The 115,343-nt window shown below is 69.4% G+C and carries 83 protein-coding genes and 2 tRNA genes (1 of these 85 running past the window's edge); 37 read left to right on the top strand and 48 right to left on the bottom strand.

The window, feature by feature from the left end; genetic code table 11:
* Window positions 1-533: the 3' portion of a magnesium transporter CorA family protein gene (locus tag ABB55_RS05995; RefSeq protein WP_083463390.1), read on the top strand. Its footprint begins 448 nt before the window's first position; only the last 533 of its 981 coding nucleotides appear in the window; its start codon lies off the left edge, out of view; the stop codon is at window positions 531-533.
* A 40-nt stretch (window positions 534-573) separates the two neighbouring features.
* Here the strand turns inward: ABB55_RS05995 and pdxH are convergent, their stop codons facing one another.
* Window positions 574-1,209 (bottom strand): pyridoxamine 5'-phosphate oxidase, encoded by a 636-nt coding sequence (pdxH, locus tag ABB55_RS05990; RefSeq protein ID WP_054358000.1) that lies wholly within the window; start codon window positions 1,207-1,209, stop codon window positions 574-576.
* A gap of 19 nt (window positions 1,210-1,228) precedes the next feature.
* Between pdxH and ABB55_RS05985 the strand changes: the two genes are divergently transcribed.
* From ABB55_RS05985 to ABB55_RS05975, 3 genes are all read left to right on the top strand, one after another.
* On the top strand, window positions 1,229-1,738 hold the full coding sequence (locus ABB55_RS05985) for an RT0821/Lpp0805 family surface protein (protein ID WP_152981938.1): 510 nt from the start codon (window positions 1,229-1,231) through the stop codon (window positions 1,736-1,738).
* Between the two features lie 166 nt (window positions 1,739-1,904).
* Window positions 1,905-2,846 carry a DnaJ C-terminal domain-containing protein gene (locus ABB55_RS05980; protein WP_054357998.1) on the top strand — a complete coding sequence of 314 codons (942 nt, stop codon included), beginning with the start codon at window positions 1,905-1,907 and terminating at the stop codon, window positions 2,844-2,846.
* Window positions 2,847-3,244: 398 nt separating this feature from the next.
* Window positions 3,245-3,859: a hypothetical protein gene (locus ABB55_RS05975; RefSeq protein WP_054357997.1), complete on the top strand. Its 615-nt coding sequence runs from the start codon at window positions 3,245-3,247 to the stop codon at window positions 3,857-3,859.
* A 38-nt stretch (window positions 3,860-3,897) separates the two neighbouring features.
* Here ABB55_RS05975 and ABB55_RS05970 read toward each other — a convergent pair whose 3' ends face one another.
* The 6 genes from ABB55_RS05970 to ABB55_RS28725 form a co-directional block, all read right to left on the bottom strand.
* Entirely contained in the window at window positions 3,898-4,314 is a 417-nt protein-coding gene (locus ABB55_RS05970) for a type II toxin-antitoxin system VapC family toxin (RefSeq protein WP_054357996.1), read from the bottom strand.
* Window positions 4,311-4,565, bottom strand: a complete 255-nt coding sequence (locus ABB55_RS05965) for a FitA-like ribbon-helix-helix domain-containing protein (protein WP_054357995.1) — start codon at window positions 4,563-4,565, stop codon at window positions 4,311-4,313. The genes ABB55_RS05970 and ABB55_RS05965 overlap by 4 nt, the downstream gene beginning before the upstream one ends.
* Window positions 4,566-4,664: 99 nt before the next feature.
* A complete protein-coding gene (locus ABB55_RS05960) occupies window positions 4,665-5,405 on the bottom strand; it encodes a DUF1194 domain-containing protein (protein ID WP_244471978.1) in 741 nt (246 codons plus the stop codon).
* 158 nt (window positions 5,406-5,563) lie between these two features.
* Entirely contained in the window at window positions 5,564-6,946 is a 1,383-nt protein-coding gene (locus ABB55_RS05955; RefSeq protein WP_054357993.1) for an aminotransferase, read from the bottom strand.
* 205 nt (window positions 6,947-7,151) lie between these two features.
* Window positions 7,152-8,447 (bottom strand): pilus assembly protein TadG-related protein, encoded by a 1,296-nt coding sequence (locus ABB55_RS05950; protein WP_054357992.1) that lies wholly within the window; start codon window positions 8,445-8,447, stop codon window positions 7,152-7,154.
* Between the two features lie 364 nt (window positions 8,448-8,811).
* A complete protein-coding gene (locus ABB55_RS28725) occupies window positions 8,812-8,979 on the bottom strand; it encodes a Flp family type IVb pilin (protein ID WP_083463389.1) in 168 nt (55 codons plus the stop codon).
* Between the two features lie 244 nt (window positions 8,980-9,223).
* Here ABB55_RS28725 and ABB55_RS05945 point away from each other — a divergent pair, with 244 nt between their 5' ends.
* The 4 genes from ABB55_RS05945 (at window position 9,224) to ABB55_RS05930 (ending at window position 14,375) form a co-directional block, all read left to right on the top strand.
* The gene (locus ABB55_RS05945; protein ID WP_054357991.1) at window positions 9,224-10,852 is read left to right on the top strand and encodes a long-chain-fatty-acid--CoA ligase; all 1,629 of its coding nucleotides are present in this window, start codon (window positions 9,224-9,226) and stop codon (window positions 10,850-10,852) included.
* 291 nt (window positions 10,853-11,143) lie between these two features.
* Window positions 11,144-12,424, top strand: a complete 1,281-nt coding sequence (locus ABB55_RS05940) for a YjgN family protein (protein ID WP_160321173.1) — start codon at window positions 11,144-11,146, stop codon at window positions 12,422-12,424.
* Window positions 12,424-13,512 carry a M48 family metallopeptidase gene (locus tag ABB55_RS05935; protein WP_054357989.1) on the top strand — a complete coding sequence of 363 codons (1,089 nt, stop codon included), beginning with the start codon at window positions 12,424-12,426 and terminating at the stop codon, window positions 13,510-13,512. The genes ABB55_RS05940 and ABB55_RS05935 overlap by 1 nt, the downstream gene beginning before the upstream one ends.
* Before the next feature lie 83 nt (window positions 13,513-13,595).
* Window positions 13,596-14,375 carry a DUF1499 domain-containing protein gene (locus ABB55_RS05930; protein ID WP_054357988.1) on the top strand — a complete coding sequence of 260 codons (780 nt, stop codon included), beginning with the start codon at window positions 13,596-13,598 and terminating at the stop codon, window positions 14,373-14,375.
* 40 nt (window positions 14,376-14,415) lie between these two features.
* Here ABB55_RS05930 and ABB55_RS05925 read toward each other — a convergent pair whose 3' ends face one another.
* The 6 genes from ABB55_RS05925 to ABB55_RS05900 form a co-directional block, all read right to left on the bottom strand.
* The gene (locus ABB55_RS05925) at window positions 14,416-15,324 is read right to left on the bottom strand and encodes an MBL fold metallo-hydrolase (protein WP_054357987.1); all 909 of its coding nucleotides are present in this window, start codon (window positions 15,322-15,324) and stop codon (window positions 14,416-14,418) included.
* A 25-nt stretch (window positions 15,325-15,349) separates the two neighbouring features.
* Window positions 15,350-20,008: a hypothetical protein gene (locus ABB55_RS05920; RefSeq protein ID WP_083463387.1), complete on the bottom strand. Its 4,659-nt coding sequence runs from the start codon at window positions 20,006-20,008 to the stop codon at window positions 15,350-15,352.
* A 218-nt stretch (window positions 20,009-20,226) separates the two neighbouring features.
* The gene (locus tag ABB55_RS31110; protein WP_152981937.1) at window positions 20,227-22,251 is read right to left on the bottom strand and encodes a 3-methyl-2-oxobutanoate hydroxymethyltransferase; all 2,025 of its coding nucleotides are present in this window, start codon (window positions 22,249-22,251) and stop codon (window positions 20,227-20,229) included.
* An 838-nt stretch (window positions 22,252-23,089) separates the two neighbouring features.
* Window positions 23,090-23,166: transfer RNA gene (locus ABB55_RS05910), tRNA-Pro, on the bottom strand.
* A gap of 190 nt (window positions 23,167-23,356) precedes the next feature.
* Window positions 23,357-24,058 carry an MT-A70 family methyltransferase gene (locus tag ABB55_RS05905; protein ID WP_083464060.1) on the bottom strand — a complete coding sequence of 234 codons (702 nt, stop codon included), beginning with the start codon at window positions 24,056-24,058 and terminating at the stop codon, window positions 23,357-23,359.
* A 102-nt stretch (window positions 24,059-24,160) separates the two neighbouring features.
* On the bottom strand, window positions 24,161-25,477 hold the full coding sequence (locus ABB55_RS05900; RefSeq protein ID WP_054357984.1) for an amidase: 1,317 nt from the start codon (window positions 25,475-25,477) through the stop codon (window positions 24,161-24,163).
* Window positions 25,478-25,971: 494 nt separating this feature from the next.
* Between ABB55_RS05900 and ABB55_RS05895 the strand changes: the two genes are divergently transcribed.
* Window positions 25,972-27,672 (top strand): MFS transporter, encoded by a 1,701-nt coding sequence (locus tag ABB55_RS05895; RefSeq protein WP_420848246.1) that lies wholly within the window; start codon window positions 25,972-25,974, stop codon window positions 27,670-27,672.
* Window positions 27,673-27,891: 219 nt separating this feature from the next.
* Entirely contained in the window at window positions 27,892-29,121 is a 1,230-nt protein-coding gene (locus tag ABB55_RS05890) for a polysaccharide deacetylase family protein (RefSeq protein WP_054357982.1), read from the top strand.
* Between the two features lie 76 nt (window positions 29,122-29,197).
* Here ABB55_RS05890 and ABB55_RS05885 read toward each other — a convergent pair whose 3' ends face one another.
* The 8 genes from ABB55_RS05885 to ABB55_RS05850 all read right to left on the bottom strand — a co-directional run bounded on the left by ABB55_RS05885 (window position 29,198) and on the right by ABB55_RS05850 (window position 39,145).
* Window positions 29,198-30,667 carry a bifunctional serine/threonine-protein kinase/universal stress protein gene (locus ABB55_RS05885; protein WP_244471977.1) on the bottom strand — a complete coding sequence of 490 codons (1,470 nt, stop codon included), beginning with the start codon at window positions 30,665-30,667 and terminating at the stop codon, window positions 29,198-29,200.
* 118 nt (window positions 30,668-30,785) lie between these two features.
* Window positions 30,786-31,526, bottom strand: coding sequence for a metallophosphoesterase family protein (locus ABB55_RS05880; protein ID WP_054357981.1), 741 nt, complete (start codon window positions 31,524-31,526; stop codon window positions 30,786-30,788).
* A gap of 235 nt (window positions 31,527-31,761) precedes the next feature.
* The gene (locus tag ABB55_RS05875) at window positions 31,762-32,685 is read right to left on the bottom strand and encodes a hypothetical protein (protein ID WP_054357980.1); all 924 of its coding nucleotides are present in this window, start codon (window positions 32,683-32,685) and stop codon (window positions 31,762-31,764) included.
* A gap of 27 nt (window positions 32,686-32,712) precedes the next feature.
* The gene (locus ABB55_RS05870; protein WP_054357979.1) at window positions 32,713-33,888 is read right to left on the bottom strand and encodes a hypothetical protein; all 1,176 of its coding nucleotides are present in this window, start codon (window positions 33,886-33,888) and stop codon (window positions 32,713-32,715) included.
* Window positions 33,889-34,189: 301 nt separating this feature from the next.
* Window positions 34,190-35,101, bottom strand: a complete 912-nt coding sequence (locus ABB55_RS05865; RefSeq protein WP_054357978.1) for a sulfotransferase family protein — start codon at window positions 35,099-35,101, stop codon at window positions 34,190-34,192.
* A 97-nt stretch (window positions 35,102-35,198) separates the two neighbouring features.
* Window positions 35,199-36,488 (bottom strand): COG3904 family protein, encoded by a 1,290-nt coding sequence (locus ABB55_RS05860; RefSeq protein ID WP_152981936.1) that lies wholly within the window; start codon window positions 36,486-36,488, stop codon window positions 35,199-35,201.
* 265 nt (window positions 36,489-36,753) lie between these two features.
* A complete protein-coding gene (pcaD, locus tag ABB55_RS05855) occupies window positions 36,754-37,545 on the bottom strand; it encodes a 3-oxoadipate enol-lactonase (protein ID WP_054357976.1) in 792 nt (263 codons plus the stop codon).
* 145 nt (window positions 37,546-37,690) lie between these two features.
* Window positions 37,691-39,145, bottom strand: coding sequence for an aldehyde dehydrogenase family protein (locus tag ABB55_RS05850; protein ID WP_054357975.1), 1,455 nt, complete (start codon window positions 39,143-39,145; stop codon window positions 37,691-37,693).
* A 474-nt stretch (window positions 39,146-39,619) separates the two neighbouring features.
* On the opposite strand from ABB55_RS05850, the gene ABB55_RS05845 reads away from it, so the two are divergent.
* Together ABB55_RS05845 and ABB55_RS05840 are read left to right on the top strand one after the other, a co-directional pair.
* On the top strand, window positions 39,620-42,352 hold the full coding sequence (locus ABB55_RS05845; protein WP_160321172.1) for an autotransporter outer membrane beta-barrel domain-containing protein: 2,733 nt from the start codon (window positions 39,620-39,622) through the stop codon (window positions 42,350-42,352).
* Window positions 42,353-42,455: 103 nt separating this feature from the next.
* Window positions 42,456-43,001 carry an invasion associated locus B family protein gene (locus ABB55_RS05840; RefSeq protein WP_054357973.1) on the top strand — a complete coding sequence of 182 codons (546 nt, stop codon included), beginning with the start codon at window positions 42,456-42,458 and terminating at the stop codon, window positions 42,999-43,001.
* 72 nt (window positions 43,002-43,073) lie between these two features.
* Here ABB55_RS05840 and ABB55_RS05835 read toward each other — a convergent pair whose 3' ends face one another.
* The gene (locus ABB55_RS05835; protein ID WP_054357972.1) at window positions 43,074-44,093 is read right to left on the bottom strand and encodes a 1-aminocyclopropane-1-carboxylate deaminase; all 1,020 of its coding nucleotides are present in this window, start codon (window positions 44,091-44,093) and stop codon (window positions 43,074-43,076) included.
* Window positions 44,094-44,246: 153 nt separating this feature from the next.
* On the opposite strand from ABB55_RS05835, the gene ABB55_RS05830 reads away from it, so the two are divergent.
* The 3 genes from ABB55_RS05830 (at window position 44,247) to ABB55_RS05820 (ending at window position 51,026) form a co-directional block, all read left to right on the top strand.
* On the top strand, window positions 44,247-44,711 hold the full coding sequence (locus ABB55_RS05830) for an Lrp/AsnC family transcriptional regulator (RefSeq protein ID WP_054357971.1): 465 nt from the start codon (window positions 44,247-44,249) through the stop codon (window positions 44,709-44,711).
* Window positions 44,712-44,864: 153 nt separating this feature from the next.
* Window positions 44,865-48,860: a caspase family protein gene (locus ABB55_RS05825; protein ID WP_083463384.1), complete on the top strand. Its 3,996-nt coding sequence runs from the start codon at window positions 44,865-44,867 to the stop codon at window positions 48,858-48,860.
* A gap of 177 nt (window positions 48,861-49,037) precedes the next feature.
* On the top strand, window positions 49,038-51,026 hold the full coding sequence (locus ABB55_RS05820) for a transketolase family protein (protein WP_054357969.1): 1,989 nt from the start codon (window positions 49,038-49,040) through the stop codon (window positions 51,024-51,026).
* A gap of 111 nt (window positions 51,027-51,137) precedes the next feature.
* On the opposite strand, the gene ABB55_RS05815 is transcribed toward ABB55_RS05820, so the two are convergent.
* The 3 genes from ABB55_RS05815 to ABB55_RS05805 all read right to left on the bottom strand — a co-directional run bounded on the left by ABB55_RS05815 (window position 51,138) and on the right by ABB55_RS05805 (window position 55,187).
* On the bottom strand, window positions 51,138-52,889 hold the full coding sequence (locus ABB55_RS05815; protein WP_083463383.1) for an ABC transporter permease: 1,752 nt from the start codon (window positions 52,887-52,889) through the stop codon (window positions 51,138-51,140).
* Window positions 52,890-53,000: 111 nt separating this feature from the next.
* Window positions 53,001-54,038 carry a Fe(3+) ABC transporter substrate-binding protein gene (locus ABB55_RS05810; RefSeq protein ID WP_054357968.1) on the bottom strand — a complete coding sequence of 346 codons (1,038 nt, stop codon included), beginning with the start codon at window positions 54,036-54,038 and terminating at the stop codon, window positions 53,001-53,003.
* A gap of 177 nt (window positions 54,039-54,215) precedes the next feature.
* Window positions 54,216-55,187, bottom strand: coding sequence for a threonine dehydratase (locus ABB55_RS05805; protein ID WP_054357967.1), 972 nt, complete (start codon window positions 55,185-55,187; stop codon window positions 54,216-54,218).
* Window positions 55,188-55,413: 226 nt separating this feature from the next.
* Here ABB55_RS05805 and ABB55_RS05800 point away from each other — a divergent pair, with 226 nt between their 5' ends.
* Entirely contained in the window at window positions 55,414-56,124 is a 711-nt protein-coding gene (locus ABB55_RS05800; RefSeq protein ID WP_054357966.1) for a lysozyme inhibitor LprI family protein, read from the top strand.
* Window positions 56,125-56,127: 3 nt separating this feature from the next.
* On the opposite strand, the gene ABB55_RS30600 is transcribed toward ABB55_RS05800, so the two are convergent.
* Entirely contained in the window at window positions 56,128-60,360 is a 4,233-nt protein-coding gene (locus ABB55_RS30600) for a PAS domain-containing sensor histidine kinase (RefSeq protein WP_054357965.1), read from the bottom strand.
* A gap of 271 nt (window positions 60,361-60,631) precedes the next feature.
* Here ABB55_RS30600 and ABB55_RS05790 point away from each other — a divergent pair, with 271 nt between their 5' ends.
* The 3 genes from ABB55_RS05790 to ABB55_RS05780 all read left to right on the top strand — a co-directional run bounded on the left by ABB55_RS05790 (window position 60,632) and on the right by ABB55_RS05780 (window position 65,017).
* Window positions 60,632-61,021: a phasin family protein gene (locus ABB55_RS05790; RefSeq protein WP_054357964.1), complete on the top strand. Its 390-nt coding sequence runs from the start codon at window positions 60,632-60,634 to the stop codon at window positions 61,019-61,021.
* A gap of 1,226 nt (window positions 61,022-62,247) precedes the next feature.
* Window positions 62,248-62,324 (top strand) — tRNA-His (locus ABB55_RS05785).
* Window positions 62,325-62,947: 623 nt separating this feature from the next.
* The gene (locus tag ABB55_RS05780; protein WP_054361863.1) at window positions 62,948-65,017 is read left to right on the top strand and encodes a 3'-5' exonuclease; all 2,070 of its coding nucleotides are present in this window, start codon (window positions 62,948-62,950) and stop codon (window positions 65,015-65,017) included.
* A 6-nt stretch (window positions 65,018-65,023) separates the two neighbouring features.
* Here the strand turns inward: ABB55_RS05780 and ABB55_RS05775 are convergent, their stop codons facing one another.
* From ABB55_RS05775 to ABB55_RS05740, 8 genes are all read right to left on the bottom strand, one after another.
* Window positions 65,024-67,951 (bottom strand): DEAD/DEAH box helicase, encoded by a 2,928-nt coding sequence (locus tag ABB55_RS05775; protein WP_160321171.1) that lies wholly within the window; start codon window positions 67,949-67,951, stop codon window positions 65,024-65,026.
* Between the two features lie 89 nt (window positions 67,952-68,040).
* Window positions 68,041-69,444 (bottom strand): EH signature domain-containing protein, encoded by a 1,404-nt coding sequence (locus ABB55_RS05770; RefSeq protein ID WP_054357962.1) that lies wholly within the window; start codon window positions 69,442-69,444, stop codon window positions 68,041-68,043.
* Window positions 69,441-70,307 carry an OmpA/MotB family protein gene (locus tag ABB55_RS05765; protein WP_054357961.1) on the bottom strand — a complete coding sequence of 289 codons (867 nt, stop codon included), beginning with the start codon at window positions 70,305-70,307 and terminating at the stop codon, window positions 69,441-69,443. The genes ABB55_RS05770 and ABB55_RS05765 overlap by 4 nt, the downstream gene beginning before the upstream one ends.
* Window positions 70,308-70,321: 14 nt before the next feature.
* Window positions 70,322-72,328: an anti-phage ZorAB system protein ZorA gene (zorA, locus tag ABB55_RS05760; RefSeq protein WP_160321169.1), complete on the bottom strand. Its 2,007-nt coding sequence runs from the start codon at window positions 72,326-72,328 to the stop codon at window positions 70,322-70,324.
* A 788-nt stretch (window positions 72,329-73,116) separates the two neighbouring features.
* The gene (locus ABB55_RS05755) at window positions 73,117-74,052 is read right to left on the bottom strand and encodes a restriction endonuclease (protein ID WP_054357959.1); all 936 of its coding nucleotides are present in this window, start codon (window positions 74,050-74,052) and stop codon (window positions 73,117-73,119) included.
* Window positions 74,053-74,246: 194 nt separating this feature from the next.
* Window positions 74,247-76,808 (bottom strand): polynucleotide kinase-phosphatase, encoded by a 2,562-nt coding sequence (locus tag ABB55_RS05750; protein WP_054357958.1) that lies wholly within the window; start codon window positions 76,806-76,808, stop codon window positions 74,247-74,249.
* On the bottom strand, window positions 76,805-78,193 hold the full coding sequence (locus tag ABB55_RS05745; RefSeq protein WP_054357957.1) for a 3' terminal RNA ribose 2'-O-methyltransferase Hen1: 1,389 nt from the start codon (window positions 78,191-78,193) through the stop codon (window positions 76,805-76,807). Before ABB55_RS05745 ends, ABB55_RS05750 begins: the two co-directional genes overlap by 4 nt.
* 687 nt (window positions 78,194-78,880) lie before the next feature.
* The gene (locus tag ABB55_RS05740; protein WP_244471976.1) at window positions 78,881-80,257 is read right to left on the bottom strand and encodes a D-serine ammonia-lyase; all 1,377 of its coding nucleotides are present in this window, start codon (window positions 80,255-80,257) and stop codon (window positions 78,881-78,883) included.
* Between the two features lie 352 nt (window positions 80,258-80,609).
* Between ABB55_RS05740 and ABB55_RS05735 the strand changes: the two genes are divergently transcribed.
* Entirely contained in the window at window positions 80,610-81,857 is a 1,248-nt protein-coding gene (locus ABB55_RS05735) for an efflux RND transporter periplasmic adaptor subunit (protein WP_054357956.1), read from the top strand.
* Between the two features lie 13 nt (window positions 81,858-81,870).
* Window positions 81,871-85,008, top strand: a complete 3,138-nt coding sequence (locus tag ABB55_RS05730) for an efflux RND transporter permease subunit (protein ID WP_054357955.1) — start codon at window positions 81,871-81,873, stop codon at window positions 85,006-85,008.
* A 132-nt stretch (window positions 85,009-85,140) separates the two neighbouring features.
* On the opposite strand, the gene ABB55_RS05725 is transcribed toward ABB55_RS05730, so the two are convergent.
* Entirely contained in the window at window positions 85,141-86,592 is a 1,452-nt protein-coding gene (locus ABB55_RS05725; RefSeq protein WP_054357954.1) for an NAD-dependent succinate-semialdehyde dehydrogenase, read from the bottom strand.
* Between the two features lie 287 nt (window positions 86,593-86,879).
* Here ABB55_RS05725 and ABB55_RS05720 point away from each other — a divergent pair, with 287 nt between their 5' ends.
* From ABB55_RS05720 to ABB55_RS05710, 3 genes are all read left to right on the top strand, one after another.
* Entirely contained in the window at window positions 86,880-87,395 is a 516-nt protein-coding gene (locus ABB55_RS05720; RefSeq protein WP_054357953.1) for a lysozyme inhibitor LprI family protein, read from the top strand.
* An 80-nt stretch (window positions 87,396-87,475) separates the two neighbouring features.
* On the top strand, window positions 87,476-87,958 hold the full coding sequence (locus tag ABB55_RS05715; RefSeq protein WP_054357952.1) for a hypothetical protein: 483 nt from the start codon (window positions 87,476-87,478) through the stop codon (window positions 87,956-87,958).
* A gap of 116 nt (window positions 87,959-88,074) precedes the next feature.
* A complete protein-coding gene (locus ABB55_RS05710; protein ID WP_054357951.1) occupies window positions 88,075-88,656 on the top strand; it encodes a hypothetical protein in 582 nt (193 codons plus the stop codon).
* A 49-nt stretch (window positions 88,657-88,705) separates the two neighbouring features.
* Here the strand turns inward: ABB55_RS05710 and ABB55_RS05705 are convergent, their stop codons facing one another.
* From ABB55_RS05705 to ABB55_RS05695, 3 genes are all read right to left on the bottom strand, one after another.
* On the bottom strand, window positions 88,706-89,608 hold the full coding sequence (locus ABB55_RS05705; protein WP_152981932.1) for a PfkB family carbohydrate kinase: 903 nt from the start codon (window positions 89,606-89,608) through the stop codon (window positions 88,706-88,708).
* Between the two features lie 5 nt (window positions 89,609-89,613).
* A complete protein-coding gene (locus ABB55_RS05700) occupies window positions 89,614-90,636 on the bottom strand; it encodes an aldose epimerase family protein (protein WP_160321168.1) in 1,023 nt (340 codons plus the stop codon).
* A 110-nt stretch (window positions 90,637-90,746) separates the two neighbouring features.
* Window positions 90,747-91,427, bottom strand: coding sequence for a hypothetical protein (locus ABB55_RS05695; protein WP_054357949.1), 681 nt, complete (start codon window positions 91,425-91,427; stop codon window positions 90,747-90,749).
* Between the two features lie 336 nt (window positions 91,428-91,763).
* Between ABB55_RS05695 and ABB55_RS05690 the strand changes: the two genes are divergently transcribed.
* The 9 genes from ABB55_RS05690 to ABB55_RS05650 all read left to right on the top strand — a co-directional run bounded on the left by ABB55_RS05690 (window position 91,764) and on the right by ABB55_RS05650 (window position 100,479).
* On the top strand, window positions 91,764-92,774 hold the full coding sequence (locus tag ABB55_RS05690; protein WP_054357948.1) for an ABC transporter substrate-binding protein: 1,011 nt from the start codon (window positions 91,764-91,766) through the stop codon (window positions 92,772-92,774).
* Complete coding sequence (locus ABB55_RS05685; protein ID WP_054357947.1) at window positions 92,764-93,549, top strand: ABC transporter permease; 786 nt, start codon at window positions 92,764-92,766, stop codon at window positions 93,547-93,549. Before ABB55_RS05690 ends, ABB55_RS05685 begins: the two co-directional genes overlap by 11 nt.
* Window positions 93,518-94,264 carry an ABC transporter ATP-binding protein gene (locus ABB55_RS05680; protein ID WP_054357946.1) on the top strand — a complete coding sequence of 249 codons (747 nt, stop codon included), beginning with the start codon at window positions 93,518-93,520 and terminating at the stop codon, window positions 94,262-94,264. The genes ABB55_RS05685 and ABB55_RS05680 overlap by 32 nt, the downstream gene beginning before the upstream one ends.
* Window positions 94,265-94,340: 76 nt before the next feature.
* A complete protein-coding gene (locus ABB55_RS05675) occupies window positions 94,341-95,291 on the top strand; it encodes a quinoprotein relay system zinc metallohydrolase 2 (RefSeq protein WP_244471975.1) in 951 nt (316 codons plus the stop codon).
* A 412-nt stretch (window positions 95,292-95,703) separates the two neighbouring features.
* A complete protein-coding gene (xoxF5, locus tag ABB55_RS05670; protein WP_054357944.1) occupies window positions 95,704-97,509 on the top strand; it encodes a lanthanide-dependent methanol dehydrogenase XoxF5 in 1,806 nt (601 codons plus the stop codon).
* A gap of 161 nt (window positions 97,510-97,670) precedes the next feature.
* Complete coding sequence (locus tag ABB55_RS05665) at window positions 97,671-98,150, top strand: c-type cytochrome, methanol metabolism-related (RefSeq protein ID WP_244471974.1); 480 nt, start codon at window positions 97,671-97,673, stop codon at window positions 98,148-98,150.
* A 3-nt stretch (window positions 98,151-98,153) separates the two neighbouring features.
* Entirely contained in the window at window positions 98,154-98,981 is an 828-nt protein-coding gene (locus tag ABB55_RS05660; protein ID WP_054357943.1) for a substrate-binding domain-containing protein, read from the top strand.
* Between the two features lie 83 nt (window positions 98,982-99,064).
* Window positions 99,065-99,778 (top strand): PQQ-dependent catabolism-associated CXXCW motif protein, encoded by a 714-nt coding sequence (locus tag ABB55_RS05655; RefSeq protein WP_083463381.1) that lies wholly within the window; start codon window positions 99,065-99,067, stop codon window positions 99,776-99,778.
* 77 nt (window positions 99,779-99,855) lie between these two features.
* On the top strand, window positions 99,856-100,479 hold the full coding sequence (locus tag ABB55_RS05650) for a hypothetical protein (RefSeq protein WP_054357942.1): 624 nt from the start codon (window positions 99,856-99,858) through the stop codon (window positions 100,477-100,479).
* A gap of 145 nt (window positions 100,480-100,624) precedes the next feature.
* On the opposite strand, the gene folK is transcribed toward ABB55_RS05650, so the two are convergent.
* The 3 genes from folK to folP are packed head-to-tail and all read right to left on the bottom strand — an operon-like array spanning window position 100,625 to window position 102,355.
* Window positions 100,625-101,098, bottom strand: coding sequence for a 2-amino-4-hydroxy-6-hydroxymethyldihydropteridine diphosphokinase (gene folK / locus ABB55_RS05645; protein WP_054357941.1), 474 nt, complete (start codon window positions 101,096-101,098; stop codon window positions 100,625-100,627).
* Window positions 101,091-101,459, bottom strand: coding sequence for a dihydroneopterin aldolase (gene folB / locus ABB55_RS05640; protein ID WP_054357940.1), 369 nt, complete (start codon window positions 101,457-101,459; stop codon window positions 101,091-101,093). Before folB ends, folK begins: the two co-directional genes overlap by 8 nt.
* Window positions 101,456-102,355 carry a dihydropteroate synthase gene (folP, locus tag ABB55_RS05635; RefSeq protein WP_054357939.1) on the bottom strand — a complete coding sequence of 300 codons (900 nt, stop codon included), beginning with the start codon at window positions 102,353-102,355 and terminating at the stop codon, window positions 101,456-101,458. The genes folB and folP overlap by 4 nt, the downstream gene beginning before the upstream one ends.
* Before the next feature lie 237 nt (window positions 102,356-102,592).
* Here folP and ABB55_RS05630 point away from each other — a divergent pair, with 237 nt between their 5' ends.
* Window positions 102,593-103,396, top strand: coding sequence for a quinoprotein dehydrogenase-associated SoxYZ-like carrier (locus tag ABB55_RS05630; RefSeq protein WP_054357938.1), 804 nt, complete (start codon window positions 102,593-102,595; stop codon window positions 103,394-103,396).
* Between the two features lie 187 nt (window positions 103,397-103,583).
* Here ABB55_RS05630 and pncA read toward each other — a convergent pair whose 3' ends face one another.
* The 4 genes from pncA to ABB55_RS05610 all read right to left on the bottom strand — a co-directional run bounded on the left by pncA (window position 103,584) and on the right by ABB55_RS05610 (window position 107,978).
* Window positions 103,584-104,297: a bifunctional nicotinamidase/pyrazinamidase gene (pncA, locus tag ABB55_RS05625; RefSeq protein WP_054357937.1), complete on the bottom strand. Its 714-nt coding sequence runs from the start codon at window positions 104,295-104,297 to the stop codon at window positions 103,584-103,586.
* Window positions 104,298-104,979: 682 nt separating this feature from the next.
* On the bottom strand, window positions 104,980-105,870 hold the full coding sequence (locus tag ABB55_RS05620; protein ID WP_054357936.1) for a LysR family transcriptional regulator: 891 nt from the start codon (window positions 105,868-105,870) through the stop codon (window positions 104,980-104,982).
* 75 nt (window positions 105,871-105,945) lie between these two features.
* Window positions 105,946-106,902 (bottom strand): thioredoxin-disulfide reductase, encoded by a 957-nt coding sequence (trxB, locus tag ABB55_RS05615; RefSeq protein WP_054357935.1) that lies wholly within the window; start codon window positions 106,900-106,902, stop codon window positions 105,946-105,948.
* An 83-nt stretch (window positions 106,903-106,985) separates the two neighbouring features.
* Window positions 106,986-107,978, bottom strand: a complete 993-nt coding sequence (locus ABB55_RS05610; RefSeq protein ID WP_054357934.1) for a mitochondrial fission ELM1 family protein — start codon at window positions 107,976-107,978, stop codon at window positions 106,986-106,988.
* Window positions 107,979-108,095: 117 nt separating this feature from the next.
* Between ABB55_RS05610 and ABB55_RS29555 the strand changes: the two genes are divergently transcribed.
* Window positions 108,096-108,563: an Lrp/AsnC family transcriptional regulator gene (locus ABB55_RS29555; protein WP_054357933.1), complete on the top strand. Its 468-nt coding sequence runs from the start codon at window positions 108,096-108,098 to the stop codon at window positions 108,561-108,563.
* A gap of 288 nt (window positions 108,564-108,851) precedes the next feature.
* On the opposite strand, the gene greA is transcribed toward ABB55_RS29555, so the two are convergent.
* Together greA and carB are read right to left on the bottom strand one after the other, a co-directional pair.
* The gene (greA, locus tag ABB55_RS05600; protein ID WP_054357932.1) at window positions 108,852-109,325 is read right to left on the bottom strand and encodes a transcription elongation factor GreA; all 474 of its coding nucleotides are present in this window, start codon (window positions 109,323-109,325) and stop codon (window positions 108,852-108,854) included.
* A 636-nt stretch (window positions 109,326-109,961) separates the two neighbouring features.
* On the bottom strand, window positions 109,962-113,456 hold the full coding sequence (carB, locus tag ABB55_RS05595; RefSeq protein WP_054357931.1) for a carbamoyl-phosphate synthase large subunit: 3,495 nt from the start codon (window positions 113,454-113,456) through the stop codon (window positions 109,962-109,964).
* 327 nt (window positions 113,457-113,783) lie between these two features.
* Between carB and ABB55_RS05590 the strand changes: the two genes are divergently transcribed.
* On the top strand, window positions 113,784-114,167 hold the full coding sequence (locus tag ABB55_RS05590) for a GtrA family protein (RefSeq protein WP_054357930.1): 384 nt from the start codon (window positions 113,784-113,786) through the stop codon (window positions 114,165-114,167).
* A 163-nt stretch (window positions 114,168-114,330) separates the two neighbouring features.
* On the opposite strand, the gene ABB55_RS05585 is transcribed toward ABB55_RS05590, so the two are convergent.
* Window positions 114,331-114,819 (bottom strand): BLUF domain-containing protein, encoded by a 489-nt coding sequence (locus ABB55_RS05585; RefSeq protein WP_083463380.1) that lies wholly within the window; start codon window positions 114,817-114,819, stop codon window positions 114,331-114,333.
* Between the two features lie 241 nt (window positions 114,820-115,060).
* On the opposite strand from ABB55_RS05585, the gene ABB55_RS30230 reads away from it, so the two are divergent.
* Window positions 115,061-115,343 (top strand): hypothetical protein (locus ABB55_RS30230; protein ID WP_160321167.1); only part of this gene is annotated, 283 nt, incomplete at its 3' end.

Here is a 115,343-nt window from a genome sequence, read left to right as displayed (position 1 = left end):
AGCGGGTCGGGGCGGAGGTCGAGCAGATTTCCGGCCAGGTCTTCACCGCCGAGATCGGCCAGAAGAGCGAGCGCGACAAGGATTACGGCCGCGTCATCCGCTCCATCGGCCAGCAGGGCAACCTGATCGCGAAGATCCAGGAGAGCCTCGTCTCGCTGTCCCGGCTCGCCGGCTTCTTTGCCGAGGAGGCCGGGCGCAACGGCGGCAAGAAGGACGAGAAGGCCCACACCAAGACGATCGCGCAGGACATCCGCTCGCTCAGCGAACATGCCGTCGCGCTCGACAACAAGGTCACCTTCCTGCTCGACGCCACGCTCGGCCTGGTCAGCCTGCAGCAGAACACGATCGTGAAGATCTTCTCGATTCTGGCCGTCGTGTTCATGCCGCCGACGCTGATCGCCTCGATCTACGGCATGAATTTCCACGCCATGCCCGAACTCGACCAGCCCTGGGGCTACCCGATGGCGCTCGGGCTGATGGTGGCGTCCGTCGCGGTCACCTACGCCGTGTTCAAGTGGCGCAGCTGGCTTTAGGCGAGGTCGCGCGGCCTGCCGCGTCGCGCGCGCCTCGGCTTCAGGGATAGAGCCGCGAGGTCGTCCAGCCGTCGCCGGCGCGCTCGAAGACCAGGCGGTCGTGCAGACGGAACGGGCGGTCGTGCCAGAATTCGAAGCCGCTCGGCACGATCCGGAAGCCCGACCAGTGCGGCGGGCGGGGGATCTCGCCGAGGCCGAATTTCAGGCCATATTCGGCGACCGCCTTTTCCAGGGCGAAGCGGCTTTCCAGCGGCCGGGACTGCTGCGACGCCCAGGCGCCGATCCGGCTGCCGCGCGGGCGCGAGGCATAGTAGTCGTTGGCCTCGGCATCGGACACGATCTCGACCGTGCCGCGCACGCGCACCTGGCGGCGCAGCGATTTCCAATGGAACAGCAGCGCCGCCTTGCGGCTCGCCAGGATCTCGCGGCCCTTCCGGCTTTCGAAATTCGTATAGAAGACGAAGCCCTGCTGGTCGAAGCCCTTGAGCAGGACCATGCGCACGTTGGGCATGCCGGTCTCGTCCACGGTGGCCACGGCCATCGCGTTGGGATCGTTCGGCTCCTTGCCCTCGGCATCGCGAAGCCATTCGCCGAAAAGGCGGAATGGTTCCGTCGCTCCGGAAAAGTCACCGGTCGTTAACTCAGACGGAGGATTGTCGGAGAGGTTTTCGGTCATCGCGTTCTTGGAGGGTTTCTTGGCCGGGCGTGTTGCGTTCTATACCCGGGCCGGGTCTCCGCGCCAATGCGCCCCGGCATTGCTGATCTGCTCCGCCTTTATCCTCGGCGCCTGCAGTGCCGCTCCGTCCGCCGCCGATCTGACCGGCTCGATCCCCACAGCCGCCGCCGCCGCGCCCGCGCCGCCCGTGCCCGCCGCCAAGGCCCCGGATGCCGGCGCCAAGCCGAGCGACTGGGAGGCCGTGCGCCGCTCCGTGGCCCGGGCCGAGCCGTCCGCCGGGGCGGAGCCCGTCAAGGACAAGGCCAAGACCAGGGAGAAGGCCCGGATCGAATGGGCCAATGCGGAGACCGGCAATTCGGGCACCATCTCCGACGTGATCGCCTCCGGTCGCGCCGGCGCCGCATGCAAGGGCTTCAACACCACGGTCTCCTCCGTCGACGGCGTCAGGCTCTATCGCGGCCAGTTGTGCCGGCGCGCTTCGGGCTGGGAACTGACCAGCGTGGAACCGGCGGATTCCGGTCGGCTGTGACGCGCCGCAACTGGCAATCCGCGCGCATCGCCCCCACATAGCCGTTCATGGTATAGTCCTGCGGGTCGCGGCGGCGGCTTGCGGGGGCGGTGCTGGCACCGCAGACCTTCCCCGGCCGGCAGGGGACATGCCGACCGGGCCATGCCTCAGGGGGTTCGAAACGACGATGCGTGATCCGTACGACGTGCTGGGAGTCTCCCGCTCGGCGAGTGAAGACGAAGTCAAGAAGGCGTTCCGGCGTCTGGCCAAGAAGCATCATCCCGACCAGAACAAGGACGACCCGCGCGCCAAGGATTCCTTCGCGGAGGTCAATTCCGCCTATGAGATTCTCGGCGACAAGGCCAAGCGGGCGCAGTTCGACCGGGGCGAGATCGACGCCGAGGGCAAGCCGAAATTCTCCGGCTTCGAGGGCTTCGGCAATCGCGGCGGGTTCGAGGGCTATTCGCGCCGTTCGGGCGGCGGGGGCGGCGGCCAGGGCATCTTCGACGACTTCATGACCGACATCCTCGGCCGCGCCATGGGCGGCGAGAGCCGCCGCGGCGGCGGTTTCCGGCGCACGGGCGGCGGCAGCACTGCCGATTTCGGCGAAGAGCGCGGCGGACCGTATCGCGGCGAGGACGTGGCGGTGACCCTGGAGGTCGCGCTGGAAGATCTGGTCTCCGGCGAGAAGGTGCGCGTCACCCTGCCGACCGGCAAGACGCTCGACGTGTCGCTGCCCGACGGCGTCACCGACGGCTACCGGATGCGTCTCAAGGGGCAGGGCCAGACGAGCGGCCTCGGCGGACCGGCCGGCGACGCCATGCTGACCGTGACCTTCCAGAAGCATCCGCAGTTCCGCGTCGACGGCTTCGACCTGCGCACCGACCTGCCGGTCTCGCTCGAGGATGCGGTGCTCGGCGGACGGGTCCGCGTGCAGACGCTGGAAGCGCCGGTCGACGTGACCATTCCGGCGCGCACCACCGGCGGCAAGGCGATGCGCCTGAAGGGGCGCGGCCTGCCCAAGAAGGGCGGCGAGCGGGGCGATCTCTACGTGACGCCGCGAATCGTCCTGCCGGACGGCGGCGATGCCGAACTCGAAGGCTTCCTGCGCGCCCGCCGCGCGCGCTGAGCGGACCCGGACGGCGTCGCGGCGCCCCCGCCGGGACGCGGCCGGAGGCGCGGCCTGCCGCAGGGACGGCAAGGCATTGCGATGGATTTTCCCGGTGCCGGGGGCAGCCGCCCGCCATGGTTTCGCCGGTTCGGCCGATCATTCTGGCAGCGTTCATGTTCGATGCGCTAAGGTCTCGGCAAGTGTGATGGGGGACGGTTCGCCGTCCCGCTAATCTCCACCAGGGACTTCGACGAAGATGAAAAAAACCCTTCTTGTCGCGATGGCGCTGATCATGCTCGCAACCTCCCTCGTCTCCGCCCAGCCGCGCCCGGGCGGCGGACGGCCGCCGTGGGGCGATGTCTGCTGCGGCGGCCCGTGCTGCTCCAAGCCTGCCAAGCCGGGACGCTGAACCGATCATGACGATGCGGCCGACCGAGATCAGCAGCACCGCCCCGACGGCCCCGCGCCGCCGGGCGGTCAAGCTGCATCCGGCGACGGTCTTCGGCATCGGCGTCTTCGCGCTGGCCGGCTGGGGCGTCGCGATCTGGGAACGCTTCGTCGAGTTGCCCCAGGCCTCCAATGCGCAGCGCGTCTCGGTGGCGCTCGACCTGGTCGACCGCTTCTCCGACGGCGACGCCCAGCGCGCCTATGTCAAGCTCAGCGACGACCTGAAGCCCTGGTGGGACATGATCCAGGACCAGCAGCGCAAGATCATGGCCGCCACCGTGGAGAGCGAGCGCGAGGCGCTGATCGCCAGCCGCGACGAACTCCTGCTCGCCTTCATCCGCGACCACAATCTCGCCGCCCCGATCGACCAGCTGGTCGACAGCTTCGAGCCGTTCGACCGCTGCCTGACCGTGCACGCCTGCGACGAGGACGTGATCCGCCGGTCCATCGCGATCGACGTGAAGCGGCTCTACCGCACCTTCAAACCCTATATCCAGGCCAAGCGCGACGCCCCGAAGCCCGAAGAGCGCGACAAGGATTTCGGCAAGGGCCTGGAATCCCTGTTCTTCCGCTTCCTGAGCTGAGGCTTCGAGGCGTCGGACTCGTCCGGACTGGACCGGCTTCAGGATTTCCAGGGGTCGATGACTTCCAGCCCGCAAGCCGTGAAGGGCGACACATCCCGGGTCGCGACTGAACAGGAATGCGCCGCTGCGATCGCCGCGATGTAACCATCCGGAAGGGGAAGCGGCCGGCCCGCGGCGCGCGCCGCTGCGGCCAGGATGGCGTATCGCTGCGCCGCAGTCTCATCGAAGCTGAGCACACGACCGTCGAACACCTGCATCAGGCGATCATAGGCGCCGCTCAACGCCAGTCGGCGCCTGCCGTCCGGCAGCACGGCCATGCCGAAGAGCAGCTCCGCGATCGTGATCGTCGTGATCGACAGTTCGTCTGCCGGACGGTCGTTCAGCCAGGCCATCACCGCCGGGTTCGGGGTGGGCTTCATCGCCTCCGAGACGACATTGGTGTCGAGAACGATCATTCGAACCGGATCGGCGCGACAGGCCTCTTCGCGGACGCCGTCTGCATCGCTTCCACATCCGCATCCGTCAGGCCGCAGGAACGGCCGATGGCGGCCAGTTCGTCGCCGACGCGGCGCGCCGGTGCCGGCCGGATGGCTTGCAGCAGGATGGCCCGCGCCTCGTCCTCGATGCTGCGGCCGTTGCGATCGGCGCGCTGCTCGAGCGTCCTGCGGGCATCCTCGGGCAGGTCCGGGACGGTGAGCGTGGCCATGGATCGGTCTCCCCTCCGCGAGGTTTCAGACTACCGGCCCGATGTCTTGGCGACAAGCGATCTCAACCGAAGGTGTCGCCGTGAGGCTCGGTGTCACCCCTAATCAGCCGTCGCGAAGCGCGTGCGGCCGCGCTCCAGGCCGTCGGCGATCTCCATCACCAGCTTGCGGCGGACGGCTTCGGGGAAGCTGGTGGTCTCGTCGACCGTGACGATGAAGGCGCCGGGGCCGCCGATCACGTCGCGGCGAAAATGCTCGGTCAGGGGCTCGCCGGCGACGCGGCGGATCTGGCCGCCGGGCCGCGCGATCACCAGTCCGTTAATGGTCACGCCCTTGGCGACCGCGTCGTCGCGCGCCGCCTGGATGTCGCGGCCGCCGATATTGGGGCCGTCGGCGGAGACGTCGACCACCTTCTGGCGGCCGTCGATGGCGTTGGTCTCGATCATCCGGACCGAGAAGTCGATGGCGTTGGAGATCGAATTGTAGCCGAAGGCGGCGCGCGGGCGGGCGATCAGCTTGGCGGCGAAATCCGCGGCCGCAGCGGGATCGCCGATCACCTGCCAGTCGACGATGACATGCTGGGAGGCCGGCCCGCCCCATTCGATATAGGCGACCGCGATCTTGCCGATGACGCCCGAGCGGATCGCCCGCTGCACCTCCGGCGAGGTCAGCGCATCGGCATAGCCCTTGCGCTGCAGGGCGAGTTCGTCGGCATCGATCGAGCCGGATCCGTCGGCAGCCAGCACCAGTTCGAGATCGACCTCCTCGGCCGCCACGCCGGGGGTCCAGAAGGCGAGCGCGGTCGCCAGAAGGGCTGCGATCGTGAGGGCTCGGGCGATCATGGCGGTCCTCCGCATCGGGTGCGGACCGGAGGATCGGCCGGATCGCCGCGCCCGGCAAGATCAACCGCGCGGCAGTCTGTTGGCGGTCCGGGCGAAACCGCCCGAACGTCATGTCCTTGACCGGCGGCACGGTCCGTGCCGCCGGTCGCCGGCAAAACTCAGCCGCGCAGGCCCTGGCGGCGGACCCAGTCCTCGCCGTCGTTGAGGGCGCCTTCGAGGCGGTCGAACAGTTCGTTCAGCTCGGCCTCGGAGATGATCATCGGCGGGCACAGGCCAAGCGTGTCGCCCATGGCGCGCAGGATGGCGCCGCGGTTCTGCAGGAAGGCGTTGACCTGGCCGCCGACGCCGAGCTTCGGGTCGAACGGCTTCTTGGTCGCCTTGTCGGCGACCAGTTCGATGCCGCCGATCAGGCCCTTCGAACGGCCGTTGCCGACCAGCGGATGCTCCTCCAGGCGCCGGATGCGCTCGGCGAACAGCGGCGCCATGGCGCGCACCCGGCCGACCACGTCGCGCTTCTTGTAGATCTCGATCGCCTTGACGCCGAGCGCGCAGCCGAGCGGGTGGCCGCCATAGGTGTAGCCATGGCCGAAAGTGCCGATCTTGGCCGACTGGCTGTCCAGCGCGTCGACCATGAACTGCGGCAGCAGCACCGCGGAGAGCGGCGCATAGGAGGCGGTCATCTGCTTGGCGACCGAGATGGTGTGCGGCGTGTAGCCCATGGTCTCGCAGCCGAACCAGTTGCCGGTCCGGCCGAAGCCGCAGATCACCTCGTCGGAGATGCACAGAATGTCGTGCGCGGCCAGGATCGGCTGGATCGCGGCGAAATAGGCGTCCGGCGGCACGATCACGCCGCCCGCGCCCATGACCGGCTCGGCGATGAAGGCCGCGATCGTCTCCGGCCCCTCGCGCTCGATCAGCGCCTGCAGGCTGGCGGCGAGGCGGGCGACGAACTCGGCTTCCGTCTCGCCCTCCAGGCCGAAGCGGTAATATTGCGGGCAGTCGGTGTGCACGACGCGCGCGACCGGCAGGTCGAAGTCGATATGGTTGTTCGGCAGGCCGGTCAGCGAGGCGGTCATCACGGTGACGCCGTGATAGGCCTTCACGCGGCTGATGATCTTCTTCTTGTCCGGCTTGCCGCGGGCATTGTTGTAGTACCAGGCGAGCTTGATCTGGGTGTCGTTGGCCTCCGAACCGGACGAGGCGAACAGAACCTTGGAGATCGGGATCGGCGCGATCTCCTTCAGCGATTCGGCCAGCTCGATCGCCGGCTCGTAGCCCTTGGCGCCGAACAGGTGGTAGTAGGGCAGCTTGCGCAGCTGCTCGATGCCGGCCTCGATCATCTCCTCGTCGGAGAAGCCGAGCCCCGCGCACCACAGGCCCGAGAGACCCTCGATATACTCCTTGCCCTGCGAATCCGTGATCCAGACGCCGTGGCCCTTCTCGACGACCAGCGGACCGATCTCGCGGATGCGGTGCTGCGGCGTATAGGGATGGACCAGGGCCTCGATGTCGCGGACCTGCATGTTGGTGAGCTGGGTCATTCTGGTCTCTCGTCTGATGCGGCGGCCGGGCCGCCCGTTGCCCCGCGGTCCCACGGCGCGGAAGCGTGGACCATAGCCGATCCGGCCCGGTCCCGGCAGGCCCCCGTTGCCGCCGCGGCCGCCGACATGCCAGCCATACCGTTGCGCGCAGCGGGACATGGGGCGGGCCGAGCCGGCCGCGCAGGCCGGCCGGCAGGGCGGGCGCTCAGGACGAGACGCGGATGCGCAGCAGCTGGGCGGCGATGTCCTGATAGGCGGCCTTCAGGGCGGCATCGTCGGCCACGTCGTAGAAGGCCTTGCGGGTCTTGCCGTTCGGGTCGGTGATGGTCGAGGCGCAATCCTGCAGCAGCGTCTTGGCCCAGCCGCCCGACGCCCCGGAGAGGTCGAAGCCGATCGTGTAGACGACGGTCGTCTCCTTATCCATCGCCTGGCAGGCGGCCAGCGCAGCCCCGGTCGAGACCGCGTTCGGCTCGACCTGGGTCATCTTGCCCTTCGGGCTGTAGGAGGTGTTGTAGAGCCCGTCGGTCATCAGGATGGCGACCTTCTTGACGCCCTTCGTGCCGGTCGCCGAGGCGGCCGCGCCGGTCCAGACATCGCTCCATTTCGACGACAGCAGGTAGCGCGCCCAGATCGTGCCGAGATGGCCGGCCGTGGTGCCGCTGGCCTTCAGGGCGGCGATATCGGCCAGCAGCGTCGCCGCATCGTTGGTCATCGGCCGGACCGCCAGGCTCGGGCAGGCGGCCGAGGCCGCGGTGCCGACCGGCGATACCGCCCCGCTGGCATCCGAGGCGTCGATCTGGCCGGCCGCGTCGTAGCGCTCGGTCACGCAGGCCGCGCTCTTGCCGCCGGTCACCGTCGCGGCATAGCCGCCGGCATTGACCGAGGCCGCGAAGGGCACCAGCCCGATCCGCACGATGTCCTTGGTGCCGCCGCCGGCCGGCAGCATGGTGTTGACGAAATCGGCCGCAGCGGATTTGAGCGAGGTCAGCTTGGCGACCGAGCCGCCCTTCGGCTTGTCGCCCATCGAGCCGGTCGCATCGAGCATCATGGCGATCTCGAACTTCGTCCCGTCGACGACCGAGGAGGACTGCGCGCCGATGTCGAGCTGGTCGATCGCGACCAGCCCCATGAAGGCGGTCGGCATGCGCGCCGAGACCGCAAGCGTGACCGTCTTGGTCTTGGCGTCCGCCGCCAGGGTGAAATCCGAACCGGCGACGGGCGCCGTCAGGGCGGTGCGGACATTGGCGTCGAACATGTCGCGCGCCAGTTTGGTCAGCGTGGTCGTGTCGGTCGTGCCGGTGGAGAGCGCCTTGGCGGCGGCCAGCGCCGCGACATCGAGCGCGCCCTGCAGGTCGGCGCGGGCCGCGACGGCCCGGCCGTAGTCGATCGCAAAGCCGGCCGAGACCATGACCACCGAGGCGACGACGCCGAAGATCGGCGCGATCGCACCGGTCCGGTCGTGCGCCAGCCGGCGGCCGTGATGTGTGATTGAATGGACCATATCCGCAACCCGATCTCTCTCTGGGTCACGGAATAGCAATGCCGGTGCCAGCGCTCGTCGGAGACGGCGCCGGAGCCTGATCGGGACCGCGGCGACATGGCCGGGCCGCGCGCGCGGCAGTCGTCATGGCCCGTCCCGGCCGAGACCGGTCGCTCATCCCCGCAGGGACTGGATCAAGTCCTTGACGCTGTGGAGGTTTCAGAGAGGCGACGGGTATCGGCCCGGCCGGCGACAGATGCGGACGACGGTCGGCCGCTCGCCGACTTTGCCGGGGGCGGTCCGGCCGGCCCGGGGGATCGCCCGCGGACCTGCTCCATTTCGGGACAGGAGACCTGTCCCTCGCCGATGGAGGTCCGGATCGGCCTCAGGCCGTCTTGATTTTGCTTTTGATGAAGTTGAACGAAGTGTTAAGCGTCGTGCCGAGGGCCGTGGCGCCCGCGATAATCGCGATCGCGATCAGCGAGGCGATCAACCCGTATTCGATGGCGGTTGCACCTGATTCGTCACGCAAAAATGCTTTCAGCCGGGACATCGATACACCTCCTCGCGGGTTTGGGTGACCGAACCCTAGGGCTTCAAAGGTTAACGAGACCGGAAACCTGACGGCAGACCGACAGGTTCGTTGTCGGCTGGTTAATTCAAAATGACGTCAAGGTCAGAAAGTCCGGGGTCGGATTCCGACGTATCGCCAGCCACCCGATACCCTCTGGACACGGCCCCGGCGGTTCGCGATTCTCCCCGGCAACGCGGGCAGCAGTCCCGCCCGGAGGAACACCATGTTGGGAACGATGCAGCACTGGCCGCTCCTGTGCAGCAAGGTCATCGACCATGCGGCGGCTCAGCACCCCCATCGCAAGATCGTCAGCCGGTCCTGCGAGGGTCCGATCCACGAGACCAACTATGCCGAACTGCGCGGCCGCGCCCTGAAGGTGGCGCAGCGCCTGGTCGCCGACGGGATCGGCCTCGGCGACCGTTGCGCCACGCTCGCCTGGAACACCTGGCGGCATCTGGAGGTCTGGTACGGCCTGCTCGGCATCGGGGCGGTCTATCACACGGTCAATCCGCGGCTCTTCCCCGACCAGATCGTCTGGATCGTCAACGATGCCGCCGACCGGGTCCTGTTCGTCGACCTGACCTTCGTGCCCCTGGTCGAGAGCCTGATCGCGCGCATGCCGACGATCGAGAAGGTCGTCGTGCTGACCGATGCGGCGCACATGCCGGCGACCACGATCCCGAATGCGGTCGCCTATGAGGACTGGATCGCCGAGGTCGACGGCAATTTCCACTGGCTGGAGTTCGACGAGAACACCGCCGCGGGCATGTGCTACACCTCCGGCACCACCGGCAATCCGAAGGGCGTGGTCTATTCGCACCGCTCCAACGTGCTGCATGCCTGGATGGCCGCGACGCCCGACATGATGGGCCTCGGCGCGGCCGACGTGGTCATGCCGGTCGTGCCGATGTTCCACGCCAATTGCTGGTCGCTCGCCTTCACGGCGCCGCTGACCGGCGCCGGCCTCGTCATGCCCGGCCCGAAGCTCGACGGCGCCTCGATCCACGAATTGACGGAGCGCTTCGGCGTGACCTTCTCGGCCGCGGTGCCGACCGTCTGGCTGATGCTGCTGCAGCATCTGGAGGCGACCGGCTCCAAGCTCGGCAGCCTGCGCCGGGTGGTCATCGGCGGCTCGGCCTGTCCGCGCGCCATCACCGAGAAATTCCTGAAGAACTACAATGTCGAGGTCCGCCATGCCTGGGGCATGACCGAGATGAGTCCGCTCGGCTCGATTTGCACGCCGAAGCCCGAGACGAAACCGGCCGACGACGAGGCCTGGCTCGACCTGCAGATCAAGCAGGGCGTGCCGCCCTTCGGCGTCGAGATGAAGATCACCGACGACGAGAACCGGCCGCTGCCCCACGACGGCAAGGCCTTCGGACGGCTCAAGGTGCGCGGGCCGGCGGTCGCGGCGTCCTATTTCCACGGCGTCGGCATGGAGCATTTCGATTCCGAGCAGTGGTTCGATACCGGCGACGTGGCCACCATCGATCCGCACGGCTACATGCAGATCACCGACCGGGCCAAGGACGTGATCAAGTCCGGCGGCGAGTGGATCTCCTCGATCGACCTCGAAAACCTGGCGGTCGGCCATCCGGACGTGGCCGAGGCGGCGGTGATCGGCGTCGCCCATCCGAAATGGGACGAGCGGCCGCTCCTGATCATCGTGCCGAAGAAGGATCGCGAGCCGACCCGCGAGGCGATCCTCGACTTCATGGCCGGCAAGATCGCCAAATGGTGGATGCCGGACGATGTCGTGGTCGTGCCGGAGATCCCCCATACGGCGACCGGCAAGATCCAGAAGACCGCCCTGCGCGACCGCTTCCGCGACTACCGCCTGCCGACCGCCTGAGGGTTTCCCGCCCGAACCCGGTGCCCGTCCGACGGGATCGAGCGACGGGATCAAGTGACGGGATCAAGCGACGGCATGCAGGCTGGCGTGCCGCCGGCCCCTCGCGGGCGCCCGCCCCTCGCCGTTGCTGGCCCGCTGGCGTGGCGGGTTAGCCGGCCGGCGCCGGGTTGCAGCCGGTGCAGGGCTCGTCCCCGGTCTCGGTTCCTTTACGGGACGTTCACGCTGCGATCATACTCGCCATGGTCGTATGGTGCGGGTGCGGCCATGGCCGCTCGCTGCAGGTGCGTTCCGATGACCGATCTTTCGACCCCACCCCCGGCCTGGACCATGCCGGCGGCGGAAATGTCCGACGCGGCGCCGCCCGGCGGGCAGGGCGTCCGGGCGGCCTTCGACGGCGAGACGCCGGGCCTTTCCGAAATCGCCTTCACGGGCGGGTTCTACACGGTGCTGACGCTCGGCCTCTACCGCTTCTGGTACGCGACCGACCTCCGCCGGCAGCTCTGGCACCGGTCGAGCGTCGGCGGGGCGCCGTTCGAATATGTCGGCACCGTCAAGGAGATCTTCGTCGGCTTCCTGATCATGCTGACCCTGCTGACGCCGATCTATGTGCTTTTCTACCTGTCGGAATTCTACCCCGACGACGACCTCGGCCAATGGGCCGGCATCGGCTTTCTGGTCTCGGTCTTTTTCTTCTCGGGCTTCGCCACCTACCGGGCGCGGCGCTACCGGCTGTCGCGCACGCTGTGGCGCGGCGTCCGCTTCGGCCAGACCGGCTCGGCGGTGGTCTATGCGCTGCGCAATTTCGGCTGGCTGATCCTGTCGGTCGCCACCCTCGGCCTGGCGGTACCGTTCTGGCGGGCGAGCCAGGAGCGCATGCGCATCAACAACACCTGGTACGGCGACCGCCGCTTCGCCTCGACGGCCTCGGGCTGGGCGCTGATGCCGCGCTTCCTGGTCTACCTGCTGCCGGTGCTCGGCCCGCTCGCGGCCGCGAGTGCGAATGTCTTTCTCACCCACCCTTATGATTTCCTGGCGGAGCAGGTGAGCACCCTGCTGGTCGGCGATCAGCCGGATCCCAGCCTCGTCCCCGACCTCAAGAGGGTGACCTGGAGCTTCCTCTGGGCTTGCGTCGGCGCCTTCCTGCTCTGGCCCTTCTACCGGACCGGCGAGCTGCGCCGCTTCATCGGCCGCGTCCAGCTCGGCGAGACCGGTTTCCGCAGCGACCTCACCGCATGGGCGGTCTACAAATCCTATCTCGCCTTGGCGCTGACCTTTGGTTTGACCAGCGTGATCGTGGGATTGCTCCTCTACCTCATGCTGAGCCACCGGGACGGCCGGGTCGACACCCAGGAAACCCGGTACCTCGTCATCACGATCATCGGCTATGCTCTGACCTACTGGCTGTTCGGCGCCTTGCGGCTCGTGATGCTGACGGCGCCGGTCTGGGGCAAGCTGGTCGGCTCGGTCACCGTCGAGGGCATCGAGCATCTCGATACCGTGTCGGCGCGGCGCGACCCGTCCTCGGCGACCGGCGACGACTATGCCGGCGGCTACGACGTGGGAGCCCTCTGATGCGCATCGAAGGCCGCGGCACATTCTACGACGGCCGCAGCAGCCGGCCTGTGCCGGTCGCCTTCGCGCTCGACCTGACCCGCCTGAGCATCACCGACTTGGCCGGCGTTGAACTGGCGTCATGGCCGATGGCCAGCCTGCGGCGGGCCGACGCCGGGGCCGGCCGCGTGCGGATCGCCCGCGAGGGCGAGGATGCGCGGCTCGAGGTCGACGATCCGGTGGCGGCGCGCGCACTGTCCGTCGCGTTGCGGGCGACCCCGGCGGTCGGCAGCGATTGGCGCGGCCTCTTCAAGGTCGCCGGCTGGATGCTGGCGGCGGTCGCCTCGATCGCGGCGCTGCTCTTCATCGGCATTCCGGCGCTTGCCGATCGGATCGCCCCTTTGATCCCGGTCTCGGCCGAACAGAAGATCGGAGAGGCCGCCAAGCCGCAGATCCTGAGCACGCTGTCCGGCGGCAAGACGCCGAAGCTGTGCCGGTCGCAAGACGGCAGCCTCGCGCTGAGGCATCTGACCGAGCCGCTGATCGCTGCCGCCGGCGCGCCGCTGCCGGTCACCGTCGACGTGGTCGACGTGCGCCTGCCCAACGCCTTCGCGCTGCCGGGCGGGTCGGTCATCCTGACCCGCGGCCTGATCGAGAAGGTGGCGAGCCCCGAGGAACTGGCCGGCGTCTTCGCCCACGAACTCGGCCATGTCGTCCATCGAGACGGCATGCGCGGCCTGTTGAAAAGCGCCGGCCTGTCGATCGTCCTCGGTCTGATCATCGGCGACTTCACCGGATCGAGCGTTGCCGTGCTGGTCGGCCGCACGCTGATCGATGCCGGCTATTCGCGCGAGACGGAGGCCATGGCCGACGCCTTCGCGATCGACCTGATGACCCGAATCGGCCGCGATCCGGCTGCGCTCAGCACCGCCCTGGAGGCGATCAGCAAGGAGGGGCCGGAGCTCGACGGCGTCCTGTCCTGGCTCTCCACCCATCCGGTCACGGCGGAGCGCACGCGCATCCTGCGGGCGGCCGGCGGCCGGACCGGCGCGGCGGAGCCGATCCTGGACCCCGCCGGCTGGGCGTCCCTGAAGGCGATCTGTCGTTGATGGCGCGTTGCGGCACCAGAAGGCTCGCCCGCGCGCGACCGGCATGCTATTCGGCCTGACGGCAGGAAGCCGACGGGACCGCCATGCTCTATCGCCCGATCCAGCGCAGGTCTGAGGCCGCCGAATGGGGCCGCCGCTTCGGCGCCCTTTCGCTGCCGGTGCTCGTCCTGACCATCCTCGGCCATCGCTTCTACGGCATGACCACCGAGCATGCCTTCACGCTGGTGGCGGTCTCGGTCGGCTTCGGTCTGCTCGGCATCCTGTTTTCCGTCGTCGGGATCGCGGTGGTCTGGGAGCGCGGGCATCTCGGCGGCAGCAGCGCGGTGCGCGGGCTGATCTACGGGCTGATCGCCCTGGCGCCGGCCGGCTACGGGTTCTGGGGCGTCTACACCTATCCGCGCTTCACCGACATCAGCACCGACATCGCCGACCCGCCGCTCTACCGCAATGCCGCCTTCGTGCGCGTCGGCCGCTTCAACACGGCGCGGCCGCCCGATGCCGAGACGCTGGCGCGCCAGCGTCAGGCCTATCCGGACATCGTCACCCGCCGCTTCACGATCGGCTCGGACCAGCTCTATCTCGCCGCCCGCAAAGTGGTCGAGCGGTTCGGCTGGCAGATCACCGAGGATACGGCGCCCAAGGACGAAACCGACCGCGCCCGAATCGAGGCGGTGGCGCGGACGCTGCTGTTCGGCTTCGCGGACGACGTGATCGTGCGCATCTATTCCGACCCGTCCGGCTCGCGCATCGACCTGCGCTCCTCGTCGCGCTGGGGCGATCACGATCTCGGCGCCAATGCCCGCCGGATCCGCGACTTCTTCACCGAACTCGATGCGGCCGTGGTCGAGGCCTACGGGCAGTAGCCGGCAGGATGCGGCATGCTCCCGGCGCGGGCGCGCGTCGTCAGGCCGGCCGGTAGCGGCCGTCGATGGCCACCGGGCCATCGCAGGCGATCAGGCCGCGGGCGACCAGATCTTCCAGATGCGCCAGCACCGAAAGGCCGGCCGCCCCGTGCAGGTGCGGATCGACCGCCGCATAGATCACCCGGACCATATCCGGAATGGTCGCGTCGCCGGCCGCGACGCGGTCGAGCACGGCCTTTTCGCGACCGAGGCGGTGGGCCTTGAGGTCGGCCAGGAAGGTCCCCGGTTCTCGCACCGGGCCACCGTGGCCGGGCCAGTAGAGGCCGTCCGTGCGCGCCATCATGCGCTCCAGCGAGGCCATGTAGTCCGACATGGCGCCGTCCGGCGGGGCGACGATCGAGGTCGACCAGGCCATGACGTGGTCGCCGGAGAAGACGGCATCCTCCTCCGGCAGCGCGAAGGCGAGATGGTTGGCGCAATGGCCCGGCGTGGCGATCGCCTCCAGCGTCCATCCGTCGCCTTCGATCCGGTCGCCGTCGGCGACGCGCCGGTCGAACCGGAAGGCGTGATCGCCCGAGGCGTCGAGCGGATTGGTCTCGCCGAGCGCCAGGGGACGCGAAGGCCGGTGCGGTCCCTCGGCCAGGATCGGCGCGCCGGTGGCGGCGGCGATCGCCGCGGCGGCCGGCGAATGGTCGCGGTGGGTATGGGTGATGACGATCGCTGCCACGTCGGCGCGGCCGATCGCGGCGAGCAGGCACGTGATGTGGTCGGGGTCGTCCGGACCCGGGTCGATCACCGCCAGCGCCCGTTCGCCGACCAGCCAGCTGTTGGTGCCGGCGAAGGTGAACGGGCCGGGATTGCGCGCCGTGATCCGCCGGATGAGCGGCGAGACGCGCACGGCCTCGCCGTAGCGCGGGTCGAAGTCCTTGTCGAAGCGCGGTCCGGCCATGCTCGTGCCCTCGTCGCCGTCTGGTTCAGCGCCGGTCGTAGTGACGCAGCTTCTGGTCCATCTCGCTGAGGAAGCCCTGAACCTCTTCCCGGTTGATGTTGGCGATGATCCGGATCTCGGTGGTGATCTCGGTCGACAGCCGCTTCATGCTCTCGCGCAGCTGGTTCAGCGTGGAGACGATGACGCGGTCGAGTTCGCCGATGCGGGCATTCTGCGTGTCGAAGAACTGGCGGGCCGAATCGGTCGAACGAGCGATCGCATCGGTGGCCCCCTTGGCCTGATCGGTCGCCGCCGTGATGGTGGCCAGACCGCGGGCGACATAGGACAGCGCGTCGCGGGCCGAGTGCACCGATGCGGTGAGCGGATCGGCCGCGGCCTCGACCGCGGTCGCCATGCGCGACAGGGCGGCCGAGGTGGTCGCGATGGCATCGCCGGCCTTGGCCATCTCGCCGCTCTGGTGGGAGATGGCGCCCGAGGCGCCGTCGAGCCGGCCGGCCAGCTTCTCGACCTCGCCGCCGAACTGGCCGATGGTGTGCGAAAGCTGCCGGCTTGCGGTGTCGGCGGTCTCGGCGATCACCCTCACGCCGGCCGCGATGCCGCCGGTCAGGCTGTCGCCGCTCTTCACGAGCGTCTCGCCCGAACGCCGCACGGCATCCTGGATCTCGTCGCCGGCCTTGCGCAGCAGCTCAGTCAGACCCAGGACCTTGGCCTCCAGATCGGCGGTCGCCTGGCGGCTGAAGGCATCGTTGGTGCGCTGCAGGCCCTCGGCGGTATCGACCAGGCCCTGACGGATGGATTCCAGCGAGCCGATCGTGGTCGCCTCGACGCTGGCCGGGATCTTGCCGAGCATGTCGGACAGGTCGGCGAACCGGTTCCGCATCACGTCGGAGGCCTCGCCGGTCGCTTCCGAGACGGCCGCCGGGATGCGCACCAGCACGGCGTCGAGCGCGTCGAGCTGTTCTTCGATGCTCGCGTTGCGCTTGACCATCAGCTGGTCGAGCCGATCGGCCGCCTCATCCATGCGCACCGCCGCGCGGGCGATGCCGACGCCGAGGGTGCGGTCGATCTCGCGCACCGTGTCGGTCATGGTGCCCATGGCCTGGATCTGATCGCGCAGCGTGCCGGTGAGCGAATCCATCTGGGTGGCGACGGCCGACTTCCAGATCTGGCCGAAGGCATCGGACATGCGGTCCGGCTGGCGGGCGAGATCGGCCGAGGCGATTTCCAGCCGCGAGCCGAGCCGGTCGACCTGGCCGCCGAGCCCTTCGACGGCGGTCGTGATGTGGCCGCCGGCCTCGCGCGAGGTCGCCAGCAGGTGGCTGCCGCAGGTGTCGATCGTCTTGGCGAGCGCGGCGACGCGCTTGTCGAGCTCTTCGGTGGTGCGCTCCATCTCGCGGCGGGTATGGGCATCGATGCCCTCGACCGTCCGTCCGACCGTGCCGGCGATGGTGGCGATGGTCCCGGTCGTCGTCTCGGCGACCACGGCGGGCAGGCTCGCCAGCGTGCTTTCGACCGCCTCGAGCTTCTCGGCCAGCCGCAGGACGTGGCCTTCCACGGTCGCACCGAACTGGCCGGCGCTGCGGTTGAGCTGGTCGCTGGCCCGGTCCATGGCGGTGCCGAAACCGGATTCGGTCCGGCTGACCGCCTCGGTCACGTTGCGGATGGCGGCGATGACGGCGTTGAGGGTTTCGGCGGCGGCATCGGTCTGCGCCGCGAAGGTCCGTCCGGTGGCCGCCGCGCTGTCGGCGATGACACCGACGCCGCTGGTCGCACCCGCCGTGAGCGTGTCGCCCGCCCGGCGCAGTTCCTCGCCGGCGCTGCGGGCCGAGGCGAGGATTTCGCCGGCCGCCGTCTCGAGCAGTCCGGAGAGCGTGCGCACCCGCCCGTCGAGTTCGTTCGCCGAGGCCTCGGCAAAGCCGCGCAGGCCGTCCTGCATGCTTTCGACGGTCCGCGCCAGGCCGAGATCGATGGTCGCCAGCGAGCGGGTCGCGGCGGATTCGACGGTCGCCGGCAGGCTGCCGAGCAGGCGTTCCAGGGGTTCGATACGCTGGGCGATCGAGGCGGCGCCGCTGTCGAGGCGGTCGCTGAACCGGGTCGTCGACATGTCGAGGCGCGCCGAGGCGCCGTCGAGCCAGGAGACGAGATGACCTTGCGCGGTCTTCAGCGTCTGATCGAGCGCGCTGCCGGCCTGGCGCAGATCGGCGCCGGCGGTCTGCGCGGAACCGACCATCTCGGAGGCGGCGGTCTCGATCAGGCCGGCGAGCGTCCGGACCCGTCCGTCGAGTTCGCCGGCGGCCGCATCGGCGAAGCCGCGCAGGCCGGTCTCGATCGCCGCGACGCTGCGGCCGAGGCCGGCATCGATGGTGGCGAAGACCCGGTCCGCCGCGCCGCCGACCGAATCCGGCAGGCGGGCGAGGACATCCTCCAGCGGCGCGAGCCGCGCGGCGATGGCCTCCGAGCCGCCGTCGAGGCGGGTGCCGATCTGCTCGGCCGCCCGTTCGATCCGCAGCGCCGCGGTATCGATGGTGCCGACGAAGCCGTGCTGGGCGCCCTGCAGGCTGCTGCCGAGATCGCTGCCGGCCTGGCGCAGATCGGCGCCGGCGGTGCGCGCCGAGCCGACCATTTCGGAGGCGGCGGCTTCGAGCAGGCTGGCGAGCGTCCGGACCCGTCCGTCGAGTTCGCCGGCGGCCGCATCGGCGAAGCTGCGCAGGCCGGTCTCGATCGTCGCGACGCTGCGGCCGAGGCCGGCGTCGATGGTCGCGAAGACGCGATCCGCCGCGCTGCCGACCGAATCGGGCAGGCGGGCGAGCACGTCTTCGAGCGGCACGAGCCGTGCGGCGATGGCCTCCGAACCGCCGTCGAGGCGGCTGCCGATCTGTTCGGCGGCCAGTTCGATGCGCAGGGCCGCGGTCTCGATGGTGCCGACGAAGTCGCGCTGGGCGCCCTGCAGGCTGCTGCCGAGATCGCTGCCGGCCTGACGCAGATCGGCGCCGGCGGTGCGGGCGGAGCCGACCATCTCGGAGGCGGCGGTTTCGATCAGGCCGGCGAGCGTCCGGACCTGTCCGTCGAGTTCGCCCGCGGCCGCATCGGCGAAGCTGCGCAAGCCGGTCTCGATCGTCGCGACGCTGCGGCCGAGGCCGGCATCGATGGTGGCGAGCGACCGTTCGGCCGCCGCCCCGACCGAATCGGGCAGGCGGGCGAGCACGTCTTCGAGCGGGACGAGGCGCGCCACGATGGCATCCGCACCGCGGTCGAGGCGGGTGCCGACCTGATCGGCGGCCTGGTCAAGCCGCAGCGCGGCGCCGTCGAGCCCGCCGACGAAATTCTGCTGGGCGGCCTGCAGGCCGGCCCCGACCGCCTCGCCGGCCCGGGTCAATTCGCTGCCTGCCGACTTCGCCGAACTGACCAGTTCCGAGGCCGCGGCCTCGAGCAGGGTCGCCAGCGTCCGCACCCGGTTGTCGAGTTCCGCGGTGACGGCCGCCGCGGAATTGCGCAGGCCCATATCGATCGTGCCGACGGCCCGTTCCAGGCCGGACGCGATGTTGGCCAAGGCCCGTTCGGCCGACATCCCGACGGTTTCGGGCAGGCGCTCCAGCACGGCCTCGATCGGCGCCAGACGGCTCGCGAGAGCCTCCGAGCCGCCGTCGAGGCGCGACTGCACGAGCTGGCTCGACTGGTCGAGCCGCCCGGCGGCGCCCTCCAGCGCGGATACGAAGCGGCGCTCGGCATCCGCCAGCGCTGCGGTCTGCGCGCTCAGCGCGGCCACGGAAGCCCGGTTCGCCTCGGCCATGCTGGCCATGTCGGCGCCGAGCGCGGATTTCCAGATCGTCACGAAGCTCTCGCCGGCGCGTTCGGCCATCTCGACGCCGGCCAGCGCGACCGCCGAGCGGGTCTCCGCCAGGGCCGTCGCGATCGGCTCGAAGCGGGCGCCGACGCTCTGGCCGATGCTGGCGCCGATCAGGTCGGGCAGTCGCTCGGTGCGGGCGGCCAGGACGGTTTCGACCTGGGTGCCGATGGCGGCGGCCATCTCGTCGCGCAGGCGCTTCAGCTGGCTGTCGAAGGCATCGGAAGCCCGCAACTGGCGCCGCGCGATCGCTTCCGGCGGAACATGGGTCGAGAAGGCCTGCACGGCCGCAGCCAGGGCGGCGGCTGCGGCTTCGTCGCCGGCCGTGTCGCGTCGCGTCAGGATGGTCAGGACCCCATAGCCGAGCAGACCGCCGAGGGCCGGCACCACGACGGCGAGGCTCGCCGCCGATCCGGCCACCGCGAGACCGGCAAGGCTGATGGCGATGCCGATCGCCGCGACGATCTCGGCGAGCCCCTGGCGGCGGACCGGAAGCCCCGGCGCCCCGGCCGCGAAGACCCGGTAGGGGTCGGCATAGTTGACGATCCGGCCATCCGGCTCGACCTCGAGCGCCGCGCGGTAGCGGCTCCAGGCCGCAGCCCAGGCGGTCGGCGCAAACAGCGATTCGGCACGGTCGAGCCGGTCGGCACCGTCCGGCACCTGCGCGATGCCGCGGCGCAAGGTCTCCAGCGGACGGCGGATCCGCTGGGCGCCGTCGGCCCGGCCGATGGCCGCCGCCGCCCCGGCGATGAGAACGATCGCGGCCAGTCCGGTCAGTGCGAAGCCACGTCCTGCGACAAACTCCGTCGCCATGCCCCAGACTTCGCTACCCGTCGCCATCGCCCGCTCCGCCCCCTGCGGTTCCGTATCCAAACCCCTTCCGGGGACGGACAGTTCATTAACTGATCGACCCGACCCGGGCCACAACGAAGTGGCCGGGAGCCGGTCGCCGGTTGTGTGTTCGGCCGTTGCGGCGCGGCCGGCTCGCCGCGGTCGCCCGCCGCCGGGCGCCGTTTCGTGCCGATTGCATCCTCAAATTGCGGCGTCACGCCTGACCGTCAGCGCGGCGACTGCTTCAGCCGGCCGCGGATCGCACCGAGAAGGCCGGGCTTCTCGCTTTTTGCCGGTCCGGTCCAGGAGATCCGGCTTTGGGTCAGTTCTTCCTCGAAGTCCGCGTCAGGCGACGGCGTCCCGGTCGGGGCCGTCGGCCGGCGGGTGGCGGTCGTCTGCGGCGGCCGGGTCGGGGATGTCGCCCGCGTGGGGGCGGGCGGCACCGGCACCGGCGCCGCGTTGACGGCGTCGAGATCCATGGCGGGCCGCGGATCGGGCGCCATGATCTCGGCGGCGATCGCCTCTTCGTCGATCTCGATCACCGGCCGGCTCTGGCGCATGGTCATGCGCGGCGGGGTCGGTGCCGTCGGGGCGGCCGGCGGGATTGCCCGGGCGAGTGCCGGCGGCGGCGGCGGGGGCGGCGGAACCGGCGCCTTGGCCTCGGCGGGAGCCGGGCGCGGGGTCGGCTCGACCAGCCGGGGACGGGCCGAAGCCGTGCGGCTCGCAGGGGGCTGCAGCGTCGGGGCTGCGCGCGGGGAGGCCGGCGCGGGCGGTCGCGCGGCCGGCGCCTTGGGGGCCGGCGAGGGGGCCCCGGGACCGTGACCGGCCGGCGGCTGCGCGGCCGGGCGCGGCCTCGCCGGCAGCGGGGCCGGGGTCGGCGCCGGCGGCCGGGCCGGACGCACCGGTGCCGCCGGGCGTGCGGCCGCGGACGGCGCCGGCGGTGCGGCGGGCGCCGGAGCCGGCTGTGGCGCCGGTGGCGGCGCGGAAAGGTGGACCGGGAGGGCGGCCGGGAGCCGGCGCACCGGCGTCGGCACGGGCCTGACCGGGGCGTTTTCGGGCGCCAGCGGGCGAATCTGCTCGATCGCTTCGGGCTCGATGGGCTCGACGGGCGGCGGTGCGGCCGGACGGCGGGCCGGTGTCGGCCTGACCAGGGCGTTTTCGGGCGCCAGCGGGCGAATCTGCTCGATCGCCTCGGGCTCAATGGGCTCAATGGGCTCGACGGGCGGCGGTGCGGCCGGGCGGCGGGCCGGAGCCGGCGGCGTCGGCCGGGCTTCGGCGGTCGGACGCGGCGCGACCGGTTCGGGCACGGGCGCGACCGGCTTGGGCGGCAGCTTGATCGATCCGGCCGCCGCCGGGGCGGTAGCGGTGGGGCGGATGCCGTTGGCGCCGATACCGTTGGCGCCGGTACCGTTGGCGCCGCTGCCGGTCGGGGCATAGCCGGTTGGGGTAGTGCCGCTTGGGCCGCTGCCAGTCGGGGCGTAGCCGGTCGGGGCGTAGCCGGTCTCGATCGGCGCCGTATTGCGGGTTTCGACCAGCCGCACCGCCGGGCTGCGCGCGCGGTTCGAACTGCGCACGTTGGTCAGCATCGACATGAAGTCGAGATCGGTCAGGAACTGACCGTCGCAGACCGACGCCGACTCGTCGCCGATCACCGGCACGCCGACCGTGCGGGCCAGTTCTTCGGCCAGACTGTCCTCGGACCCGGTCGCCAGGACGGCGAAGGACCCGGCGCTGGCCGCGGCCTGCGCGTTGTGGGCGACCTGAAGGCGACGCCAATCCGGATCGTCGGAGTCGCTGACATGCGAGCGCCGCGGGGTGCCGATTTCGGTCAGGCCGAGCACCGGAATGCCGCTATCGGCGAGCAGCCGGATGATCTCGATGGTCTCGACCTCGATCGCCAGCGCAATCCCGGCGCAGCCGACGGATTCGATCAGATATTCGGCATCCTGCAGGGCGCGGTCGGGCGTGTCTTCGCAACATTTGGCCGGCAGTTCGACCACCACGGCGGCCCGGCGCGACGCCCGCATCACCGCCTGTCCATGCGCCACCATCAGGTCGAGCGAGACATCCATCGGCCGGTCGATGCCATGGATCGTGGCGACGAGCCCGCAATCCACCAGCAGCATGTCGACATAGGAATCGATGATCCGTGCGAACGGCGCCGTCGACGCCCCGGCGGCGACGATTCGACGCCGCCCCTTGCGATCCGTCAATTCGCCGAGCGCGTTTCGACCATCCGCCGGGTTACGCATGACCAATCGGTATATCCTGGCCGTGGCTACTTGGACCTATCCGCCTGCCTCGATCGGCATTGGGACGCGTCGCCGGACCGAACCGGGCCAGCGACTGGGAAGCTACTGCATCGGCTGGCAAAAGAAAAGCGCCCAACACCCGTTGCATAGCTCGGCAAGGAAAGTCTGCACCCACGGTAGGGCAAATCCCCGGCATCCTGTCCGCAAGAAATTCCCGGCGCCCCATCTGCCTGACGTCTTTCTTCCCGTACGGGACTCGGCCGTGAACGGGGCGTCAAAGCCCGGCGGATCGGCGTGATCGGTGTCGACGCCGGCCGGCATACCTGCCGTCCGCAAGAGTCCGCGATCGATTTCGCTTGTCCGCACGGCGGCGGGGACCGTCGAAAACTATCGGCGAATTGCATACAGATTATCTCAACTTTACGTCCGCCAGTCCTTCGGCGGCCCGACTCCGGCCACCCGCTGTCGCAAGCGCTCGATCTTCGGCGAAAGTCGCAGCGCGCGGGCCGCATTGTCCACCGGTTGTTGGGCCCGAAGACCGGCGCGGACGAGTCGACATCGACCGAATCGGTCCAGCGGGCCGGATTGTCGGCGCGAGGCCGGTCGTCGGCGCGAGGCCGGTCGTCGGGGCGGAGGGTGGTGGGGGCGTGGAGGGGGATCGGAAAAGTCCGATCGGCCGGCGCTCCGGCGGCCTTCAACAGGCGCAGGCGGGCCGCAGCGGCGGTGCCGTCGGCATCAGCCGGCCGGTTCGAGCCGGTGGCCGGCTTCGGCGATCGATCGCGCCAGATATCTCAACGTTCGTCTGAGAAGGCTCCCTCGGGAAAGGAGCGGAAGCGATTGGTCGGAGTGGAGTGATTCGAACACTCGACCCCCTCGTCCCGAACGAGGTGCGCTACCAGGCTGCGCTACACTCCGCCGTCGCTTGCGGGGCGGTTTATAGCGACGCGACTCCGACCCTGCAAGCGGTATTCTGCACCTTTTCCACGATCGTTTTGCATGGCTGTGACAAGCGGTCCCGCGCCGCCATGCGTCAGTCGCCGGCTCGGCGCCGAAACGCGGCGCTTTCCGCCATGCGCAGACGCCGCCGTGCCCGCCGCCCGCGCGTTCAGAGCCGATCGGCGGCGGAATGGTTGGCGTAGGTCTCCCAGGTCGGAGCATAGCCGTCATCGGCCTGGTTGCCCCAGACGGTCCAGCCGGGGCGCGTCCCGCGGCTGAAGAGCTCGAGGCGGGGACCGGGCGAGCAGGCTTCGATCAGCGCATATTGCTCGTCGGGCTTGCGCGAATGCTCGCGCTTGCGGGTGCCGAGATAGTTGATCTGGGAGCGCCCCGGCGCCAGGGTCCGCGCCTGCCGGCCGCGCACGCCGAACAGGATCAGCTCGGTCACGTTGCGGAAGTAGAAGCCGACGCCGCGCCCGTCGGACCCGCCGTCCTTGCGCAGCTTGTGCCAGACCAGATTGGTCTTGTAGGCAAAGCCCCATGCGCGCATGACCGCGAGCCCCTCGGGCAGCAGCGCATTGGGCACCCAGAGATAGAGATGCGCGGTTTCGGCCGCGGCTGCCGCGACCGGCAGCGCCATGATCGCGTCCAGGCTCATCGTGCCGTAGCGCGACAGCCGTCGGTGCTCCGGCGCGACCTTGCCGGTCCGGTTCTCGAACTGCCAGGGCGGATCGGCCAGGATGGTGGCGAAGCGCCGCCCGGCCACGCAGGCCGCCAGATCCGCGCCCGCATCGGCCGGTGCCGGCGGATCGCAAGACGGCGCGTCACCGGGCGTCGCATCAATGGGAGCGTTGTCGGAAGGGGCGGGCATCGGCATCCGAATCGGGGACGGCGCCGAATCGCACCGTCTCCCCAGTCTATGCGCTCTTCCGATGCCGCGGGATCGGCGCGCGCCGCGGCCGCGCCGGCCCGGTCAGGCGGTGCGCGGCGACGGCTGCAGCACGGGCTCCAGGGCCGCCGCCAGCGCCATCAGGTCGTGGTCGCGGCCGCGCCGGCCGACCACCATCAGGCCGACCGGGAGCGGCTGGCCGATCTCGATCGGCAGCGAATAGGCCGGCAGGTCGAACAGGTTGAAGATCGCGGTGTTGCGCAGGGCCGTGAGGTTGGCGCGGGTGAAGGCCGCGTCGTCGTCGACGAGATCGGCGATCACCGGCGCGACCGCCGGCACCGTCGGGGCGATCACCGCGTCGAAGGGCGCGAAGGCCGCGTCGACGGCGGCCTTGGCGGCTTCGCGGGCGCGAATCATGCCGACATAGGTCGCCCCGGAGGCCTGCGCGCCCTTCTCGATCCGGGCCAGCACCCGCGGATCGAAATCGCCGGCCCGGTCGCGCAGATTGTCGCGATGGATATGGGCTGCCTCGATCGCCGTGATGGTCACGTCCTTCTGGATGGCGAGCGGCAGGGTGACGACCGCGTCGAGATCGACCTCGAACAGGCGGATGCCGGCCTTGGCCAGAAGGCCGAGCGCGGCCTCGACGGCCGGCCCGACGATGCCGTCGAGATCCGAATAGAGAAAGCCGCGCGGCACGGCGAGACGCAGGCCGTCGGCGGCGACCGGTGCGGATGGGGGCGCAGCCACGCCGCTGAGGACCGCGTCGGCCGCGACCGTATCGGCGACCCGGCGCGCGATCGGCCCGATCGTGTCGAGCGTGTAGGAGAGCGGGAAGGCGCCCTCCGTCGGCACCCGGCCGCCGCCCGGCTTGAACCCGACCAGGCCGTTGAAGGCCGAGGGGATGCGGATCGAGCCGCCGGTGTCCGAGCCGATCGCGATGTCGGCCCAGCCCCGGCCGACCGAGACGGCGGCCCCGGAAGACGAACCGCCGGGCACGCGGGTCGGGTCGGCGGCATTGCCGGGCGTTCCGGTATGGGGGTTGATGCCGATGCCCGAATAGGCGAACTCGCTCATCGTGGTCCGGCCGACGATGACGGCGCCGGCGGCGCGCAGCCGGCGCACCACGGGCGCATCGGACTTGGCCGGCGGCAGGTCGCGGTTGATGCGCGAACCGGCCGTGGTGACCTCGCCGGCCTCGTCGAGCAGGTCCTTGATCGAGACCAGTGCGCCGTCGAGCGCGCCGAGCGAGAGGCCGAGCCGGGCCCGGGCATCGGCGGCGTCGGCCGCGGCGCGCGCCGCTTCCGTGTGGACCTTGGCCATCACGGTCGACGCCGCGGCACCGCTGCCGGCGATCGCGTCGAGTGCGGCTTCCAGGCGGTCGCGAACCTTCGTCGGCATCGATGTCTCCCTCGGATTGGCGCAGGACCATCGGGGAGCGCGCGCGGACGGTCAAGCGCCCCCCGTCCGCCCCCTCGTCGCCGGCGCCGGGCGGCGTGCCGCGGTCGGACCGGCAAGCGATGCGGTCCTTGGTCCCCGTCGCCGACCGCCTCCCATAGGCAATATTGCAGTGCAACATGTCGCTGGATGCGATGCAGCACGATACGATGCGCCGCAGCAAAGAGAAGCCGTCGAATATCTGCGATGAACGATGTGTTAAAATCGCAGATCTTCTGCCTAACGTCGCGCGCTCATCGCATGACAAGACGGTGCGACCGATTCCCGCTGCCTGAGAAATAGCCTGTCTGCCTCTGCGTGATCCCTACTTACGTCGCATTGAGGGTGGCGGAGGCCCCGAAGTAAGGTCCTGTCACTGCGACCTCCGATTTTCGCGCGAGCTGCTTCAAGAAGGCGGCCCGGGGTTGCTGTTTTCGACGAGGGGAACGCCCATGAGCATGAGTTCAAGCGGATCGGGGGCTGCCGCGCGCCCGATGAGCAGCGAGGAGAAGCGCGTTATTTTTGCGTCTTCCCTCGGCACTGTCTTCGAGTGGTACGACTTCTACCTGTACGGTTCGCTCGCCGGCATCATCGGCGCGCAGTTCTTCAACGTCGCCGGACCTGACGGCAAGCCGATGTTCGATCAGGCGACGCGCGACATCTTCGCGCTGCTCGCCTTCGCGGCCGGCTTCATCGTGCGCCCCTTCGGCGCGCTGGTGTTCGGACGCATCGGCGACCTGGTCGGCCGCAAATACACCTTCCTGGTCACCATCATGCTGATGGGCCTGTCGACCTTCATCGTCGGCCTGCTGCCGTCCTCGGCTCAGATCGGCATCTGGGCGCCGATCATCCTGATCACGCTGCGCCTGATCCAGGGCCTGGCGCTCGGCGGCGAATATGGCGGTGCCGCCACCTACGTGGCCGAGCATGCCCCGGCCGGACGGCGCGGCTTCTACACCTCGTGGATCCAGACCACCGCCACGCTCGGCCTGTTCCTCTCGCTGCTGGTCATCCTGGCGACCCGGACGATCTTCGGCGAAAAGGAATTCGCGGCCTTCTACTGGCGCGTTCCGTTCTGGGTCTCGATCGCGCTGCTCGGCATCTCGATCTGGATTCGTCTGCAGCTGCAGGAATCGCCCGCCTTCAAGAAGATGAAGGAAGAGGGCACCCACTCCAAGGCGCCGCTGACCGAAGCCTTCGGGCAGTGGAAGAACGCCAAGATCGCGCTGATCGCGCTGCTCGGTCTCGTCGCCGGCCAGGGCGTGGTCTGGTATACCGGCCAGTTCTATGCGCTGTTCTTCCTGCAGTCGATCCTGAAGGTCGACGGCTACACCGCCAACCTGCTGATCGCCTGGTCGCTGCTGCTCGGCACGGGCTTCTTCGTGGTCTTCGGCTGGCTGTCCGACAAGATCGGCCGCAAGCCGATCATCCTGCTCGGCTGCGCCATCGCGGCGATCAGCTACTTCACCATCTTCCAGCGTCTCGCCGAGACCGCGAACCCGACCCTCGCCAAGGCGATCGAGACCGTCCAGGTCAAGGTCGTGTCCGACAAGGCCGATTGCGGCGACCTGTTCAACCCGGTCGGCACCCGCATCTTCAAGTCGTCCTGCGATCTCGCCCGCGACTTCCTGGCCAAGTCCTCGGTCAAGTACGCCACCGAGTTCGCCGCCGGCACGACCCCGGCCAAGATCGTCGTCGGCACGACGGAAGTCGCCTTCGACACGACCAAGCTCGCCGACAGCCAGAAGGCGGTCACCGGTGCCCTGCAGGCGGCCGGCTATCCGAAGGCCGGCGACGCGTCGATCGTGAAGATGGCGACCCCCTTCGACATCTTCCGTCCGCAGGTCTACACGATCATCGGCTACCTGTTCATCCTGGTCCTGTTCGTGACCATGGTGTACGGCCCGATCGCGGCGGCCCTGGTCGAACTCTTCCCGACCCGCATCCGCTACACCTCGATGTCGCTGCCCTACCACATCGGCAACGGCTGGTTCGGCGGCCTGCTGCCCGCCACCGCCTTCGCGATGGTGGCCCAGACCGGCGACATCTATTACGGCCTCTGGTACCCGATCGTGATCGCTGTCTTCACCGTGGTGGTCGGCCTGTTCTTCGTGCCGGAAACCAAGGATCGCGACATCTTCACCTATCGCGGCAACTGAGGCTCCGGCCTCTACCCGCCTGACGGTTCGTGCGGGCCGCCCCTCCGGGGGCGGCCCGTTTCGTTGTCGGATCGGCCTCGGCCGGGGCGACCTGTTGCCGAAGCGTCATGGATCCGCCGTTCAGCGTCGGATAGTGGGGACGCGCGGGGCGGTGCCTCGCCCTCGATTCCCGGCCGCCGACCCGCCGACCGGGTCCGGCCCGTCTTCAGGCTCCGAACCATGTCGCTTGTCCTGCTGTCTGCCCGGGATCGGGCCGCGCCCCGCCACGTCGGTCTCCGCTCCCCCCGTCGCGCGCCTTGCCGCACGGGGCTCGTCCGCACCCTGCTCGCCGCCGTCGCGGCGATGCTGCTGCCGGGTCTCGGTGGCGCCACCGCGGCCGAGGAGGCCTGCTGGGCGCCCGAATCGTTCCGGCAGAGCGAGCGGGACCGGCCGATCCGCACCGGCATCGCCGCCGCCCGCGTGGCCCTGCCGACCGACGAACCGGCGCCCCCGCCGCAGTCCTTCCGGCCGGTCGACGGCGTCGTCCGCCGGGTCGATCTGCCGCCGGGCGCGCCGAAGATGATCGCGCTGACCTTCGACCTGTGCGAGACGCCCTTCGAGGTCGCCGGCTATCAGGGCGCGAGCGTCGACACGCTGCGGGCGAACGGGGTGCGGGCGACCTTCTTCGCCGGCGGCAAGTGGATGCTGACCCACCCGGACCGGGCCGGCCAGATCGCCACCGATCCGCTGTTCGAGATCGCCAGCCACGCCTGGGAACATCGCAACTTCCGGATCGTGACCGGCCGCCCGATGCTCGACGAGATCCGGGGGCCGCAGTCCGCCTACCAGCGTCTGCGCGACGGCCTCGCCGCGCGCCAATGCGCCCCGCGGCCCGGCCGCGACCTCGCCGCCGCGATGCCCGAGCGGCTCGGCCTGTTCCGCTTTCCCTTCGGCGCCTGCAACCGGGCCGCCATCGAAGCCGTCGGCGCGGCGGGCCTGATCCCCGTGCAATGGGATGTCTCGTCCGGCGATCCCGACCGCCATCTGTCCGCGGCCGGCATGGTCGCCAGCGTGCTGCGGCGGGTGCGGCCCGGGTCGATCGTGCTGTTCCATGCCAACGGCCGCGGCTGGGCGACCGACGACGCCCTGCCGGAGATCGTCGCGCGCCTGCGGCAGCAGGGCTACGTCTTCGTGACCGTCGGCGAATTGCTGGCCTATCCGGGCGCGAAGCCGGTCGTGGCCGCGAGCTGCTACGACGAGACGCCGGGCGACACGGACCGCTACGACGGCCTCGCCCGCCTCCTGGACGGGCGCAGCGCCCTTTTCGCCGCCCGCACCGCTGTGCCGGCGGGCGATCGCGGCCCGGCCGGGGCGGTTTCCCCGGCACCGTCGCGGTCCGCACGGGTGGCGAAGCCCGCCCTGCCGGCGCGTCCGGCCGCGCCCGGGCCGCTGTCTGTCGGGCAGCCCTGAGCCGAACGGCCCGGGCGACCGTCGGGACGAGCATCGGGCCGACGACCGGGGCGACCGTCGGGGCCGCGGACGGCGCCTATCCGTCGACCGGTTCGGCCGCCGTTGCCGCCGCGGTTGCCGCTTCGGCCTCGGCGCGGGCGGCGGCTTCTTCCTGGCGCTTCAGGCGGACCACGGTCACCGAGCAGAAGGCCTCGGCGACGACCTGGGCCGAGACGCTGCCGAGATGGCGGCGCAGGGCCGAGGAGGCACGCGCGCCGATGACGATGTGGTCGACGCGGTTGTGGGCGGCGTAGTTGAGGATCGCGGCGGCCACGTCGATCGCCTCGATGACGTGGAAGGAGACCTTCTCCTCCGGCATGTCGAGCGGTCGCGCCCAATCCTTCAGCGCGACCAGGCGCCCGACATAGGCCGGCCGGCCGGCGGCGTCGACCGCCTCGTCCTCGCCGGCGAGCCGGGTCTTCAGCACCGTCACGCAGGCGAGCCGGGCATCCTTCTCGTGGTCGAGCACGCGGGCGAGATGGACGCGGACCTCGTCGGAGAGCGCATCGCCGCCGGTGGACAGATCGACCGCGGCGAGCACCACCGAGGCCCCGGACAGGCGCGAGGCGATCGACGGCTGGAACGGCAGCGTGCGCGGCTTCGACGGCAGCACGGCGCGCAGCAGCCGGCGCCAGATCGTCTCGCCCGCTTCCGCCTTGCCGCGCTCGGAGATCACCACCTGCTCGGGATGGCGCAGGTCGAACATCAACTGCCCGGCGGAGGCGTAGCGGCGGGCCGGATCGACCTCCAGGCAGCGCAGGATCACCTCCTGCAGCCAGCGCGGGATCGAGCGCGAGACCGACCGCGGCGGCGGCGGCGCCTGATAGATGCGCCGTTCCATGCCGGCCCGTGTGCCCGGCTCGCCGAAGGGCTTCCGGCCGGTCGCCAGCTCGTAGAGGATGCAGCCGAGGGCCCAGATGTCGCTGGCCGGATTGGTCCGGTCGCCGAGGATCTGTTCCGGCGCGATATAGGCCGGCGTGCCCATCGGTAGGCTGGATTCCTCGCCGAGCAGGTCGGGCAGTTCTTCGTGCCGGGCGAGGCCGAAATCGATCAGCACCGCGCCGCGCTCCGCCATGATGATGTTGCCGGGCTTCAGGTCGAGATGCACCACCTTCTGACCGTGCAGGTCGTCGAGCGCCGCGGCGATGTCGGCCCCGATCAGCGACACCGTCTGCCAGGACAGCGGCGCCCGCTCGACTTCCGCCTGCAGGCTGGTGCCGGTGACGAATTCCATGGCCAGATAGGGCAGGGTCTCCAGATCGCCGGATGCGACGAAGCGCGGCACGTGGCGGCCCGACAGCCGCCGCATGATCATCTCCTCGACCTCGAAGCCGATGATCGCCGCCACGTCGTCGCCGGGCGCGATGAACGGCACCTTGAGCAGCAGCGGAAACTTGATGTCCGGCCGCGTCGCCCGCCAGATCGCCCCCATGCCGCCGGACGGCAGCCGTTCGGTCAGCCGGAAACCGTCGATCACCGCGCCCGGTACCAGTTCGTTGATCGGCACGCCCCGCTCCCCGTGTTCCGCCGCGCCGGTTCCGCTCGGAGCGGATCGCCCTCGTGGTTCGATCGAGACGGATGGCACCCAGCCGTCTCGTGAATCGGAACCACTCACTCTTTGCCCGCTAGCGGCCTTCCTTCAGCCGGATACCGAGCCATTCCGGCAGGTCGGCCGCATTGATCTTGCGCAGGGTTTCGTCGATCTCGTAGGGGACGCGCATCATCGCGATCGACTTCTCGTCGGTGTCGAGCAGGCCCCAGCAGGCATTGGGATTGCGGTCGCGCGGCTGGCCGACCGCACCGACCACGGTGACCCAGCGGCGCGCCGGCAGAAGCGGCACCGGCTTGTTGGCGAGCGGCCGGAAATGCTCCGCCGGCCGGCCGCCGATCGAATGGAACAGGGCCGGGACGTGCGTGTGGCCGCAGAAGATCAGGCGCTGCGCGGTGGCGGCCAGGCAGGCCTCGGCGGCCGCACGGTTGTCGATATAGTGCCATTCCGGCGGTTCCGCCGCGCTGGCATGGACATAGAGCCGGTCGTCCTCCTGCGCCGAGAAGGGCAGGGTGCCGAGCCAGGCGCGCGCCTCGGCGTCGAGCACCTTGTGGGTCCATTCGATCGCGATCCGCGCCATCTCGGACATGCCGCGCTTGGGCTTGACGGCATAGTCGTCGTGATTGCCGCGGATCACGATCGCGCCGGTCTCGACGAGGCCGCGGACGCGGTCGACGATATAGGCGGGATCGGGGCCGTAGCCGACCAGGTCGCCGAGGAAGACGTGGCAGTCGATGCCGACCGCAGCGGCGTGTTCGAGGCAGCTGTCGAGCGCCTCGCGATTGCCGTGGATGTCCGTAAACAAGCCGATCCGCACGGGCGCATACTCCCCGGGGCCGACCGCGCATCCTGTCGGAGGAGGCCCGGCGCCCGTTTCCCTACCTGTCCTGGCCGCGTTCTTCTTGCGAGAGCGTCGGCTCGATCCGTTGCCGGCCGGGCGAACCCGGCCCTGCGCCGCCGCCGCCTGCCGCCATCAGGGGCTGCCATCACGGGCCGCCACTGCCTGCCGTCGGCGCCAGCGGTCGGTGCCGGGCGCCGCGGCAGCCGGCCGTTCAGGCGAACAGGAAGTCGCCCGCCGGCACCGGCATGTAGCGTTCGGCGATGGTGCGGTTGGAGGCAGCGTAGCGCCGGGTGAGCTCGGCGCGCAATTCGTCCATCGGCGGCCGGAACGGTCCGTACTCGCCGATCGGCAGCACGGATTTCAACCCGAGCAGCACATGATGGATGTCGCGCGGATTGGCCCCCTTCTCGCCCATCCGCTCGGCGACGACCTTGGCCACCGCCATGGCCGGCCCGGACAGCGACTTGTTGGCGACGCGCGTCTCGAAGCTCACGTCGTCGAAGCGCTCCCGCGGGATGGCGAGCGCGTGCTCGATGAAGGTCATCACATAGCTGCGGAAGTCGTTGCGGATCGGCTCGTAGGGCAGCACCACGACCCGCTCCCGGCCGTGCCGGGCGACCAGCCCTTCGACCAGCGTCAGCCAGTCCATGCCGTTGATATCGATCTCGTGCTTCCAGTAGTCCTCGAAGGTGCAGTCGACCCGGCCATGCTCGATCCGGTGCGCATAGCACGAGGCCAGAAAGCTGTCCTGCCGGCGGACCGTCAGAACGACCCGGTAGTCCGGATAGGCGGTGAAGAAGTCCGACAGCACGAAGGCGCGCGGCAGCATCCGCTTCCACGACCGCTTCACGGTCGGATACATCAGAAAGCCGGTGCAGCCCTCGTCGCTGATCAGGAATTGCTGCATGCCGGCGGCGCGGCTTTCGACATAGGCCTGCTGCGACGGCTTCTTGAACCGGTCGAAGAAGCCGCCCTGGTCGCGCCGCACGATCCGGCCGACCGGACCCTGCTGGAAGTCGCGGGTCGGCTCATAGGCGACGCCTTCGCGATTGAGCGCGGCCATCATGCCCCTGAGCGTGATCTGCAGCGAGGTCGTCGCCGTCTTCGGCGCCCCGATGTGGAAGATGAGCTTCATGGGGATCGCCTCGCCCGACCGTCCAATTCAACCGAGCCCGACGGCGCGCTTGGCCTTGTGCAGCATGCGGATCGCCTGCCGGGCGGGTCCCGGCAGCCGGCTGCGGCGCTTTTCCACCTGCATCACGTCGCCGAGCGCCTCTTCCAGCGCCCGGGCGACGTCCTGCAGGGTCTCCGTGTTCCAGGCCGGCGCGGGCGCCTCCGCCGGCGGGTAGGCGTCGGCGAACAGGCCGGGATCGCCGGTCACCCCGCGCAGCCATTCGATGTCGGCCATCGATTTCGCCCAGATCGTATCCAGCACCGGCTTGGGCAGGGCCCATTTGGTGCCGCGAATGTCGCGCACCGCCTGCCGGAACGGATAGTTCGAGCTCGGATGGCGGTAACGGTCCTGGGCTTCGATCAGGTTGGCCAGCGTCTGCGGCACCGCGCTGCGCGGCGGGGCGCCCTCTGCGGCGCGCAGGCGGTCCTCGACCACGTCGTAATGCGCCTGGATCAGCAGCAGGGCCTCCATCGAGGCGCCCTTGTTGCTGAAGCTCTGCTTGAGGATCCCCGGGACTTCCGGTCCCGCGCCGATCGCGGCGCAGAAATCGGCCATCAGGTCGCCATTGACCATCCGCTTGCGGTCGAACACGCGGATGTCGACATTCTCGCGCCCGAACACTTCGATATAGGCTTCGATGCCGGCTCGGTATTCCGGCATGATCGCGCAGTTTTCCGGGTCTTCGTGCAGGGCGGCGACCAGTTCGGCCAGGGTGTGGCCGCGCTTCATGTTCTCCTGGGCACGGCTCGAGGCCCAGGTGGTCGGATCGCGCACATAGACGACGATGCGGATCTCGTCGAAATAGGGGGAAACGAAGTCGCGAACCCGTTCGCACTGCTTGCGATTGTACTTGACCAGACCCTGGCCGCTGATCACCACGGTGTTGGCGCGCGGCTTGGCCAGGCGGTCGCGCAGCGTGCCGAGGACCAGTTCCGGATCGTAGTCCGTATCGCCCTTCTCGACGCCGAGGATGCGGGTGATCTCGCCCTTCAGCCCCTTGGCGGAATTCTTGACCACCACCGTCATCAGCTTGGAGTGGTTCTGGCCCATGTCCAGATAGTCGATGCCGTGAGCGACCAGCGCATCGCGCGAATCGTCGAAGGTCGCCTCGATCGAGGTCGAGCCGGTCTTGGTCATCCCGATATGGAGGACGAGCCTGGCCATCGCTTCACTCCGCTGCGGACCGGCAGCCCATCGGCGCGGCGGCGCTGCGCCGCAAGCCCCGGGCCGCGCCCGATCCGGTTCGGCGCACCCCGCGAAACCGGGCGGAAACGCACGGTTTGCGCGGACGGACGCCATCGTCTGTTACCGAGCATGCTCTATTCGACGCCGCCGGCCTTGGCAACCGAAAGTCCCGGCGTCCGGCCGCCGCGTCGCCCCGACCTTCGACCCGCCCCGACCTTCGACCCGCATCGGCCGTCGCGCCGGCCGGCGCCGGGTCTATCCCGACGGCGGACCGGCCCCGTCACGCCGCCGCGTCGGGCGTGCGGTCGCGGGGCGGCGGATCGAAGCGGTCGTCGAAGTCCTCGACGATGAGATTGCGCTCCGGAGCGGCCGCATAGCCGTAGAGCCGCATGACGCCGGCGGTCATGGCGTAGATCGCGTGAAAGGCGGCGAGCGGCATCGCCTTGTATTTGTCCTGCGAGCCGGCATGGATCGGCTCGCCGAGCCGGATGCCGCCATGGCCGATCGCGTCCGCGGGGTAGCGCTCGTGCGCGCTGAGCACCGCGTCGTCCCAGGGCAGGCCCAGCCAGGCGAGCAGGCCGCGCAGCGGCGGCTCGGGATCGTGCACGAAGGTCTCGTAGCGCAGGATCGGCCCGCCGCGCCCGTGCGCCTCGAGCATCTTGCGCGCCCAGAGCACCGCGATCGCGCTGACCGGATCGGTGCGGTTGGCGAAGGGAGCCATGCGCGCATCGATGCCGCGCGACCAGCGCTCGATCTTCTCGCGCAGGTCGATCGCCGCGTCCGACCACGGGAAGTCCCGGCCGCGGAGCCGCCGGACCAGCCGGCCGAGCGGCGCCCGCTCGGCCTCCTCCTCGGCGCCGACCTCGACCGCCGCCAGGCTCGTCACGATCGAGAATGGGTTGCGGGCAAGGACGAAGCCCGGGCACGGAAAGGCATGGGTCCAGACCGCGTTCTTGACCACGATCACGCCGCCCTCCGGCGGCCGGTCGTCGCCGAGCACGGGATCGTCGGCGCCGATCGTGATCGCGCCCTCGGTGCGGATGCGTCCGACCAGGGCCTGTTCGAGCCGGCTGTTGCGGGCGTTGAGATCGTGGGCGACGCGGATCATCGGATGCGCGGCCAGCGCGCGCAGCAGCATGGTCTCTCCCGAGCGGGAGAAGCTGTTCAGCATGAAGACCCGGTAGGCCTGCATCTCGCCTGTTGCCCGATGCCATTCCGTTGCGGCGCAGCCGCCGCCGCTGCCCGTGATCCGATCGCCCCGGCTCTGCTCGCACGGTCGGGCGCAGGCGTCAATTGTTCTGGCCGAGGAAGGTGCGCAGCAGGCCGGCGGCGTCGCGCTCGGGCAATTGGAGGATGCCGTCCAGGATGGCCGCGATGGCGACGCAGTAGTCGGGGCGGTCGGCGGGGGCGATCTCCGGACGGTCGAGCAGCGCGAACTGCGCCGACGTGATCCGTCCCTCGACGATCCGGCGCAGGGCGACCATCACGCGCGCCTGTCCGGATTTGGACAGCGTCCGGCCGGTCGCCGGCGATTGCAGGATCGCCACCAGGGCATCGCGCTCGTCCCGCTGGGCCGCTTCCGAGAGGAGCGCGGTCACTGCCGGCGTGCTGCCCGCCCGCATCACCTGCCAGCACATCCCCGGGTCCTTGGCCTGCAATTCCGCGAACTGGCGCGCCATGGCGCGCCCGAACTGCAGGATCGGGCCGTCCGGCGCGTTGGCGAAGCGCGGCTGGACCAGTTCGTGAACGCGCAGGCTGACCATGCCGAACAGCTCGTCGCTGGTCGCGCCGCGCCCGTAGAGCTTCGCCACCCGGGCATAGAGCTCGCGCGCCTGGCCCGGCTGGCTGCGTTCGAGCGCCGCATAGACCGGCGAGGACTTTCGGAATTCCTCGCGCACCGTGGCGGGCGTGACCGAGACGCCCCAGCCGGAGGCGGAGAAGCGGCCGCCGTCCACATAGCCGGTGACCACGCCGGCCGCCGTGAGTTCGTCGCGGGTCGGCGTCCAGAGATCCGCGTGCGGCACCTTGAGGCCGCGTTCCACCAGCGCCCTGTTGAAACCCGCGGCGTCATAGGCGCGACGCAGTTCGTCCTTGGCGATGCCGACGCCGGCGAGCGGGCCGCCCTCGTTGATCGGTTCGTGGAAGCCGATCCGCGCCGCGTCGAGCGCATAGCGCTCGCGTCCGCCCGCGAAGGCGACGGTGCAGGCCGAGAAGCAGATGTTCGACACATAGGTATCGAGCTTGCGCCCGCGGAACAGGTGGAACAGGTCGAGGCCTTCCTTGACCACGCCGCCGGTGCTGTTCAGGTGGACGACCGTCACGGCCGGATGGGTGGCCAGCAGCTTCTCGGTGCGCTCCGCGATGCCGGGGCGCAGCCCGCCGGCGATCTCGAGTTCGGTCCCGCCGCGCATGACGCGCAGCCGGAAATCCGGGATGGTCTCGTCCGCTGCGGCCGCGCCGGCGGCGAACAGCATGACCGGCACAAGGGCGGACGCGGCCCACCGGCGCACCGGGTGTCCGCGATGCTGCGCCACGCCGGCGGTCCCTGGCATCGCCGCGCGGCGTCCTCTGCTGGTCACTGTCGTCTCCGCCGAAATCCGAAGTCTGTCGATCGCGGGCCGCGTCCGGAGGGCCGCGCCGGCCGCGCGGGGCGGCGGTCGCCGGCAACCGGGGCCTGCATGCGGCGTGCCGCCGCGAACCCGCCCGGCACCGATGCCGGGCGCCAAGACTAGGGAGCCGGGCCCGGCTTGTCACCGTCGGGCCGGGCTTCGTCCACCGTCGTCTACCGTCGTTCGCGTCGGCCCGGCGCATCCGGCCGAAGCCGGCCGATGCCGGTCCGGACGGCTATTGCAGCAGGCCGGCGACGAAGCCGGCGACCAGTTCGGCCGTCCGTTCGGGGGCCTCGACCGGCGGCAGGTGGCCGGGTCCGTCGATGAGTTCGAAGCGGGCGCCCGGAATCAGCGCGGCGGTCGCGCGGACCAGATCCGGCGGCGTCGCGAGATCGTTGGAGCCGCAGAGCGCCAGCGTCGGCACGCTGAGCGCGGCGGCCTCGACGCCGTAGTCGGTATCGCGGATGGCCGTGCAGGACCCGATATAGCCTTCGACCGGCGTGCGGACCATCATGTTGCGCCAGCCGAGCACGTCGTCCGCGCGGGTCTCCCGGAAGGCGGCCGAGAACCAACGTTCCATCACCGCGTCGCCGATGCTTTCGAGCCCGCCCGACCGGATCGCCTCGATGCGTGCGTTCCAGCTTTCCGCGGTTCCGATCCGGTGCGCGGTATCCATCAACACCAGGGCGCGGACCAGGTCGGGCCGGGATGCCGCGAGACCCTGGGCGATCAGCCCGCCGATCGACAGCCCGACCACGACCGCGCCGGAGATGCCGAGCGTGTCCAGGAGGGCCGCGAGATCGGCGACATGGTCGTCCATCGCATAGGGGGCCGGGAAGGATTCGCTCAGGCCGTGGCCGCGCTTGTCGTAGCGGACGATGCGCAGGCCCTTGGGCAGCAGCGGCAGCATGGCGTCCCAGACCCTGAGGTCGGTGCCGAGCGAATTGGCGAACACGACCGGCAGGCCGCCGTCCGGACCGTCGACACAATAATGCAGCCTCGTGCCGCCGGCATTCATCATGCGCATCGTGAACCTCCCGCCTCTCCCACCAACCCGCTCGTTCTATCCGTCGATTCGGGCGCCCGTCCGGCCCCCGGCCGGCAAATGAGCCGGGGACGTCGTCTTTTCCCCGCCGTCGCCCGGCCGGATCGCCGCCCGGCTCAATGTCTGGTCAGCCGTGATGGGCGGCCACCGTCTTCAGCGCCGAGAAGCCGTAGAGCGCCTCGAAGCCCTTCTCGCGGCCGTGGCCGGATCGGCCGACGCCGCCGAACGGCAGTTCCACGCCGCCGCCGGCGCCGTAATTGTTGAGGAACACCTGGCCGGCCCTCAATCGGCGGGCCAGCCGCATCTGCCGCCCGCCATCCGCCGTCCACACCCCGGCGACCAGTCCGTAGCCGGTGCCGTTGGCGATCGCGACCGCCTCGGCCTCGTCGTCGAACGGGATGACGACCTGGACCGGGCCGAAGATCTCCTCGCGGGCCAGGACATGGTCGGGCGAGACGCCGGCGAACAGCGTCGGTGCCACATAGTGGCCGCCGGCCGGGGCATTCTCGATGACCTGACCGGCGGCGGCGCGGTCGAGGCCGGCGCCATGGGCGAGATAGGCCGAAACGATCGCCTTCTGGCGTTCGGAAATCAGCGGACCCAGGTCGAGATCGGCCTCGGCGGGGCCGACCCGCAGCATCTTGTAGCGGCCGGCCATGCGCCCGACCACCTCGGCGAAGCGCGACCGTTCGACCAGGATGCGCGAGGAGGCCGAGCAGGTCTGGCCGGCATTCTGGATGCCGCCATTGACCAGGAACGGCAGGGCGCGATCGATGTCGGCGTCCTTGAAGAAGAGTTGCGGCGACTTGCCGCCGAGTTCCAGCGTCACCGGCACGGTGTGGCGGGCGGCCGCCGTCTGGACCAGCGTGCCGACCGGATTGGAGCCGGTGAACGAGATGTGGTCGATGTCCGGATGGCCGGCCAGCGCCGCGCCGGCCTCCTCGCCGAGGCCCGGCACGACGTTCAGGGCGCCGGCCGGCAGGCCGGCTTCCGCCGCGATCGCCGCGAAGGCCAGAGCCGTCAGGCAGGCCTCCTCGGCCGGCTTCAGCACGCAGGCATTGCCCATCGCCAGCGCCGCGCCGACGGACCGGCCGACGATCTGCATCGGGTAGTTCCACGGCACGATATGGCCGGTGACGCCGTGCGGCTGGCGCAAGGTATAGACCGTGTAGCCGTCCAGATACGGGATCGTCTCGCCCATGATCTTGTCGCAGGCGCCGGCATAGAATTCCATGTAGCGGGCCAGCGCGATCGCGTCGGCGCGCGCCTGCTTCAGCGGTTTGCCGACATCCATCGCCTCGATGGCGGCGAGATCGTCGATGCGCGAGGCGACGATCTCGCCGATCCGCATCAGGATCCGGCCGCGTTCGGCGGCGGACAGCCGGCCCCAGGGGCCCTGCAGCGCGGCACGCGCCGACGCGACCGCCGCATCCACGTCGCCGGCCGAACCGCGCGCGATCGCGCCGACAATCTCGCCATGGGACGGGTCTTCCAGCGGCAGGCGCCCGCCGCCCTCGGCTTCGAGCCAGGCGCCGTCGATGAAGCACTTGTCGATCGGATACCAGATGCGGTCGAGCGCCATGCAGTCCCCCCGGAGTCTCGTTGCCGACAACTCTTGGCCCGCCCGTGGGCTGCGGTCAAAGGGTGAGACCACCGACGACCATGCCAAAAAATTGGGCATCCACTGCATACCGGCCATGCACGCCCGCGCGCCGCCGCCATGCTCGGCCGGCTCCGGATGCTAACCCCTTGTTTTCGGCCCCATCCCGGCCGAAGCCCGCCAAGGTTGCGGCGCCCGATGCCTTGTCGCAAAAGGCACAGGTGCGTTCGCGGTGCCCGACCCGCGCTTCCGGCATCCCGACAACTCCAGTAACGTTTCGGAAATCTCCATGTCGGGATTCGCCGATCATGCGGGGAGGGCCGGTTTGTCACGGGGTGATCAAGCCGGCCGTCGGGGGGAAAAATGAATTTCAGATCGCGTTGTCTCGGATCGGTTGCACCGGCAGGGTCCCTGTGGGGTTTGGGACCGTGGGCTGCGGCGTCGCTGGCGCTGGCCTTGTCGACCGTCGGCGCCGAGGCCGGATGCACGACCGACAATGCCACGGTGGCAAGCTGTGATTCTACCGGCATCAACGTCACGGCCGGTTCGGGCTCGTCGACGCTGACCGTCGACGGAGTCAATTCGATCGGCATCTTCTACAGCCCGCCGCCGAACACGCCGTCCGGCACCTTCACCCAGACCCTGACCGTGACCGGCGGCAGCGTCCTCGACAGTTCCGGCGGGCAGGGCGGCGTCAACGGCGGCAGCGGCATCTCGATGGTGTCGACCGGCTCCGGCAACAATGACAACGTCACCCAGAACTCGACCGCGATCGTCGCGTCCGGCGTGACCATCAATTCCCATGCCCGCTACGGCGGCGCGGTCTTCCTGCGCAGCGAAGGCGCCGGCGATGTCGCGATCGACAATTCCGGCAACGTCACGGCGGTCGGCATCCATGACGACAACACCCCCTTCACCAATGCCGAGGTGAATGGCGGCGCCGTCGTCGACGGCCTGACCGCGACCACCCATCTCGGCGCCGCCACGGTGATCAATCGCGGTGCCGTCACGGCCATGAGCGGCCGCGGCCTCTATTCGGACGGCAACTATGCGGCCGCCACGGTCGACGACGACGGCCATGTCACGGCCGTCAACGGGCCGATGCAGACGTCGTCGATCCGCAACACCGCCGGCGCCACGGTCGAGTCCTACCTCGCCGGCGCCCGGGCGATCGCCTATTACGGCCTCGCCTCGATCGACAATGCCGGCACGGTGCATTCGGTCGCCCGCCAGGCCCTGATCGCCTGGTCGAATGCCGGCGACGCGACGGTGATCAATTCCGGCACCGCGATCGCCGACGACCGCAACGCCGTTCAGGCGGCGACCGAGCGCGGCAATGCGACCATCATCAATTCCGGCATCGTGACCGCCGCGATGGCGCCGACCGACTCGCTCGGCACCGACTACGGCTATTCGGGCCTGCGCGCCAATGTCGACTACGCCGGCACCGTGACGATCGTCAATTCCGGCACGGTGACGGCTCTCTCCGACGCGGCGGTGGTGGCCCATACCCCGTCGGGCGATGCGACGGTGACCAATTCCGGCACGCTGAACGGCCTGTCGGGCGTCTTCATCTCGAACGGCGCCGGTCAGGGCACGATCGACACGATCAACGACACCGCGGCGACGACGGTCGGCAGCAACACCATCGACGGCACGGCCCGGCTCGTAAATTCCGGCCGCATCACGGCCGTGAACACCGGCGTCTACCTGGATGCCACCCGCACGGTCGTCAAGAATTCCGGTTCGATCACCGCCAGCATCGGCACCGGCGTGGTCACCTACGCGACCGGTTCGGCAGTGATCGACAATTCCGGCACGATCTCCGGCGAAGGCTATGGCGTCGATGCCTATTCGGCGACCACGCTGACCAATCGCGGTACGATCAGCGGCAGCGCCGGGGCTGCGGTGCGCCTCAACGCCAACGGCAATCGCATCAACGTCTATGACGGCTCGGCCTTCGAAGGCGGCATCGCCTTCCAGAACACGACCGGAAACCGGATCAACTTCTATACCGGCAGCTATACGCTGGCGGTGCAGGAGTACCTGCTCGACCAGAACACCATCAAGCTGCGCGGTTCGGCCCGCACGCTGATCACCTCCGGTCTGAACGGGGCCGGCACGGGCGATATCCTGGTGGTCGATACCAGCGGCAACAGCGCGACCGATCGTTCGGCCGCGGTGATGCAGAACCAGGTCTCGGGCATCCTGCGCGACATCATGGATCTCGACACCGAGCGCTCTGCGGCCGTCCTGCCGTCGTCCGGCGGCGGCGCTCTCGGCTATGCCGCGGAGGCCAAGCCGGCGCAAAATCCGACCCTGCGCGTCATCAACGACGGTCGCGGCCAGTCGATCGCGGTCGATCCGGCCGGCACCCTGTTCTGGATGCGCGGCTTCTACGGCACCCGCGACCAGTCCTCCGACGGCGCGGTCGCCGGGTCGAACGCCCATCAGTTCGGCACGCTCGCCGGCGCCGATCGCGTCTACGAGGATTGGCGGATCGGAGCCTTCGGCGGCGCCGGCCGCACGTCGAATACGCTCTCCAACGGCTCCGCCTCGCTCGATGCCGACATGGCGCTGGCCGGCCTCTATGCCCGGCGCAGCTTCGGCATGCTGTCCTTCGATGCGTCGCTGACCGGCGGCTATATCTGGGCGGATGCCGAGCGCCGCATCGGTGGCGGCGACGTCGCCAAGGGGTCCTTCGACGGCCGCTTCATCTCGCCGGAACTGGCCCTCTCGGCCAAGTATGCGCTGGGGCCGAACTGGACCCTGCGCCCGAGCCTCGGCGTCCGCTACGTGGCGACGCAGTTCGACGGCTACCGGGAATCCGGCTCGTCGCAGAATGTCCGCTACGACAGCCGCACCTCGCAGAGCCTCGAGGAGCGCTTCGATGCCCGCCTCGGCTACCGCACCGACAACGGCGCCGGCCTCGCGTCGACGGTCTGGGTCGGCGGCGGCGCGACCGCGACCCAATGGTTCGACCGGGGCGGCTATGGCGCCTCGGTGTCGGGGGTCGATTTCACCGTCAAGCCGGTCGGCGACAAGACCGTCTATGGTGGCACGCTGGCGGTCGGGTTCGAACTGAAGGCATCCGCGAGCACCAGCCTGTTCGGCAGTTTCGAACATGCCCAGTTCACCGATCGGTCGCGGACCAATGTGGCGCGCGGCGGCCTTAAGGTCGCGTTCTGAGCGGAGCCGGCACCATGGGACGGGCCGCGTGTCGGGCGCGCGCGGTCGGACCCCGCCGCGTTCGGCGCGGCGGTCCGGGGCGGTCGAAATCTGAGGGGACGGGATGAAGCATTTCGGAGCGGTCGCATCGGCCTGCGCATGGCTCTGCCTGATCGGCGCGGGGGCGGCCCAGGCGCAGTCCGGGCCGGCAACGCCGTCGTCGCCGCAGCCTTCGAGCCTGCAGGAAACCTATGACGACTGGCTGGTGGTGTGCCGGACGCTGGCCGACCGCAAGCGCCAGTGCAGCATGGTGCAGAACCAGGTCGACGGTAAGACCAAGCAGCGCGTCCTGACGCTGGAACTGGCGGCCGGGCCGGACCGCACCACTCTGACCGCCGTGCTGCCCTTCGGCCTCGATCTGGCGGCCGGCATCGTGCTGGCCTCCGACGACGGCGGCCTGCGGCAGGTGCTGCGCTTCCGCACCTGCCTGCCGATCGGCTGCGTCGTGCCGGCGGTGCTCGATGCCAAGGCGGTGGCGAGCCTGAAGAAGGCCCGGCTCCTGCTGCTGACCACGTCGATGGACAACGGCCAGCCGATGGAACTGAAAGGCTCCCTGAAGGGCTTCCCGGCCGCCTACGACCGGGTTCTGGCCCTCTCTTCCGGGAATTAGAGCGCCTCCCGGCAGCCAAACGGCCATGCCGGGGTCGGCATGGCCGTATCGACACCGCGGCGGCCAGGGGGCTCAGCCGTTACGATAGGTGTAGGCGTAGCCGTTGAGCGCCGGCGCGCCGCCGAGATGGGCGTAGAGAACGCGCGAGCCTTCCGGGAAATAGCCCTTGTGCACGAGGTCGATCATGCCCTGCATCGACTTGCCCTCGTAGACCGGGTCCGTGATCATCGCCTCGGTGCGGGCGGCGAGACGGATGGCCTCGTTGGTCTCCTTCGAGGGGACGCCATAGGCCGGATAGGCATAGTCCTCCAGGATGACGATCTCGTCGTCGCGCACGGCCCGGCCGAGGTCGACCAGGTCGGCGGTCTGGTCGACGATCTGGCGCACCTGGCTGCGGGTCTGGGCCGGCGTTCCGGAGGCGTCGATGCCGATGACGCGGTCGGCGCGGTCGTCGGCCGCGAAGCCGACGATCATGCCGGCCTGGGTCGAGCCGGTGACCACGCAGACGATGATGTAGTCGAACTTGAAGCCGAGCTCGGCCTCCTGGCGGCGCACCTCTTCGGCGAAGCCGACATAGCCGAGGCCGCCATATTTGTGCACCGAGGCGCCGGCCGGGATGCCGTAGGGCTTGCCGCCCGCATCCTTGACCGACTGGATCGCGTTTTCCCAGCTCTTGCGGATGCCGATGTCGAAGCCGTCCTCGACGATCCGGCTGTCGGCGCCCATCAGGCGGGTCATCAGGATGTTGCCGACGCGGTCATAGACGGCGTCCTCGTGCGGCACCCAGCTTTCCTGGATGACGACGCATTTCATGCCGATCTTGGCGGCGGTCGCGGCGACCATGCGGGTGTGGTTCGACTGCACGCCGCCGATCGAGACCAGCGTGTCGGCGCCCTCGGCGATCGCGTCCGGGACGATATATTCGAGCTTGCGCAGCTTGTTGCCGCCCATGGCGAGGCCCGAATTGCAGTCGTCGCGCTTGGCGTAGATCTGCACCTTGCCGCCGAGCGCCGCGGTCAGGCGCGGCAGATGCTCGATCGGGGTCGGGCCGAAGGTGAGGGGATATTTCTCGAAGCGGTCGAGGCGCAGCATGGCGGGCTCCAGCAGGAAGGACGGCCGAACCCTAGCAATTCGCTTGAGAAACGTCCTCTCAAAGTTATGGCCATGAACGGGAGTTACTTGCACGATTTCGCACATTCATGAGAGAAAGAGATCAATAAGCGCCTCATTTCGGAAGAGTCTTTCATGCCCGATGTCCTCGATCGCATCGATCGCCGGATTCTCCAGCATCTGCAAGAGGATGGCCGGATCAGCAATGCCGAACTGGCGGATCTCGTGCATGTCAGCGCGGCGACCTGCCACCGGCGCACGCGGCGGCTGTTCGAGGAGGGCTACATCCGCTCCGTGCGCGCCGAGATCGCCGCCGACAAGGTCGATCGCGGCACGCTGGTAATGGTCGGCGTCGAACTGGACCGCTCGACGCCGGAGAGTTTCGGCGCCTTCGAGCTGGCCATCCGGCAACTGCCCTTCGTGCTCGACTGCCACCTGGTCGCCGGCGATTTCGACTTCTTCCTGAAGATCCGCGTCCGCGACATCGCCGACTTCAACCGCCTGCACGGCGAGCAATTGATCGCGCTGCCGGGCGTGCGCCAGACGCGCACCTTTTTTGTGATGAAGGAGGTGATCGACAACGCGCGGCTGGATTTCTGAGGCCGGCCGCCGGCCGGCACGGGTCGCCCCGCCCGGGGGAGGAGAGCCGCGGCGGTCCGGGGTCCCAATCGCTTTGGCGGGGCCTGCAGCGCCTTCCCCTTGCCCAATCCGACGCCAGCCGTCACCTTTCTGTCAGATTGGCCGGAGGAGCGGATGGTGCTGCGCGGGATTGCTTCGGGGGCTCTGGCCATGGTGGCCGGTCTCCTGCTGACGACGCCGGAGATGCTTGCCCAGGGACGCACGGCCCCGGCGCCGACCCCGGCGCCGATCGCCACGCCGAAGGCTGCGTTCGAACTCCGCCTGCCGACCGGGCATCGCCAGCCGATCCGTTCGGTGGCCTTCTCGCCCGACGACCGCCGCCTTCTGACCGTCTCGGAGGATGCCGAGGCCAAGCTCTGGGACGCTGAGAGCGGCCGCCTGATCCGCACCTACCGCCTGTTCGACCGCCGGACGGAGGTCCGCTCGATCCACTTCGCCGGCCCGGAGCGCGGCGCCATGGTCGGTCGGGGCAGCGATCCCTATGTGATCTTCTTCGATCTCGCGACCGGCGCGCAGCAGGGTCCGCCGGTGCGGATCCTGGGCGGCCCGCGCGGGCAGCAACTGGCCCTCGACGCGCGCGGACGCGTCCTCGCCGGCCGCTACGAGACCGTCGACGGATCCTCCCGCTTTTCGATCGTCGATGCGGCCACCGGCACGGCGGTCATGCCCTTCGACCCGGGCGGCCTCAGCGTCGTCGCCTTCGCGCCCGGCGGCGGGAGCTTCGCCCATGCGACCGGCGATGCCGAACTGGTGCTGACCGACCTGACAGGTTCGGGGCGGAGCGTGCGGGTGTCCACCCTATCGAACGCCTACAGCATCCTGGTGTCCGGCGACGGCCGGCGCGCCGTCGCGATGAACGAACACGGCCGCCTCGTCGGCGTCGGTCTGGACGGCTGGCAGAACGACCGGCTGGGCACCTTTGCCGAAACCAGGATCATCGGGCTGTCGCAGGACGGCAGCCGGGTGCTGCTCAGCCGCCGGGCGAACGAGAGCGGTCGCGAACTGACCGAATCCATCGTCCTGGACCTCGCGTCCGGCCAGCCCATCCTGCGCCGGATCTGCGACTGCGCGGCGGCGCTGTCCGCGGACGGCCGCATGCTGGCCATCTCGGAGGCCGTCGAGGGCTCGTCCGACGCGCGGCTGGCCCTGATGCCGGTCGACGGCGGTTCGTCGCCGGACGGCGCGTCGGTCGGCTTCGGCCTCCCGATCGCCTTCTCGGCGAACGGCAAGCGCTTGGTGCTCAACGAACTCGTCTATTCCGAGCAGGGCGGCGGGCGGCTGCAATCCAGGCCGCGCATCGTCGATGTCGCGGATCCGACCTGGCAGGCCCTGTCCGAGACCTTCGGGGCCGACGACGGCTTCACGCTGCTGCCGAACGCGCGCCGCCTCGTCCAGATCGACCGGGATGGCCGGCGCGTCTCGCATTGGGATCTGACGACCGGGCGCCGGCTCGCCGCCAGCGTGGCGGCCGTCGATGTGGCGACCGACGCCGGAGGCGACCTGGTCGCGCGCGCCGAGACGGGCCGGGTCGTGCTCGAGGGCGCCGGCGGCGCCACCGGCGAGGTCGCCGTCGCGGGGCGCGTCGCCGCGGTCAAGCTCGGCCGGACGGGCGGGTGGCTGGCGGTCCAGCGCGTCGAGGATGCCGGCCGGGACGAAAGCACGCTCGACCTCTTCGAGATCAGGATGCCGTCCCGGCCGGCCGATCCGATCCGGGCCGAGCGCCGGGCGTCGATCCGGCTCGGCGGCACCAATGCCGTGACGTCGGTCTCGGAGTCCCGCGACGGCCGCATGCTCGCCCTGGCGCGTTCGGGGGCCTCGCAGGATCCCGTGGTCCTGGCCGATCTGCCGGCCGGCACCCACCGCATCCTGGCCGTGCCGCATGCCGGTCTGGTCGCGCTCACACCCGATGGCGCCCGGCTCTTCCACCGGCCGTCGGCGCCGACCTTCTCGACCCAGGGCTATAACGACACCTTCGGGACGCTCTACGACGCGAAGACCGGCCAGGAGATCGGCCGGAAGCTGATGGTCGCTCGGGCCCGCACCGGCGACGTGAGCGTCATGGCCGCAAACGGCAGCGCGATGGTCGGCGCGATCGACCTGGAGGGTGCGTCCTTGAGTGCGCCGGTCACCCCGATCCTGCGCCGCTGGGACTTCGCGAAACAGACCCACACCGACCTCGCCTCCGATTTCCGATCCGTGCGCTATGGCGAGGCGGCCGGTCTTGTGGCCGTCGGCGGGGCCGGGGTCTCGCGCGACACGATCCGGCTCTGGGCGGTCGCCGACGGCAGGGAACTCCCCTCGGTCACCCCCGACATCGGGTCCGCCGTGCTCGATTTCCGCCTGAGCCCGGACGGCAAGCGTCTGGCCGCGCTGCTCGCCGGTCGCGATGCCGGCATCGTGCTGTGGGACCTGGAGCGCCGGCGGCGACTGGCCCTCTTCCGGGTCGGGGCCGCGACGGTGGAGAGCCAGATCAGCGTCTCCCCGGCCTTCGATCGCCTGGCGCTCCGGTCGGCGGACGGCTCGACCCGGCTCTATCGCCTGCCGGACGGCCGGCCGCTCGCGACGCTGGTCGGACTGGCCGGCGAGGAATGGGCCTCGATCACGCCGGCGGGCTTCTTCGGAGCCTCCGCGGACGGCGCCCGGCAATTGTCGATCGTGCGCGGGCTCGACGTCTTCGGGATCGAACAGGCGCAGGGCGCGCTCTACCGGCCGGATCTGGTCCAGGCGGCGCTCGCCGGCGACCCGAAGGGCGTGGTCGCCGCGGCGGCCCGCCGGCTCGATCTCGACCGCGTCTCGGACTCCGGCGCCGCCCCGTCGGTCGGCTTCGTGCCCGGCGCGGACCGCAGCGCCGTCGACGGCGACACGGCCGAGCTTGAGCTCGTGCTGACCGATCGCGGCGGCGGCATCGGCCGGATCGAATGGCGTGTCGGCGGCACGGTGGTCGGCAGCGATCCGGCCCCGGCCGCCCGCGCGGGCGAGACGCGACTGCGCCGCCGGATCGCGCTCGCGCCGGGCGAGAACCGCGTGACCGCGATCGCCTACAATGCCGCCGGCCTGATCGCCTCCGAGGCCGCTGCGGTGACGGTGACGCGCACGGTCGCGGCCTCCGCGCCGAAGCCGCGGCTGCATGTGCTGGCGATCGGCATCGACCGCTACGAGGTCGGCCGGTTCCGGCTGAATTTTGCCGTCGCCGACGCCACCGGCCTGACGCGCGCGCTGTCGGCGGCGGGCCGGGACGTCTATTCTGAGGTCAATGTGGTGACCGTCCTCGACGGTCAGGCGACCCGGGACGGCATCGAAGCCGCCTTCAAGGGGTTGGCAGCGCAGGTCCGGCCCGAGGACACCTTCGTGTTCTTCCTGGCCGGGCACGGCAAGACCGAGGATGGCGAGTTCCACTTCCTGCCGGTCGGCTTCGGGGCCGCGGGCGACGCCTCGGTCACCGCCGGCGGCATTGCGAGCCGGCAGTGGCAGGACTGGTTCGCGTCGGTGCCGGCGCTGAAGTCGGTGCTGTTGTTCGACGCCTGCGAGAGCGGCTCGATGGCCGTGCGCGGCATCGAGCGGTCGACCGCGATGGATCGCCTGATCAAGGCGACCGGCCGGACCATCATCACGGCGGCGGCCGAGACGGAGGCCGCCAACGAGGGCTATCGCGGCCACGGCATCTTCACCTATGCGGTGCTCGACGGGCGCGCCAAGGCGGATGCCGACGGCGACGGCGAGATCCTGGTGACCGAGCTGTCGAGCTATGTCTTCAAGACCGTGCAGGCGACCAGCCGGGCGCATTTCGGCCGCGACCAGACCCCGCAGATGCGAATCGTCGGCGCGCCCTTCGCGATCGGCCGCCCGATCGCCGAGACGGCAGACCCGGCCCCGGCGCCGGGGGCTGCGGCTGCCGTCGAGGCGATTCCGGCCAAGCCGACCCATGTCCTGCTGCGCCCGATCGCGGCCCTGCCGGGGCCGGGCGCCCGATCCGGTGCGGCGGCCGGCGCGCCGCTCGCCGCCGGCCTGCAGGTCAGGGTCATGGAAAGTCGCGACGGCTGGTCCCTGATCGCGCGCGACGGGCGCCGCCTCGGCTATGTGCCGGCCGACAGCCTGCTCGCCCTGCAGTGAACCGCCGCTCCGATCGCTCAACATGAACTGAATTCATCTCGACCTTCATTCTTTGCGTTTTCCGCCATGCCCCCGGCCGGGGAATATGGCGGTCCGGGCGCCGCGGGTCCGCCATCGCATCGATGGCGGCTCGGCGGCGCGTCGGCACCAAGGAAGAGATCGGGAGAGACGCCGGAGATGGAAGCCGCAACCTTGCAGGAGATGGCGCATGCCATCCGCTTTCTGGCCGTCGACGCCATCCTGGCGGCCGGGGAGGGGCATCAGGGCGTGCCGCTCGGCATGGCCGAGATCGCGACCGTGCTCGCCGCCCGGCACCTGCGCTTCGATCCGCTCGACCCGACCTGGCCCGACCGCGACCGCGTGGTGGTCTCCAACGGCCACGGCTCGATGCTGCTCTACGCGCTGCTCAACCTGACCGGCTATGCGAAGATATCGCTCGACGAGGTGAAGCGCTTTCGCGAGCTCGGCTCGCATTGCGCCGGACATCCGGAATACGATCCCGCCGCCGGCATCGAGACGACCACCGGCCCGCTCGGCCAGGGCATCGCCAATGCGCTCGGCATGGCGATCGCCGAGGCCCATCTCGCCGCCCGGTTCGGGGCCGATCTGGTCGATCACCGCACCTGGGCCTTCGTCGGCGACGGCTGCCTGCAGGAGGGCGTCGGCCAGGAGGTCATCCAACTGGCCGGCCATTTGAGGCTCGGCAAGCTGACCTTCTTCTGGGACGACAACGCCATCACCGACGACGGCGCGACCCGGCTGTCGATCTCCGAGGATGTCGCCGAGCGCTTCCGTGTCGCCGGCTGGCACGTGGTCGAGATCGACGGCCACGATCTCGCGGCGATCGATGCCGCGATCGTGCTCGCCAAGGCCGACCCGCGCCCCTCGATGATCGCCTGCCGGACGACCATCGCGCGCGGCGTGGCACGCCTGGAAGGCCAGCGCGGCGGCCATTCCGGCAAGCTCTTCCCGGCCGATCGCGACGCCATGGCCGCGACCTTCGGCTGGACCGGCGCCGCCTTCGCAACGCCGACCGCGATCGCCGCCGCCTGGCGGGCCACCGCCGAGCCGGGCCGGACCGCGCGCGCGGCCTGGTCCTCGCGGCTCGCCGGTGCCGACGCCGATCGCCGCGCCCTGTTCGAGCGGACCATGGCGGGCGACCTGCCGGCGGCGTGGCGTCCGGCGCTCCAGGCCCACAAGGCGCGTCTTGCGGACGAGGGGCAGGCGGCCTTCTCGATCCAGACCTCGAGCGATGTCGCCGCGCTCCTCTACGACATCGTGCCGGAGATGATGGTCGGCTGCGCCGATCTGGAGGCCCCGACCAACCACAAGCGCCAGCTCGCCGCCTTCGATGCCGCCGACCGGGCCGGCCGCTACATCCATTGCGGCGTCCGCGAACATGCCATGGGGTCGCTCGCCAACGGGCTCGCCGCGCATGGCGGCGTGATCCCGCTCGCCGTCACCTATCTGCCCTTCTCGGATTACGAGCGCCCGGCCATGCGCATGGCGGCGCTGATGGGCCTGCCGGTCAAGTTCGCGTTCAGCCACGACTCGATCGGCATCGGCAAGAACGGGCCGACCCACCAGCCGGTCGAGATGCTGGCCGGCCTGCGCGCGCTGCCGAATATGCTGGTCATGCGCCCGGCCGACGCGGTCGAGACCGCCGAATGCTGGGAGATCGCGCTCGATCATCGCACCGGACCGGTGTCGCTGATCTTCGCCCGCCAGCAGCTGCCGATGCTGCGCCGCGACGGCGGCCCGGACAACCGCTGCCGGCGCGGCGCCTATGTGCTTGCCGAGGCCGAGGGCGGCCCGCGCCGCGTCACGTTGCTGTCGACCGGCTCGGAGGTCCAGATCGCGCTGGCCGCGCGGGAGACCCTGCAGGCCGAGGGCGTGCCGACCGCGGTCGTCTCGATGCCGTGCTGGGAGCTGTTCGAGGCGCAACCGGCCGACGATCGCGCCGCCGTGCTCGGCCCGGGCACGGTCCGGGTCGCGGTCGAGGCCGCGGTGAAGTTCGGCTGGGAACGCTGGATCGGCGAGTCCGGCGGCTTCGTCGGCATGACCGGCTTCGGCGCGTCCGGGCCGGCCGACGCGCTCTACCGCCATTTCGGGATCACGGCGGAAGCTGTCGTCGCGGCGGCCTGGGCCGGCCTGGCGTCGGCGTGACGGGCGCGGCGGGGATGCTGCGCGGGTCGGAATGTGCCGCGCGGCCGTCGGATCCGTGACGAAGCGGCGGACGGGGGCGGCGGTTCCAATCCCGCCCGATCTCCCGGAGCGTCAGCCGTTGCTCTCGGCGGCGGCTGCGGCACGCCAGCGGGCGCCGCGGCGTTCCGAGGTCCGGCCGATGCGCGAAAGCACCAGGAGCGGCATCAGGCCGACCAGCACGATGGCGAGCGCGGCCGGGGCGGCATCGCCGATCGCCTCGCGCGAGGCCTGCACATAGACCCAGGTCGCCAGCGTCTCGACATTGAAGGGACGCAGCAAGAGCGTCGCCGGCAGTTCCTTCATGGCATCGACGAAGACCAGCAGGCCGGCCGAGACCAGCACCGGCCGGAGCAGCGGCAGGTGGATTTCGACGAGGCTCTGCTCGGCGGTGCGCCCGAGCGTGCGCGCGGCCATGTCGAGATGCAGGCTGATCTTGGAGAGGCCGGATTCGATCGAGCCGATCGAGACGGCCAGGAAGCGGACCACATAGGCATAGATCAGGCCGACGCCCGAGGAGACCAGCACCAGCCCGGCACCGGTGCCGAAGATCAGCGCGGTCGCTTCGTTGAGCCGGTTGTCGAGATAGGTCAGCGGCAGCAGGATGCCGACGGCGAGCACCGCGCCCGGCACCGCGTAGCCGACCGAACTGGCCCGCGCCAGCGCCCGGACGGTGCGGGTCGGATTGAGGCGGACCGCATAGGCCAGCACCAGCCCGATGCCGACGGTGAGCCCGGCCGCCGCGAAGGCGAAGACGAGACTGTTGCGGGCCGCGCGCAGCAGGCCCGGATCGGTCAGCACTTCGAGCCGGCGCGAGGCATAGTCGACCAGCACCGAGACCGGCACCACGAAGCCGAGCAGCACCGGCAGCGCGCAGGCCGTAAAGGCCAGGGCCGCATGGCTGCCGGTCAGCCGGTAGCCGGCCATCGGCCGGTTGCGCGAGGCGGCGTGGCTGAAGCGCTGGTGCCGCCGGGCATGGCGCTCGGCCCAGACCAGCAGGAACACCACGGCGAGCATCAGGCAGGCGATCTGCGCGGCGCCCGACAGGCTGCCGCGATTGAGCCAGGTATCGTAGACCGAGAAGGTCAGCGTCTTGACGCCGAGATATTCGACCGCGCCGATATCGTTGAGGCATTCCATCAGCGACAGCGTGACGCCGACCGCCAGCGCCGGACGGGCGAGCGGCAGCGCGACGCGGAAGAAGACCCGCCAGGGACCGGCGCCGAGCGTGCGGGCGACATCGATCGTCGCCGCCGATTGCAGCGCGAACATCGCCCGGGTGGTCATGTAGACATAGGGGTAGAGCACCAGGCTCATCACGAAGATCGCGCTCGGCAGGGAGCGCGGGTTCGGGAACCAGTAGTCCTTGGCGGACTTGAAGCCGAACAGCCAGCGCAGCGCGCTCTGCACCGGTCCGGTGAAGTCGAGCACTTCGACATGCGCATAGGCGACGATATAGGTCGGGATCGCCAGCGGCAGCAGCAGCGCCCATTCCAGGACGCCGCGGCCGGGGAAGCGGCAGGTGGCGACGATCCAGGCGGTGGTGACGCCGATCGCGGCCGTCACGCAGCCGATCCCGGCCATCAGCAGGAAGGTGGTCCAGGTCGCGCCGGGCAGCACCGTGCCGATCAGATGCAGCCAGGGCGAGGTGCCCTCGTCGGCCTCGACGGGGAAGATCGAGACGACGGCGAGGACCACGAGCGGCAGCGCGGCGAGCACGGCCACGATCCAGACCGCCACCCGCCAGGTGCGGCCCTGGCCGGTGCCGGCGAAGACGGGCGCGGCATCGGCGCCGGTCTTGAGGTCCGGGTCGTTGACGAGGCTCATGGGGTGATCGCGGTCCGGCGGGACATCATGCCGATGTCCTGCCGGGGATCGCGGCCCGAGTCCAGTCGGGGCCATTGCCGAGCTGCCCGAAAATGGCGCGCATGCGCCGGATCAGCTGCCCGGGCCGTCGTCGAAGCCGACCTTGTCGACCAGTTCGCTGGCCTTGGTGCGGTTCTTGGCGATCTCCGCGAAGCTCGCCTTGTCGGCTTCGAGCTTGCCCAGATCGGCGATCAGCGGCGTCGGCGCGACGCCGGCCACGACGGGATATTCGAAGTTCAGCTCGGCATAGAGCTTCTGCGCCTCGCCGCCGACCATGAACTCGATCAGCTTCTGGGCGGCGTCGCGGTTCGGCGCATTCTTGGCGAGCAGCGCGCCGGAAATGTTCACATGGCTGCCGCCGCTGGCGAAGGTCGGCATGACCACGCGCACCGACTTGGCCCATTCCTTCTGCTCGGGCTCCTTGTCGTTGGTCGCCATCAGCCCGTAGTAATAGGTGTTGCCGACGCCGATGTCGCACTCGCCCGAATAGACCGCCTTGACCTGGCTGCGGTCGTTGCCGGACGGCTTGGCCGCCAGATTCTGCTTGAAGCCCTTCAGCCAGGCCTCGGTCTTGTCGGCGCCGAGATGCGTGATCATCGAGGCGATCAGGGCGATATTGTAGGGATGCTGGCCGGAGCGGACGCAGAGCTTGCCCTTCCACTTCGGATCGGCCAGATCCGCATAGGTCAGGCTGGTGTCCTTCACGCGCTCCTTGGAGACGTAGAAGATGCGGGCGCGGTAGGTCAGGCCGACCCAGGTGCCGTCATGGTCGCGGAACTGCGCCGGCACGGCCTTGTCGACCGCCGCCGACTTGATCGGCTGGCCGATGCCCATCGCCTTGGCCTTCTCCAGGATGGCGGCGTCGACGGCGATGAACAGGTCGGCCGGGCTGGCGGCGCCCTCGGCGCGGATGCGCTCCTCCAACCCCTTGTTGGAGAACACGACGTTGACGCGGATGCCGGTCTCCTTCGTGAACTGGTCGAAGATCGGCTGGATCAGCGGCTGTTCGCGGTAGGTATAGACGTTGACCTCGGCAGCCGCAGCGGCGCCGGCGGTCGCGATCACCATGGCAAATCCGGCACCGAGCCGGGTGGCCCAATTGTAAGACATCGTCAAACTCCTCGTTCCATCAGGGGGCAAGGCCCTGCGTTCCGGGTTGAGCGTCAGCTCCGCTCTGCCGGCACCGTAGGCATGGGGTTTTGCCGATGTCAAACCGAATTCGAGTGATTTCTCAACGAGTTAGAATAATTAAAAAGTAGCCTCGGAGTTTTCCGGATGTTTCTGCCGTCACCCCGGTAGCGGCGTGCCGCCGTCGAGAACCGTGCGATACCAGGGCCGGTCGACATTGCCGCCGGACAGAATCACCGCCGTCCGCCGGCCCTCGAGCCGGTCGCGATCGGCCATCAGCGCCGCCAGCGCGGCCGCCCCGGCGCCCTCGGCGATGTTGTGGGTCGTCGCGTAGAGGAGCCGCATGGCCTCGGCGACGGCCGCGTCCGAGACGGTGACGATGCCGGCGGCGCCGGCCTTGATGATCGCGAAGGCTTCGGGGGAGGGCACCCGCACCGCCATGCCGTCGGCGAAGGTCACGGCCGTGTTGGTCGAGACCGGCCGTCCGGCCTCGAAGGAGAGCCGATAGCAGACGGCATTCTCCGAGACGACGCCGACGATCTCGGTCTTCAGGCCGAGCGCATCGCGCGCCGCGATCAGCCCGCAGATTCCCGAGCCGAGCCCGATCGGCACATAGACCCGGTCGAGATCGGGCACGGCCCGCAAGAGTTCGACCGCATAGGTGCCGACGCCGGCGACCAGGTCCCGGTGGAAGGACGGCACCATCTCCCAGCCGCGCTCGGCCGCGATGGCGACGGCACGCTCGCGCGCCTCGTCGAAGTCCCGGCCGTGCTCGACCAGCTCGGCACCGAAGGCCCGCATGGCGGCGTTCTTCTCGACCGAATTGCCGTGCGGCACCACGATGGCGCAGCCGAGCCCGGTGCCGCGCACCGCATGGGCGATCGACTGGCCGTGATTGCCGCGCGTCGCCGAGACGACGCCGCTGACCTGCGGCCGCTCGCGCAGGAGCCGGTCGACATAGACGAGCCCGCCGCGCGCCTTGAAGGCGCCGGTCATCAGGTGGTTCTCGTGTTTCACCCAGACCGGCGCGCCGACGGCCGCCTCCAGGAGCGGCCAGGCCATTTGCGGCGTCGGGGCGAGGCGGCGATAGACCACCTCCGCGGCGGCTTCGAAATCGGCGATCGTCAGCATGCGGCACTGTCCTTCTGGCTCGGTCCGACACGCTTGCCCGCCGCCGTCATTCGGTCCAATCAAAAGTGATGATCGAATCGTTCGTTTCGGGTGCAGATTCAACGCAACCGGAACGGGGATCGGCGGCGGGATGCCGTCGTCCGGCCGTCGCCGGGAGCGTTCATCGTCGAGGAGGATGGGGGCCCGATCGGATGTCGTCCGGTCGCGGCGTCCCGGGAGTGTCATCATGCCGCGCGCCGAACCCGCCATCACGCTGCCGATCCTGACGCTGCCTGTGCTGACGCTGGCTGCCGCCGTTCTGGCCGCCTCGCCCCAGCCGGCGCAGGCGCAGGCCTCCTTCGACTGCACCAAGGCCAAGACGGCGGTCGAGAAGGCGATCTGCGCCGACCGGACGCTGGCCGGGCTCGACCGCAAGATGGCGGTCGCCTATGCGTCGGCGCTGAAGCGTTTCGACGCCGCGACCGGCCGGCTCGTCCGCGAGGACCAGCAAATGGCGATGCAGCTGCGCGACTGGGCCTTCGATTTCGAGGATTTCGACATGGCCGGCTTCCTGGAGAGCCGGGTGGTCCAGCTCGACGCCTATGACGCCGCCCCGCGCGCCAGCTTCGTCGGCACCTGGGCCAATGTCGGCGGCACGGCCACGGTCGAAGCCTCGCCCAAGGGCCTGACCGTCTCGGTCACGGCCAGCGACGGCGCGATCGGTCGCTGGATCTGCCAGTTCGAGGGCATCGGCCGGCTCGACGGCGCCCAGATGGTGGTCGCGGAGGCGCCCGGCACCAGCGACTACGAAGGCTGGACGCTGCGTTTCGTGCGCGACGGCCAGGCGATCCGCATCACCGCCGAAAAGCCCGCCGGCTACGAGGGCACGCCCCCCTATTGCGGCGCCGTCGGCAACGTCGACGGCACCTATATCGCCGCCAAGCCGTTCACGAACTGAACTTCAGCCGGCCAGCACCCGCGTCACCGGGAAGGTGACGGTCACCAGGGTGCCCTGGTTGACGGCGGAATCGATCCGGAAGGCGGCGCGGTTGGCTTCGACCAGCGCCTTGGTCAGCGGCAGGCCGAGGCCGGTGCCGGTGCTGCGCGCGCGGGCCGTATGCAACTGGCGGAACGGCTCCAGCGCGGCCTGGATCTCCTTCTCGGTCATGCCGTAGCCGGTATCGCGCACGCGCAGCACGACCTCGCCGCTATCCTCCAGCGCCGCCGAGACGATCACCTGGCCGCCCGCGGGCGTGAACTTGACCGCGTTGGACAGGAGGTTCAGCACAATCTGGCGCACCGACCGGCTGTCGGCGACCACCGGCGGCACGCTGCCGGGCAGCGAGGTGCGAATGATGATCCGCTCGCGGTTGGCCTGCGGCTGCATCATGGCCACGCATTCGGCGGCCAGGTCGGCCAGCGAGACCGCCTCGAAGGTCAGTTCCAGCTTGCCCGCCTCGACCTTGGACAGGTCGAGCAGGTCGTTGATCAGGCTCATGATATGCGAGCCCGAGCTGTGGATGTCGCGCAGATAGTCCTTGTAGCGCTCGGTGCCGACCGGCCCGAAGCGCTCGTCGAGCATCACCTCCGAGAAGCCGATGATCGCATTGAGCGGCGTGCGGATCTCGTGGCTGATCTTGGCCAGGAACTCGGACTTGTGCATCGAGGCCTCCTCCGCCCGGCGGCGCGCGCCGGTCAGTTCCTCCTCGGACTTCTTCCACTGCGTGATGTCGCGCAGCACGGCGCAGAATTTCGAACCCGCGCCGGACGAAATGCGCCCGATGGTCATGAACAGCGGGATCAGCCCCTCCGGGCGCACCTGACCGATCACCTCGCGCCCGTCGTTGAGCACGCTGGCGACGCCGTTGCGGGCGAGCCCGTCGAGATAGTCCTGTGCCGACCGGCGGCTTTCCGGGGCGAGCAACTCGTCGAGCCCCTGGCCCATCATCTCGGCGCGGTCCATGCCGAATAGCGCTTCCGCCGCCCGGTTGGCCGACAGCACCTGGCCGTCGCCGTCGAGCATGATCACGCCGTCGGTCGCCGTGTCGACGATCGCCTCCAGTTCGGCCGACCGCTCGCGCGCCTCGCCGAGCGCCTCCAGGGCGGCGCGGCCGGAAGCCGTCTCCCCCGCCGCCTCGGCGATCGGGCGCGGCAGGCGGTCGAGGGTCAGGAGCAGCGCCGGACCGGCCCCCCAGGGCACCGGCGCCAGCCGTGCCGCAACCGGCACCACCTCGCCGGTCCGGGTCAGGACCGGCACGGGGCGGGTGCGGCCTTCCTCGGCGAAGCGCCGGCCGACATGCTCGCCGGCGAACAGCACGTCGAGGCCGCCGGAGGCTTCGAGGTCGGCCAGATCGGCATAGCCGGTCAGGGTCAGGAAGGCGCCGTTGACATAGACGAGGTCGTCCTCGCGCAGCACCGCGCAGCCGACCGGCAGGCGGTCCAGAATGCGGCTGGCGAGACGCACGTCGTCATCGCCGGATGTCGCCGGCTGGGCGACCGACGACTGAGCGACGACCGGCTGGGCAGCCGACGATGGGGCAGAAAGCGACTGGATAGCCGACGACTGGGCGGCCACCGAAGGAGCGGCCAACGGCTCGATCGCGGTTGCGGGTTCGATCTCCGCAGCCGGCTCCGGGGCGGACGCGGCGCTGGCGGCCGGCCGCGCAAAGGCCATGATGGCGGCCGAGCCCGAGCCCGAGCCCGACGGTGCGAAGCCGCCGGGGGCGATCGTCGTCTGCGCCGAACCGATCGCGGCCGACGTGCCGCCGGGCGATGGGTGCGCGATCTCGGCGGGTGCGACCGCATCCGGCTGACCGGATCGCGTGGCGTCGAACCCCGCCGGAGCCTCCGAACCCGGCTCCGAACCCGGCTCCGGGCCCGGCTCGGGCTCTTCCGAATCGCTGCCGGCATCGTCGCCTTCGAGCCGGGCGCCGAGGGCCGCCGCGATCTGCCGGAAGGCGATGCGCTCGGGGGCGCTCAGCCGATGGGTGTCGATCGCCACCCGATGGGCGCCCGGCAGCGTCACGACGCGGGACCCCCGATTGGCCGGAACGGTCACGACCCGGCCGGAGTCCGACGGACGGAACAGGCGCTCCGCCTGCGTCCCCGCCGCCGGCTCGGCATCCGCCGGCAGGCGGGTGCCGTCGACGATCTCGGCCGGCACCGGATAGACCGGCGACACGACGACCCGATCGTCTGCGGCCCGGTCCCCTGCGGCCCGGTCCCCCACGGTCAGCTCCGCTGCGGCCCAGTCCCCCGCCGGCAGCGCGGCCGTTGCCGGGCCGGGCGCGTCATCCGACGCCGGCGCATCCGCGGCTTCGGCCTGCCGATCCTCCGGCGCGATCTCCGTGCGCGCCACGATCTCGCCGGCGAAGGCGGCCTCGTCGACGGCCGGGCCGGGATCCTCGCTGCGGCGCGGCTCGACCTCGTCCGGTGCGTCGCCGCCCGCCGCGTCGATGGCGGCCGGGCCGGCGCCGCGATCCGGGCCGGTCTCGGCGGCATGCGCGCCGGGCCGTGCGGACGGTTCGATCTCGTCGGAGGCAGCGACCAGCGCCGCGAGGCGCTCGCCGGTCGCGTCCGGATCGGGCAGGGGCGCGCCGGTGCGGCACAATCCGAAGCCCTGATAGCCCTCGAACGACCGGTCGCGCGCCAGGGTCGGCAGTGCGGTCAGGTCGACCGGCACCCGCAGCGCCTGGCCTTCCACCGGCCAGGCCAGATCCCGCACGGTCCAGGTCTGCCGGCGGCCGAGGGCCTCGGCGACGCGGTCGTCCGGATCGAGCTCGAGCCGGGCGCGGGCCTCGGCCCAGGTGAGGCCGGCCAGCGCGGCGGCCTGCGGGCCGACGGCCCGGGCCAGATCGTCAGATACGAAGGTGAAGCGGCCGGCCGAATCCATCCGCCAGACGAAGCGGCTCGGCCGGGCTTCGGGCACGAACCGGAAGAGCGACGGCAGCCGATCACCGTCCCGGCTCGCGGCCGCACCGGTCGCGGCGGGCGCAGCCGGCGGGATGGCGAGGGCGGCCGCATCCGCCGGCTCCGTTGCGACCGCCGGCTCCAGGGCCACATCCGGCTCGGCGTCCGGCGCCGGGTCGGGCAGCACGGTCGGTGGCGACAGGGCCTCCGGCGGATGGGTGACCAGATCGACGGCGAGACGCAGATCGTCGCTGGTCGCGCCCGGGTAGAGCGGCGCATGGGGCAGGGGCGCGGCGAAGCCGGCGAACAGGGCATCGTCGGCGTCGGCCTCGGCCTCGTCCGCAGCGGAGGTCCGCGCGGTCGCCGGCTCCGGCGTCGCGGCGGGCTCCGCCGCCCAACTGCTGAAATCCTCCGGACCGGGCACCGGCGACAGGGCGAAGAAGATCGGATCGAGCAGATGGTCCGGCTCGCCGAGGTCGCGATAGTCGGGCGCGGGGCGTGCGGGCGCGGCGGTCCGCGCCGGAACCGGGTCCGCCGTGCCGTCCGCGCGGGTCGCGATCGCCGGGCTGTCCTCGACCGCCGGTGCGTCCCCGACAGCTTTTGCGTCCGAGACTTCCAGCGCGCCGGCTGCCGCAGGGGTCGCCACGCGCTCGATCGCGATGATGCGCAGGTCGCGGGTGCCGCCGATCCGCGCCACCATGGCCTCGGCCATGCCGTCGGCCGCGGCGACACGGGTGCGTGCCAGCGGCCGATTCGCGGCCGCCACGACGAAGTCTTCGATCGCGTCCTGGACGCCGTCGAGCAGGGCGTAGTCGCCCGAGGCCGACAGGACCTCGCCGTCCGCATCGAAGGCGGCCAGCAGGCGCGCCGGATCGGCGAGCAGCGCCAGGCTGGCGGCGATGTCGCCGGGCGCGCCGGGCCGGGCGGGCAGTTCCAGGAGCAGCACCGGCGCCTCGTCCAGGTCGGGCAGCCGCGTCATCGTGCAGGCGGTCACCACCGGGGTGAGGCCGTCGCGATGGGTGACCAGCTCGGTCTGGCGGCGGCCGACCGCGGCCCGGGCGCCGAAGCGCGCCAATTGGGTCAGGATGGCGGCGGGCAGGGCCGGCGGCCGGCCGAAGACGGTCGCCAGATCGCTCGCGCCGACGCGTTCCGCCGCAGCCGCATTCAGAAAGAGAAGGCCGTAGGAGGCGCCGTCGACGACCATGACCGGGCGCGAGGCGAACAGGCTTTCGCCGACCTCTGCGACGGTCATGAGCGTGAAGGCAGTCTCGACGGTCCTGCGCATGCCAACCCCTGCGCCCCGTGCGGGCGTGGATTCCGACAGGTCCGGCACCGTCCCGGTTTCGGCCTGTTAACTGCCCATTAATATAAAGAAAGCCTCAACGCGGTCCACAAGTGCCGCCGGCTATCGACAGGTTCTGCCCGTCAAGGTTAACGACGGGGGCTCGGCAGGCGGCTTGAAGCGCGGCGCGAGCGGAGACACAATCGCCCGGCCGGGGCGAATCCTCACTTCGATGATCCGGGCCTAAGGCAACATCACCTGCGGGACAAGAGCCATGGCGCAAGACAAACAGAAACCTTTTGAGGTGCCGGAGCAGTTGCGCAGCCTGACCCAGGACAGCGTCGATCAGGCCCGCAAGGCCTTCGACGACTATGTGGCGGCGACGCGCGCTGCGGTTTCCAAGCTGGAAGCCACGTCCTCCGACGCGCAGACGGGCGCGCTCGATCTGAACCGCAAGATTCTCGAACTGGCGGAAGAGAATGTCTCCTGCGCCTTCACGCACGCCCAGCGCCTCGTCGGCGCGCGCGACCTGCAGGAGATCATGACGCTGCAGAGCGAGTTCCTGAAGCGGCAGATGGCCAATCTCGGCGAGCAGGCACGCGTCCTCAGCGACGCCGGCGCCCGCACCGCCTCCGAATTCGCCGGCCGCACCACCGAACGCTGATCGCCCCCGCCCGGAGCGGACCAGGACGGCCCGCCTTGCGGCGCCCGGGGACGGTCGGGCGGGCCGTGGGACGGTTCGCGGGACGGGGCACGGAACGGTCATCGGTCCGGCGAGAAGGCCAGCCGGCCGGCAAGGACGGCCATCCGACCGGCGGGACGGTCGTCAAACCGGCCGGACGGCCGTGCGACTGGCCTGACTTCGCCCACTTCCGCGGCCGTCCGGCGCCCATCCGGTGCCCGAGACCAGGGCCCGAGCCTTGTCTTCAGAAGCGCGCGTTCCGGGCACCGCGTTCAAGGCTTCTGAGTCCTGGCGTCCTGCTCCGGTTTCGCCGCCGCGCGTGGTCGCCCACGGTCTCCTGGGCCGGATGATGTCGCGGAGGCGTGCGGACAGACGCCGGAAGTCCGCACGGGATGCGGTGCTCCGCCCGGACCCTGCCACCGCCGCCGCTATCGACCGCCGCCGCTATCGACCGCCGCCGGTCCTGGCACGGCGACGACCCGCCACCGACCATTTCCGCGCAGGCCGATGCTGCAGAGGCGGCGTTGCCGAGGCGGCGTTGCCGGGGCGCGCGACGGATCCGCCACGCCCTTTGGCCATCGGCCGCGGACCTCGCACGGCCCCGAGACGCCAAAGGCCTAACGGCCGGCCGCCAAATCATTTACCCACGCGCCGGCTGCTGCCCGATCTCGCCGCCGTGGCCGATGCCATAGAGCCACGCCCGAGTAGACAGTCCGTCCGTTCCATGCGGCGCGGCCGGCTGTCCCGCCCCCGGAGCCGTCGCCGATCGCCCATCCGTGCGGACGGCCGAAGGCATCGCTTATGGCGACGGCCCAGGACACTGACGCATCGGGCCGTTGAATTGACGCGAATTTCTCATATCTGTCAGAGGCATGAGAAACTCGCGTATCGAATACCGACGATCATTCCATGACCGTCGGCATTATGCCTCTCCGGGCCGGGAGGCATACCGGTCTCCCGCCGCGGGCGTCGTCGTCGCGCCTACCGGGAATCGCAACCGCCGGATCGGCAAGGACCTTCGGCAAAGACCTGTGGAAATCCGCCGAGGCAGGGGCCCTGCCGCCCGCCGCCGAACCCGGCGTCATCCATCGCCGCCCCCGAAATCCGCCATGCCAGCCTCTTGAAGCCCCAGTGCCCCGCACCGCAGAACGCTCCCGCACCCCCCTTGCCAAGCCGCCCGATTGCGCCTATCAGGAGCGCGCCCTTGGGCGGCTGTAGCTCAGTTGGTTAGAGCGTCGGATTGTGGCTCCGAAGGTCGCTGGTTCGAGTCCAGCCAGCCGTACCATTTCAACTATTGAAAATATCGATTGCCTTGTTGGTTTGGGTGCGTGGCGTGCCAGCCCCCTGGACTTCAGGGAAGCTGACCGTTTCGCGTTTCGCGATAGGTTAGTGGCGCCGGGACTTTCCGTCGGGACGTTGCCCGGTTCCGCATCGAGCGGGCGACCGGTTTCGAAGTTCACCTCGCTATCCAGACAGGGGCGCGTTCGCAGGCGTCGCTGAGCAAGTCGACCCGACTGAGAGCGTTCGCGGCGTTGTGGGCGTTCTCCGTCCGGCTCACTGTTCGGCAGGGCTACAAATTGAAGATCGGCTACGCGGATGCGGAGGAGTCCGGCCGCTGCCTGCAGGACACGATCGACACCGCCCTCGCCGAGGCTGAGCAGGGAGGCGGCAAGGGGCGCCCATCGAACGGATGCGGCACAGATGCTCGCCACGATGCCGGGCGCCATCCGATTGCCTTACCGGCCGCAACGCCAATCTCGTCAGAATCAATGCGGCGCATCGGGGCTTGGACGAATTCAGGTGGTTGTCGGGATCCACTACGTGCCGAGCCGCACAGTTCGCGGTTGCGTTTGCAATTTTCAGGAGGAGTTGCCTTATAGAAGGCTCGGTGATTGAGCGGTGGCGGGCATGCTCGAACTGGCACGGACGTTTCATCGCAGCCTCGACCGATTGAGCGGCCCCGAGCAGGCGGTCGCCAAGCAGGTCGTGTTCGACTACATGGCCGATCCGAGCCGGCCGGGCCTGTCGTTGCACCGGGTCGACCGCGCCCGCGACAAGCGCTTCTGGACCATCCGGGCCGATCGCGATTTGCGCGTCGTCGTCCTCAAGGATGGTGCGCGTTCGCTGTTCTGTTGGGTCGGCCATCACGACGAGGCCTATCGATGGGCCGAGAACCGTCGCTTCGAGGTGCATCCGGTCACCGGCGCTGCGCAGATCGTCGAACTCGTCGAGGTCGTGCGCGAGGAAATCCGCATCGTCGAGCGGACGGTCGCCCGGCGGGCTCCCGAAAAGCCGCCGCTCTTCGCCGGCGAGGACGACGTCTATCTTCTTTCGCTCGGCGTGCCGGAGGATTTCGTCGCCCTCGCGAAGGCCGTCCGCAGCGAGGACGATCTGCTCGCTCTGTGCGAGCGGCTGCCGGAGGAGGCGGCCGAAGCGCTGCTCGACCTGCACACCGGTGGCCGACCGGCGCCGGCGCCGGTCGTCGCCGTCGGCGACTTCGCCATGGCGCTGCAGCATCCCGATGCCCGCCGCCGCTTCTGGACGACGACGGACGAGGCCGATGTCGCCCGTGCGCTCGAACGGCCCTGGGCCGAGTGGCTGGTCTTTCTGCATCCCTCGCAGCGCGGTGCCGTGGAGCGCAATTTCAACGGCCCGGCCCGGGTCTCCGGCGGCGCCGGCACGGGCAAGAGCGTCGTCGCCATGCACCGGGCGGCGGAACTGGCCCGCGCCGCGCCCGGCGGACGGCTGATGCTGACGACCTATTCCAAGACGCTCGCCGCGCGCCTCTCCGACGGCATGGACGCGCTGCTCGGCGTCGCCTCGCCGGAGCGCGGCAGGGTCGAGGTGAGCCATCTCCATGCCTATGCGCTCGCCCATGTCTCGCGCATCGCCAAGCCGACGGTTGCCGACGGCGCCTATATCGACCACCTGCTGAAGGAGGCCGGCAGGGGTCTGGAGCCGCCCTTCGACTTCGCCTTTCTGCGTGCGGAATGGGATGCGGTGGTAGACTTCTGGGGCCTCGACAGCTTCGAGGCCTACCGCGACGTGGCGCGCACCGGCCGCGGGTTGGCTTTGTCGCCGCGCCAGCGTCGCCGCCTTTGGGAGGTGTTCGCGGCGGTCCGCCAGGGTCTCGCGGCGCGCGGGATGCTGACATTCGGCGAGGTCTGCGATGCCTTGCGTGCCCGCATCGAGGCCGATGGCGTCCAACCTTTCCGCCATGTCGTCGTCGACGAGGCGCAGGATCTCGGGCCGCGCGAACTGCGATTGGTGGCGGCGCTGGCGGTGCCCGGGCCGCGGGCGCTGTTCTTCGCCGGCGATGTCGGACAGCGCATCTTCCGCTGGCCGTTCTCGTGGCTCGGAGCGGGCGTCGACGTGCGCGGCCGGGCGCAGCGGCTGAAGGTCAACTATCGCACCACGGCCGAGATCCGTCGCTTCTCCGACCGCCTGTTGCCCGGCCGGATCGCAGAGGTCGACGGCGAATTGGAGGAGCGCGGCGCCCTGTCGGTGCTGCGCGGGCAGAATCCCGAATTGAAGCCGGCGGCCGATCTCCAGGGTGAGATCGAGACGCTGCATGACTGGCTGCACCGTGCCAGGGCCGACGGCATAGCGCCCGGCGAGATCGCGGTGCTCGGCCGCACCCGGCGCGCCATCGACGAGCGGGCCACGCCGGCACTTGCGCGCCTCGGGCTTTCGGGCGCGTGGTTGTCTCCCGACCAGGATACGGGCAGCGACAGCATCACGCTCGGCACGCTGCATGCGGCCAAGGGATTGGAATTCCGTGCTGTTGCGGTCGTGGCATGCGACGATGGCCAATTGCCGCTCGCCGCCGCCCTCGTGGCCGAGACCGACCCCGAGGCTCGCCGCATTATCGAGGATCGCGAACTGAGCCTCTTCTATGTTGGCTGTACCCGCGCCCGCGACCGCCTTCTCGTCACCTGGTCCGGTACACCCTCGCGCTTTCTCGCGTCGGCGATGTGAACCGTTTCATCGGCCGAGCGTCGCCCCGAACAACTCGCCCACATCCCCCTCCGAGGTCGGCGGCGCCAGCATGGTGCGGGAGAGTTCGCGTTTGCGCTGCAACAGGTCATGCAGTCTTTCGTCGAAGGCCGCATCGGGATGGTCCGGATGGACGGCAAGCGGAATGTGGATCGTGACTGGCTTCGTCTGTCCGATCCGGTAGCAGCGGTCATTGCACTGGTCTTCGACCGCCGGGTTCCACCATCGACTGAGATGCACGACATGGTTGGCGGCCGTGATGTTGAGGCCGACGCCGGCCGCCTTCGGAGACAGGATAAGGACGCCAAAACCCGGACCGGTGGCAGCGAAGTCGTCGACGATCCTGAGGCGCCGCTCGCCCGGCGTGGTCCCGTTGACGATGCTCGGGCGGCGCGGCAGGTCGAACAGCGCTGCCAATCCGTCGGCGAGCGCGTCCTGCATGGCCAGGAACTCGACGAAGACGAGGACCTTCTCCCCGCGCGCGCGAATGTCGCGCAGGATTTCGACGGTCTTCGAGAGCCGAGCGGACCGGCGCGCGAAAGCTTCAAAACGGTCCGCGGACGTGACGTTGACGCTTGTCGCGTCCTGCGGATGCAGCGACAGGCCGCGCATGCCGTGAAGAACGCCGAGCATGAAGCCCGGCGAGCGGTCCGGCTGCCGCCGCGCCTCGGCGATCAGGTCGCCATAGGCCTGCCGCTGCTCCTCAGGCATCGGGGTCTTGTAGACCCGCTCGACCTTGGGCGGCAGCGCGTCGGAGCCGAGCAGAATGTCGGCCTTCATGCGGCGCTTCATAACCGGCGGCACGGCGCCGGCGGGTTGATCGAGGAGCGACTTCAAGGCCACCAGCTTTTCAGGGTCGCCCTCGCTGTAGTTCTTTGAGAAGGATTTCAGATCGCCCAAATAGCCAGGCGTCAACCGGTCGAACAGGCACCAGAGATCTTCCATGCGATTCTCGATCGGCGTGCCGGTCAGTCCGACGACGAAATCGGCGTTCAGCGCCTTGGCGGCCTTGGTGTTCAAGGTGGCCGGTGCCTTGACCTTCTGCATCTCGTCAAACAGAACCAGCGAGAAGGCGATCGGCCCGAAGGCCCGTTCGTGGTCGGTCAGCGTCTCGTAGGTGGTGAGGATCCAATCGGCCTCGCGCAGGCGGGATCGGTCGAGCGTCTCGCCAGGGTCGCTGCGCCGATCTGCGGCGAGCTTCAGGTCGGCGAGGTCGCGGCCGTAAGCCTTCACCAGGCGGCCCAGCGCCTCAGGCGTCAGGCGTTCGGCGCATTCCTTCTCCCAGTTGCGCAGAAGCGCGGTCGGAGCGACGACGAGCACCGGGCCCTGCGCCACCGCCGCCGTTCCGCGCCGCAGGGCGAAATCCGCATTGCGCCGCCGCCAGGCCATGAAGGCCAACGCCTGGAAGGTCTTGCCGAGACCCATATCGTCGGCCAGCAGCACGCCTGGCCAACCGGTGCGCCAAGCCTCGACGAGCCAGCGGAAGCCTTCGACCTGGTGGGCCTTCAGCGGCGCAGGGCCCATCAGTTCGCCCGGCGGGACCAGGGCGATGCACGCGGCTCGCGGTTTGAGCAGAAGTTCGTAGTCCAGTCCCTCAAAGTTGGTCTTGGCGATGACCAGGACCAACCGCTCGGCCTGTTCCGGGTCAGCCGGGGAGGGTGGCGGTCGATCTCCGTCCGCTGCTCCGGCCTCCCGGTTGGCAGCCTCCGTGCGTTCGCGCTCGCTCTTGAGGACGGCTGGGGCGGCATCGATCGGGATCGACTGGCCGCGGATCACCATGTGGGAATCGCCGCGTGCCTCTGCGGCCTCGTAGGCGCGCTCCAGATCGGCGAGTTCTTCCGTGCTCAGCGGCCGCGGATCGACAGGCGCGCCATCCTGCGTCCACCCGCTCTCCGGCAGCCAACCGTTCGGCTGCCGCGTCATCCATGGGATCGACGGCGGCTCCCACAGGCCGAGACCGGCGACGCGATCCGAATAGCCCTCGGTCTCGACGAAGAGCGTCGCGGTCGGCGCGGTCTCGTCGGTGCCGCGCAAGGCCTCCGCAAGGGCGGCGCGCGGATTGCGCAGGAAGGCACGGCGCTCGTCCGGGCTCGCCCGCCGCTTGGCCTGGACCACGTCGAGCGCGCGCTTCAGCGTCGGGTCGACCAGGACGAACCGGTTGCGGCCGTGCAGCCGGTAGGCATTGCGCGTCGACCCGCTCATCGCGAAGGCGCCGAGGAAGGCGCGATAATCGTCGGCCGACAAAAGGCTTCCGGCGGACCCGACCGGTGCGGGCGCATCGGTTTCGCCGCCGCCGTCCCGGAGGCCCGGCCCGACGTCGTCGGCCGGGGCATCGTCGTCGAGCGAAAGCGCCTGCGAACGCGCCATCAAGAGCGGCGTGAAGTCGTCGCCTTCATTGATCTCCAGCGCGAACGCCCCGGCCTGATAGAGGGTGAAGGTCTCCAGGAAGCCGTCGCGGCCGACCTCGCCGCCGGTGGTTCGGGCGAGGGCGTGCTGCATCGGCATCCAGGCCGCGACCCGCGCCTCGAAGTCCGCGCCGCGTGTCTTGTTATAGGCCTCGGCAGCCTCGACGACGGCCAGAAGAGGCGCCGAGAGCCGCGCCGACTTCTCGCCCCAGTGCAGGACGAGACCATTGCGCGCGGGCTTGATCTCGCGCGCCGACTTGTCGGTCCAGCGCAGGCGGAGATGGCCGTCGGGCGTCTCGACGCGGCCCTCCAGCGCGACGGCGAGGCCCAGTTCGGCCAGCGGCGGCAAGCCGACCGCGTCGGCGATCTCGGCGGTGAGGGCGGCGGCGGCCGCTATCGGCAGCCGGACGGCGTCGGCCGTCGCCGTGGCCTCACCCCGGTCGAGGAGTGCGTCGAGTGCGCGACAGACGGCGCGCGGGGCTCCGGCATTCGGCCACTCTGCGCGGGGCACTGGCTTCGGGCCGAATCCCAAGAATGACTTGAGAAGCCTGATCTCGACGGCGTCCGGTTCGACACGCGCTTCGAAACGTATCGCCATGGTCAGACCTTGTAGTCTTCGGGCGGAATGCGCACGCCGGTGATCCGGAACAGATGTTCGGCGACGCGCTTCTGCCAGGAATAATTTATTGTGCTATCGTGTGAATAAACTCCATTCATTTCAAGATCTATTTTCCTTGAATTTCCTATTCTATCTTTTCGTACATCATTGGCAAAATACTCTTTTTTGTGTAGATTTGGCGCATCGGACGCGTTTAAATCGTCCCAAATATTGCATGTGCCTGTATGACTCCAGTCGGCTACCAGAGATCGTCCAATTCTCATCAGCAGTACAGAATGGCCCCGGAGTAGTTGCCCATCTCCACGCTTCAGGCGACCGAAAGGTGAATCCTTGAAGGCTCTCTCCGCAATATCGACACCGTGGCTCTCGAACGCCACATAGGCGTCGTCGATCAATCCCGCATTGTAAACTGAATACCAGAATGCTCGACGATATCTCCATTGCCTTTGTTGTGTTTCTTCTTGTTCTTCCTCCAGGATTTTATCCACCACATCCAGGAACTGCCTGAGCGACGCCTTGACCAGCCAACGCTTCACCACCGCGGCAATGTCGTCCATGCCGATCCAGTCGCCGCGGCGGATGCGCGGATCGCCGAACAGGTCGAGGACCACCCCGCACAGAAGACCGGTATCGGCCTCCGACAGGCCTTGCGAGGCAAGAGGCATGACCAGCGCGCGCGCCACCTCGGCGCGATGCTGCGGGAAGGCGAGCTGCCCGCCGTCGTCGAGGGCGAATGTCCTGACACGGTCGATCCAGGCCTTGGCACCTGTCGGGCGTTGGCTGGCGATCTCTTGCAGGCCGGCGCGATAGCCCGCTTCGACGAATCCCGCGCGCGCATCGAGGGTGGCGGCGCCTGTATCCCGCAGCACCGCGGCGACGCTGGTGCCACTCTGCAGCGCAACGCGCGCAACTCGGCCGGCGGCCTGGGCTCCGTCGAAGACGCCAAGCCGGCCTTGCAGTTTCCGCCACGGTTCGCCGGCCGCTTCCGCGCCATTGCGCAGCGATTTTGCGATCCTGTCGAGTTGTGGCCGATCCGGTGCAAATTCGGCGAGATAGACCGAGGCGAGTTGCCGGTATGGCCGTGGCCGCCGCGAGCCCGTCACCCGCTCGAGCACGGCCCCGAGGCCGGTAGAATCCTCGGCGATCGCCGGCATGGTCGTCCACAGGCACCATGCCGCGCGGTTCCAGTCGCGGACGGCGGGTTTCCTTCCCGACTCGATTGCCGCCAGAAAACGCGCGGCGACGACCGAGAGATCCTCGCGTGGCCTCTTGTCGAGCGATGCCATCTGCGAGCCGCGCGCCAGATCATAGTCGGCGGTCAGGCTCTGCTGGCGGAGCGGCCGGGCTTCGAAGCGCCACTGGGCCAGGCTCTGGCGCAGGCTCACGGCTCGCCTCCCTTGAACGTGTCGATGCGCAGTTTCATCTGAACGACCAGCGCCTTGATCTCTTCGAGACCGGCGGTCGGGTCGGTGTCCATGACGAAGCGCAGGTCGATGCGGCGGTTCTTCGCCCAGGCGTCCCGGGTTCCCGACGAGTCGAGGCGGCGCGTGGCCGAATAGCCGGAGATGGACAGGATCTGCTCCGAGCGCCGATTGGCGATGTCGCGCAGACCCGGGGCTCGCGTCGTCAACTCGCGGTATGTATTGGCGGCGCGTTCCGCCGAAAGCGTCCAGTTGCGCTCGTCGTTCCCGGTCTCGTCGGTATGGCCTTCGACGAACACCGTTTCGATCGCCGCCTCGGTTGGTCCTCGGCAGGACGGCGGCAGAGCGCCGGCGGCGCAGGGCGCGTAGCGCGGCAGGACCTGAGCCAGGACGACGGAGATCTTTCCGATGTTGTTCAAGGCATCGGGGCGCAGCACAGACTTGTCGGGATCGAAGCGGATGGCGTTTTCGGTCAGTCGCAGGACATCGCCGGCCTTGGTCAGCTCGACCACGATGTTCTCGCGTCTCAGAAGATCGGCGACCTCGCGCAGCAGTTTCAAGCGCAGTTGATTGGCCTGCCGCAACTCCTCGAGGTTGACCTCGATCTTGTGCTGGATCTCCTGCAGTGTCTCGGCCAGCCGCGTGGCCTGGTCGATCTTGGCCTGCTGCTCTGCCGTCGTGGTCTGTTGCGTATCGGTCTGATCGCGGAACACGAGGGCGAAACTCATCAGCAGGATGATGAAGATGAACAGCATGCCGACCATCATGTCGGTCATCGACACGAAGTAGTTCTCGCCTTCGCTTGACTCTGTCTCTTCAACCGCCATGGCGTCCCGCCCCTTCACTTAGCCGCGGGGCGCTGAGCCGTGCGCTCCAGGAAGTCTTCGAGCGTTTCGTGCAACGCCTCGAAGGTCTCGGCCAGCCGGTCGGTGGCGCCGCCGAGGCTGGCGGCGATGCTCTTGGTGTGTTGGTCGACATCGCCGATGAAGCTGCGCATCGCCTCCTGGTGCCGGCTGACCTCCTCGTGGAACCGGTCGGCGGCGCGCCCGAAATCCTCGTCCACGCCCTTGAAGCGCGCCTCGTAGTCCTTCCAGGTCAAATCGATCCGCGCGAAATGCGCGGTCAGTGCGTCGGCGACGGCGCGCGCGGCCTCGGTGGTCGTGGTCAATGTCGTCGCCGATGCGGTCACGGCGCCAGCCATGCGTTCGGTCGATGTCGCGATCCGCTCGCCCTGCGCCAGCAGGGGCTGGCTGGCGGTTCTCACGTCCGATGCGACCCGACCGAAAGCCTCGGCGGCCTCGCGCGAGCGGCCGGCGACGCCGTTGATTTCGGCGGTCTGGCTGGCGAAGGCCGTTCCGACCGAGCGCAGCGTGTCCGACAGGCGGGCGATGTCCTCGCGCAGCGAGCCGATGACCGCGCCGACGCCGGAGCGGATCGCCTCGACCGTCTCGCGGGCCGCCTCGGAGGTGATCGCGGCCGCCTCCACGGAGGCCTGCCGGGAAATTTCCGCGGCCGCGTCCGCCGCTTCCGCGGCCCGCCGGGCTCCCGCCTGTCCTTGTTCGATCATGCTGGTCTGGATCGCCGCCAGCGCCTCGGCGACGCCGGTCATCTGGCCTTGCAGCCGGTCCGTCACGGCCGCCATGGTCGCCTCGACGGACCCAGCCGCGCCGCTCGCCGAGCCGCCGAGGTCCTGGCTCGCCTGCGCGACGACCCGGGCCATGTTCTCGGCCGCCTCGTTCAGCCGGCGCGCGAAATCCGATCCCGAACCGGTCAGGTCGTGCCGGATGGATTCGAGCGCCGCCCTGGTCTCGCCCAGGGTGCGGGCCATTTCGCCGAGCTCGGCTCCGGCACCGCCGCGCAGCGATTCCGTGAAGCGTCCGAGTAGTTCGTCGACCCCGCCGCGCGAGGTGTCGACGACCTGGGCCATGGCGTTGTCGAGCCTCGTGGTGATCGGCTCCATCGCGACGCCGATGGCTGTCCCGATGTTGTTCCCTGCCGTTTCGCCGAGCCGGGTGAAGAAGCGGTCGCTGTTGATCTCCTTCAGTTCGTTACGCTGTTCCTTCAGGATCTCGATCGTTTCCAGCGCAGCCTTCTGCGCCGGATAGTAGGTCAGCCGCGTTTCCACGGCATGGCAGAAGGCGTGGAAGGCCTGCTCGATCCAGATCTGATAGGCGCGGAAGATCAGCGACAAGAGGAGCGAGGCGCCCAGTCCGGCGATGGAGGTGGCGAACTTGAACGTCGCCGCCTTGAGCAGTGCGTTGAGCGACCCGGTCATTTCCGCGGCCGACCGGGCATCGGTGGCGCCGGCGGCCTTATGGAGCGCGAGCAGCAGGCCGATGAAGGTCAGAAGCAGGCCCGTCCCGACGAAGAAGCCCGGAATGGCCGGCATCATCTTCAGCCCGAACAGCCGCTCGCGCGCATCCGCGACATTGATGAAGACCTGCGGCCGGACCGTGCTGTGCACGACCCCGTCGCGCTCGTAGGTCGTGTCCCTGAATTTCAGCCAGGCATCGCCGACCAGCCCATTGCGTGCGAGCCGCGCCGAGATGGCCTCGATCCCGTCGGCAAAAATCTTCGGATCGGCGCTTTGGCCGAGCAACTTCCGGGCGCTGCGGAGCCACAGAAGCACGAACAGGACGTGGCAGACGAAGAAGGCCACCGCCAGGGCGACGGCGAACTGCATGATTCCCGAGGCCAGCGCGAAGGCGAAATGTGCGTTCGATACGCCGTCGAAGCGCCCGGGTCCGTCCGGCGCGGCCGCCACGCGCATGAGTTCGTCGGCGACGTGCTGCCAGTCGGAGAACGGCATCACCTGCGACAGACCAAACTGCGCCGCCGCTACGATCACCCAGAACAACACAATCCGAAAAATACCCGTAACCACGTCCGATCGCCCCCGACCGCCGGCTTCCCTGCCCTTTGCCGGCAACGACAGGTTAGGGTGAACCGGCAATTGCCGCAATCTGCCATGCGCCCTTAAGGTATTCATCGACGACAATGTTCGCCCGTTCGGCGAGGCTGCGGTGGCGCCTCGCAACCGTCGCCCGCAGTTTGCCTCCCTTCACAATCTCCAAAGCTCTCGCCTAAGTTCCCTCCAATGAGCACATCCGCCTTCCACCCCGAGGACAAGGCCCGGTCGTTGATCGACCGGCAGCTCGGCGCGTGCGGGTGGCTGATCCAGTCGAAGGCCGAGATGAACCTCGGCGCAGGCCTCGCGCTGTATCGCCGAGGTACCGAGGCATCTGGTGCGGGAAGAGGGGCAGGTCCGCTTCGAACATGTCGCCTCGGGTATCGAAACGCTGGTCCGACACCATGCCGATCCCGATCCCGGTCCCGCGATCGCCCCGTGGAAGGAGGACTAGAACCTGAATCGCCCTCATTCAGCTCTTGGCAATCGATCCCCTGCCGAGTTTGCCGCAACAATGCCACCGGAAACGCAGGCCACATGCGGCCCAGAATAACCCTTGGAACTCTCCCCTGAGCCGGAAGAGAACAGGGTCTCAGGCCACGCACAGTCCAGCAGCGCCCGCCATTGGGTCCGATTGCGCATCCCGGCCGGATGACTGAGGCGGAGACGGTCCGGGGACTTACGTGACGTGGCCTTTTGGGCTTGCCGTATCGGCGCAGCCGTCGAACTTATCCTTCTGTGAAGAAATCCTCGTCGAGCCGCTGGATGTCGATGCGGCTGTGCAGGCGGGTGCCAACGCCGTGTTCGATCATCAGGGCGGAGAGTTGCTCGCCGTCGATGAGGACGACGCGCTGCGGCAGGTTGCGGGCGTAGTCGATGGCGGCCTTGGTGAAGCTCGAGGTGGTGACGAAGACGCCCTTGGTGGCGCCGAATCCGACCAGGGAACCGACGAATCCCTGCACCTCGGGCCGGCCAATCGGGGTGCCCTCGGCATAGCGCTTGGCCTGGACGTAGACACGGTCGAGGCCGAGGCGGTCCTCGTTGATGACACCGTCCACCCCGCCATCACCGGACTTGCCGAGCTGCTCGGCCGCCTGTTTGAGGCCGCCGCCGTAGCCCATGGCGACCAGCAGGTCGACGATCAGGCGCTCGAAGAAGGCCGGCGTGTTGTCGCGGATCCGCTCCAAGAGGTCAGCCCGAAGGGCTGCGTTGAGGGCGCGGTGCGCGGCCTCGATCTGCTCCTCGGGCGTCGCCTGCTTCGGCGGCTCGGCCGGGATGCTTTTACCCACCGGCCCAGCCGATGCGGCCTCGGCCTCCTCCGCCCCCTGTTTCCGATAGAAGGCGCTGAAATCCGGGTAGGTGAGCAGGAATTCGGTGTCGAGCCGCGCGGGCGGAGCGGCGAGGAGGGCCCGCCCGGCGTCGGTGGCCACGAAACGGCCCCGGGCGGGCGCGGCGATCAGGCCCGCCTTGGACATGTAGAACTTCGCCCAATGGATCCGATTCTGGAGGATGCGCTGACGGCCGCTCGGGAGCAGCTCCTCCCGCTCCGCGGGCGTGAGAGCGAAGGCGTCCGCGACCTTCTCGGCGACGTCGGCGACGCGGGTCTCGCCATCGGCGGCGGCGCGCAGGACGGGGAGCATCAGGGTCTGATAGTCGGGGATCATCGGAACCTGTTTCGTTCGGTCAGAGCAACAACACCCAAAGGCTAACCCGCTCGGCTCATTCGTTCCCCTCCGCGGACTTGAGCCGGTCCTTTTGGGTCAGATCGTTTCGATCCGACCCAAAAGGACCGGCTCAAGCCATTGAATTGGGAGCGTTTCCTTATCGATTGGATGATGCCATCCAATCGGGAAATGCCCTAAAGCCTCGGATCGACGGGCTCGCTTTCCAGCGCCAGGACGCCGAAGGCGCATTCGTGCACGCGCCGGAGCGGCTCCTTCGCGACGAACCGCTCGAGCGCCTCGATGCCCAGCGCGAACTCGCGGATCGCGAGCGAACGCTTTGCATGCAGGCCGCGCTTTCGAAGGCGTTCGAGATTGTCGGGTGCGTCGTAATCCGGGCCATAGATGATGCGCAGATAGTCGCGGCCCCGGCATTTGACGGCGGGCTGGACGAGGCCTTTCGAACCGTGTCCGATGAACTCCATCGGCTTCACGACAATGCCTTCGCCACCCTTTGCCGTCAGGTCCAGCCACCAGGCCATGGCCGTTTCGGCCGAGACCGGATCGGCCAGATCGACGACCTGCGCTTGGGTCGCCTGGAACAGGGGATCGTGACGCGCCAGCGCCGCCAGCGTCTGCAGGTGCCAGTCATGCGGCTTGTCGTGATGCACCGCGCCTTCGCTGGCCAGAAGATGGAAGGGCGCGATCTTGACGCCGTCGAGGCCGGATGTCGGCCAGCAATACTGGCGCACGGCGGCGGCATAGCGCTCGCTGCGCGCCAACTGCCCGGACAGCCTGTCGCCGATGCCGCCCACATCCACGCCCCGCGCGGCGGCTGCCGCAAAGACGGCCTCGGCCGCCGTGAGGCCGGCGCGTGCGGACGCGGCGACGGGCGCATATTGCTGCTCGATGAGCGCCTGGGCCTTGGCGGACCAGGGCATGATCTCGGCATCGAGGCAGAGCCAGTCGGTGTTCAGCGTGTCGAACAGGCCCGCCTCGGCGGCGGCTGCGGCGGTTCGCTCCAGCACCGCCCGCTCGTCCGCGCGATCGCTGAAGAAGGTCCGGCCCGTGCGCGTGTAGACCGTGCCGATGGCCTTGCCCGTGACGCCGAAACGCCTGCGCGCGGCTTCGGCATCACGGCAGACCACGATGACGGCGCGCGAACCCATATGCTTTTCCTGGCAGATCGCCGTGCGGATGCCGAGCTTGCGGAAATAGTCGAGCGCCTCCCGCGGATGCTCCAGATAGCCGTCCTCCTTCGACGTCTCCGAGGGCGACATGGTCGGCGGCAGATAGATCAGCCAGCGCGGATCGACCGCGAAGCGCGCCATCACCTCCAGCGCGGCCGCCGCGTTGCCCTCCCGGATCGTGATGCTGTTCCACAGGCGCGTCTGGACGATCCGCTTGCCGGCGACATCGCCGAGATCGAGCGCGGCGTCGTTTTCCTGCTGCGCCGAGAGCGCCGAAGCCGGATGGGCGAGCGGCCGCACCGGCTCCACGTAGACCCGCCGCGCGCGCTCCGCCACCAGCTCCATTTCGGGGTAGCGCAGCGCCGTCAGCGCGCCACCGAAGACGCAGCCGGTGTCGAGGCACAGCGTGCCGTTCAGCCATTCGGCGTCGAGCACGGGCGTGTGGCCGTAGACCACCTTGGTCTTGCCGCGATACTCGGCCGCCCAGTTGTGGCGGACCGGCAAGCCGTATTCGTCGGTTTCGCCGGTCGTCTCGCCATAAAGGCAGAATTCGCGAACCCGCCCCGAGGCGCGCCCCTGCATCTGCTCCTTGATGCCGGCATGGGCTATGGCCAGCCGGCCGCCATCGAGCATGTAATGGCTGACCAGCCGGCCGATGAAGCCCTTGACCCGCGCCTTGAAGGCGGTTCCGGCGGCCTCCAGCTCATCGACGGTCGCCTGCAGGCCATGGCTCACGGTGACGTTCTTGCCCGCGAGCCATTTCTCGACCTTGGCCTCATGGTTGCCGACGACGCACAAGGCGTGGCCGTCCGCGACCATGTCCATGACAAGGCGCAAGCTGTCGGCGACGCGCGGGCCGCGGTCGACGATGTCGCCGACGAAAAGAGCCTTGCGGCCCGCCGGCGGCACGACACGGCAGCGCCGCTCGCCGTCCTCGTCGGTCCAGGCCAGCGCGTAGCCGAGCCGGACGAGCAAGGCTTCGAGTTCGTCCGCGCAGCCATGCACGTCGCCGATGATGTCGAACGGGCCGACCTCCTCGCGCCTGTCCGTCCAGAGCTTCTGGCGCGTGATGACGGCGTCGTCGATCGCCGCGCGCGACATCAGCTGATGGATTTCGCGGAAGCCCTCGCGCTTCAGGCCGCCGAGGCCCTTGCGCAAGGCCGACCGCTGATTGCGAACGACATGGGGGCCGAATTGCCGGTCGGGCCGCAGTTTGTTGCGGTCGAGACAGATGTCCTCGCCCGGATCGATGACGATGGCGGCGCAGAGCGCATCCCAGCGCTTGGCGATGGCGGTGAGCTTGGCCCGATCCTCCGCACGCACGTTGGTCGCGTCGACGACCGTCAGCATGCGCCGGCGCATGCGGATCTCGATCAGCGTCTGCACCAGCTCGAAGGCATCCGGCGTCGCCTCCAGACTGTTCTCGTCGTCGGCCACGCGCCCGCGCGCCCAATCGGACGATACGATCTCGGTCGGCTTGAAATGCTTGCCGGCGAAGGTCGTCTTGCCGGAGCCGGAGGCGCCGATCAGAAGGACCAGACAGAATTCCGGAAGGAGAATCGAGCTCATCGCTGGAAGACCGCCATCTGCGAGGGGGCCCCATGGGCGTCGTCCACCGGCCCCAGCGGCTCGGTCGTCCAGCGATAGCCGTAGTCTTCGCCGATCCGGGCGCACCAGGCCTCGAACTCCGCACGCGTCCACTCGAACCGGTGATCGGCATGGCGGAAGCGACCGGCCGGCAGCGTCGGAAACAGCGCGTTGTAGTCGGCATTGGGCGTCGTCACGATCACGGCATCGGGCCGCGCGTCGCCGAAAACAGCGCGCTCCAGATGGTCGAGCCTGTCCGGCTCCACATGCTCGATGACTTCGACCAAAGCCGCCGCGTCGTAGCCGCGCAGCCGCTGGTCCCGGTAGATCAGGGCGCCGTGCAGAAGCGTGATGCGGGCGCGCTGCAGCTCCGGCAGGCGCTTCAGTCTCTCGTCGGCGCGGGCCAGGCTGACGCTCGACACCTCGACGCCGACGATCTCCTCGAACTGTTTCTCCTGAACCAGCCGGCGGATCAGCTTCGCCTCGCCGCAGCCGAGATCGAGGATGCGTTTCGCGCCCAGGTCCTTCAGACGCTGGGCGACGGTGTCGAGGCGAAGGTCGTGCAGCCGCAAAGGCGTCTCGATCGTCGCCTCGGCAGTGTCTTTCGGAGCGGCATCGAGGGCGGTCTCCGCCTCGCCTTCATCGCCGGCAAGCTGCGCCAGCGCATCCTGCACCAGCGAGCGGCGGTGCTTGAGATAGCGATTGACGATCAACTCCTTGAGCGGATGGTCTTCCAGCCAGCCGTCGCCCTTGGCCATGAGCTTCTGCAACTCGTCGTCGCCGACGAAATAGTGCTTCCGGTCGTCGAGCACGGGGATCAGGACATAGAGATGCGTGAGCAGCGCGGACAGCCGCGTTGTCGCCTTGAGCGTCAGTGCGACATAGGGGCTGTCGCCCCAATCCGTCCGGACCGGGTCGAGGGCGATCGGCTCGACGGTGACCTCGTAGCCGAGCGGCACAAAAAGATCGCGCACGAGATCGGCGCCGCCCCGGGCCGGCAACGGCGTCACCGAGGCCGCCAGCGGGATGGCCGCATCGGCCAATGCCTGCCGGTCCTTGCTTTGCCCGGCGATGGCTTCACGCCAGGCGCGACCCATGGCGACGGACAGGAATGAGGACGCGGCGTAGGGCCGGTCGTTCACATACTGATCCATCAATCCGCCGGCATCGCCCTTGCCGCGGACAAGACCGATGGGATCGACATCGAGCACGAGCGCGGCCGTGCAGCGATCCTCCGAGGCTTCCGGATAAACCGTGAGCGCACGGCCAAACGAAAGTTCGGTTTCATGCATGCGCGCAGGGTTCTTGCGCAGCAAATAGCCGAGATCCGTTGCCGGACGATGGGTTGTGGTAACGGAAAGAAACATAACGCCCGGACTCTACGACTTCGCTGTATTCAAAGGTGGTCCCGATCGATGGGGGGGTGCCCCACGACAGCTAGGCGGGACGCCCGTCGGGGTGCCGGGCGCAGGGCGGCGCGCCGGTCCGTTGCGGTGCCGGGAGGGCGTCGCCCAAACGGCGCTGCCGCGCCGGTCGCCCAGAACAAGACCATCCGGCCAATGCCCGCATCCACACCCGATCGCCCCCGACCGCCGGCTTCCCAGAACGGCGCCGGCAACGACAGGTTAGGGTGAACCGCCCCTTGCTGCAACGTGCTGGTTCAACTCCGTACCGGCTCAACGCTCCGGTCCCGATCGCTCGATCGCCGGCCGTTCGAACCCGCCGCCCAAATCCGCGCCTGTAGCCTCGATCAAGGCACCCGCAGCGCGGAGGCGTCCGGCATCTGACGCTCTACTTCGTCCGCCACTGGAGCCAGTCGGGCGAACTCGGGTCCGGAGACCAAGGGTGGCGCGATCCCCAGCGGGTCTTCGAAAGCGTCCTCGGATGGTCGTCGGCGAGCCTGCTGGGGCTCGGCGTGGTGACCCTGCTCGCCGCCATCGGGTTTGGATAGGCGCCCGGTCCGGCACGGGGCGGTGCGCCGGTCCGCCGGTCCGGCACGGGGCGCTGCGTCGCTCCGCCGGTCCGCCGCGAAAGCGCCCGCGTTACCGGGCGCCTCAGAGGCCGTCGGCCCGAAGCGCTTCTTCTCCGGCCGTGAGATAGCCGGCCATCTCGTCCGGCGGGACCATGCTGCCGCCGGTCGCCCAGAGGATGTGGGTGGCGCGGGCGAGGCGGTCGGGGGTGAGGGCCATGCGGGCGCGATAGGCGGGGGTGGCGGCGATCCAGGCGGGGCCGGGGGCGCCGGCAATGGCGGAGGGCTCCAGTTCCAGGCCCTCGGTGCGCTTCAGGAGCGCGAGCAGGCGGAACAGGCGGCGGTCGGCGACGGTGAAATAGCCGTCGACCAGACGGCGCAGGGCGCGGCCGACGAAGCCGGACGGGCGGCCGACCGCGAGGCCGTCGGCGGCGGTCAGGTTGGAGAGGCCGAAATCCTGCACGGCGACGGCGTCGTGGCGGTCGGTCAGGACGCCGAGCAGCATCGCCGGCGAGGCGGTCGGTTCGGCGAACAGGCAGTGCACGGCATCGCCATAGACGAGCTTCAGCCCGAAGGCGACGCCGCCCGGGCCGCCGCCGACGCCGCAGGGCAGGTGGACGAAGAGCGGATGCTCGCCGTCGACCGCGATGCCCAGGGCGGCCAGTTGCGGCGCCAGACGCAGCGCCGCGACGGCATAGCCGAGAAAAAGGTCCTGCGAATGCTCGTCGTCGACGAAATGGCAGGACGGATCGGCGGCCGCCTCGGCGCGGCCCTGCGCCACGGCCGCGCCGTAGTCGGCCGCATGCTCGACGACCGCGACCCCGGCGGCGCGCAGCTTGGCCTTCTTCCAGGCGCGCGCGTCCGCCGACATGTGCACGGTCGTGCGGAAGCCGAGCCGGGCGCCCATCAGGCCGATCGACAGGCCGAGATTGCCGGTCGAGCCGACCGCGATCGCGTGGCGGGCGAACAGGTCCCGGGCCGCCGGCTCTGCGAGTGGGGTGGTGTCGCCGTCCGGGCCGATCAGGCCGGCGGCCTCAGCCAGCGTCTCGGCCCGCTTCAGGACCTCGTAGAAGCCTCCGCGCGCCTTGATCGAACCCGACACCGGCAGGTGGCTGTCCTTCTTGATCAGGATGCGGGCCGCGGGCGCCGTTCCGGCTTCCGCCGCCAGTGCCGCCGCGAAGGCCGGGGCGGCGACCAGATCGGATTCGATGATCCCGCCGGTCGCGGCGAGTTCGGGGAACAGGCGGGCGAGCAGCGGCGCGAAGCGACGAAGCCGGGCTTCGGCATCGCGGACATCGACGAGGCCGAGCCCGACATCGCCGAGCGCCTCGGCGGCGGGGGCGACCGCCGGATTGAACCAGGCCGTCTCGCGCGCGGCGACCAGATCGGCGATCGGCGGAAATTCGGCGATCCAGTCGGCCAGGCTGCGGCCGTGGATGATGCGGGTCCGGTCGGTGTTCAAGGCAGGGGCTTCCGGTTGACGGGGCCGAGACCCTTTTCTCGGACAAGACCCTTGTCTTGGACAAGAGCCTTGTCTCGGACGGCGGCCTCGCGGGCGAGGCCGCGCCGGCGGGGAACCCGGCGCGGTCGGGCGGCGGAGACTCTTCAAGGGAAACGGCCGCGGCGCAACAGGGACCTCGCCCTGCCGGCGCGCCGGACGCCGTCGATGCTTTGCCAAATGTTTCTTTTGTGATCACTTTTCCTTCAGGACGATAATCTATCGCTTGCGGCGTCACGATTTCATGCTTCCTGCGGTGGGCTTGAAGGCCTTCGCTCCGCCCGCCGGCGGTCGCACCTGTTCCTGAGGAGATCTCATGTCGGAAACTTCGCCGAAGCCGTTGGCGATCCTTCTGTTGCTCGCGCTGGCCGGCTGCGGCGAAAGTGGAAGCGGCAAGGCCGGGGCGGCCAGCGCGCCGCCGGCCCCGCCGCCGCCGCCCGAGGTCGGGTATGTCGTGCTGCACCCGGCGGAGATCCCGTTCCTGGCCTCCATCCCCGGCCGCACGCTCGCCTCCGCGGTCAGCGAGGTACGGCCGCAAGTCAGCGGCATCGTGCTGAAGCGCCCGTTCAAGGAGGGCTCGCTGGTCAAGGCCGGCGACCTCCTCTACGAGATCGACGACCGCACCTACAAGGCCGCGCTGGATTCGGCGCAGGCGGGCGTCGAGAAGGCGCAGGCGACCGCCGACAATGCCGACATCGAACTGAAGCGGCAGGAGCAATTGCTCCAGCGCAACACCGTCGCCCAGTCGACCGTGGATACCGCCCGCGCCACCCTGCGCCAGGCGCAGGCCGACCTGGCGCTGGCCCGCGCCAATCTGCAGACGGCGCAGATCAATCTCGACAACACCAAGGTCAAGGCGCCGATCTCCGGCCTGATCGGCACGTCGAGCGTCACCGAGGGCGCGCTGGTCATCGCCAACCAGACCGGGGCGCTGGCCACCATCCGGCAGGTCGACCCGATGTATGTCGATCTGACCGAATCCGGCGAGACGATCCTCCGGGTCCGCCGCGAGATCGAGCAGGGCAAGGTGCAGATCGCCGATGGCGGCGCCAAGGTCCGGCTGACGCTCGGCGACGGCACGCGCTACGGCGAGACCGGCTCGATCGAAGCCTTCGAGGGCAGCGTCAACGAATCGACCGGCGCCATGACCATCCGCGCCCGCATTCCCAACCCGAATCGCGGGCTGCTGCCCGGTCTCTATGTCCGCGCCACCGTCGAGGTCGGCAATCGCAGCCGGGCCTTTCTGGTCCCGCAGCTGGCGGTCAGCCGCAACCCGAAGGGCCAGGCGACGGCGCTCTTCGTCGCCGCGGACAACAAGGTGGAATCGCGCCAGCTGCTCGCGGCCGACAGCTACGGCACGTCCTGGATCGTCCGCGACGGCGTCGCCGACGGCGACCGGCTGATCGTCGACGGCGTCATGAAGGCGCGCCCAGGCCAGACGGTCCGGCCGATCGAGGTGCGCATCGGCGAGGACGGCGTCGCCCGGCCGGCGGCCGCCTCGGCACCGGCGGCCGGTTCGGCGCCTGCGCCCGCCGCGGGCGGCAACGCCGCGCCGGCGCGCTGAGGGGGAAGCCGTCATGTCACGCTTCTTCATCCGCCGGCCGATCTTCGCCTGGGTCATCGCGATCACGATCATGCTCGGCGGCGCCCTGGCGCTGACCCGGCTGCCGGTCGCCCAGTATCCCGACATCGCCCCGCCGACCGTGCGCATCAGCGCCACCTATCCGGGCGCGAGCGCCGAGACGGTCGAGAACTCGGTCACCAAGGTGATCGAGCAGAACCTGACCGGTCTGGAAAATCTCGACTACATCTCGGCCAACAGCACCTCGAGCGGTCAGGCCTCGATCACGCTGACCTTCAACAAGAACGCCAATCCGGACATCGCCCAGGTCCAGGTCCAGAACAAGCTGCAGCTGGTGCAATCCCTGCTGCCCGACGCGGTCACCCAGCAGGGTGTCACCGTGACCAAGGGCGGGCAGAGCATCTTCATGGTCGTGACGCTGATCTCGACCGACGGCAGCCTCTCGTCCGACGATCTCGGCGACTATATCGCCAGCAATATCGAGGACCCGATCCGGCGCGTGCCCGGCGTCGGCGATCTCAACATCTTCGGGTCCGGCTATGCCATGCGGATCTGGCTCGATCCGGACAAGCTGAACCGCTTCCAGCTGACCCCGGCCGATGTCGTCGCGGCGGTCCGCGCCCAGAATGCCCAGGTCTCGGTCGGCCAGCTCGGCGCCACGCCGCTGGTGCCGGGCCAGCAGCTCAACGTGACCATCACGGCGCAGAGCCAGCTGTCGACCCCCGAACAGTTCCGGGCGATCCGGCTGAAGACCGACACGACCGGGGCGATCGTGCGCCTCTCGGATGTGGCACGCGTCGAGGTCGGCGCCAAGTCCTACGCGACCTCGTCCTTCTACAACGGCCGCCCCTCGGCCGGCTTCGGCGTCAACCTCGCCACCGGCGCCAATGCGCTCGACACCGCCGTCGGCATCAAGGCCGCGATGGAGACGCTGAAGCGCGCCTTGCCGGCCAATGTCGAGGTGGTCGTTCCCTACGACACGACGCCCTTCGTCGAACTGTCGATCGGCAAGGTCGAGCACACGCTGATCGAGGCGATCGTGCTCGTCTTCTTCGTCATGCTGATCTTCCTGCAGAACCTGCGCGCGACCTTCATCCCGATGATCGCCGTGCCGGTCGTGCTGCTCGGCACCTTCGGCGTGCTCGCCCTGTTCGGCTACTCGATCAACACCCTGACCATGTTCGCCATGGTGCTGGCGATCGGCCTGCTCGTCGACGACGCGATCGTGGTGGTCGAGAATGTCGAGCGCGTCATGAACGACGAGGGGCTTTCGCCCCTGGAGGCGACCGAGAAGTCGATGGACGAGATCACCGGCGCGCTGATCGGCATCGCGCTCGTGCTGACGGCGGTGTTCGTGCCGATGGCCTTCTTCGGCGGATCGGTCGGCATCATCTACCGGCAGTTCTCGGTGACCATCGTCACCGCCATGCTGCTGTCCGTCGTGGTCGCGCTGGTGCTGACCCCGGCGCTGACCGCCTCGCTCCTGAAGCCGCATCACGGCGGGCCGCGCGGCGGCTTCTTCGGTCTCTTCAACAAGGGCTTCGGATGGCTGACCGGCGGCTATGTCGCCGGTGTCGCCGGCGTCATCAAGCGGCCGATCCGGATCCTCCTGATCTATGCGCTCCTGATCGGCGGCGCCGGCTATCTGTTCCGCGTCATTCCGGGGTCCTTCATCCCCGAGGAGGACCAGGGCATGCTGATGGTCTCGATCCAGCTGCCGAGCGGGGCGACGGAAACGCGCACCAAGGCGGTCCTGGAGCAGGTGACGCGGCATTTCCTGGACGGCGAGAAGGACGCGGTCGAGGGCGTCTTCGGCGCGGTCGGCTTCGGGCTCGGCGGCAACGGCCAGAACATGGCCATGGCCTTCGTCCGGTTGAAGGACTTCTCGCTACGTCACGAGCCGCGGCTCTATGCCCATGCGGTCGCCGGGCGCGCCATGGGGGCGCTCTCGCGCATCCGCGACGCGCAGGTCTTCGCCCTGGCGCCGCCGGCCATTCAGGGGCTCGGCCAGTCCGGCGGGTTCGACATGTATCTGCAGGATGCCGGCGGCATCGGCCGGGCGGCGCTCAACGAGGGCCGCGACAAACTGCTCGCGTCCGCCAACCGGGATGCGCGGCTCGCCGCCGTGCGCCAGAACGGCCAGCCCGATCAGGCCCAATTCCGCATCGACGTCGACCAGGAGCGCGCGGGTGCGCTCGGCCTCTCGGTCGCCGACATCAACGCCGTGCTGACCACCGCCTGGGCCGGCACCTACGTCAACGACTTCGTCGACCGCGGCAAGATCAAGCCGGTCTACGTCCAAGGCGACGCGCCCTACCGCATGCAGCCGGACGATGTCGACCGCTGGTTCGTGCGCAACGGGCGCGGCGAGATGGTGCCGTTCTCGGCCTTCTCCAGCAACAGCTGGTCGTTCGGTTCGCCCCGGCTCGATCGCTTCAATGGGCTGCCGGCGGTCAACATCCAGGGCAGTGCCTCGGCCGGCACCAGTTCCGGCACGGCGATGGAGGCGATGGAGCAGCTGGTCGCGCCGCTCGGTCAGAATTTCGCGGTGCAGTGGGCCGGCCTGTCGTTCCAGGAGCGGCTGTCCGGCAGCCAGGCGACCGCCCTCTACCTGATCTCCGTGCTGGTCGTGTTCCTCTGCCTCGCCGCGCTCTACGAGAGCTGGTCGATCCCGTTCTCGGTCATCCTCTCGGTGCCGGTCGGCATCCTCGGCGCCCTGGTGGCGGCGAAGACCTTCGGCCAGGCCAACGACGTCTATTTCAAGGTCGGCCTGCTGACCACGATCGGCCTCGCCGCCAAGAACGCGATCCTGATCGTCGAGTTCGCCCGCGACCTGCAGGCGCGCGGGAAGGGGCTGGTCGAGGCGACGCTCGAAGCGGCGCGCCTGCGCCTGCGCCCGATCGTGATGACCTCGCTCGCCTTCATCCTCGGCGTGCTGCCGCTGGCGATCGCGACGGGGGCGGCCTCGGGCGCGCAGAACGCCATCGGCATCGGCGTGCTCGGCGGCATGGTGGCCGCCACGGTGCTCGGCATCTTCTTCGTGCCGCTGTTCTTCGTCCTGATCGTCGGCCTCGCCCAGCGGCTGGCCGGATCGCGGCGGACCGGCAAGCCCGCGGAAGCGCCGGCCCACTGACCGGGCCTGCCCGGCGGGCGGGAGAGCGGGCGGGCGGGCGCCGGTGCGCCCGTTTTCGCCCGGCGTCAAAAACAAAGCCGCCCCGGATCCTGGATCCGGGGCGGCTTCAATTTCGACGGGCCGTGTCCGGCCTCAGAGGCCGCCGACGCAGACGTATTTGATGTCCAGATAGTCGTCGAGGCCGTATTTGGAGCCCTCGCGGCCGAGGCCGGAATCCTTGACGCCGCCGAAGGGGGCGACCTCGGTGGTCAGGAGGCCCTCGTTGATGCCGACCTGGCCGAATTTCAGCGCCGCGGCGACGCGGAAGGCGCGCGCCAGATCGCGGGTGAAGAAGTAGCCGGCGAGGCCGAAATCGGTCGCATTGGCGAGGCCGATCGCTTCGGCCTCGGTCTCGAAGCGGAACATCGGCGCGACCGGGCCGAAGGTCTCCTCGGTGGCGATGCGCATGTCCGGGGTCGCGTCGCGCAGCACCGTCGGGGTGAAGAAGGTGCCGCCGAGATCGTGCCGGCCGCCGCCGGTCACCACGCTGGCGCCCTTGGCGAGCGCGTCGGCGACATGGGCCTCGACCTTGGCGATTGCGGCCGCGTTGATCAGCGGCCCCTGGGCGACGCCCGCCTCCAGCCCGTTGCCGACCTTCAGCGCCTGGACCGCCTTGGCGAACTTGGCGGCGAATTCCTCGTAGACGCCGGCCTGGACGTAGAAGCGGTTGGTGCAGACGCAGGTCTGGCCGGAATTGCGGAACTTCGACAGCACCGCCTGCTCGGCCGCGCGGTCGATGTCGGCATCGTCGAACACGATGAAGGGCGCGTTGCCGCCGAGTTCCATCGACACGCGCTTCATGTTGGCGACGGCGCGCGAGGCCAGCATCTTGCCGACCGCGGTCGAGCCCGTGAAGGTCAGCTTGCGGACGAGCTGATTGTCGATGAACTCGTCGCCGATCGGCGCGGCCGTGCCGGTGACGATGTTGACGACGCCGTCCGGCACGCCGGCCTCGGCGGCCAGCACGCCCCAGGCGAGGCCCGAATAGGGCGTCAGGTCGGCCGGCTTGACCACCACCGAGCAGCCGGCGGCGAGCGCGGCGCCGACCTTGCGCGAGATCATCGAGGACGGGAAGTTCCAGGGCGTGATGCAGGCGGCGACGCCGACCGGCTCCTTCATGACCAGGATCTTGCGGTTGCCCCAGGGCGACGGGATGACATCGCCATAGACCCGGCGCGCCTCCTCGGCGAACCACTGCACATAGGCGGCCGAGCCGAGCACCTCGCCCTTGGCCTCGGCGAGCGACTTGCCCTGTTCGAGCGTCAGGAGTTCGGCGAGGCCGTCCAGGTTCTCGCGGATCAGGCCGGCGAGACGGTGCATGATGGCGGCGCGCTCGGCCGCGGTCTTGGCGGCCCAGGCCGGCATGGCCGCATGGGCGGCCGCGATGGCGCGGCGCGTCTCGGCGCGGCCGGCATTGGGCACCGTGCCGATGATTTCGCCGGTCGCCGGATTGTTGACCTCGATCACCGCGCCGGAATCCGCTCCCACCCAGGCGCCGCCGATCAGGTTGGCTTCCCGCAGAAAGGGGTTGGTCTTCTTCAGCATGGTACGGCTCCTCGATGGCGGTCGGTTCGGTTGGACATAGGACGGCGCGCCTTTCCGCGCAATCGAGCGCGATCGCGCGGGAGACCGGCACGGCGCGCAATCCCGCCCGGCCGGTCCCGCCGCCGCCTATAGGCGCGCGAGCCGGGCCACCATGGCCGGACCGCGCCAGAATTTCATGACGTTTTTCGTCATCCGGCAGCATGCCGGCATCGTCCTCTCGCCTGGCGCGGCGCCATGGCGTAGACCGGAGCCCGAATGCCGTCACCCGTCTCCGGAGCCGTCTGCCGATGGTCGCGTCCGTTCCCCTCCCGATCCGGTCCGCCCGCGCGGTCGGCATGTGCCTCGTCGCGGGTCTCGTCCTGCTCAATGCGGCGGTCGCCGCACCGGCGGCCGGCGGCGCCGATGCCGAGGTCGAGCGCCGCGCCGCCTGCATCACCCACGAGGGCGGCGACCTGCCGGCTTCCCCCGGCAAGACGCTGCCCGATCCCTGTCGCGGCATCGATCTCGAGGCCGGCGCCTGCAACGATCTCGACGGCGCACCGCAGCAGCAGTGCTTCGCCCGCGAGATCGCGCTCTGGGACAAGGTGCTGGATCGGCTGAAGTCGGTCATGGCCGACCGCAAGGGCGCCAGCGAGGCCGTCGGCCGCGCGCTCGCCGGCTTCCGCACCCATCGCGAGGCGGCCTGCCGTCTCTACGGACGCTTCGGCATCAACACCGACAACGCCTATTATCAGCCGCGCTGCCGTCTGCGCCTGACCATCGACTATGCCAAGGACACCTATCTGCAGCTCTATTCCCCATGATCGCGTGAGGCGCCGGCCTCTCGCGCCCCGCCGCGCGATGGCGTAGAGGAGGCGGGCGATCGAGGGGAACCGTACCGTCCATGGACAAGACGCTTGCCGCCCTGGCGCTTCTGGCCGTTCTGGCCGCGGGCGCCCCGCTTCCGCCGGCCAAGGCGGCCGAGGCCGACGAAGTCGCGCGCATCGCCCGCTGCCTGACCGGGCAGGGCAGCACCTTCGAAACCGGCAAGGGTGTCACCGTTCCGGAGGCCTGCCGGGCGCTCGACCGCGCGGAGGCCGTCTGCGACGCGCACGACGGCAAGGCCTTCTTGGAGTGCGTGGCCGAGCGGGTCGCGCTGTGGGACAAGGTGCTGGACCGGCTGGCCGTGACGCTCGCCGACCAGAAGGGCAGCGCGGCCGCCTTGCGCGGCCTGACGGCGGGGTTCCGCACCCACCGGGTCGCCGCCTGCCGCTTCTTCGAGCGCTACGGCGTGGCCGATGAGAGCCCGCGCCTCGTCCCGCGCTGCCATCTGCGGATGACCATCGCCTTCGCCAGGGAAACCTACCAGTCCCTGTTCCTGCCCTAAGGATATGGGATGGAATGCCCGATCGGCGCCGAGGCTGCCGGGACGACAGATGATCCGCACCGGCATTCCTTCGCATCCTCGATCCCCCCACACGCCCTGAACCCGCGGCGAGGCCCATGACCCCAGACCACGACGCGCCCGACGCCTATTCGGTCCGCAATGCCCTGTTCGAGCGGCCGGTCACCTGGCGCCTGCAGCCCGCGCGGCTCAGGATCGATGCCGGCATGAAGCAGCCGATCCATCTCGACTATGCCGACATCGTCGCGATGCGGCTGGTCTACGATCCGAAGCGCACCGAATGGAACCGCCAGCGCTGCACCATCACGGTCAGGACCGGCGAGCGCTTTTCGATCGCCTCGGTGACCTATCTCGACGTGATCCGCATCGCCCCGCAGACGGCGGCCTATGCCGGCTTCGTCCGCGCGCTCGCCCGGCGCATCGCGGCCGCCAATCCGGCCTGCCGCTTCGTCGCCGGCAAGCCGGCCTGGCTCTATGCCCTGATGCTCGCCGCGCCGATCCCGCTGCTCGGCCTGCCGCTCGCCTGGCTCTCGACCCTGGGCGTGAAGGGGCGGGATTTCCTGTTCTATGCCGGCGTGCTGCTGGTCATCGCCGGCCTGCCCTGGCTCTACACCCTGTTCCGGCACAAGCCGCGCAGCTTCGATCCGCGGGCGATCGCCGACGACATGCTGCCGCGCTGAGCCGTCCCGCCCCGGTGGGTATGCCCGCTTTAGGGGCGTGACGATCCGGTCACGCCGGCGGCAGCTCGCCGAGCGCCGCCTCGACTGCCGCCCGGTCCGGCGCGCCGGCCTTGCCGCCGAAGACCCGGCATTTCAGCGCCGCCGCGACATTGGCGAAGCCCACCGCCTCGATCTCCCCGGCCCCTTCCGCCAGCCGCAGCGCGAAGGCGCCGTGCCAGACATCGCCGGCGCCGAGCGTGTCGACGGCGTCGACCGGCAGGCTCGGCACGCGCTGCGGCCCGTCCGCACCCGCCACGAAAGTCCCGGCGGCGCCGTCGGTCACGGCGAGCCAGCCGGGCAGGCGGCTCCGCGCGATCGCCAGCCCGGCGACGGGATCCGCCGTGCCGGTCAGATCGGCGAGGCCGATCGCCGAGAAGACGACATGGGAGGCCGCTTGAAGCGCCGCGTCGAGGGCGCCGAGCGGCGGCTCGGCATCGAGGATGCCGGGCCGGCCGGCCTGGGCCGCGAGCCGCAGCGCGGGCGCGGCGGCGCCGATCCAGCGCGTATCGGCCAGCACGGCGTCGAGATCCGGCGCCAGCGCCTCGGGCAGGATGTCGAGGCACTCGGGCAGGTCCGGGTCGCGGAAATTGACGATCAGCCGCTCCCCGCCGGCATCGACCATGATCGCCGAGATCGAGGATTTGCCCCCGGCCACCTTCGCGACATGGCGCGGCTCGACGCCTTCCCGCCCGAGATCCTCCAGGATGCGCTCGGCGATGGCGTCGGCGCCGAAGCGGCCGGCATAGACGGCGCGGCCGCCGAGCCGGGCGATCGCCGCTGCGGCATTTCCGGCGCAGCCGCCGCCGCCCTCCGCGAAGCGCGTCGCCCGCACCTTGCCGGCCCGGTCCGGGATCGCCTCGATGCCGAACACCATGTCGTAGGCTGCGATGCCGACGCAGAGCACGCCCGCCATGCCGGTCACCGCGCCGAGAAGCGGTATTCGGTCACCTGCCGGTAGGTCTCTCCGGGCCTGAGCTCGGCCGAACCGAAGTCCGGCCGGTTCGGCGTGTCGGGGAAGAGCTGCGGCTCCAGGCAGAAGCCGGCCGCCGGGCCGAACGTTCGACCACCCGTGCCGGGCACGGGGATGTTCATCTTGGCGGCGTCGTAGACCTGCAGGCCGGGCTCGGTCGACCAGACCTCCAGCGTCGTGCCGGTCTTCGGGCCGGTGGCGCGCGCAATGAAGCGCGGCTCGACGGCGCGGTCGCGGGCGACCACGAAATTGTGGTCGTAGGCGACGCGGCCGCCGTCGCGCTCGAGCCGGATCGGGCGCGGCCGGCGGAAGTCGAAATCGGTGCCCGCCACGGGAAGGATGTCGCCGGTCGGGATCAGGTCGGCATCGACCGGCGTATAGGCCTCGGCGGCGATCTCCAGGACATGGTCGAGCACGTCCGGCCCGCCGTCGAGGTTGAAATAGCTGTGCGGTGCCAGGTTGACGACGGTCGGCGCATCGGTGACGGCGGTCAGCTCGATGCGCAGGATGCCGTCGCCGGCGATCGCATAGCGGCAGCGCGCCGTGACCTGCCCCGGATAGCCCTCGTCGCCGTCCGGCGAGACCAGTTCGAGCGCGCAGGCCTTGGTGCCGCGCTCGACCACCTTCCAGGCGCGCTTGCCGAAGCCGCGCACGCCGCCATGCAGATGATGGGTCTCGCCCGGCTTGCGGTTGAGCTCGATCTCGCGCCCGTCCAGGGTGAAGCGACCCGCGGCGATGCGGTTGGCATAGCGCCCCGCGATCGCCCCCATATGCGAGGCATGGGCGAGATAGTCGTCGATCGTCTGCAGCCCGAGCACGGTCCGGCGCGGGCCGTCGCCGGGATCGAAGGTCAGCTCCCGGATCGAGGCGCCGTAGCCGATGATGCCGACCGAGAGGCCGCCGCCGGAGATCCAGAGATTGGCGATCCCCGTGCCGTCGGGCAGGAAGCCGAACATGTTGACCGGTGCCATGGCGCATCCCCCGATTTGCCCGCCGGCCCCCGTCGTTGTGGAGGCCGGCGCCGAGTTTAGGCCATCGGGGGAGGGGACGGGAACCGAAAAGCGCCGTCCCGGCCGACGCTTCAGCCGGCCTGCAGCGCCGCGCCCGCGCCGGGGCGTCCGTGTGCCGCCTGCCCGGCCGGGACCGTCCAGCGCATGAACAGCCATGCGGCGATGGCGCCGTAGATCACATGGCCGACGAAGCTCATGTAGGAGAGTTCGCCGCCCTCGCCGAGCAGATAGAAGGACAGGCCGCCGCCGAGGGGGGCGAACAGGCCGAGCGCGTTGAACCAGGTGAAATTGCCCCACGAGATGGCATCGGCGATGGCCGGATCCCGGTTGATCGCCCGCGTCGCCAAGAGGCCGACGACCGCCGTGTAGAAGATGAACATCAGCGGCGTCCCGGTGCCGTCGACGATCTGCCCGATGCACGCGCCCGTGAAGGTCACGAACACGACCATGTCCAGCACCAGGCCCCAGCGCGGCACCACGCGCGAGATGACGAAGAAGGCGAGCGGATAGCCGACGATGCCGACCCCGTAATGCAGCGCCTCGCGCACGAGGGTGGGTACCTGGAGGCCGAACAGATGATTGGCGATGGCGTCGATCAGCCCGGCCGGCTCCAGCGGATAGCCGAGCACGGCCTTGGTCAGCACGCGCGCCCAGAGTTCCCAGACCAGGAGCCCGAGGGCGCCGCCGCCCAAGAGCTTGGCCAGGACGCCGCGCGCGCTCAGTTCCGTCCGCAAGGTTTCGATCGTGGTCATGATGGGGGTCCGTTCCGCAGGTCGTCGGGTCCGATCCGCCGCCGGTCCGCGACAGGGATCGGGCCGGCGGATCAGGCGTGTCTCTCCTCCCATTCGTTGCCGAGGGGCGGAACGGGCATCACTTGCGCGTGAGCGGCCATGGGCCGCGCCCAGTGCGGGCGCCGGACGATCCTCCGGAAGCCGGGGGCCGGCCCGCGCGGGCGGCTCCGGTCCTTGCCGGCCTGTCGCATTTCCTTATTGATTTCTTATGTGATTTTGCCTCCTGCGACCTTGCCGTGCCTTGTCTTCCCGGTCCGCCTTCTATTTTATCCCGCAAGTTCCATTCGGGAGACGGTCATGGTCGGTTTTGCGCGGAGGTCGGTCCTGGCGCTGGCGCTCGCCACATCGGCGGCCGCGCTCGCGACCGGATGGGGCGCCGGCACCGCCGCGGCGGCCGAGCGGCTGAAGGTCGGCGTGCTGAAATTCGGCACCGTCAGCTGGGAAACCTCGGTCATCAAGGCGCACGGGCTCGACGCGGCCGCCGGCGTCGAGATCGAGATCGTCGAACTCGCCTCCAACGATGCCGCGCGCATCGCCTTCCAGGCCGGAGAGGTCGACACCATCGTCTCCGACGTGCTCTGGGCGGCGCGGCTGACCGCCGAGAACCGGCCGGTCGTCTATATCCCGTTCTCGGCCACCGAAGGCTCGATCATGGTCGCGGCCGGATCGCCGATCCGCACGCTCGCCGACCTCAAGGGCAAGAAGATCGGCGTCGCCGGGGGCGCGCTCGACAAGGGCTGGCTCCTGATCCAGGGCTATGCAAGGCAGTCGGCCGGCATCGACCTGACGCGCGACGCCGAGCCGGTCTTCGGCGCGCCGCCGCTTCTGCAGCAGAAGTTGGAGACCGGCGAACTGGATGCGGCGCTGTTGTTCTGGAACTTCGCCGCGCGCCTGGAGGCCAAGGGCTTCCGCGAGCTGATGCCGTTCGACGAGGCCGCGCGCAAGTTCGGCATCGAGGGCAACGTCTCGCTGCTCGGCTACGTGTTCCGCGCCGGTTTCGCGGCCGAACATCCGGCGGCGCTGAAGGGGCTGGCCGAGGCCTCGCGCAAGGCCAAGGCCCTGCTGGCCGGCTCGGAGGCCGAATGGCAGCGCATCCGGCCGCAGATGCGCGCCGAAGACGACGCCACGTTCCAGGCGCTCAGGCGCCGCTTCCTGGACGGCATCCCGAAGCGGCCGGTCGAGGCCGAGCAGGCCGATGCGCGCCGGCTCTACGCGATCCTGGCCGAGATCGGCGGTGAACGGCTGGTCGGCCCGGCGCGCACGCTGCCGGACGGCATCTACTGGTCGGGGCTGAAAGGTGGCTCCTGACGGCGCCGGCCGGAGCCGCGGCGCGCTCAATCGGTCCGGCCTCAGGGTCCTCTCGCTGGTCGTCTTCCTGCTCGTCTGGGAGGCGATCGCGCTTCTCGCCGGCCGCGCGACCATGCCGTCGCCGCTCGAGGTCGGCCGCTTCATCGTCGCCGAGACGGCGGCCGGCGAATTGCTGCGTCATCTCGCCTATACGCTTGCCCGGGTGGCGGCCGCCTTCGTGATCGCGATGGCCATCGGCACGGCGATCGGCATCGCCATGGGCCGGTCGCAGCTGATCGACCTGTTCGGCGACAGCTGGCTGATCGTGCTGCTCAATACCCCGGCGCTGGTCATCACCGTGCTCGCCTATGTCTGGTTCGGCCTCAACGAGGCGGCCGCGATCGGGGCGGTCGCGCTCAACAAGATCCCCAACGTCGCCGTGACCATGCGCGAGGGCACCCGGGCGCTCGATCCGAAGCTCGACGAGGTCGCCGAGGTCTACCGGATGTCCGCGCTCGACCGGCTGCGCCATGTCGTGCTGCCGCAGCTCGGCTCCTATCTGGCGGCCTCGGCACGGTCCGGACTGGCGCTGATCTGGAAGGTGGTGCTGCTGGTCGAACTGCTCGGCCGCTCGAACGGCGTCGGCTACGCCATCCATCTGCATTTCCAGAATTTCGACGTGACCGCGATCCTGGGCTATTCGGTCGCCTTCGCGACCGTCATGCTGGTGATCGAATATGCCCTCGTGCAACCGGTGGAACGGCATGCTTCTCGCTGGCGCATCCGGCACGCTTGAGGTCCGCATCGACGAGAAGCGCTTCCGCTCGGCTGAGGGCGGGGCGGTCACGGCCGTTGCCGGGCTCGATTTCTCGGTGCCCGCCGGCGACTTCGCCTGCCTGATCGGCCCGTCCGGCTGCGGCAAGTCGACCACCCTGCGCATCCTGCTCGGCCTCGACCGCGACTTCTCCGGCCACGTGACGCTGCCCGCCGCGGGCGCACGCACCGGCGTCATGTTCCAGGAGCCGCGCCTGCTGCCCTGGCGCACGGTCGAGGACAATGTCCGCCTGATGCTGCCGCCGGCCCGTCGCGGCACCGATCTCGGCCCGCTCTTCGCCGAGCTTGACCTTGCGGAGGCGCGGACCCGCTTTCCGCAGGAGCTGTCGCTCGGCATGGAGCGGCGCGTGGCGCTCGCCCGCGCGCTCGCCGTCGAGCCCGACCTCCTGGTGCTCGACGAGCCGCTGGTCTCGCTCGACGACATGACGGCGGCCCGGCTGCGGCGGCTGATCGCGGCGGCGGCGGCGGTGCGCGGCGTCACGGTCCTGATGGTCACCCACAATGTGCGCGAGGCGCTGGAGATGGCCGACCGGCTGATTCTGCTCGCGCCGCGGCCGACCCGGGTGATCGGCGAGGAGCGGCTCGACCGGCGGCGCGGCGATCGGCCCCCCGTCTGGATCGATTCCATCCGCGCCGATCTGGCGCGGCGCTATCCGGGGACGATCTCCGAGGATTGAAGGCGCCGGGCGCCGAACCCCGCCTGTCGCGGGCCGCCTCCGGCGCTGCAGGAAGCCGCTGCCGCAGGAGAAAACGATGCGTCATTTTGCCCTTCACACCATGGCGGCGCGGCTGGTCGCGCTGGCCTGCGGCCTCGGAATCTTGTGCGCTGCAGCATGGGCCGAGGAGACCCCGCTGCCGGTCCAGGAGGTCGCGCCGGGGCTGTTCGTCTACCAGGCGCCCTACCAGTTGGCGGCACCGGTCAACGGCGGCGCCATCGGCAATGTCGGTTTCGTGGTCGGCGGCGACGCGGTGGCGGTGATCGACACCGGCGGCAGCGCGGCGGCCGGCCGGCGCCTGCTCGCCGCCGTGCGGGCCAAGACCGACAAGCCGATCCGCTGGGTCATCAACACCCATTTCCATCCCGACCACGTGCTCGGCAACGTGGCCTTCCGCGCCGACGGGACCCGGTTCGTCGGTCACGCCAACCTGAAGCTCGCGCTGCTCAGCCGCGCGACCGTCTATCTGGAGGCCAATCGGCGCCTGGTCGGGGAGGCGGATTTCGCCGGCACCGAGATCGTGCCGCCCGACGAGGCGGTCGCGGAACGGCGCGAGATCGATCTGGGCGGGCGGATCCTGGTGCTGGAAGCCCATCCGACGGCCCATACCAATGCCGATCTGAGCGTGTATGACGCTGCGACCCGCAGCTGGTGGCTCGCCGATCTCCTGTTCGTGCGCCACGTGCCGGCGCTGGACGGCAGCCTGGCGGGCTGGCTGAAGGTGATGGCGGAGGCCGCCAAGCGGCCGGTCGACCGGGTGGTGCCCGGCCACGGACCGGCCTCGCTCTCCTGGCCGGACGCGATGGCGCCGCAGTGGCGCTACCTGAACAGACTGCGCGACGATGTCCGCGCCATGGTCGCCGACGGCCGCACCATCGCCGAGGCGGCCGCCAAGGCCGGCATTTCCGAGCGTGATGCCTGGGCGCTGTTCGAGGATTTCAATGCCCGAAACGCGACCGCCGCCTTCAAGGAGATGGAATGGGAGTAGCAAAGCGCCATGCCTCGAATTCAGGCAGGCGCCCATCCCGTGGGCATGCCCGGCGGGTCTTGAGAACGTTTCCGAAATGATAATTGCTGCAATGCATTAAGAGGGCGAGCCGGAATGTCGCAGGGGGCGCGGGCTCCGCAATGCCTTTCCGGCGGGCCGCTACGTGAAAATACGTATTGCCGCGTAAGAGGGCTCTTATTAGGGTCTTCTCAGTCTTCGGCTTCAACCACCTCATGTCTGGGAGCGTGAGGTGCGGTTCGTAGGCCTGGCAGGGACGGAAGCGCCCTGTGTGTAGACCGACTCATGTCCGGTCGTGACACGCTGCCGAAGATCTGGTTCCCGAAATTCGGTGTTCTGGCGGCGCTTTCCCGTGTGCGGGACGCGGTGTCGGTCACGCTTGGGAGGAAGCCTTATGATCATCAAAAAGTTCGTGGCGGCGCTTGCCGGTACGGTCGCTCTTGCGGCGCCGGCCTTCGCCAACGACGAAATCATCAAGCTGACGCAGGACCCCAATCAGTGGGTCCTTCAGACGGGTGACTACGCCAACACCCGCTATTCGAAGCTGAACCAGATCAACAAGGACAACGTCTCGAAGCTCCAGGTTGCCTGGACCTTCTCGACGGGCGTCCTGCGCGGTCACGAAGGTTCGCCGCTCGTGGTTGGGGACGTGATGTACGTCCACACCCCGTTCCCGAACATCGTCTACGCGCTCGACCTGAACAACGAGGGTCGCATCCTCTGGAAGTATGAGCCGAAGCAGGATCCTTCGGTCATCCCGGTGATGTGCTGCGACACCGTCAACCGCGGCCTCGCCTATGGCGACGGCAAGGTCTTCCTGCATCAGGCCGACACCACCGTCGTCGCCCTGGACATGAAGACCGGCAAGGAAGTCTGGAAGGTCGTCAACGGCGATCCCAAGCGCGGCGAGACCAACACCGCCACCGTTCTTCCGGTGAAGGACAAGGTGATCGTCGGCATCTCGGGCGGCGAGTTCGGCGTGCAGTGCCACGTCACGGCCTACGACATCAAGACCGGCAAGCGCGTCTGGCGCGGCTACTCGATGGGCCCGGATGATCAGACCCTGATGGATCCGGTCAAGACCACCCATCTCGGCAAGCCGGTCGGCAAGGACTCCGGCATCAACACCTGGCAGGGCGACCAGTGGAAGACCGGCGGCGGCTGCACCTGGGGCTGGTATTCCTACGACCCCAAGCTGAACCTGATGTATTACGGTTCGGGCAACCCCTCGACCTGGAACCCGAAGCAGCGTCCGGGTGACAACCGCTGGTCGATGACCATCTGGGGTCGCGATGTCGACACCGGCATGGCCAAGTGGGTCTATCAGATGACCCCCCATGACGAGTGGGACTTCGACGGCATCAACGAAATGATCCTCACGGATCAGGAGATCGGCGGCAAGGTTACGCCCCTGCTGACGCACTTCGACCGCAACGGTCTCGGCTACACGCTGAACCGCGAGAACGGCGATCTGATCGTCGCCGAGAAGTTCGATCCGGTCGTCAACTGGACCACCGGCGTCGACATGAACAAGTCGAGCCCGACCTATGGTCGTCCGGCGGTCGTGGCCAAGTACTCGACCGAGCAGAACGGCGAAGACGTGAACTCGAAGGGCATCTGCCCGGCGGCTCTCGGCACCAAGGACCAGCAGCCTGCGGCCTACTCGCCGAAGACCCAGCTGTTCTACGTCCCGACCAATCACGTCTGCATGGACTACGAGCCGTTCAAGGTGACCTACACCCCCGGCCAGCCCTATGTCGGCGCGACCCTTGCGATGTATCCGGCCCCGAACAGCCACGGCGGCATGGGTAACTTCATCGCCTGGGACGGCAAGACGGGCAAGATCGTCTGGTCCAACAAGGAGCAGTTCTCCGTGTGGTCCGGCGCCCTCGCCACGGCCGGCGACGTGGTCTTCTACGGCACGCTCGAAGGCTATCTGAAGGCCGTCGACTCGGTGTCGGGCAAGGAACTGTACAAGTTCAAGACCCCGTCGGGCATCATCGGTAACGTGATGACCTACACCAACAAGGGCAAGCAGTACGTCGCCATCCTGTCGGGCGTCGGTGGTTGGGCCGGTATCGGTCTGGCGGCCGGTCTGACCGACCCGAATGCCGGTCTCGGCGCGGTCGGCGGCTATGCGGGTCTCAGCAACTACACCGCTCTCGGTGGCCAGCTGACCGTCTTCGCTCTGCCCAACTAAGATCTCCGCGATCTGCGACAAAGGGACCGGCGTCACCTCGTTGACGCCGGTCTCTTTTTTTCTACATAAGACAAGGACTAGGGCAGCCGGTCAGGCCGTCGTCAACGGTAGCGTCGTTTGGGAGAAAGCGCGCCATGTCGATCAAGAAGTCAGTATATCTTATGGTTTTCTTAGGCGCGCTGGCCGGTGCTGGGTCCGTCATCGCAGGTCCGGCCGTGAAGTCGGAAGACGGCAAGTATCTCGACAAGGACGGCAATCCGACCTGGAACAAGAAGGACGACGGCACCTGGGACTGGTACACCTTCTCGGGCTACCGCCGCTATCACGCCGAATGCCATGTCTGCCACGGCCCGGACGGCGAGGGCTCGACCTACGCCCCGGCGCTGCGCGTCTCGCTGCAGACTTTGACCTACGACCAGTTCCAGGAGACGGTCGTCAACGGTCGCACCGTGCACACGGCCGGCAAGGAGAGCGTCATGCCCTCCTTCGGCACGAACAAGAACGTGATGTGCTACATCGACGATCTCTACGTCTACCTGAAGGCCCGCGCCGACGGTGCGCTGGCGCGTGCCCGGCCGGAGAAGCGCGAGGCGAAGGTCGACGCGATCAAGCAGTACGAAGACGCCTGCATGGCGAACTGAGCCATGAACAGCCGGATCGCCGCCTGCCTTCTCGTCGCCCTTTCGCCGCTTCCGGCCGCCGCCCAGCAGCGGCCGGCCGTGGTCTCCGACGAGGCCTTCCGGGTCTGCGGCGATCCCGCCAACATGCCGTTCTCGAACCGCGACGAGGGCGGGTTCGAAAACAAGATCGCCGAGCTGATCGCGGCCGAGGTCAAGCTGCCGCTGCGCTATTTCTGGATGCCGCAGGGGCCCGGCTTCGTCCGCAACACGCTCGGCACCAAGCTGTGCGACGTGATCATCGGCTATGCCTCGGGCGCGGACCCGGTGCAGAACACCAATGCCTACTACAAGTCGGCCTTCGTGCTGGTCACCAAGACGGGCGGCCCGCTCGACGGCGTCGACCGCCTGTCGGACGAACGGCTGAAGGACAAGCGCATCGGGCTGATCGCGGCGACGCCGCCGTCCGACTACATGCTGCGCTACGGCCTGCTGCCGAAGGCGAAATCCTATCCGCTGATCGTCGATCGCCGCTACGATTCGCCCGCCGAGGCGATGATTTCGGACATCGTCTCCGGCGAGATCGATGCCGGCATCCTGTGGGGGCCGAACGGGGGATGGTTCGCCCGGCAGGCTTCGGCGCCGCTGACCGTGACCGCCCTGACCCACGAGACCAACGGTCCGCCCATGTCGTTCCGGATCACCTTCGGCATCCGCCACGGCGAATTGGAGTGGAAGCGCCGGCTCAACGAACTGATCGCCGGGCGCCAGGGCGAGATCGACAAGATCCTGCTCGGCTATGGCGTCCCGCTGCTCGACGACCAGGACCGGCCGATCACCAAGCCGCGCAGCTGATGAACGCGCCGGCGACTGCCGTCCGGCGGCGGTCGCCCCGATCCACTGCCGCCGCACAGGTCGGCCGCCCCGGAGAGTGATCGATGGCCCGCCCCGTGCCGATCCGCCGCCTCCCGACCGGGCGCATCGCCGCCGTTCTCGCCGTCGCCATCCTCGGCGCGTCGGTGCCGGCCATCGCCGCCGCCCTGTTCGGTAGCGCTGGCGCCGCCGCGGCCGAAGCCGCACCGGTCGAGCCGGACGGCTACCGGATGGACGACTTCCGCACCCCGACGCCGGAGACGCTGAAGGGCGCGCGAGTGGTCGATGCCGACCCGGCCTATGACCTCTGGGCGGGACGGGACGCGCTGTTCGTCGATGTCCTGCCGCGGGCGCCGAAGCCCGCCAACCTGCCGCCCGGCACGATCTGGCGCGACAAGCCGCGCGCCAACATCCCCGGCTCGATCTGGCTCGCCAATGTCGGCTATGGCGCGCTCTCGCCCGAGATGGACCGCTATTTCCGCGCTGGCCTGCAGGCGATCACGGGGGGCGACAAGAGCCGGCCGATTGTGTTCTATTGCCTTGCAGATTGCTGGATGAGCTGGAATGCCGCGCGCCGGGCCATGCTCGAATATGGCTATTCGAACGTGACCTGGTTCCCGGGCGGGACGGACGGATGGGCGGAAATGAACTTTCCGACGGAGAAATCCGAACCCTGGATCGAGGGCGAGCCGGCGCCCGCGCGGCCTGCCGGGCCGCCACCGGTCAAACCGGCAATCGTGCATTCGACACAGTCGACGCCGACAGTGTCGAAGCCGTAGCGGCCCCACTCCGGCCGCAAAGCCGGCCGGTCCGGGGCTCCTCCCGGACGGCCGATCCTCGTGGGCGGTGAACCATCATGTGCGAATCGTCCAGCGGCCGGCCGCGCCGCGCCGAGACTCCGGGGGAGCCGGAAAAGACCGTTTCGGCGGGGCTGCAGCAAAAGAGCCTTTCGGCCGCCGTCGCGGCCATCGCCGTTCCGACCGTCGTGGCCGTCGCCGTCGCGGCCGTCGCCGCCGCCCTGCTTTCGGCGGCGCTCGCCGTCCCCGCCGGCGCCGAGACGCGCGAGGCCGTCGCCGGCAAGATGCGCCTGCGCTACGAGAGCAGCCGCTGGACGCTGTCGAACGTCACGCCCGACAGCTTCGTGCTGACCCCGTCGGACCCGCTCGACCGCAAGCGCAGTCAGGTCACCGTCCTGCGCTCGCCGCAGAACTGTGCCGATCTGGCGAAGGCGCATCTGCCGGACTCGCTCTACGTGGTTCCGACCATCGCGCCCGACACGCTCGCCGGTCGCCGCGGCGAGCGCCATACCGCCCATACCCTGTGCCGCAATGCCACCCCGCGCGGCGAGCTGCTCTGCGTGCCGACGCCGTCCGGCACCTACGCGCTGATCGCGACGATCGCCTCCTGCCGCGGCGGCCCCGGCTTCGGCCGCGGCGACCCGTTCGAAGACTTCTTCGATTCGGTCCGCTTCCTGCCGTGAAGGCGAAGCGGCGCTGACCAGGCTGGACCGCGTGACGCCCGATATTTGAGCAAGGTCCGATCAGAGCGACCGGCCTTGATCGGATGAGCTTGCGTACGCAAAGACAGCTGGAGCGCCATCCGATCCCTGCGGATCGACCCTGCCCCTATCCCAGCCGTTCGATGCCGGCGCGATCGATGCGTTCCGCCACGTCGCCGACGCGCTCGCCCTTGACGATCAGGTCGGCGGCGATTTCGGCGAGGGGGACGACCACGAAGGCGCGCTCGAGCATGTAGGGATGCGGGATGACCAGGCCGGGCAGGTCGACGGTGCGGTCGTCATAGGTCAGGATGTCGATGTCGAGCGTGCGCGGACCCCACTTCTCCAGGCGCCGGCGGCCGAATTCCTGCTCGATCGACAGCACCAGCGCGAGCAGATCCGCGGGCGCGAGGTCGGTCTCCAGGGCCACGCAGGCATTGACATAGGGCGGCTGGTCGAGCTTGCCCCAGGGCGGGGTGCCGTAGTCGGCCGAGCGGGCGATGACCGTCGCGCCGCGCGCGACGAGGCGGTCGACGGCGGCCGCGATGGTCGCGCGCACGTCGCCGATATTGCCGCCGAGACCCAGATAGGCTCTAGCCATCCCGGCTCCGCTCGATCTCGATGGTGACGCCGTCCAGGATGGTCGGGATCGGCGCGGCCGGCTTCTCGACGCGCACCAGCACGGAGGTGATGATCGCGAAACGCTCCAGGATCTGGCTGGCGACCCGCTCGGCGAGCGCCTCGATCAGGTGGAAGCGCTGCCCGGTCGAGACCTTCACGACGATCTCGGCGATCTGGTCGTAGGAGGCCGTCTTGTGCCAGTCGTCGCTGGTCCCGGCCGGCTTCAGGTCGAGCCGGGCGTCGATCGAGATGTAGAAGCGCTGGCCGAGCCGCTCCTCTTCCGGGAAGACGCCGTGATAGGCGTAGACGGCGATGCGCGACAGGAGGATGCGGTCGGTCATCGTTCGGTCCCCGTGATGGCCGTCCCTGTGATGGCCGTCCCCGTGGTGGCCTTCCCCATGATGTCCTTCCCCATGATGGCGTCGGCGATGCGTGCCGCCTCGCGATGGGCGAGCACGTCGTGGACGCGGATGATGTCGGCTCCGTTGGCGATGGCCATGACGTTGGACGCGATGGTGCCGTTGATCCGCTCGCGCGGCGTCTTGTCGAGCAGCTTGCCGATCAGCGACTTGCGCGACGTGCCGACCAGCAGCGGGAAGCCGAGCCTTTTCAGGTCGCCGAGCCGGCGCAGGGCGTCCAGATTCTGCTCGAAGGTCTTGCCGAAGCCGATGCCCGGATCGAGCACGATGCGGCCGTCCGGGATGCCGGCGGCGCGCGCGATGGCGAGGGTCCGGTCGAAGAAGGCCTTCATCTCCTCGACGATGTCCAGGCTCCCGTCGACCGTCTCGCGATTGTGCATGGCGATCACCGGCGCGGCGAAATCGGCCGCGACCCGGGCGATCTCGGGTTCGCGCTGCAGGCCCCAGACGTCGTTCAGGATGCGGGCGCCGGCCTCGAAGGCGGCTCGCGCCGTCACGGCCTTGTAGGTGTCGATCGAGATCGGCGCGGCGACGCTGGCGACGGCCTGGCGCAGCACCGGCAGCACGCGCGCCATCTCCTCCTCGGCCGGCACCGCGGTATGGCCGGGCCGGGTCGATTCCCCGCCGATGTCGAGAATGTCGGCGCCCTCGGCGACCAGCTCGACCGCATGGGCGGATGCCGCCTCGAAGCTCGCGAACAGCCCGCCGTCGGAGAAGCTGTCCGGCGTGACATTGAGAATGCCCATGATCAGCGTGCGCCGGCCGAGATCCGGCAGGCAATCGATCCGGGCGGCCGAAGCCGCGGGATTGTCGGTCAAGCGCTCCTCCCTGGCGACCCGGCGCACGGCCGGATGTCTCGCGCTGGCCGAGAGCTATAGCGGATCTCGCGAGCGATGGCGCGCGCCGTCTTCGCCGCAGGGGAGGCGGCCGGCAGCGTCGGGCAGCGGCGAGGTGCCGCGGCGCGGGGCCGTGTCTTCACACGAAGTCGTGTTTCCGCAGGCCCGGCTGCTCGTATATTATGCACACCTAACGAATAGGGTTCGGGAGGACCATCCATGCGCGCGCGATTCAGGCAGGTTGTGGCGGGGGCATTTCTGGCGGCCGGGCTGACGGTGGCCGGGGTTCCGGTCGCGGGTGCCGAGGATCAGACGACCTGGACGGGCCTCAAGACGGACGTGTTCGGCACCCGCGCCATCGAGGACGGCAAGGGCATCCTGACTCTGTCGACCCCGGTCCGCGCCGAGGATGCGGCGACCGTGCCGGTCGACTTCTCGGTCGCCCTGCCCGAAGGCGACGGCCGCAGCGTGAAGGCGGTGACGCTGATCATCGACGAGAATCCCTCGCCGGTCGCGGCCACCTTCCGCTTCGGCGACGGCCAGCGCGAGGTCGGCCTGTCGACCCGCATCCGCGTCAACAGCTATTCCTATGTGCGCGCCATCGCCGAGACCAGCGACGGCCGGCTCTACATGACCGCCAACTACGTCAAGGCCTCGGGCGGCTGCTCGGCCCCGGCCGGCAAGGATCCGCAGGAAGCGCTGCAGAATCTCGGCAAGATGAAGTTCCGCCGCTACGCCGCGGCCGGCCAGTCCGAAGCCCAGATCCAGATCCGACACCCGAACAATTCCGGCCTGCAGATGGATCAGGTCAGCCGGCTCTACATTCCGGCCTGGTTCGTGCGCAACGTCACCGTCCGCCAGGGCGACAAGACGCTGCTCGCCATGGAGGGCGGCATCTCGATCTCCGAGGATCCGACCTTCCGCTTCAAGATGCCCGAACAGCCCGGCGACGTGACGGTCGACGTGGTCGATACCGAAAACAAGGTCTTCACCGGCCGCTTCGAGGGCAAGTCGGGCAGCTGAGCTCGCGACGCTTTCGATAACCCCGCCGGGGGCCGGCGGGCCGAGACTCCCACCCGCGATCTCCTGGGCCGGCCTCTCGCGAGGCGCGGCCCCTTTCTTTGGCGGCCGCCGCACCCGCTGTTCCATGAGGGCCGATCCCGCCGCCCCGGCGGGCGGCGGAAAGGTCGCGGCCGTCCGGGGTGCCGGCTCAGACGGCGATATCGGTCGACTGGATGCGCTGCACGCCGGCGGCGGCCATGTCGGTCCAGGCCTTGGCGAGCGAGCCCTGGGCGTCGATGCCGCGGCAGCCGTCCTCGACCACATAGGTGGTGAAGCCGGCCTTGCGGGCATCGAGCGCCGACCAGGCGACGCAGAAATCGGTCGCCAGGCCGGCGACGAAGACGGTGTCGATCTCGCGCGCCTTCAGATAGGCGCCGAGCCCGGTCGTGGTCTTGCCGTCTGCCTCGGTGAAGGCCGAGTAGCTGTCGACCGACTTGTGGTAGCCCTTGCGGATGATCAGTTCGGCCTGCGGGATGAGCAGGTCCTTGGACAGCGACGCGCCCTCGGTGCCCTGCACGCAATGATCCGGCCACAGCACCTGCTTGCCATAGGGCAGGTCGATCAGGTCGAAGGGCTTCTTCTCGGCGTGGCTGGAGGCGAAGGAGACATGGGCGGGCGTGTGCCAGTCCTGCGTCAGCACGACATTGGCGAAGGCCTTGGCGATCCGGTTGATCACCGGGACGACCTGATCGCCGTCCTTCACCGCCAGGCTGCCGCCGGGCAGGAAGCAGTTCTGCACGTCGATGACCAGGAGGGCCGCCTTGTCGCCCGGCTTGATCGGGGCGGCCCGCAGCGCGCCGGGCGCCAATGCCGCGAAGAGGGTCGTCCCCAGGCCTGCCAATAGGTGCCGCCGATGCATCATGTCTGCGTCCTCCGCATGTGGTCCCCTCGAGCCTTTCCCGATCGGATGGATTGATCCCATCGGCAATCGGGAAATGCTCCGGATTCAACGGCTTGAGCCGGTCCTCTGCGGTCGGACCGTTTCGATCCGACCGGGACGGGCTCTGAAGGAAATCACTTTGCGGCAGGGCCGTAAAGGCGGAGGAGGGGCGTCCCGGATCCGAGCCGCCCGACCGGGCGCGGACGCGGCGCCGCATAGCCCTGTCGCAGCGGAACCGTCGCCGCGCCGGCGGCCGGATCGGCCTTCGAGAGAGCACCACAAACGTTTTGGAAAAAGCCGGGCCGAGAGCGCGTCTCGGCCCGGTCAAGGTGGCCTTTGAAGGCATGATCCAGAGGGGAGAACCAACGACCGCTAGATCAGGGCGGTCGAGGCGCCCAGATTGCAGCGGCGAGGTTAACAATTCATCAATGTATCGAATGCAGGGCGCCCAATATAAACGAAGCCGCAGACTAGGCATCGTCCGGGCATCACAAGCGCAGACCGAAGAGCGCCGTCACACCGGCTCCGGCGTCGAACCGGCTTCGGCCGCCGTCGCCGGCATCCGCGCGATCCGCACGGGCCGCCATGTGATCCTGCCATCCCGCCGCCGAGGGGGCGTGGCGGGGGCTGGCGGGGCCGGCGGTCATGGTGCGGGCGCCGGATGTCAGAAGGTCCAGCGCTCGGCCTTGGTGATCAGGAAGTCGCGGAACACCTTGACGCGGGCGGTGTTGCGCATCTCTTCCGGGTAGACGAAGTAGCAGTCGAAGGCCGGCACGTCGGCCTCCGGGATCAGCTGCACCAGTTCCGAACCCGGATCGATCAGGTAGTCCGGCAGCAATGCGATGCCGATGCCCCGCTCCACCGCACGCTTGATGGCGATCACGTTGTTGATCTTCAGCGTCGCCTTGCGCGGGTTGCCCGGCTGCCGGCCGGCGGTCTCCAGCCAGTTCATGTCGCGCAGATAGGTCGGCGTCGACTGGCCGAAGGTCACGGTGCGGTGCTCGTCGAGATCGGCGACGCTCTCCGGGCTGCCGTGGCGCTTCAGATAGGCCTGCGAGGCGTAGAGGTGGAAATGCACCGTGAACAGCTTGCGCTGGATCAGGTCGGGCTGCACCGGCTGGCGGATGCGCAGCGCCACGTCGGCCTGCCGCATGCCGAGATCGAGCTCCTCGTCGTCGAGGATCAGTTCGAGCTGCACATCCGGATAGAGATCGACGAATTCGTGGATGCGCGCGGTCAGCCAGGAGGTGCCGAGCCCGAAGGTCGTGGTCACGCGCAGCGAGCCGGACGGCTTCTCCTTGGTCTCCACCAGCCGCGAGCGGACCTGATCGAGCTTGACCAGAACCTCGCGCGCGGTGCGGAACAGGAGCTCGCCCTGCTCGGTCAGGATCAGGCCGCGGGCATGGCGATGGAACAGGGGGACGTTCAAATCCTGTTCCAGCGCGCTGACCTGCCGGCTGACCGCCGATTGGCTCATGTCCAGCTTTTCACCGGCATGCGTGAAGCTGCCGGCTTCGGCGGCGGCGTGAAAAATACGGAGCTTGTCCCAGTCCAAGCCGATTCCCCCTCGTCTGTCGCGGCGCGCCCGACCGGCTCCGGATCGTTTCCGGCGCCGGTTCCCGCGCGGCCTTTACTCGGCTGCTTCGCGATGATGCGAAATCCCGGCGATGAATTTCTCGGCCTCCAGCGCCGCCATGCAGCCCATCCCGGCCGCGGTGACGGCCTGACGGAACACATCGTCGGCCACGTCGCCGGCGGCGAAGACGCCCGGAACGCTGGTGGCGGTGGAATAGGGCGCCGTCCAGATGTAGCCGGACGGCTTCAGGCGGACCTGTCCCTCGAACAGCTCGACGGCGGGCTTGTGGCCGATCGCGACGAAGACGCCGTCGACCGCGATGTCGGTCAGCGCGCCGGTCTTGACGTTCCTGAGCCGCGCGCCGGTCACGCCCGCCGGCGTGCCGCCGCCCAGCACCTCGGCGACCTCGCTGTCCCAGATCACCTCGATCTTGGGATTGGCGGCCAGCCGTTGCTGCAGGATGCGTTCCGCCCGGAAGCTGTCGCGCCGGTGCACGACGGTCACCTTGGCGGCATGGTTGGTCAGATAGAGGGCTTCCTCGACGGCCGTGTTGCCGCCGCCGACCACCAGCACGTTGCGACCGCGGTAGAAGAAGCCGTCGCAGGTGGCGCAGGCCGAGACGCCGAAGCCGCGGAAGGTCTCCTCGGACGGCAGGCCGAGCCAACGCGCCTGCGCGCCGGTGGCGATGACCAGGGTCTCGCCCTCGTAGACCGTGCCGGAATCGCCCTCCAGGCGGAACGGCCGGCGCGACAGGTCGGCCTTGGTGATCGTGTCGTAGACGATCTTGGTGCCGACATGCTCGGCCTGGGCGCGCATCTGCTCCATCAGCCACGGCCCCTGGACCGCCTCGGCGAAGCCCGGATAGTTCTCGACCTCGGTCGTGACGGTCAGCTGGCCGCCCGGCTGGATGCCGGCGATCAGCACCGGCTCGAGCATGGCGCGGGCCGCGTAGATCGCCGCCGTGTAGCCGGCCGGGCCGGAGCCGATGATGAGGACCTTCGAAGATGCCATGGATAGAAACCCTGCTCGCCGATGCCGGGCCGCCCCGGATCAGATTCCCATACGCCCGCGGCGACGTCGGGGTTTCGCATCGCTCATGCCCCGCCGCGTCCCGTGGTGCGAAACGCCTCCAGCCGGCGGGCGATCTCGTCCGCTACGACCTTCGTAGAATCCAACGCTTCATATGTATAGCTTTCCAGCCGACCTTCAAATGGCCGGATCAGGCCTTGAGCGTATAACCCGTCGAGAAAGCGACGAAACTTGTCCCTCAAGGTTGCCGGTTCGTGCACCAGGACCGGCCGGCCGGTGGCGAGCGCCTCCGAAACCATGTTGTGGCTGTCCCCGGTGACCACGATCGCATCCGCCAGCGCCAGCATGGCCGGGTAGGGATTGTCGCCTTCGCCGGTCCACACGAAGGCCGGGCGGCGGGCGACGATCGCGGCGATGCGCGCGGCGAGGGCTGGATCGGTCCGCCGCGACGGCGTCATCATGAACGAGCCGGCCTCGGGCAGGAGCCGCTCCAGGCGGTCGGGCAGGGCGTCGAGGCCCGGGCCGCCGCCGACGATGACGGCGACGCGCGGGCCGGGCAGGGCCTCCGCCCAGGCCGGCGGGCGGGCCCGGTGACGGGCGAGGAGCGCGGGCGCGATCCGGTGCGGGCTCGTCTCGGTGACCACCACGTCCGGCCCGCGCGGACCGTCATGGGCCGGCATCCAGAGCATGTCGAAGGCGCCGCGATGCGGCGGCCGCGGGTCGCGCAGGAAGACCACGAAGCTGCGCCGGCCGGCGCGGCGCTTGATCGCCCGGGCGAAGGGCACGGCCGGCGCGCCGCAGGCGAGCACCAGATCGGGCCAGGGCGGCGCCAGGTCGTCCGGCAGGGCGGCGGGCCAGCCGGCGAGATCGGCGAGCTTCGCCAGGCGCGACCGTTCGCGCGGCACGACATGGCAGAGGGTGCGCGCGCCGAGCGCCTCGGCAAGGCCGATGCAGGGGCCGACATCGCCGGCCTTGCCGTCGGTCAGGATCCAGGCGGTAGGGGATGTCGCTGTGGTCGGCGCGGGCGGGTCGGACAGGATCGGCCTCCATGCGGTCATTTCCGCGCGGCGGCGAAAGTGCTACAGAGCGGCGACGCGGCGCAACCCCCATCAGACTCTTCGATCCTGGCCAGCCTCGCGCCTCGGCCGCACGGGTCGGCGGTTTCGGATTCCCCCTTGAAACATCGTCTGGACGAAATCGACTGGCACATCCTGCGCGAATTGCAGGCCGACGGCCGCATGACCAATGTCGAACTGGCCCGCCGCGTCGGCATCTCCGCGCCGCCCTGCCTGCGCCGGGTCCGGTCGCTGGAGGAGAGCGGCATCATCCGCGGCTATCGCACGCTGCTCGACGAAAAGGCGCTCGGCTTCGATCTGGTCGCGTTCTGTTTCGTCTCGCTGGCCAGCCAGGCCGATCACGACCTTGCCGCCTTCCAGGACAAGGTGCGCGGCTGGAGCCTGGTCCGGGAATGCTGGATCCTGTCCGGCGAGATCGACTTCATGCTGAAATGCGTCGCCCCCGACCTGCGCAGCTTCCAGGATTTCGTCATCGACGAACTGACCAAGGCCCCCGCGGTCGCCGGCGTGAAGACCGCGCTCGCCATCCGCACCGCCAAGGACGAACCGACCGTCCCGATCGGGTGAACCCGGCGGTCGTTGCGGACGGGCGTCGGCAATCGGCCGGCACTCGGCATGCAAATGGTCGAGGGTCCCGCCGGATGCGGGCGGTTCGCGTCGGCGCAGCGGCCGTGCCCCTGGATGCGGGGCCAATCGGCCGCCCGGGCCGGTCCTTGCGGGGCGGGCCGGGCCTCGCGGGACGGGCCGGGCCGTGCGGGCAGGGCCGAATATGGAAATGCCCGGCGGACCCGGGCATCTCTCGTCTGCATTTGGCGGGCGCGGCCGGTGGCCGGCGATCTTCGCGGGCGGTGGCCGTCAGCCGAAGCGGACGCCGACGACCTCGTAGGAGCGGGCGCCGCCCGGGGCCATCACCTCGACGGTGTCGCCGACATCCTTGCCGATCAGCGCGCGGGCGATCGGCGAGGAGATCGAGATGCGACCGAGCTTCACGTCGGCCTCCATGTCGCCGACGATCTGATAGGTGCGCTTCTCCTCCGTATCCTCGTCGACGAGGGTGACGGTGGCGCCGAACTTGATCTTGGTGCCGTGGAGCTTGGTGACGTCGATCACCTCGGCGCGGCTGAGCTTGTCCTCGAGCTCCGCGATGCGGCCCTCGTTGTGGCTCTGCGCTTCCTTGGCGGCGTGGTACTCGGCATTTTCCGAGAGGTCGCCATGGGCGCGCGCCTCCGAGATGGCGGCGATGATGCGCGGCCGCTCTTCCTGCTGACGCATCTTCAGCTCGGATTCGAGAGCGGTGAAGCCGGCCGGCGTCATCGGTATCTTTTCCATGGGTTGGAACCCCCGATTTTCTCAAGTGCGGGCGGCGCATCTGGCGAGGCGCCTCCTGCATTCACGTTGTTGATGCGGCACCGGCTCTGCCGCGGGACGTTGCCGTCCGGACCGAACCTGCGCCAGGGCGGCGGTCGCCCGATCGAACTCGGGACGACCGCCGCGCCGTGGGTGGCTTGCCGGGGAGGGGCGTTCCGGCTGCCGCCGGATCGGACCCTGCCCGGCCCGGCTCTCACCGGACATGACAACAGTTCGCAGACGGCGTCCGGGGGGCGTCCCCTGGAAACCGTCTCGCGTCGGCGCCCGGCCGCCGGCATCGCTGCCGGTCCGACGACGCCCGAGTCCCCTGAAAGCGGCGTTCCGCTCTCGCGCCGGCCCCCGGGTGGGAGCACCCGGTTCGGGGCCTCCCGGCGCGTCGGCTTCCCGAGCGAAAGCGCTCTGCGAAGCCTTGGAACGCTCTTTCCGCCCCGGCGTTCCGAAACACCCGCCCCGCCGCGCAAGGCCGCCGGATTCGGACGCATCGGATCACCGGGGTGATCCTGCCGGATGGAGATCCGGCGGACCCGAAGCGTGGTTCCTTGCGGGCCGCCCGTCAAGGCCCGAAACGTCCCGTATCGACAGATGGCCCGGAAGCTGTCAGGCCCCGGCCGGGAAATAGGACTGCAGCGGGCGGACTTCCAGTTCCCCGTTGGCATAGGCGACGATCGCCTGCGTGGCCGCGATGGCGCCCGACAGGGTGGTGTAGTAGGGCACCTTGTGCAGCAGCGCGGCCCGGCGCAGCGAGCGGCTGTCGCCGAGCGCCTGGTTGCCCTCGGTCGTGTTGAAGACCAGCTGCACCTCGCCGTTCTTGATCCGGTCGACGACATGCGGGCGGCCTTCCAGCACCTTGTTGATCTTGGTGCAGGCGATGCCGTTCTCTTCCAGGTAGCGCTGCGTGCCCGAGGTGGCGATCAGGCGGAAGCCGGTCTCGGCGAGCGCCCGCATCGAGGCGAGGATGCGCGGCTTGTCGTCGTCGCGCACCGAGACGAACACCGTGCCGCCGGTCGGCACGCGCTGGCCGGCGCCGAGCTGCGACTTGGCGAAGGCCATCGCATAGTCGGTGTCGAGCCCCATCACCTCGCCGGTCGACTTCATCTCCGGGCCGAGCACCGTGTCGACGCCGGGGAAGCGCGCGAAGGGGAACACCGCCTCCTTGACGGCGATGTGGCCGAGCGCCTTCGGCTTCAGCCCGAAGCTGGCGAGGGGCTCGCCGGCCATCACCCGCGAGGCGATCTTGGCGACCGGGATGCCGATCGTCTTGGCGACGAAGGGCACCGTGCGCGAGGCGCGCGGATTGACCTCGAGCACGTAGACCACGTCGTCCTTGACCGCATATTGCACGTTCATCAGGCCGCCCACGTCGAGCGCCAGCGCGAGCGCGCGGGTCTGCCGCTCGATCTCGGCGACGATCTCGGCCTTCAGCGAGTGGGTCGGCAGCGAGCAGGCGCTGTCGCCCGAATGGATGCCGGCCTCCTCGATATGCTCCATGATGCCGGCGATGAAGACATCCTTGCCGTCGCACAGCGCGTCGACATCGACCTCGATCGCATCCGACAGGTAGCGGTCGAACAGGAGCGGGGACTTGCCCAGCACCATGTTGATCTGGCCGGTCTTGTCGTTCGGATACTTGGCCTTCACGTCGGCCGGGACCATGCCGGGCAGCACGCCGAGCAGATAGTCGTCGAACTGGCTCTCGTCGCGCACGATCATCATGGCGCGGCCGCCGAGCACGTAGGACGGGCGCACGACCAGCGGGAAGCCCAGATCGCCGGCGACCAGACGCGACTGCTCGATCGAATAGGCGATGCCGTTCTTCGGCTGGCGCAGGCCGTGCTTGTCGAGCAGCCGCTTGAAGCGGTCGCGGTCCTCGGCCAGATCGATCGCGTCGACCGTGGTGCCGAGGATCGGCACGCCGGCCTTCTCGAGCGCGCCGGCGAGCTTCAGCGGGGTCTGCCCGCCGAACTGCACGATGACGCCGTGCAGGGTGCCGTTCAACTGTTCGAGCCGCAGGATCTCGAGCACGTCCTCGGCGGTCAGCGGTTCGAAATAGAGCCGGTCGGAGGTGTCGTAGTCGGTCGAGACCGTCTCCGGATTGCAGTTGACCATGATGGTCTCGTAGCCGGCATCCTTCAGCGAGAAGGCGGCATGGCAGCAGCAATAGTCGAACTCGATGCCCTGGCCGATCCGGTTCGGGCCGCCGCCGAGGATGACGATCTTGCGCGCCTGCGACGGCCGCGCCTCGTCGGCGGGGGTGCCGGCGAAGGGCATCTCGTAGCTCGAATACATATAGGCGGTCGGCGAGGCGAATTCGGCCGCGCAGGTGTCGATCCGCTTGTAGACCGGATGCACGCCGAGCCCGGCGCGCAGCGCCGCCACCTCGGCCTCGGCCTTGCCGGCCAGTTCCGCAAGGCGGGCGTCCGAGAAGCCCATCGCCTTCAGGCGCCGGAAGGCCCCCGCGGTCGGCGGCAGGCCGTGGGCGCGGACCTTGGCCTCCATGTCGACGATCGCCTGCAGCTGCTCCAGGAACCACGGATCGATCTTGCAGATCTGGTGGATCTGGTCGTGGCTCATGCCGAAGCGCATGGCCTGCGCGACATGGCGCAGCCGGTCGGGCGTCGGCGTGCCGAGCGCGGCGCGGATGGCGTTCTTGTCGTCGCCCTGGCCGAGGCCGGGGATCTCGATCTCGTTGAGGCCGGTCAGGCCGGTCTCCAGGCCGCGCAGCGCCTTCTGCAGCGATTCGCCGAAGGTCCGCCCGATCGCCATGACCTCGCCGACCGATTTCATCGACGTGGTCAGCAGCTGGTCGGCGCCCGGGAACTTCTCGAAGGCGAAGCGCGGGATCTTGGTGACCACATAGTCGATGGTCGGCTCGAAGCTCGCCGGGGTCGCCCCGCCGGTGATGTCGTTGGCCAGTTCGTCGAGCGTGTAGCCGACCGCCAGCCGCGCCGCCACCTTGGCGATCGGGAAGCCGGTCGCCTTGGAGGCCAGCGCCGAGGAGCGCGACACGCGCGGGTTCATCTCGATGACGACCATGCGGCCGTCTTCCGGATTGACCGCGAACTGGACGTTGGAGCCGCCGGTCTCGACGCCGATCTCGCGCAGAACCGCCAGCGAGGCGTCGCGCATGATCTGGTATTCCTTGTCGGTCAGCGTCAGGGCCGGCGCGACGGTGATCGAATCGCCGGTATGCACGCCCATCGGGTCGAGATTCTCGATCGAGCAGACGATGATGCAGTTGTCCGCGCGGTCGCGGACCACCTCCATCTCGTATTCCTTCCAGCCGAGCACCGATTCCTCGATCAGCACCTCGGTGGTCGGCGAGGCGTCGAGGCCGCGCTCGACGATGTCGAGCAGTTCGGCCCGGTTGTAGGCGATGCCGCCGCCGGTGCCGCCCATGGTGAAGGACGGCCGGATGATCGCCGGCAGGCCGATCTCCTCGAGCGCGTCAAGCGCCTCGGTCAGCCCCTTGGCGACGTAGCGGCGCTTGCGCTCCTCTTCCTTCGCGTTCCACTCGGCCTGGAACCCGCGCACGGCCTTCAGCCGCTCCTCCTCGGAGACGGGCAGGGCCTTCAGCCGCGCGATCTCGGCCTCGTAGGTCTCCCGGTCCTGGCGCTTCAGGTCGCCGGCATCGGCGAAGCGCGCCTTCGGGGTCGCCAGACCGATCTTGGTCATGGCGTTGCGGAACAGTTCCCGGTCCTCGGCCTTGTCGATCGCCTCGGCGGTCGCGCCGATCATCTCGACATCGAACTTCTCCAGGACGCCCATCTTGCGCAGCGACAGCGCCGTGTTGAGCGCGGTCTGGCCGCCCATGGTCGGCAGGATGGCGAAGCCCTTGGAGCGGTCGCCGCGCTCGCGCTCGACGATCTTGGCGACCACCTCCGGCGTGATCGGCTCGATATAGGTCGCGTCGGCCAGTTCCGGATCGGTCATGATCGTGGCCGGGTTCGAATTGACCAGCACGATCCGGTAGCCTTCGGCCTTCAGCGCCTTGCAGGCCTGCGTGCCGGAATAGTCGAACTCGCAGGCCTGGCCGATGACGATCGGGCCGGCCCCGATGATGAGAATGGTGTCGATGTCGGTCCGTTTCGGCATATTTCGCTCGCGTCCAGCCTCCGTCGCGCGGGGTGCGCGCGCCGTCAGGGCTGCGGTCTGTTCGGATGGGCCCGGGGGCTTATAGGGGAAAAGGCGCGGCCCGGGAAGGGGCGGGCGACGCCATGGCAGGCGCGGCGGCGTCCGGGCGCGCGATCCGGCCGGCAAAGGCCCGGCAGCCGGGCGCGTCTGGCCGGCAACGACGCCGCCGCCCGCGCATGACGCCGGCTTGGTCCGCAAAGCGCCGCAATCGGCCGCTAGCCGCAGCCCCGAGCGCCGCCTCGTCCGGCGCCGACGCCGGCGCATCCGCCGGCAGGACCGGGAATCGCCATGCTCGCTGCCCTCTCCGATCAGTTCCTGCGCTATGTCGCGGTCGGCCTCGCGGCTGCGGTCGGCCATTATGCGACCCTGATCGGGCTGGTCGAGACCGAAGCGGCCGGTCCGGTCGTCGGGTCGCTGGCCGGCTTCATCGTCGGCGGCGTGATCTCCTACATCCTCAACCGCCGCTTCACCTTCGACAGCGACCGCAGCCATGCCGGCGCCGTGCCGCGCTTCGCCCTGATCGCCGGCGCCGCCTTCCTGCTGACCGGCTTCCTGATGCACGCCCTGACCGACTGGGCCGGCATCCACTACATGCTCGCCCAACTCGTCACGACCGGCATCGTCCTCATCTGGACCTTCTTCGCCAACCGGTTCTGGACGTTCGGGGCGTAGCGGGCCGGAGCGCGCGCGGGGTCGCAATCCGACATCAGCCTCCCGCGCCTGTCGGAGGGAAGGTCAGACCTGCCCGAAGCGCCGGCGGGCCGGAAGGCGTCGGCCGGCACGGACGTCAGCGCGAACGGCCGATCAAGAGTAAATTGAGAACAACAAAGTAACTTCAGATTGAAAAATTGGGTCGCGGGCGTTCCGGCGACCGGATCCGCCCGTTGGGGGATGATCGCTGGATATTCACGCCCTCCATGCCGCACAGCTCGGCCATAAGACCCTCGATCATCTCGCGGGTCATCCGGATGGGATCAAGTTCGCCGATCACGCTATGGCGGAAATACAGGGAGTCCATCGCATCATTGTGGCCCGCATAGGCGACCGTCCAGCCCGGATAGATGCGCGATGCAATCGGCGTGAAGCTGACGACGGTCAGGCCGGACTGCCGCTGGTCCTCAGCAATCTTGATGATCTGATTGGTCAGAAGCGACCGCTCTCCTTCCATCGACTGCAGGAAATAGCGTTCGTTGAAAAGTAAGGCTCCAGATAGACCGGAGGCATTGTCGTATGTGGTGCAGGATAAAAGAATTTCTTTGACCCAATTTGCCGCGGTTCCCTTCAGGGAGCAACGCGTATAAAAATTAACTCTCGCCAAGTACATGCAGAGCGTCCTCCCTGGAAAATATCTAAACGATTTGGGTCGGCGTTGCTAGGCTAATATTCTTGTGCCCAAAGCGTATACGCGCTTCTACGTAACAGGGCCTTGGGTGCCGGACCCACGCCGTCGAATGACGACGCTCCCGTGCCGCCGGCCCGCCCGATCCGCAAAAGGCGCGCCGCCCTTAAGCTGCGATCAAGAGCATGGGCGCATCCTGTTGGTGGAACTGTCGAGGTCCGCATCCATGCCGCAGTCGGCCGAGAAGGTGATTGGACGAAAGCTCGCAGTGCTGGTGACGCTGTCCGTTGCCGCATCGCTGTTCGTGCTGTCCGGCTTCTCGGTGATCTATGCCCTCTCGGGGGAGATCGAGGAGAAGCACCGCACGCTGACCGCGACCGCCCAGGTCTTCGCCTTCGCCAGCGCCTCGGCCGCGCGCAAAGGCGATGCGGCAGAGGGCATGGCGGCCCTCCGGGCGATCGGCCAGATCGATACCGTGACCCATGCCCGCATCGAACGCGGCCATGAGG

It is taken from the genome of Prosthecodimorpha hirschii (genome assembly GCF_001305515.1).
GTDB classification, from domain to species: Bacteria; Pseudomonadota; Alphaproteobacteria; order Rhizobiales; family Ancalomicrobiaceae; genus Prosthecodimorpha; species Prosthecodimorpha hirschii.
Note: the sequence above shows the minus strand (reverse complement) of the source record. Positions and strands in the feature narration are given on the sequence as shown.

Coding starts and splice junctions, on each gene's coding strand:
- pdxH (WP_054358000.1), bottom strand. CDS start 1,209: ATGACCGAAAACCTCTCCGACAATCCTCCGTCTGAGTTAACGACCGGT.
- ABB55_RS05980 (WP_054357998.1), top strand. CDS start 1,905: ATGCGTGATCCGTACGACGTGCTGGGAGTCTCCCGCTCGGCGAGTGAA.
- ABB55_RS05975 (WP_054357997.1), top strand. CDS start 3,245: ATGACGATGCGGCCGACCGAGATCAGCAGCACCGCCCCGACGGCCCCG.
- ABB55_RS05970 (WP_054357996.1), bottom strand. CDS start 4,314: ATGATCGTTCTCGACACCAATGTCGTCTCGGAGGCGATGAAGCCCACC.
- ABB55_RS05965 (WP_054357995.1), bottom strand. CDS start 4,565: ATGGCCACGCTCACCGTCCCGGACCTGCCCGAGGATGCCCGCAGGACG.
- ABB55_RS05960 (WP_244471978.1), bottom strand. CDS start 5,405: ATGATCGCCCGAGCCCTCACGATCGCAGCCCTTCTGGCGACCGCGCTC.
- ABB55_RS05955 (WP_054357993.1), bottom strand. CDS start 6,946: ATGACCCAGCTCACCAACATGCAGGTCCGCGACATCGAGGCCCTGGTC.
- ABB55_RS05950 (WP_054357992.1), bottom strand. CDS start 8,447: ATGGTCCATTCAATCACACATCACGGCCGCCGGCTGGCGCACGACCGG.
- ABB55_RS28725 (WP_083463389.1), bottom strand. CDS start 8,979: ATGTCCCGGCTGAAAGCATTTTTGCGTGACGAATCAGGTGCAACCGCC.
- ABB55_RS05945 (WP_054357991.1), top strand. CDS start 9,224: ATGTTGGGAACGATGCAGCACTGGCCGCTCCTGTGCAGCAAGGTCATC.
- ABB55_RS05940 (WP_160321173.1), top strand. CDS start 11,144: ATGACCGATCTTTCGACCCCACCCCCGGCCTGGACCATGCCGGCGGCG.
- ABB55_RS05935 (WP_054357989.1), top strand. CDS start 12,424: ATGCGCATCGAAGGCCGCGGCACATTCTACGACGGCCGCAGCAGCCGG.
- ABB55_RS05930 (WP_054357988.1), top strand. CDS start 13,596: ATGCTCTATCGCCCGATCCAGCGCAGGTCTGAGGCCGCCGAATGGGGC.
- ABB55_RS05925 (WP_054357987.1), bottom strand. CDS start 15,324: ATGGCCGGACCGCGCTTCGACAAGGACTTCGACCCGCGCTACGGCGAG.
- ABB55_RS05920 (WP_083463387.1), bottom strand. CDS start 20,008: ATGGCGACGGGTAGCGAAGTCTGGGGCATGGCGACGGAGTTTGTCGCA.
- ABB55_RS31110 (WP_152981937.1), bottom strand. CDS start 22,251: ATGCGTAACCCGGCGGATGGTCGAAACGCGCTCGGCGAATTGACGGAT.
- ABB55_RS05905 (WP_083464060.1), bottom strand. CDS start 24,058: ATGCCCGCCCCTTCCGACAACGCTCCCATTGATGCGACGCCCGGTGAC.
- ABB55_RS05900 (WP_054357984.1), bottom strand. CDS start 25,477: ATGCCGACGAAGGTTCGCGACCGCCTGGAAGCCGCACTCGACGCGATC.
- ABB55_RS05895 (WP_420848246.1), top strand. CDS start 25,972: ATGAGTTCAAGCGGATCGGGGGCTGCCGCGCGCCCGATGAGCAGCGAG.
- ABB55_RS05890 (WP_054357982.1), top strand. CDS start 27,892: ATGTCGCTTGTCCTGCTGTCTGCCCGGGATCGGGCCGCGCCCCGCCAC.
- ABB55_RS05875 (WP_054357980.1), bottom strand. CDS start 32,685: ATGAAGCTCATCTTCCACATCGGGGCGCCGAAGACGGCGACGACCTCG.
- ABB55_RS05870 (WP_054357979.1), bottom strand. CDS start 33,888: ATGGCCAGGCTCGTCCTCCATATCGGGATGACCAAGACCGGCTCGACC.
- ABB55_RS05865 (WP_054357978.1), bottom strand. CDS start 35,101: ATGCAGGCCTACCGGGTCTTCATGCTGAACAGCTTCTCCCGCTCGGGA.
- pcaD (WP_054357976.1), bottom strand. CDS start 37,545: ATGCGCATGATGAATGCCGGCGGCACGAGGCTGCATTATTGTGTCGAC.
- ABB55_RS05850 (WP_054357975.1), bottom strand. CDS start 39,145: ATGGCGCTCGACCGCATCTGGTATCCGATCGACAAGTGCTTCATCGAC.
- ABB55_RS05840 (WP_054357973.1), top strand. CDS start 42,456: ATGAAGCATTTCGGAGCGGTCGCATCGGCCTGCGCATGGCTCTGCCTG.
- ABB55_RS05835 (WP_054357972.1), bottom strand. CDS start 44,093: ATGCTGCGCCTCGACCGCTTCGAGAAATATCCCCTCACCTTCGGCCCG.
- ABB55_RS05830 (WP_054357971.1), top strand. CDS start 44,247: ATGCCCGATGTCCTCGATCGCATCGATCGCCGGATTCTCCAGCATCTG.
- ABB55_RS05825 (WP_083463384.1), top strand. CDS start 44,865: ATGGTGCTGCGCGGGATTGCTTCGGGGGCTCTGGCCATGGTGGCCGGT.
- ABB55_RS05820 (WP_054357969.1), top strand. CDS start 49,038: ATGGAAGCCGCAACCTTGCAGGAGATGGCGCATGCCATCCGCTTTCTG.
- ABB55_RS05815 (WP_083463383.1), bottom strand. CDS start 52,889: ATGAGCCTCGTCAACGACCCGGACCTCAAGACCGGCGCCGATGCCGCG.
- ABB55_RS05810 (WP_054357968.1), bottom strand. CDS start 54,038: ATGTCTTACAATTGGGCCACCCGGCTCGGTGCCGGATTTGCCATGGTG.
- ABB55_RS05805 (WP_054357967.1), bottom strand. CDS start 55,187: ATGCTGACGATCGCCGATTTCGAAGCCGCCGCGGAGGTGGTCTATCGC.
- ABB55_RS05800 (WP_054357966.1), top strand. CDS start 55,414: ATGCCGCGCGCCGAACCCGCCATCACGCTGCCGATCCTGACGCTGCCT.
- ABB55_RS30600 (WP_054357965.1), bottom strand. CDS start 60,360: ATGCGCAGGACCGTCGAGACTGCCTTCACGCTCATGACCGTCGCAGAG.
- ABB55_RS05790 (WP_054357964.1), top strand. CDS start 60,632: ATGGCGCAAGACAAACAGAAACCTTTTGAGGTGCCGGAGCAGTTGCGC.
- ABB55_RS05780 (WP_054361863.1), top strand. CDS start 62,948: ATGCTCGAACTGGCACGGACGTTTCATCGCAGCCTCGACCGATTGAGC.
- ABB55_RS05765 (WP_054357961.1), bottom strand. CDS start 70,307: ATGGCGGTTGAAGAGACAGAGTCAAGCGAAGGCGAGAACTACTTCGTG.
- ABB55_RS05755 (WP_054357959.1), bottom strand. CDS start 74,052: ATGATCCCCGACTATCAGACCCTGATGCTCCCCGTCCTGCGCGCCGCC.
- ABB55_RS05750 (WP_054357958.1), bottom strand. CDS start 76,808: ATGAGCTCGATTCTCCTTCCGGAATTCTGTCTGGTCCTTCTGATCGGC.
- ABB55_RS05745 (WP_054357957.1), bottom strand. CDS start 78,193: ATGTTTCTTTCCGTTACCACAACCCATCGTCCGGCAACGGATCTCGGC.
- ABB55_RS05735 (WP_054357956.1), top strand. CDS start 80,610: ATGTCGGAAACTTCGCCGAAGCCGTTGGCGATCCTTCTGTTGCTCGCG.
- ABB55_RS05730 (WP_054357955.1), top strand. CDS start 81,871: ATGTCACGCTTCTTCATCCGCCGGCCGATCTTCGCCTGGGTCATCGCG.
- ABB55_RS05725 (WP_054357954.1), bottom strand. CDS start 86,592: ATGCTGAAGAAGACCAACCCCTTTCTGCGGGAAGCCAACCTGATCGGC.
- ABB55_RS05720 (WP_054357953.1), top strand. CDS start 86,880: ATGGTCGCGTCCGTTCCCCTCCCGATCCGGTCCGCCCGCGCGGTCGGC.
- ABB55_RS05715 (WP_054357952.1), top strand. CDS start 87,476: ATGGACAAGACGCTTGCCGCCCTGGCGCTTCTGGCCGTTCTGGCCGCG.
- ABB55_RS05710 (WP_054357951.1), top strand. CDS start 88,075: ATGACCCCAGACCACGACGCGCCCGACGCCTATTCGGTCCGCAATGCC.
- ABB55_RS05705 (WP_152981932.1), bottom strand. CDS start 89,608: ATGGCGGGCGTGCTCTGCGTCGGCATCGCAGCCTACGACATGGTGTTC.
- ABB55_RS05700 (WP_160321168.1), bottom strand. CDS start 90,636: ATGGCACCGGTCAACATGTTCGGCTTCCTGCCCGACGGCACGGGGATC.
- ABB55_RS05695 (WP_054357949.1), bottom strand. CDS start 91,427: ATGACCACGATCGAAACCTTGCGGACGGAACTGAGCGCGCGCGGCGTC.
- ABB55_RS05690 (WP_054357948.1), top strand. CDS start 91,764: ATGGTCGGTTTTGCGCGGAGGTCGGTCCTGGCGCTGGCGCTCGCCACA.
- ABB55_RS05680 (WP_054357946.1), top strand. CDS start 93,518: ATGCTTCTCGCTGGCGCATCCGGCACGCTTGAGGTCCGCATCGACGAG.
- ABB55_RS05675 (WP_244471975.1), top strand. CDS start 94,341: ATGCGTCATTTTGCCCTTCACACCATGGCGGCGCGGCTGGTCGCGCTG.
- xoxF5 (WP_054357944.1), top strand. CDS start 95,704: ATGATCATCAAAAAGTTCGTGGCGGCGCTTGCCGGTACGGTCGCTCTT.
- ABB55_RS05665 (WP_244471974.1), top strand. CDS start 97,671: ATGGTTTTCTTAGGCGCGCTGGCCGGTGCTGGGTCCGTCATCGCAGGT.
- ABB55_RS05660 (WP_054357943.1), top strand. CDS start 98,154: ATGAACAGCCGGATCGCCGCCTGCCTTCTCGTCGCCCTTTCGCCGCTT.
- ABB55_RS05655 (WP_083463381.1), top strand. CDS start 99,065: ATGGCCCGCCCCGTGCCGATCCGCCGCCTCCCGACCGGGCGCATCGCC.
- ABB55_RS05650 (WP_054357942.1), top strand. CDS start 99,856: ATGTGCGAATCGTCCAGCGGCCGGCCGCGCCGCGCCGAGACTCCGGGG.
- folK (WP_054357941.1), bottom strand. CDS start 101,098: ATGGCTAGAGCCTATCTGGGTCTCGGCGGCAATATCGGCGACGTGCGC.
- folB (WP_054357940.1), bottom strand. CDS start 101,459: ATGACCGACCGCATCCTCCTGTCGCGCATCGCCGTCTACGCCTATCAC.
- ABB55_RS05630 (WP_054357938.1), top strand. CDS start 102,593: ATGCGCGCGCGATTCAGGCAGGTTGTGGCGGGGGCATTTCTGGCGGCC.
- pncA (WP_054357937.1), bottom strand. CDS start 104,297: ATGATGCATCGGCGGCACCTATTGGCAGGCCTGGGGACGACCCTCTTC.
- trxB (WP_054357935.1), bottom strand. CDS start 106,902: ATGGCATCTTCGAAGGTCCTCATCATCGGCTCCGGCCCGGCCGGCTAC.
- ABB55_RS05610 (WP_054357934.1), bottom strand. CDS start 107,978: ATGACCGCATGGAGGCCGATCCTGTCCGACCCGCCCGCGCCGACCACA.
- greA (WP_054357932.1), bottom strand. CDS start 109,325: ATGGAAAAGATACCGATGACGCCGGCCGGCTTCACCGCTCTCGAATCC.
- carB (WP_054357931.1), bottom strand. CDS start 113,456: ATGCCGAAACGGACCGACATCGACACCATTCTCATCATCGGGGCCGGC.
- ABB55_RS05590 (WP_054357930.1), top strand. CDS start 113,784: ATGCTCGCTGCCCTCTCCGATCAGTTCCTGCGCTATGTCGCGGTCGGC.
- ABB55_RS05585 (WP_083463380.1), bottom strand. CDS start 114,819: ATGTACTTGGCGAGAGTTAATTTTTATACGCGTTGCTCCCTGAAGGGA.